Here is a 92,831-nt window from a genome sequence, read left to right on the forward strand (position 1 = left end):
CGCCGAGTTTTCCCGGGTCTGCCGGACCGGGCCTTACCTCAGCGCCTCTGATCAGGCTGGCGTCGACGCGCAGCCAGTCAAAGAGCTCAGCCGAAGCTGCGGCGTCGTCCATACTGATCCGTATCTGCATGCCGCCCCTTCGCCGCCCGCCCGAAGGCCATCAGTGACCATCCATGATATGCACCGGGCCCATTCGTGATCGCACGATCACGGTCGGCTCCGATCGGCTCTCACTGCATATCGGCCGCTTCGCCACTACTCGTTGATGAGCTGCTCTCGAAGAATGTCTGCGTGCCCACAGTGCTGGGCAAGCTCGCGCAGCACGTGGAGATACACCCACCGCAGCGGAACCGGGCCCCGCCGGTGCCCGTGAAGGATGTCGTCCAGACCCAGGGACGACGTCGCACGGCGGGATGCTTCGCAGGCTTCGCGGTGTGCGTGCTGGACGCTGGCAATCGTGTCGTCGTCATCGAGGATGAACGACTCCTCTGACGTCGCCGGGATGCCGATTTCAGCGCGCGACCGGCACGTGACGGCTTCGTCAAACCAGACCTTCTCGACGAAGGTCGCGTGCTTCACAAGACCCAGCAGCGTGGTCCGGGAGGCCACCAACGATCGGCGCACCTGTTCCTCTGTCAGCCCGTCCAAGCAGCCGTTGAGCGCGCCGCGGTGCTCGTCGAGGAACGCCTCGAACTGGGCACGGGCTGGCTGGGCGACGACCTGGTCGGCGAAGGTAGGCGGATAGGAAGGCATGGGCGAAGCATTCCAGACCGTCGCCCAGGAGCAACAACGGACATCGGCACGAGCCGTCGCTGACTTGTCCGTCTCGCAGGTGCGGCCTCTGACGCCCGATCGGCGGCATGACAGTGCCCTACTCCGTGAAGTAGGCGGCGCTCTCTGCGTCTGCCGGGTAGTAGGACTCGATCGCGACCTCGTCGATCGTGATGTCCATCGGGGTGCCGAATGTGGTGATGGTCGAGAACAGCCGCAGCTCTCGTCCGTCGACACGAAGGATCATCGGGATCACGACGTCGGTGTCGATCCGTTGGTTCGACGCGTCGTCGGGTTCGGGTGCCAGCAGTTCTTCGTAGAGTGCGGTGAGCTCAGGGTCGGGAGCAGCGGCGAGCTGGCGTGAGATCCGGGTGCGGAACACCGCGCGCACGTCGGCCAGATTGACGACCAGGCGAGCGAACCCGCGCGGGTCCAGTCCCAGCCGCACCAGGTTGACCGGCGGCCGCAGCAGGTCGGGAGCCACCTGCGCGAAGAACGGGTCGACCGCGCGATTGGTCATCAGGATGTTCCACCGGCGATCGAAGACCACCGCCGGATACGGCTCGTGCGCGCGGAGAACCCTTCGGATCGCGTCGTGGACGGCCGACAGTGCGTTGTCGTCGAGCGGACGCTCGGCGTACCGGGGTGCGAAGCCCCCGGCGAGCAAGAGCCGGTTGCGATCACGTAGCGGCACGTGGAGCTGATCCGCGAGTCGGAGGATCATGTCGGCGCTCGGCTTGGACTTACCCGTCTCGACCAGGCTGACGTGACGAGCCGAGACGTCCGCAGCGATCGCAAGGTCCAGTTGGCTGAGTCCCCGGCGTTGCCGCCACTGCCGCAGGAGTTCCCCGACCGTGTACACGATCATGCAGCGTACGCATCGTTGCGCCGGACGCCATGAAATCCGAGTTCATCGACAATCGAGGCGGCCGCGGAAACACTGCGTCCATGACCACGGAGAACAAGAGCATCGTCCAACGGGCGCTGGCAGGGTTGATCGAGACAGGTGACGTTGATGCACTCGCCCAGTTCCTGAGTGATGACTTCGTCCACCACAGGCCGGGTTCCACTACATCGACCAAGGGGGAATGGCTCGCCGCCGTCCGCGCTGCGCTGGTGCCGCTCGTCGGCATGCAGGTCGAGATTCATCAGGTGCTGGCCGACGGTGATCACGTCGTGGTGTACTCGCGGCGCTGCCTTCCCCATACAGGACCAGAGATCGCTGTTGTCGACATCTGGCGGATCGACGATGGGCTGATCGCCGAGGGGTGGGAGATCATCGAGCCGGTGGCCCAGGTGGCCGCCAATCTGGTGTGGTGGGAAGCTGCTCAGCGCTGACCGTGCGTGAGCCACCGCTTGTGAGCAGTAGGTCACGTGCGGGGATGGCCGGTGATGCCGTCCAGGATGGTGATCAGGTTGTGGTGGAAGGTCTCCTCGGCGTTGAGGTGGGCGCCGTCGATGACGAGCCGGGCGACGGTGGGGTAGCGGCCTGTTTCGAGCATGCGTGTCAGGTAGGGCCCAAGGGTGGCCTGCCAAGCGGACAGGTCGGTGCCGGTTGAACGGGCGGTGCGGCGCTCGGTGATCTCCCTGCGGAGCGCTCCGACGATGAACGCGTTGAGGGCCCCCAAGGCCCGCTGGAGATCGTCGATACCACGCACGCCAGGGGCCTGGCTGAGCGCCGCCGCGGTCGATTCGCCCACGGCGAGCGCGTGAGGTCCTAAGTGTGGCCTTGCGCCGAGCAGGTCGGCGAACCACTCATGATCAAGAGCGGCATCGCGGGTCCGGTGAACGATGGCCAGTACCGTGGCGCGCCACTCGGAGTGCTGGCCGGCCTCGGCGATCTGGGCATACACGGCGTCGACCATCAGATCGAGCAGTTCGGACCTGTTGATCACGTAGTCGTAGAGCCGCATCGGACCGATGCCGAGCTCTTTGGCGATCTTGCGTACCGATAGCCCGTCGAGACCGTGTGCGTCGGCGATCCGGATCGCCGTGGCGGCGATCTTCGCGCGGCTCAGCGGCACCGGCGCCGCCCGCGGCTGAGGCTCGGGCCGTTCCCAGACGGGCAGCGGTGCGCTACCGTACGGCGTATCCATGAGGTACAGCGTACGGTAACGGAGATGATGATGCGAATTGCGATTGCCGGTGGTGGCCTCGGCGGCCTGACGCTGGCCCGAATCCTGCACCTGCACGGCATCGGCGCGGTGGTGTACGAACGCGAGGCGAGCCGATCCGCGCGATCACAGGGCGGATCGCTAGACCTGCACCCGGAGTCCGGGCAACGGGCCCTGGCCGATGCGGGCCTCGCCGGCCGATTCCGGTCCGAGGCACGGCCGGAAGGCGAAGAACATCGCATCCTCGACCCGGCCGGACGCACTCTCGTGCACCACAAGCCACAACCGGGCTCATTCTCCGGACGCCCCGAGATCGACCGCAGCGCACTGCGTGATCTTCTGCTCGATTCGCTCCCCGGCGACGCGGTGGCCTGGCAGCACCGGCTCGTCGCGGCGACGCCACGACCCGACGGAGGCTTCGCGCTGACGTTCGATGGCGGCCACAGCGCCGACTGCGACGTCCTCATCGGCGCGGACGGCGCACGCTCGGCCGTCCGGTCGCTGCTGACCGACGCGACACTGTCCTCCGTGGCCACCTTGGTAGAGCTCAGCATCAGCGACGCCGACCGGCGCCACCCGGATCTCGCCGAGCTGGTCGGCCCCGGAAACCTCTGGTGCATCGGCGTGAACCGGATCCTGGCAGCACAACGCCTCGGCGACGGCAGCATCCGAGTCGGCATCTCCCTACCCGCGGACGACCGCCACCTGGACACCTACCGCAGCAAGCGCGCGCTGCTGGACATGTTCGATGGCTGGGACCCCAGCCTCACCGCACTCATCGAAGCCGGCGACAGCCCGCCGACCCCACGCAGGATCGAGGCGATGCCCACCGGTGCACGCTGGACCCACCAACCGGGCGTCACCCTCATCGGTGACGCCGCGCACCTCATGCCGCCGGTCGGCGAGGGCGCCAACCAAGCCATGCTCGACGCCGCCGAACTCGCCGCCGAACTCGCCACCAACCCCGCCGACCCCGACTCGGCGATCCAGACGTACGAGGAGGCGATGTTCAGCAGAATCCACCCGATCGCCGAAATGTCCGCACGAGTCCAAGCAATGATGCTGTCCCCCACCGCAGCCGACGACATCATCCGCTTCTTCACGCCGCGGCCCATCGAGCCGGCACTCGCAGATTGACAACGCGCAACGCAGCCGGTGAGCATTCTGCGGCCGAGCGACGAGAAGTTCCATTGCAGCGACGGCTCCTACCGGTGGATCGCGCCCGATCCGGAGTACGACGGGGTATTGACTCGCCCGGTGACTGTCAGAGCGTGCCCGAGTTCGGCCAGTGCGACCAGTGGGTCGTCGATGGCAGCGTCGGTTGGTAGCGCCCTGGATCTCCCGTTGTCAGGACCTCCGCGATCAGCCGGTAGGTTTCCGTCTGGCTCGGCAGCACGTCGTCGAAGACCGGCTGATGCCACTCCTCTAGGCGGAGAATCTCCGGTATGTCGTTTGGGATCCGGGCGCGCAGCTCGTCCTCGGTGGCCAGCAACAGGTTGCGGTGGGTCGGCACGAGGCGGCGCAGGGCATCCACCATCAGTTCTCCCGGCGTCGTGGTGAGCGGCACGCTGTGCCCGCGCAGCACGAACGGCGGAAGGTGCTCGTCGACAATCTCTTCGAGGTTTTCGATACGGCTGTGGAAGTCCCCGTTTTCAAACCCCGGCTCGCCGGAGGTCAGGCAGTTGCCGAACACGTGCAGGACGTCGAGGACGGCCTGGGCGCGAGGGTTGTAACCAACCAGCTCCACCACCAGAGCCCACCGATCAGCGTCGCGATAGGCGTGAAGCCTGCTGTCGATCGGGTAGTAGTAGCCGTTCTCCAGGTCGACGAAGACCGCCTCGTCCGCCGCCGCGTCGAACTGTTCCAGGATGGCACCGACATCGACCACGCGATCATGGTGCCAGGTGGCACTGCATCTGACTCATCGAGGAAACAGCGGGTGGGCGTTCCGCGTGCCTTGTCGGCGCGGCTCGCGGCGCTTCCTCCGCAACTCAATTGCGGCGGGAGCGCGTCGAGACTGCCGCGCGAGTACCGTCGGCTATGGCGGCCCGCCGGAGTAGCGGCCGGCGGCCCGCCGCCCAGACCGCTACCTGGGAGCCGACGATGACCGATCCCGCGACCTTCGGCGCGCGCCTCCGCGCCCATCGCGAACGTGCAGGTAAAACGCGTCCAGTTCTCGGTGGGCTTGTCGGCCGCAGCGCCGAATGGGTCAAGGCCCTGGAGAACGGCCGACTCCTCCCGCCCCGCCTGCCTATGTTGCTCCGCCTGGCCGAGGTGCTCGACATCTCCGACCTGGCGGACCTTACCGGCGACCAGTCCCTGCCGGTGGCGTCGGTGACCCGCGCCGGCCACCCCGACGTCGACAACGTCGCCGCCGCCATGCAGCGCGCTGCGGTGCCGGTCGGCGAGCCGATGCCCGTCGACGTGCTGCGCGGCCTGGTCGACCAGGCGTGGGCTCTGTGGCACCGGTCGACCGTCGAGCGTACGGCGGTCGCGACAGTGCTTCCGGGGCTGCTGGCCGATGCGCAACGCAGCGCCCGCCGGCTGGACGGCCTGGCCCGCCGCCAGGCGCTGGTCGAGTTGGCGCGCGTCTATCACCTTGCCCAGTTGTACCTGGCCCACCAGCCGTATCCGGAGTTGGTGTGGCTGGCGGCCGACCGGGCGATGCTCGCCGCCCAGGATGCCGATGACCCGGCTGCGATCGCCGTGGCCGCCTGGTATTACGCCCACGTCTACCGTGGCGCGAATCAGGTCGACGCTGCTGAGCAGGTGCTCGTTGACGCAGTCGGCCTGGTTGACCCGGCTGCGGGTGCTGAGCAGTTGGCCCGATGGGGGCAGGCGCAGCTCGGCATCGCGCTCGGACACAGCAAGGCCGGACGGGCCGGGAAGGCATGGCGCGCGTGGGACGCCGCCGAGAAGGCCGCGAGCCGGCTCGGCGACGGGTACGCCCATCCCTGGCTGATGTTCGGGCCGGCCGCCTGCGCGGCTTACGCGGTGACCATCGAGACGGACCTGTGTCGACCTGGTGAGGCCGTGCGTCGGGCCGACACGACGGACTTCCGTGCCCTGCCGTCGCACACCCGTCGGGCTGCCGCCCTGATCGAGGCCGCTCGGGCGCACATGCTGAACCGGGGCGAGGTCGCGGCGATGCACCTGCTCGGCCGGGCACTGCGGGAGAGCGTGGACACAGTTCGCCACCAACCGTTTGCCCGCACTGTTGCCCTGGAGCTGTCGAGCCGGCCGGGCACGGTCGGGGAGGACGCGCGGGAGCTGGCTCTCGCGATCGGGGTGATGGGGTAGCCCTCCCTCGGGTACAAACTGTCCCCGCCGCCATCCGTGACCGCTCGTAGCGTCCAGGTCACTGACGGCGGCGGGGATCTTTGGCGCGAGAGAGCCGATACGGCCTGACGAGACCTTGCCGCCTTCCGACGCTCGACGTGGAGACGGAACCTGTGGCGATCTGGTCCGAACTGTGCAAGCTCGTGCGGTGGCTGTTCCGGCGGCCGGAGCCGCCGCCCCCGGGCATCGGGCAGCGGTACCAGGCGAGCGAGCAGATGGCGGCGCAGCGGCGACTGCTCGACCAAGCGGAGCGGTTGCGGGACACGCAGTGGCACCGTGAGCCGACGCAGATCGTGCCGATGACGCTGGGCCAGCGGGCCGACTACGGGACGAGGGGCCACCGGTGAGCCGGCAGGGAGCAGGCTCCCATGGCAGGTCGGCTTCACGCGGGCAGCGCGTCTCGTACGACAAATATTTGCTCGCGACCGCGCTGATCCTCGCCCGACGACACCGGCCGGTCTGGTTCTGGCGGAACTGGCGGCACATCTGCTGCTGCGGTGCGGGGCCACTGGCCGGTCGGAGAAGTCGAGTGAACGACGAGCGGGAGCTGGCGATCCTCGCGGTGCATGTGCGCGGTCTCGACGGGATGTGCGTCGGGTGCCGGGCGTGGTGGTCGCGGCTGGCTCCGTACCCGTGTTGGCAGGTGGAGTGGGCGACCAGCCGGCAGGCGTGGGTCATCACCGCGCGTTTCCTGGGGGTCCGCGGGTGACCACGCACGGGCCGGTGCTGCCGATCTGGACCTGCGGCGGCTGCGGGGCGCCGTGGCCGTGCGCGACCCGGCGGCGGGAGCTGCGGGCGGAGTTCGAGGATGCCCCCGTCTCCCTGGCGCTCTACATGGGGGCGCAGCTCGTCCGCGCCACCGCGGATCTGAGCTGGGCGCCCGCCGGCACGTTGCATCGGCGCTTCCTCGGCTGGCTGCGGTGAGCCTCCTGCGGCCGGGCGACGAGAAGTTCCACTACAGCGACGGCTCCCACCGGTGGATCCCGCCCGACCCGGACTACGACCAGGAGGTCTGGGACGAGCAGGTCCGCCAGCACAAGCAGGGCCATCTGCGACACGAGCACCCGAAGGTGCGCGTGCAGCGGCTCGTGTGATGCCAGCGCTGCTGGACCGGGTACGACTGCCTCAGCTCGGGCTCGTGATGAGCAGGGTGCTGTGCTGGCTCCAGAGCCACTGTAGGTACTGCTGCACTTCCTCCGGCGTGGCGACCCATCCGTTGTCCATGTAGGTGAGGATGCGTTTGATCTCGCCGGGTACGAGGTCGTAGGCGGTCGCTCCGGTTTCCGGGACGGGTGTGTCAGGGGAGACGGCCACGGGGAGTGGGATCAGGGGGAGGCGAACCCCAGCCCTGGTGAAGGCTTTGAGGACCGTGAGGTAGACGCGGGCCAGGTGGTAGGGCGAGACAGCGAGCGCGAGGCTGGTGATGCCGCGGGTTCGGACCTGGTTGACGATCCACGCGGCCTGCAAGCCGGTGTTGGGGGCCGGCTCGGCTTGGAGGTGGACCCCATTGGTACGACGAAGGCCGAGACTCCGCAGGTAGTCGAGCGTGATCTCGACGTAGGTCTGTTCAGCCGGGTTCCCGTTCGCCACCAGGAGGTGGCGGAGCGTCGGGTTCGCCTCCCAGCTGCGGATCGCGTGAGTGAGACGCCATTCTTCGCCCTGACCGGTCGCTACCACGAGCGCGTCGACGTGGTCGGCGGCTGACCGGGGCAGGGTCAGGATCATCGTGAGGGCTTTCATGACCGCCAGAAACTGGCCGGCTGTGAAGCCGGCCAGATCCTCTTCCGCCACCACCCGAGGCGCCGGCTTGTCGGGATTCACCGAACTGCCCCGGCCGCCTGGTCGTGCGGGCCGGTGCGCAGGAGCAGGGACGCCAGATCGTCGGAGACCATGCATGCGATCTTTCCAGCCCTCATCGAAGCCATGGTCCCAACCACTTCCGATACGGCGGAGGGATCGCGTTGACGTGCAGGGCCGGGGCGAGACAACGGTCGTACGACGCCGCGAGCGACCTACAACCCTGGTCGTATGCCATCGCAACTCTGGCACGACGACCCGTGGCCATGCCGGTACATACGCTGCTGCCGGTACCCGTCATGCGAGCGAAGGGATCCTCGATGTCCGTCCGCCACCTGCTTGCCGCCGCCAACGCCGCCCTGATCGGGGCATTCGGGCTTGCCGAACCGGCGGCCGCGCACGTCTCGGTCCAGCCGGCCGCCGTCAGTGCCTACACCATGAGCCCAGGGCGGATCGGGGCCATCGTGGCCGCCGTGCTGGCGCTGATCGGCGTGGTCCTCGGCGGGCTGGCCATGGCCCGCTCCGCCGGTCGGATCGGTGCCGGCAGCGGGCGACGCGGGGCCGTCGTGGCCCTGGCGCTGGGGCTGATCGGCATGGTCATCGGTGGGCTGGTGGTGGTCACCGCCGACGGTGGTCTCGGCACCGGCAACGGGCTCGGCGGGGGCGTCGTGGCCATGGTGGTGGGGCTGATCGGCGTGGCCCTCGGTGGGCTGACGCTGGCCCGCTCCCGCCGTGTCGGCTGACCCCGGGCACGGGCCGGGGCAGTGCCGCGTGTGCTGGGCTCCGCCGGCTCGTACCCGGGGCAGGTCCGGGCCGGTCAGCTCTGCTTGGTCTCCCAGAAGATCTTCGAGATCTCCTCGATCTTCGCGAGCAGTTGCTCGGCCACGGCCGGGTCCGGAGAACCCTTCGCGCCGCCGGCGCCGGCCAGCTTGGTCGCCTCGTTGAACAGGCTGTGCAGCTGCGGGTACTTCTCGAAGTGCGGCGCCTTGAAGTAGTCGGTCCACAGCACCCACAGGTGGTGCTTGACGAGCTCGGCCCGCTGCTCCTTGATGATCAGAGCCCGGGTACGAAACTCCGGGTCCTCGTTCGCCTGGTACTTCTCGGCGATCGCCTTGATCGACTCGGCCTCGATGCGCGCCTGCGCCGGGTCGTAGACCCCGCACGGCAGGTCGCAGTGAGCGCTCACCACGGTGCGCGGGGTGAACAAACGTGACAGTCGCATGGGTTCCCTTTCTCCGAGTGGTACTGCTGAACGCTAAAACCTCCACCGCACTTCAGGTCAACGCGAGATGGAGAGGTCATGATCACGTCACCGTCGGAAGACCCGGGGCGGGCGGGGGAGATACCTTGAAGGATGCTGTGACCCGTTGGGGCCGTCCGAAAACCCTGCTCAGGAGAGTGCATGGCAGCGCGTACCGATCTCGTCGAAGACCTGATGAGCCGTTTCCCGCACGTGCCGCGCGAGGCGGTCATCAAGGAGGACCTGCTGCGCGGCGGTCTGGCCTTCGACGACTCGGCCCTGACCGACAACGAGCACGGCGACGTCAAGCCGAAGTCGTACTTCATCTTCTCCTTCGACCACCGCACGCTGCCTGAGCTGGGCACTGCCGCGCTGCGGCGGCCGCCGGAGGAGATCGTGCTCACCGGCGGGCCGTACGGGCTGCGCCGCACCGTGGTCTCGGTCCGCACCAACCCCGGCTCGCCGTACCGGGTCAAGAGCGACGACGAGGGACGGCTGCGCCTGTTCCTGGACGACCGGCCGATCGCCGAGGTCGGGCTCCCGCCGATGCCGGACTACTACCGGCACACCCTCGCCAACGGCAAATCGGTCATGGAGGTCGCCCCGACCATCCAGTGGGGCTACCTGATCTATCTGACCGCCTTCCGGGTCTGCCAGTACTTCGGCGCCAAGGAGGAGTGCCAGTACTGCGACATCAACCACAACTGGCGCCAGCACAAGGCGGCCGGTCGCCCGTACACCGGGGTCAAGCCGGTCGACGAGGTCCTCGAGGCCCTGGCGATCATCGACAAGCACGACACCGAGAAGGCCTCCCAGGCATACACCCTCACCGGCGGCAGCATCACCTCCCACGTCGGGGGGCTGGCCGAAGCGGACTTCTACGGCCGGTACGCCCAGGCGATCGAGGAACGCTTCCCGGGCCGGTGGATCGGCAAGGTCGTCGCCCAGGCCCTGCCCCGCGCCGACGTGCAGCGCTTCCGCGACTACGGGATCCAGATCTACCACCCCAACTATGAGGTGTGGGACAAGCGGCTGTTCGAGCTCTACTGCCCCGGCAAGGAGCGCTACGTCGGCCGCGAGGAGTGGCACCGTCGCATCCTCGACTCCGCCGAGGTCTTCGGCCCGCGCAACGTCATCCCGAACTTCGTGGCCGGCGTCGAGATGGCCGCCCCGCACGGCTTCACGACCGTGGACGAGGCGATCGACTCCACGGCCGAGGGCCTGCAGTACTTCATGTCCCGCGGCATCACGCCGCGGTTCACCACCTGGTGCCCGGAGCCGACGACGCCGCTCGGCCGGACCAACCCGCAGGGCGCGCCGCTGGAATACCACGTCCGGTTGCTGGAGGTGTACCGGGCGGTGATGGAGGCCAACGGCCTGTCCAGCCCGCCTGGTTACGGCCCGGCCGGCCCTGGGCGAGCGGTCTTCTCGGTCAGCTCGTTCATGGACAGTCTCCCCGGCGAACCCGAAGCGGACCGGGCCTAGCCCGCGGCCGCCTGGTCGCGGGCCCAGGGCCGCTCGGCGTGGGCCGGCTCGGCGTCAGGGATGGAGCCGGCGGTAGGTTGCACAGTGATGGCCACGACCGACGACGTCCGGCACGAACTCGCCAGCCTCGCCGACCCGCGTCGGGCCGAGGGAGTGAGCCGGTATCTGCAGATGGTTCCGGGCGGGTACGGCGAGGGCGACCACGCCATCGGCGTCCCCGTGCCGGAACAGCGCAGGGTGGCCGGCCGCTACTGGCGCGACCTCCCCCTGGCCGAAACGGCGGAGCTGCTGACGAGCGGCGTGCACGAGGAGAGGCTGACGTCCCTCTTCATCCTGGTGCGGAAGTTCACCAAGGGAGACGAGGAGGAACGGGGCCGGATCTTCGGCATCGTCCTGGCCAACACCGACCGCATCAACAACTGGGACCTGGTGGACTCGTCCGCGCCGTACATCGTCGGCCCCTGGCTGATCGACAAGGACCGGAGCGTGCTGAACCGGTTGGCGGAGTCGAGCCTGCTGTGGGATCGGCGGATCGCCATCATGGCGACTCTGGCCTTCATCAAGGCCGGCGACTTCCAGTGGACCTTCCGGCTCAGTGACCGGCTCCTGGGCGACCCGCACGACCTCGTCCACAAGGCGGTGGGCTGGATGCTGCGCGAGGTGGGCAACCGTGACCGGGCAGCGGCGGAGGAGTTCCTGGCCCGACGCTACCGGGCCATGCCCCGGGTCATGCTGCGGTACGCGATCGAGAAGTTCGCACCGCAGCGACGTAGGGAGTACCTCTCCGGCCTGGTGTAGCTGGTCGCTGCTCGCCGTCTCCGTGCCGGCGGGCGGCACGCCTGGGGCTCGTGACAGCGATGATCCCGAAGCTACGCTTCGCACGTGACGACGGAGGAAGCGCACCGCCCCGCATCGCAGTCCAGCTCCCGAGTCGGCAGTGGACTGCGACGGGTCGGGTGGTCGGCGCTCGCGCTGTTCCTCGTCGCGTTCGCGATCTTCGAGAGCCTCAAGTACGGCCTGGCGACCACAGTCGCCGCGCTGGCGTTCTTCGCGCTGCCCGACCTGGCGCGGCTCGCCGGCCTTCGTCCGCCAGGGCTGCTCTACCAGGCCGTGCACCGGGTGTGGATTCCGCTCGTGGTGCTGGTCGTCTACTCCTTCGGGCCGATCGTGTGGCCGCCGCTCTTCACCGCCGCTCTCGGCTGGCTCGCCCGCATCGCCGTCAACCGGGCGTTCCCTCGCACGTCACGAGCCACCGAGGAGCCTCGACGGCTCCGGTGACCTGAGCGCCACCGCGGGTGATTGCGATCCGGCTCCTCGTCGCCGGTGGTGGCCGGACGCGCTCCGCCGGCCACCACCAGCCCGCCAGCACCTACGCCGGCGTCGTTGCTCCGTCGGCCTCCGGCGACAGCAGCGGCAGGTAGCTGTCGGGGCGCCAGCCGGCGATCACCTTGGTGTACAGCCCCGCACCGAGCCGCTGGTAGAACCGCTGCGCCCCAGCGTTGTCCGGCTTGACCTCCCAGCGGATGACGAGCCCGTCCTCGGCCGCGGTACGGGCCAGCGCGAGCATCAGTGCCCGCCCCACCCCGGCGTCCCGGGCGGACGCCCGGACCCACAGGTCGTCCAGCGCGAGGATGTCCCGCCCGGACCACAGGTGTACGCGGCGCAGCGCGGAGACGTAGCCGAGCGGCTCCCCGGCCCGCTCGGCGAGCAGGACGGTGACGTCGGCTCGGCCGAGCAGTTCGGCCCAGCGGGCAGCGGTGACGGTGACGTGCGCGGTGTCGCCCTCGTGCGCGGCGATCTCCCGGACCAGGGTGTCCACGGTGCTGGCGTCGGCCGGGCCGGCCGGGCGGATGGTAACGGCTTCTGTCATGGTCTACTCCTTACACGATGGGTGGCGCCGGCGCGAGGCCGGCGCCACCCGGGGTGACGGGTCAGGGCGTGCCGATAGCGGCGAGGACGTCCAGCCGGGCGGCGCGGCGGGCCGGCAGCAGCCCGGCGAGCAGGCCGGCGACCAGGGCGACGGCCAGCACGAGCAGCAGCCGGCCGGTCGGCACGGCCAGCACGGTCGGGGCGTCGCGGCCCAGCGCGCGGACCGTGGCGGCGGCGAAGCCGGCCCCCAGCACGATCCCCAGGACGCTGGCCAGCGCGGCGACCAGCACCGCCTCGGCCCGGATCATCCAGCCCAGCTGCCGGCGGGTCATGCCGACCGCGCGGAGCAGCCCGATCTCGGCGGTGCGTTCGGTGATCGACAGGGCGAGGGTGTTGGTGATGCCCAGCAGGGCGATCAGCACGGCCAGCATCAGCAGCACCGTCACCAGGCCGAGCACCTGGTCGATCATCTGGGTCCGGCCGGCGACCGCGGCGGCCTGGTCGCGTAGCTGCGCGGTCGGGGTGTCGGCCAGGGCCGCCTTGATCGCCCGCTCGGCGGCGGCCCGGTCCGTGCCGCTGGCGGTGCGGATCAGCACGCTCGCGTCCATCTCCTCGCTGTAGAGCCGGGCGAAGGTGTCCAGCGCGATGAGGTAGTCGGTGGACAGCGCCCGGGCGTCCCCGTCCCGCAGCAGGCCCACCACGGGCAGGCTGCGCGTGCCGGCGCGGGAGAACGTCATGGGCAACTCGTCCCCGACGGCCAGGCCCCGGTCCCGGGCCACGTGCTCGGCGAGCACGATCCCGCCGCCGTCCAGCGCCGCCAGGTTGCCGGCGGTGAAGTGCAGGTTCGCCACCCGGGGCAGCGTCGCCGGGTCCACGGCGGTGAGGGCGCGGGTGGCGTCCCCGTCGCGCCAGTGGCCGTAGCGCAGCCGGGACGCGACCGCGACCTCGGGCAGCCGGCTGACCCGGTCGTACACGGCGGGGGAGAGGCCACCCAGCATCTCGTTGCGGGCGCTCTCCACCACGTGATCGGCGGTGATCACCTCGGCGTAGGACTGCCGCACCGAGCTGTTGACCGAGGTGCCGAGGACGGCCATGTAGCTGATCAGCGCGAGCCCCAGAGCCAGCGCCAGGGCGGTCGCCGCGGTCCGGCGCGGGGTGCGGGCCGCCGAGTCGGTGGCCAGCCGGCCGCTCACGCCGGCGGCGGCCAGCGGCCGGCCGACGAGGCGTACCAGGGTGGGGGTGAGCGCCGGACCGAGCAGCGCGAGACCGCCGACGGCGCCCAGCGCGGCCACGCCGAGCAGCGGGACCGGGGCGTCCGCGGCGAGCACCGCCGCCGTGGCGGCCAGGCCCGCGACGGCGGCCAGCGCGCCGGCCACGACCCGGAACCGTCCGGTACGGGCGGCCGCCGCCTGCCGCAGCGCCGCCACCGGCGCCACCGCCGACGCGCGCCGCGCCGGACCGACCGCCGAGGCGACCGTGACGAGGACGCCGACGGCGAAGGCCACCAGCACGGTACGGCCGGTCAGCACCAGCCCACCCTCCGGCAGCGGTACGCCGAACGCCCGGGCCAGCCCCCGGATGCCGGTGGCGGCGGCGACGCCGAGCGCGAGCCCGACGGCCGAGGCGGTGAGCCCGACCAGCAGCGCCTCGCCGAGCACCGAGCGCAGCACCTGCCCGCCCGTCGCGCCGGCGGCCCGGAGCAGGGCGAGTTCCCGGGTCCGCTGGGTGACCACGATGGAGAACGTGTTGGCGATCAGGAACGCGCCGACCAGCAGGGCTGCGCCGGCCAGGGCGAGCAGGACCAGCTGGAGCCAGCTCAGCTGGTCCCGGGCGGCCGCCGCGCCGGCCGCCGCGATGTCCCGGCTCGCGGCGACCTCGTAGTCGGCGCCGACGGCGGCGCTGATCCGGTCGCGCAGGTCGTCGGGGGCGACGCCGGGTGCGGCCACGACCGCCACCTCGGAGACGCCGGCGCCGAGCCGGAGCAGGCGCTGCGCCGACGGGAGGGTGACCAGGGCGACCGTGCTGTTCGGCAGGCCGCCCCGGTCACCGAATCCGGCCAGCCCCACCACCCGCAGCCGGGCGGTCTCGGTCGCCCGGACGGTGACGGTGTCGCCGAGCCGGACGCGGTGACCGCGGGCGGTGTCCTCGTTGACCACCACCTCGTCGGCTGAGGCTGGCGGCCGGCCGCTGCGGATGGTGAACGAGCCGGTCGGGGCCGGCGCCCAGGAGGCCAGCACGGACGCGCCGCTCGGCACGACCGGCGTGCCGGCCACCTCCAGCAGGCCCTGGCCGCGGACCAGCGGTTGCGCCGCGGCCACCCCGGACATTGCGGCGATCCGCGCCGGCAGGTCGGCCGGGAGCGGGTCCCGGGCGACCTCGACGCCCATCGCGGAGTCGAAGGCGACCGCGTCCCGCACGGTCAGGTCGACGCCGGCGGTCGCGGTGCGGAACTGGTCGTCGAGCAGCCGGGCGGAGGTGTCGGTGAGGACCAGGCCGCCGGTGGCGAAGGTGACGCCGAGGACGACCGCGAGCAGGGTCAGGGCCAGCCGCGCCCGGCGCGCGAGGGTGGTACGCAGAGTCAGGCGCCACATGTCAGTTCGCTCCCGTGGTGGCGGGCGCGGCCAGCCGCGCCATGCGGGACAGGACGGCCGGCACGGTCGGTGCGTCGAGTTCGCCGTCGATCCGGCCGTCGGCGAGGAACACCACCCGGTCGGCGTACGCGGCGGCGTGCGGGTCGTGGGTGACCATCACGATGGTCTGTCCGAGGTCGTCGACGGCCTGGCGCAGGAAGCCGAGCAGCGCCTCGGCCGCCGACGAGTCCAGGTTTCCGGTCGGCTCGTCGGCGAACACGATCTCGGGACGGGTGATCAGTGCCCGGGCCACGGCGACCCGCTGCTGCTGACCGCCGGAGAGTTCCCCGGGCCGGTGCCGCAGCCGGTCCGTCAGGCCGAGGGTGGCCACCAGGTGGGCCAGGCGCTCGGGGTCGGGCCGGCGACCGGCCAGGGTGAGCGGCAGCACGATGTTCTCCCGCGCGGTCAGGGTCGGCACCAGGTTGAAGGACTGGAAGACGAAGCCGACCCGGTCCCGGCGCAGCAGGGTGCGCTGCCGCTCGCTGAGCTGGCCGAGGTCCGTCCCGCCGAGCAGGATCTGCCCGGCGTCGACGGTGTCCAGGCCGGCCAGCGCGTGCATGAGCGTCGACTTGCCGGACCCGGACGGGCCCATGATCGCGGTGAACCGGCCGGCCGGGATGGACACGGTGGCGCCGTCGAGGGCGCGGACGGCGGCGGCGCCGCGACCGTAGGTGCGTACGACGTCCCGGGCCTGCACGGCGACGGTGGTCGAGGTGGGCGGTTTCAGGGTGTTCGTGGTCATGGTGGCTCTCCGGTGGGTTCGGGGTGGGCGGCTCAGCGGGCTATCCGGCGGCGCAGCGGGGTGCGCGTGGCGCGTACGGCGGCGGCGTGCCGGTCGCGGCGCAGCCGGCGGACCAACTCGGCGCGCTCCAGCTGGATCAGGTCGGCGGCGAGCAGGTGGTTCATGGCGACTCCTCGGTCAGGTGCGGATCGGTGACAGGTGGAGAGTCGCGGGTCGCGCTGTCCGGACGCTGGCCGTCGATCCGGCCGGGGCGGACAGCGGATGGACAGGTCGCCGCCAGCGGCCACGGCCAGGCTGGCGGGCATGGTGGAACGGAACGACCCCGCCGCGGACCGGACGCGGGTGGTGACGGTGGCGCTGCCGCCCGGGATCTGCCGGCGCTGCGTGCGCGCGGTCAGCCGGCGGGTCAGTGACCTGCCCGGCGTGGTGTCGCTGGAGTTCGACGGCGACGCCGGCCTGCTGCGCGTGGGCGGCGAGGTCGACCCGGCCGCCCTGCACCGGGCCGGACTGACGGTCTGTCCCGCCGGCCCGGAGTGCCGCCGCCTCGACTAGCGGCCCGTCGTCGGCTGACGCACGGCATGGAGCTGCGCTTTCAACCACAGGGTTGACGGGTGGGTGACCCGCGTTCTACGGTCCTTTCAACCACCGGGTTGGAATTGAGGGGGATGCCACGGACGCGCTGTCCCGAGCCTTCGCCGCTCTCGCTGATCCGACCCGGCGCGACATGGTCGCCCGGCTCTCGGAGGGCGACGCGACGGTGAGCCAGTTGGCCGAGCCGTACCGGATGACGTTGCAGGCCGTCTACAAGCACCTGCGGGTGCTCGAGGACGCCGGGCTCGTCAGCCGACCGCGCGGGCCGCAGCCCCGGTCGGTGCGCCTGGAGGTCCAGGCCTTCGACCTGATGGACACCTGGATCGAGCGCCACCGGAGCCGCGTCGAGCAGCGCTACCGCCGCCTCGACGCCGTCCTGGCGGAGATGGAGAGCGACGAGCATGAACAGGATCACGGAGACAGTCATCGAAGCCGACCCGAGGCTGCCGGTCATCCGGATGACTCGTGACTTCGCGGCAACGCCCGAGCAACTGTTCCGCGCCCACACCGATCCCGCGTTGTTCGCCCGGTGGGTCGGCCCTACCGCCCTGGCCACCCGGATCGAGCACTGGGATGCGCGTACCGGCGGCAGCTGGCGGTACGTCTCGGTGCACGACGGCTCGGAGTACGGGTTCCATGGCTGCTTCCACGAGGTACGGCCGGACCGGATCGTGCAGACCTTCACGTTCGACGGCGATCCCGACGGCGTCGCGCTGGAGACGTTGTGGTTCGAGGACCTGGGCGACGGCCGTACGCGGCTGCGGACCCAGTCGCTGGTTGACAGCTTCGAGGGCCGCGACGCGTGGCTGCGCAGCGGCATGGAGGTCGGGGTCAACGAGGGTTACGCGAAGCTGGAGAGGATGCTCATCGATGGCCTTGTCTGACCGCCCAGCCGAGCGACACCGGCAGGTTGCCGGGCTGTTCACCGATCGGGTCCGCGGTGCCCGGTCCTGGGACACGCCATCCCCGGTTGCTGACTGGGCCGCCCGCGACGTCGTGCGTCACCTGGCCGAATGGTTCCCCGGGTTTCTTGCCTCCGGCGCTGGCGTCGAACTGCCCCGTGGACCGTCGGTGGACGAGGACCCGGTCGCCGCGTGGCAGGTTCACTGCGACGGTGTGCAGGCGGTGCTGGACGATCCGGAGACGGCGCACCGCGAACTCATTAACCCGCACATCGGCCGCCTGCCGCTGGCGACCGCGATCGACCGGTTCTACACCGCCGACGTGTTCATGCACACCTGGGATCTCGCCCGGGCCACCGGCCAGGACGACCGGCTGGACCCCGACTTCTGCGCGCAACTGCTCGGTGAGATGGAGCAGATGGAGCAGGTCATCCGCTCCTCCGGCCAGTACGGCCCCCGAGTGGCGGTGCCCGTCGGTGCCGACACCCAGACCAGAATGCTGGGTTTCATCGGCCGGGACCCGTTCTGGGCGCAGCGGTGAGCCGCACGCCGGAAGCTGGCGTCCACCTAGCCGCCATCGACGGATGGCGCTGACCGGACCGGGGCCGCCCCGCTGAAACGCCCGGCATCCGGGGGTGGGCGTTTCAGCGGCCTGCCGGAGCCAGGGCTGCCGCCGCCTGCCGGGCCGCGTCGGCCTCCTGTTGCCGCCCGGCGTCGGCCGCCGCCTCGGCGGCCAACGACCAGAGCCGGAGCCGGGCCCACGGGAATTCGCGCTCCTCGAGCAGTTGCACCGCCCGCCGGCACTGGTCCGCCGCGGTGGTCGCGTCGCCGCCGGCGTACGCGATCCGCGCCCGGCCCCAGGCGGCCCAGGCCTGGCAGCGCGGGTTGCCGCTGCGGCGGGCCGTCTCCGCCGCCTCGGCGAGCATCGCCGGCACGCCGTCGACCTCGCGGCGGTCCAGCCGGGTGTGCGCCAGCTGCACGAGGGTGAAGGCCAGCGCGTGCGGGGACGGGTTGCGCCGGGTCTCTGCCGCCGCCTCCTCGAGGACGGCGATCGCCTCGTCGGGCCGGCCGGCCTCGCGCAGCGCGATGCCGAGGTGCGCCAGGATGCCGGCCGGCAGGAGGCGGTCCCCGGCCTGCCGGGTGAGGTCGAGGCTGCGCCGCCACTGCTCGGCGGACCGGGCGAAGGCGCCGGTGCGCAGGTCCAGCAGGGCTTCGACGTAGCAGACCGTCCCGTGCCACCAGGGATCGTCGGTCTCGCCGCGCTCGCGGCGGGCCTGCGCGACCATCGCCCGGTAGCGGTCCGGGTCACCGTCGTACTGACCCTCCCAGGCGACGACCAGCCGGGACACCGCCGTGTTGACCCGGTCGCCCAAGCGCTCGAACTCCACCAGGCTCTCCCGCGCGGCGGCCCGGGTCTGTGCCGTGGGGTAGTAGACGCCGAGCTGGCCGATCCGCTGCAGGGCGGCGGCCCGGGCGGCCGGGGCGGCCTGGCCGGTGGCGAGCAGCGCGGTCAGCGCCCGGATCCCCTCGTACCGGGGTCCGTAGTTCCAGAACAGGAAGAGAGCGTCGGCCAGCCGCAGGCCGACGTCGACCCCGTCCGTCCGCTCCAGACAACGGTCGACGGCGGCCCGGAAGTTGTCGTGCTCCTCGGTCAGGCGCGCCCAGGCGTCGGCGTCGGTCCGCGCGTGCGGGCCGTACCGTTCGGCCAGCTCGGTGAAGTGGGTGAGGTGCCGGTCGCGGGCCGCGGCCGTCTCGCCGGCCTCGGCGAGCCGGGCGGCGGCGTACTCCCGGATGGTGACCAGCAGCCGGAACCGGCCGGTGGCCGGGTCCGGCACCACGAGGGAGCGGTCGACCAGCCGGAAGAGCAGGTCGAGCACCTCGTCGGCGGCCAGGCCGTCGAACGCGCAGACCCGCTCGGCGGCGGTCAGGTCCCAGCCACCCCGGAACACGGCCAGCCGGCGCAGCAACCGCCGCTCGGCCCCGGTGAGCAGGTCGTGGCTCCAGTCGAGGGTGGCCCGCAGCGTCCGGTGCCGGGCCTCGCTGGTCCGCGCCCCGGCCGTGAGCAGCGCGAAGCGGTCGTGCAGCCGGGCCGCGATCTCCACCGGCGGCAGCGCCTTCACCCGGGCGGCCGCCAGCTCGATGGCCAGCGGCATGCCGTCGAGCTGCCGGCAGATGTCCGCCACCACCGGCGCGGTCGCCTCGTCGAGGACGAACCCGGGGCGGACCGCCCGCGCGCGGTCGACGAAGAGGGCCACCGCCGGGCTGTCGCCGAGCCGCGCGACATCGACCGGCCCGTCGGGTACGCCCAGCGGCGCCACCGCGAGCTGGGTCTCCCCGGGTACGGCGAGGGCCTCCCGGCTGGTGGTCAGCACGGTCACCGCCGGGCAGGCCGCGACCAGCTGCTCGACCAGCTCGGCCACCTCGTCGATGACGTGCTCGCAGTTGTCGACCACCAGCAGCGCCCGGTCGTCGCCGAGCCAGGCGACCAGCGCCGCGGTGGCGGCCGGCCCCGGACCGCCGGCGGCCACGCCGAGCTGGTCGGCGACCGCCTCGGGGAGATCCGCCCCGGCCGGCACGGCGGACAGGCGGACCAGGTGCAGCCGGTCGGCCAGGGCGGCGTCGACACGGCGTACGGCCTCCAACGCCAGGGTGGTTTTGCCGACGCCGCCCGGGCCGGTCAGCGTCACCACCCGCGCCTCGCGCAGCCGGTCCAGCACCCGCTGCACGTCGTCCTGGCGACCGATGACCGAGGCGAGCCGGCGCGGCAGGTCGTTGCGCCGGGTTGCGCGTGGGGCGGGAATCGGCGCAGCCGTCGCCGCGGTCTCCGGCCTGGCGCCCCGGTCAGCCGCACCGGCAACGGGCTGGGCGGCCGGCGCCGCCGGCAGGGCCGAAGGGGCGGGGGCGGGGACCTGCTGCCGCAGGATCGCCTCGGCGAGCGCCTGCAGTTCGGGTGCCGGGTCGATGCCCAGCTCGTCGGCGAGGCGGTGCCGCAGCGCGTGGTACGCGGTGATCGCCTCGGCCTGCCGCCCGCCCCGGTAGAGCGCCAGCATCAGCAGCCGGTGCAGCCGTTCGCGCAGCGGGTGGGCGACGACCAGGCGTTCCAGGTCGGCCACCGCCTCGGCCTGCCGGCCGGCCTCCAGGAGCAGTTCCAGCCGGTCCTCCACCGCGCCGAGGCGCAGCTCCGCCAGCCGGGCGGTCTCGGCCAGCGCCCAGTCGGCCTCACCGACGTCGGCCAGGGCCGGCCCGCGCCACAGCCGCAGCGCCTCGTCGAAGCAGGCCAGCGCGGCGGGCCCGGCGTCGGTGCTCGCGCGGGCCCGCTCCAGCAGCCGTTCGAAGCGGTACGCGTCGACCGCGTCGGGGGCGACGGCGAGCTGGTAGCCCGGGGCGCGGGTGACCAGCAGGTCGCCGCCCGCCCCGGCGGCGGCCAGGGCCCGGCGCAGCTTGGACACCCGCAGTTGCAGCGCGTTCGTGGCGTCGGCCGGGGGCTGGTCGCCCCAGAGCGCGTCGGCCAGCGCGTCGGCGGAGACCACCCGGCCCGCGGCGAGGACCAGCCGGGCCAGCAGGGCCCGGACCGCCGGGGCGAGCGGCGTGGCGGGGCGGCCGGCCACGCGGAGCTCGACGGTGCCGAGCACCCCGAAGCTCACCGTGGGCCCGCTGTCCCCTCTCATCGCACTCCCGTCCGCTGCGGCGTCGGCCCTGGGGCCCGCCCCGATCGCCGGGTGGCTGCCCGGGCGGGCCCATGGTACGTCCCGGCCCGCCCTCGGCCGATCAGCCGAAAGGCGGTGAGCTGCCCGCCGCCGGCCGTGGCCGCGGCAGGTGGGGGCGCCGCCTGCCGGGCCGGGACGTCGGGACCCGCTCGGGCGGGGCGGCCCGTCGGCCGGGTGGCGGCCCGCTCAGGCCGGGACGGCCGGCGCCGGCCGGGCCGTCGTCAGCCGCCGGTCCGCGGCCAGCCGGGCGGCCAGCACCTCGGCGTCCCGACCCACCCAGCCGAGGACCGCCGAGCCGCGGGCGCGCTGCCAGGGCAGGCCGAGGAAGTACAGCGCCGGCCAGTCCGTCACGCCCGCCCGCTGCACCGGCGCGCCGGCCGGGTCCAGCACCGGCACCTCCAGCCACGGGTAGTGCGGGCGGAACCCGGTCGCCCAGACCACCGCGTCCACCCGCCGGCGCCCGCCGTCGGCCAGCAGCAGGCTGGCCCCCTCGGCGTCCACCACCCGGCCGACCCGGTCGACCCGCCGCAGCAGCCCGGCCACGTCGCTTCCGATGATCGGGTTCTGCGCCGCGATCCGCCCACCCAGCCGGCTCTCGGCGCTCAGCCGCATGGTGCCCAGCCGGGAGAACCACCAGAAGATGTCCCGGCCGAGCCAGCGCTGCGGCAGCACCGGGCCGATCGCCGGGGCGGCCAGCACCACCCGTCGGCCGTGGTCGGCGAGCTCGGCGGCGATCTGCACCCCGGTGTTCCCGCCGCCGACCACCGCCACGACCGGGCCGGGCAGCTGCGCCGGGTTGCGGTACGCGCTGCTGTGCAGCTGGGTGACGCGGAGCCGGCGGGCCACCTCCGGCACCCGGGGCGTGTGGAACGCCCCGGCGGCGACCACCACGCGCTGGGCGTGCAGCGTTCCGGTCGACGTGTCGACGGTGAAGCCGCCCGCCACGCCGGGGCGGACCGAGGTGACCCGGCAGCCGAGCCGCACCGGCAGGTCGAAGTGCGCGGCGTACGCGGTGAGGTAGTCGGCCACCTCGTCCTTGCCGGGGTGCCCGTCCGGGTCGCCGGGGAACGGCAGGCCCGGCACGGCGGAGAACCGGCGTGGGGTGAACAGGGCCAGCGAGTCCCAGCGCTGCCGCCAGGCGTCGCCCACCCGGGCGTGCGCGTCGAGGATCGCGAAGGGCACGCCGGCGCGGCGTAGGTGGTGGCCGAGCGCCAGCCCGGCCTGACCACCGCCGACGATCACGGTGTCCAGGTCCATCGGTCCGCCTCCTCCCGCACTCAGGCGACCTGGTGGCCGGCCTCGCCGATCGCGGCCACGACGGCGGCCCGGTCGGCGTCGCCGTCGACCCGGACGGTGCGGGTGGCCAGGTCGACGACCACGGCCCGGACGCCGGCGACCAGGCCGACCTCCTCCCGGATGGCCTCGACGCAGCGGCCGCAGCTGATCTTCGGCACGGAGAGCACGAGCTGGGGCACGGTTCGCTCCTTCGTTCGGTGGGCCACCCCGTGGCGGCCCGGCAGCTCGAACCGTGCCGGCCGGCGCTGTCCGCGCCCTGTCGCGTACGCCGGAGGGGGCCGACGGGTCGCGGACAGCGGGCGGACAGCGGCGGCCGGGAGCGTGGCGTCACCGGCCGCCCGACGGGCGGCAACCAGCCAGGGCGCCTGCGACGCCCGGTACGAGAGGAGCAGTGCGATGACGACACCGACGGTCGTCTCCGGCACGCTGGACATCGGCGGGATGACCTGTGCGTCCTGTGTGCGGCGGGTGGAACGGGCGCTCAGCCGGGTCGAGGGGGTGGCGCGGGCCGAGGTCAACCTGGCGACCGAGACGGCGACCGTGGCCTACGACCCGGCCCGGGTGAACCCGCCGGCGCTGACCGCGGCGGTGGAGCGCGCCGGCTACACGGCCACCGTCCAGGTTGACGAGCCCCGCCGGCCGGACGTCCCGGCCGCCGAGAGCGCGGACGACGACGCCGAGCGGGTCCGGGCCGAGGAGCGGGAGGTCACCCGGCTCAAGCGGATCTGGCAGCTGACCCTGGCCACCGGGCTGGCCATGATGGTGCTGATGTACCTGCCGCTGTCCATCGACGCGATGGACTGGCTGATGCCGGCGCTGCTGGTCGTCGCGACCGTGGTGCAGTTCGGCGCGGGCCGGCCCTTCTACCGGGCGGCCTGGGCGGCGGCCCGGCACGGCGGCGTCAACATGCACACCCTGGTCGCCCTCGGCACCACCGTCGCGTACGCCTACAGCGCCTTCGTCACGCTCTGGCCGGCGGCGGCCGAACGGCTCGGCCTGCCGCTGCACGTCTACTTCGAGATCTCCGTGGTGGTCATCGCGCTGGTGCTCACCGGCCGGTGGATGGAGGCCCGGGCCCGGCGGCAGACCGGCGCCGCGATCGGCGCGCTGCTCGGGCTGCGGCCGCGCACGGCCCGGGTGCTGCGCGACGGCGTGGAGACCGAGGTCCCGGTGGACGCGGTCGTGGTCGGCGACCTGGTCCGGGTCCGCCCCGGCGAGAAGGTGCCGGTGGACGGCACGGTCACCGAGGGCGCCTCCACGGTGGACGAGAGCATGCTGACCGGCGAGAGCATGCCGGTGTCGAAGACGGTCGGGGACGCGGTCATCGGCTCGACCGTCAACCGGACCGGCTCGGTGGTGCTGCGGGCCACCGCGGTGGGCCAGGACACCACCCTCGCCCAGATCGTCCGGCTGGTCCGCGAGGCCCAGGGCGCCAAGGCGCCGATGCAGCGGCTGGTCGACACGGTCTCCGCCTGGTTCGTCCCGGCGGTGATCGGGCTGGCCCTGCTCACCTTCGCCGTCTGGGCCGTCGCCGGACCCGACGACGGGCGGCTGACCTTCGGCATCGGCACCGCGATCGCGGTGCTCATCATCGCCTGCCCCTGCGCCCTCGGCCTGGCCACCCCGACCGCGATCATGGTGGGCACCGGCAAGGCCGCCGAGCTGGGCATCCTCATCTCCGGCGGCGAGGCGCTGGAGCAGGCCCGGCGGATCACCACGGTGGTGCTGGACAAGACCGGCACGCTCACCCGCGGCCGCCCCGACGTCACCGTGGTGCACGCCGCCGACGGCGTCGACGCCGACCAACTGCTGGCGTACGCGGCGGCGGCCGAGACCGGCTCCGAGCACCCGCTCGGGGAGGCGATCGTCCGACACGCCCGCGCCCGCGACCTCGCCGTACCGACGGCGGACTCCTTCACGGCGCTGCCCGGACACGGCGTCGAGGCCGAGGTGGCCGGCCGCCGGGTGCTGATCGGCAACCCCGCGCTGCTGCGGCGGCACGGCGTCGACGTCGCCCCGCTGGCGGACGCGGCCGCCGCGGTGGCGGCGCGCGGCGGCACCCCCGTGCACGTGGCCCTCGACGGCCGACTCGCCGGCGTCGTGGGGGTGGCCGACACCCTGCGCCCCGAGTCCCGGGAGGCGGTCGCCCAGCTCCGGGCGCTCGGCCTGGAGGTGTGGATGCTGACCGGTGACAACCAGGTCACCGCCGAGGTGGTCGCCCGCGAGGTCGGCATCGCGCACGTGATCGCCGAAGTCCGGCCCGAGGAGAAGGCCGCCCGGGTGGCCGCCCTGCAGGAGCGCGGCGCGGTGGTGGCGATGGTCGGCGACGGCATCAACGACGCGCCCGCGCTGGCCCGCGCCGACCTGGGCGTCGCCATCGGCACCGGCACCGACGTGGCCATCGCGGCCTCCGACATCACCCTGGTCGGCGGCGACCTGCGCGGCATCGTCTCGGCCATCGCGCTGTCCCGGCGTACGGTCACCACGATCAAGCAGGGGCTGGGCTGGGCGTTCGGCTACAACCTGCTGCTCATCCCGGTGGCCGCCGGGGTGCTCCACCCGGCCTGGGGGATCCTGCTCGACCCGTCGCTGGCCGCCGCCGCGATGGCGATGAGCTCGGTCAGCGTGGTCACCAACGCGCTGCGGCTGCGCCGCTTCCGCCGCCCGGAGACCGCCGCCGCGCTGCGGCCCCGGCTGGGCACCCGGCTCGGCGAGTGGGCGTACCTGTCCGGGGTGGCCGCGCTCGCGCTCGCCGTGGGCGCCGGCTTCACCGCGCTGAGCCGTACCGACACCGCCGCACGGGGCATGAACGGGGTGCTGGCCTGGACACAGGGCACCGGCATGCCGATGCGGCCGGCGATGAGCACCATGATGACCGCCGAGACGGAACCAGTGCCCGCCGCCGACGCCGGCGTCCGGGTCGACCTGCGGATGCCCGCCGAGGTGCTGCCCGGCCGGCCCACCACCGTGCGGGTCCGGATCACCGACGCCGAGACTGGCCGGCCGATCCGCGACGTGGGGCGCAGCCACGAGGCGTGGATGCACCTGATCGCCGTCCGCGACGACCTGGCCAGCTTCGCGCACGTCCACCCGCAGCCAGCGGGCCGGCCCGGCGAGTTCGACGTCACGCTTACCTTCCCCACCCCCGGGCGCTACCTCCTGCACACCGAGTTCCGCCGCAAGGGCGAGCTGACCGACGTGCTGCAGCGGCACGACGTGGCGGTCGGCGACCCGGCCGAGGTCATCCACCAGCCGGCGACGGTGTCCGGGCGGCAGCAGGTCGTCGACGGCGTCCGGGTGACCCTGGACGGGAGCGCGAAGGTCGGCGGCAGCCGCTTCACCTACCGCTTCGCCGACGCCGTCACCGGCTGGCCGGTGACCGGGCTGCGGCCGTACCTCGCCGCCGCCGGACACGTGGTGATCATGTCGGCGGCGGGTGACAGCTTCGCCCACGAGCACGCCGAGACCGAGGACGCCGACGGCCGCCCGGTGTTCGCCCTGCCCGGCCAGACCTACGGGCCGGACCTGGACCTGCACGTCGACTTCCCGCGCCCGGGCCGCTACCGGCTCTGGGGGCAGTTCCGCCTCGCCGATGGCCACGTGATCACCGTCCCGTTCACCGTCGACGCCCGCTGATCGTCCGCCCCCGCGGCTCCCGGCGTGCCCGGCCGGGAGCCGCCCGCCATCCGCCCCGGGGCGGGCCGGTCAGTGCCGGGCCACGTAGACGGTGTTCGCGGCCTCCCGGCGCTGCAGCGGGTTGGGGAAACGGACGACGTGCGCCACCGAGGTCGGAAACACCGCGGTCAGCACCCGCTGGAACGCCGGGTCGGGCGGGTCGTTCGACCAGAGCGCGAAGACGCCGTCGCGGTGCAGCAGCGCGGCGAGCCGCCGCAGCCCGTCCACCGTGTAGAAGGCGGCGTGGCTGGGGTGCAGCACCTGACGCGGCGAGTGGTCCACGTCGAGCAGCACCGCGTGGAACCGCCGGCCCGGCGACTCCGGGTCGAAGCCCGCGCCGCTGGCGACCGCCGCGAAGAAGTCCGCCCGGACGAACCGGGTACGCGGGTCGGCGGCCAGCCCGGCGGCGAACGGCAGCAGGTCCTGCCGGTGCCAGTCGATCACGTCCTCGATCGCCTCGACCACCAGCAGGGACCGGACCCGCGGGTCCTCCAGCGCGGTCCGCGCCGTGTAGCCGAGCCCCAGGCCGCCCACCACCACGTCCAGGGCGTCCCCGGCCAGCGGGGCCAGCCCGAGCCGGGCGAGCTCGATCTCCGCGACCGGGAACAGGCTGGACATCAGGTACTCGTCGTCGAGCTTCACCTCGTACACGTCGACGTCGAGCGAGGGCTCGCGGCGCCGCCGCAGGCTCAGCTCGCCGATCGGGGTCTCCCGCCAGGCCAGTTCTTCGAATCGCGCGCCCACCGGGTGATCCTCTCCGCCGGTCCCGTGAGGCGGATGTTACCGGCCCGTCCGGGCCCGGCCCGGCCGTCCGCCGGGCGCGGTCCCCTTTTTCCGCCGGCGGTGGCATCGCCCGCGCCACCCCGGGTACGCCTACGGCGACTCCAGCTCGGCTGGCGGCCCAACCGCGGCCTCCGCGCCGCCAGGCGGCGCTCCGGACCGGACGCAGGCCGTCTGACGCCGCGCAGCGACCTGGAGCCGTCGGGGTCGAGGACGGCGGAGGAAGGAGCCGAGCGTGGCGGAGATGCTGGCCGGACGGCTGCACCTGACCGAGCGGGCGCTGCGGATGGAATCGGTGCCGGTGCCCGAACCGGGCCGCGGAGAGGTCCGGATCCGGGTCGCGGCGGCCGGGGTGTGCCTGTCGGACGTGCACCTGATCGACGGCACCCTCACCCCGCTGTACCTGCCCGGCGACGTGGTGACCCTCGGTCACGAGGTGGCGGGCACCGTCGACGCGCTGGGCGAGGGGGTGCGGGGCTGGCAGCCGGGCCAGCGGGTGCTGCTCCAGGCGGGGGAGCGGGACCGGTTTGGCCTCGTGCTCACCCGTGGCGTCGACTACGACGGCGGCTGGGCCGAGTACGTCCTGGCCCGCGAGGACACCCTGGTCCCCGTTCCGGACCTGCTGCCGTTCGAGCAGGCGTGCATCATCCCGGACGCGGTCTCCACGCCCTGGGCCGCGGTGACCGACACCGGGCGGGTCCGGCCGGCGGAGGCGGTCGCGGTGTGGGGCCTCGGCGGCCTCGGCACGCACGCGGTGCAGCTGCTGATGCTGATCGGCGCGGCACCGGTGATCGCCGTGGACCCGCTGCCGGCGGCCCGGGACCGGGCGGTCGCCCTCGGCGCGGACCTGGCCCTCGACCCGAAGGACGGCGGCTTCAAGGACGCCGTGCTGGAGCTGGTCGGCACCCGGGGGCTCGACGTCGCCTTCGACTTCGCCGGCGTCCCCGCGGTCCGCGAGAAGGCCATGACCGTGCTCGGCCGGCACGGTCGGCTGGTGCTCGCCGGCATCGCGAACCAGCCGATCAGCATCCCGTCGGACAGCCGGTTCACCTACAACCGGCAGGCGGTGCTCGGCCACTACGGCTCCGAGGCCGAGCACGTCGGGCAGTTGGTGACGCTCACCGGGCTGGGCCGGCTCGACCTGTCCGGGTCGGTCAGCGACGTGTTGCCGCTGGCCGACGCGCCGGAGGCGGTGCGCCGGGTCCAGGAGAAGCAGGGCAACCCGATCCGCCTGATCCTGCGTCCGTGAGCCCCGGGGCGCCGCCCGCCGTCCGGCTTGACCGGATCAGGCGGCCGGCCGGGTCGCGACGACGACCGTGTCGAGGGCGTCGACGGTCCCGCCGTCGCCGGCGGGCACCGGACGGCGGGCGGTCTCGGCGCGCTGGATGCGCAGCCCGGCGAGCCCGTCGACCACCCCCTCCGGGGTGAGCAGGATCGCCGGGTCCTGCGGGCCGCCGGTGCCGCCGGTGAGGTTGGCCCGGTCGTGCCCGACGACGACCAGGGTGCCGCCGGGCCGCAGCGCCTGCCGGGCCGCGTCGAGCACCCGCGCCAGGTCCTCGGCGGGCAGGTGGAGGTAGGCGATCAGGACCAGGTCGTAGCTGCCCGGCACCGGCCGGTACGTGGTCACGTCCGCGACCCGCCACTCCACCGGTACGCCCCGGCGGGCGGCCAGCTCGCGGCCCCGCTCGACGGCCACCGGCGAGAAGTCCACCGCGGTGACCCGCCAGCCGCGTTCGGCCAGCCAGCTCGCGTTGCGGCCCTCGCCGGCCGCCAGGTCGAGCGCGCTGCCGGGGGTGAGCCCGTCGACCGACTCGACGACGAATCGGTTCGGCTCAACGCCCCACACCAGATCTGGATTGCTCGCGTAGCGGGCGTCCCAGGCGCTGCTGTCCACTGTGTCTCCTCCTTCGGCGGCGTCGCCCCGCCGCGACGGTGACCGTACCGGTCACCGCCGACGCCGCCACGGCGGCCAACCCCAGTCCCAGTTCGGGCGGGAGTTGCTGGGCGAGCACGAAGATGCCCATCACCACAACGAACCAGCCGAACGCCCGGCGCAGCAGGTCGGCCGGAACGCGTCCGGCGAGCTGGCCGCCGAGCACGCTGCCGACGATCGCTGCGCCGGTGACCGCGAGGGCCAGGCCCCAGTCGATCTGCACGTTGGAGAGGTATCCGGCCAGGCCGGCGAAGGACTTCATGGCGATGACCACGAGCGAGGTGCCGACCGCGACCGGCATCGGCAGGCCGCCGAGCAGGGCCAGGGCGGGCACCACCAGGAAGCCGCCGCCCGCGCCGACCAGTCCGGTGACCAGCCCGACCACCACGCCGTCGAGGATCACCCAAGACCCGCAGCTCGTGCGGCAGCGGCCTCCCCTCGGCGGCGCGCCGGCCGCGGATCATCGCGACCGCGGTGGCCAGCATCATCACCGCGAACCCGGTGAGCAGGTACGCCGACGGGATGAACTCAGCGAGCCGGCCGCCGGCGTAGGCACCGGTCATGCCGGCGAGGCCGAAGATCAGGCCGGTACGCCAGCGGACCCGTCCCGCCCGGGCGTGCGGCAGCAGCGCCACGGCGCTGGTGGCACCCACCACGAGCAGGGACGTCGCGATCGCCTCCTTCGCCGGCAGGCCGGCGACGTAGACCAGCAGCGGCACGGCGAGGATGGACCCGCCGCCGCCGAGCAGCCCGAGGCTGACGCCGATCAGGACGGCGAGGCCGACCGTGAGGACGACGGCCCCGCTCATGACCGCAGCTGGCCGACGATGCTGTCCAGATCGCAGCTCGCGCCCCGGTTGTACGGCAGCTTGCTCAGCAGCATGCCCATCGCGCAGGTGTTGGTCACCGCGGCGAAGGTGAGGCCGGCGCCGATGAACCCGGCGACCCACTTCAGGCCGGGCACGAGGATGGAGCCCAGGACGCTGGCCAGCACGATCGAGCCGGCGACGAGGCGGACCTGACGCTCCAGATCCCAGCGCTGCCTACCCTGCTTGACCGGGGCGTTCGCCGCCTGCCAGGCGAGCATGCCGCCGTTGAGCACCTTGAGGTTCGGCAGGCCCACTGCGGCGAGCGCCTGCTCGGCCTGGCTGGCCCGGGCGCCCGACCGGCAGATCAGCACGACGTCCTCGTCCAGGTGGTTGCGCAGCTCCGCGCGGTGCTCCCTGAGCAGGTCCAGCGGGACGTTGTAGGCGCCGGGGATGTGGAGGGTCTCGAACTCGGCCGGGGTGCGGACGTCGAGCAGGCGGGGCGACCGTCCCGACTCGATCAGTTCGCGCAGACTGGTGGCGTCGAGGGTGGTCGGGCGAGTGGTTTCGGAAGCGCTCATTTCTCCTCGTTCAGGGATAAACCGCCATGCTTGACGGCAGGGTGATCCACCGGCCGGCGCGGATCGCGCCGGCCGGAACGGGATACGGGTCAGCTCTGCTCGGCCATCGCGACGCCGGCGGCCGCCGCGCGGTCGAACTTGTCGTCGATGACGACGACCTCGCGGCCGGCGTTCGCCAGCAGCGACGCCGCGGCGGTGGCCCGATAACCGGAGCCGCAGTGCACCCAGACGACGCCGGCGGGTACGTCGGCGAGCCGCTGGGGCAGGTCGGGCAGCGGAACGTGCACCGCGCCCTCGACGTGGCCGGCGCGCCACTCGTAGGTCATCCGTACGTCGAGGACCACGTCCGGGGCGGGCAGTCCGGCGGGGAGGTTCCCCGCGCGGGCGGCGGCCAGCGCCGAGAAGTCGGCCCGCCGCAGCTCGCGCAGCTGGTCGGGCGTGGCCGCCCACTGCTCGGCCGCGCCGGTGGCCTGCGCGGCCGGCCGGTCGATGCCGATCCGGACCAGCTCCCGCTGGGCGGCGGCGACCTGCTCCGGCGTCTCGGCGAGCAGGGTGACCGGCATGCCCCAGTCGATCAGCCAGCCGAGCCAGGTCGACATCGGCCCGTCCAGCCCGAGGCTGACCGTGCCGGCCAGGTGCGAGGCCGCGTACGCCGTGCGGTGCCGCAGGTCCACCACCCACTGGCCGGCGGCGATCCGCTCGCGTAGCTGCGCCGCGTCGGCCCGGGCCACCGGGGTGAGGTCCACCGGGGTCGGCCCGGCGAGGTTGGCCACCCCCATGTGGGCGTAGTACGCCGGGTAGGCGTCGAGCCCGGCCAGGGTCTCGCTCACGAACTGATCCGCGGCGAGCCGCAGCACCGGGTTCGCCTGCTTCTCCCGGCCGATGGTCGAGTCGGGCGCGTCGGCCTGGGCGGCCGAGCAGAAGCTGCCGAAGCCGTGCGTGGGCCACACCTGGGCGCCGTCGGGCAGCAGGTCGGCCAGCCGCTTCGCGGAGGCGTGCTGCTGGTGGGCCAACTGGTGGGCGTGCTCCGGGCCGAGCAGGTCGGTGCGCCCGGTCGTGCCGAACAGCAGTGAACCACCGGTGAAGACTCCCGCGGGCTGCCAGCCCCCGTCGGTGGCCTCGTCGAGGACGTACGACAGGTGGTGGAAGGTGTGACCCGGGGTGGCCACCACCCGGAGGCGTAGGGCGTCCGAGACGGGCACCACGTCGCCGTCGGCGACCGGCATCCGGTCGAAGTCGACCTCGTCGTCGGCGGCCACCAGGTAGCGGGCGCCGGTCAACCGGGCCAGTTCGAGCCCGCCCGAGACGTAGTCGTTGTGGATGTGCGTCTCCACGACGTGGGTGATCCGTACCCCCTTCGCCCCGGCAAGGTACAGGACGCGGTCGATGTCCCGTTGCGGGTCGACCACGATCGCGACCTGTCCGTCGGAGGCCAGGTAGCTGCGGTCGCCGAGCGAGGACGTCGCGATGACGGACGTGTCGACTGCCATGTGCCGTTCTCCTTTCCACGCCTTCCACATACCCCCGGGGGTATGTGGAAGGCACACTCCGGCCCCCGGTTACGGGCGCGATTACCCGCCCATGCCGCACTCAGGCGGCATGGGCGTCGAATTCTTCGGTCAGGCCAGGGCGAGGAAGAGCTTCTCCAGCTCCTCCTCGGTCATCTCCGGCTGCTCGCCCCGGTCGCGGGCGGCGCCGCAGTGCCGCATTCCGGAAGCGATGATCTTGAAGCCCGCCCGGTCGATCGCCTTCGACACGGCGGCGAGCTGGGTCAGTGCAGCGCGGCAGTCCTCGCCGTTCTCCATCATCTCGATGACGGCGTTGAGCTGGCCCCGCGCCCGCTTGAGCCGGGTGAGCGCCTCGCTGGTCATCTCGGGCTGAAGCTTCATGGCGTTACCTCCCGGCTCCCAACATACCCCGGGGGGTACCCGTCCGCCACTGGGACGTCGTGTGGTCGGTCACCCGGCCCGTGGCCTACCCGGCGCCGCCGGACTCGGCGGTGCGACCCGCTGGGCGGAAACCGACCCCGCCGTCCCGGAAGGCGTCGCTGCCTGATTCGCCCGAATCCGGGCCCACCGCAGCCACGGAGGGTCCCCGAGAGATCGACGGAGCGCTTATCCTGTGCCCCGACGATCCAGGCGGAAGGGACCCGATGCCGTCGCGGCAGGACCAGCTCCACTCCTACCAGTTCGCCGTCCAGCGGGCGGTCGCCGCGCTGGTGATGCGGGAGACCGACCCCGCGCAGTCGCCCTTCCGGCGGTTGGCCGGTGCCGGCCTCGCCAGTGTGCTGGTCGCCGTGATCGCGCTCGGTGGCTTCGCCCTGTACGGCCTCTTCGCCGGCGGCGGCAGTTCCTGGCGCGACCCGACCGCGGTGATCGTGGAGAAGGAGTCCGGCGCGCGGTTCGTCTACCGCGAGGAGAAGCTCCATCCGGTGCTCAACTACGCCTCCGCGCTGCTGATCATCGGGGCGGAGCGGCCGAAGACCGTGCTGGTCTCCCGCCGCTCCATCGACGGGGTGCCGCGCGGCCTGCCGCTCGGCATCGCGGACGCCCCGGACTCGCTGCCCGCGCCGGGGCGGCTCGTCACCGGAGCGTGGACGGTCTGCCCGGTCAGCGCCATCCAGGCGGGGCGTACCGAGGCGCGGTCGGCGCTGCTGGTGGGGCGGGACGCCACCGGCGGTCGGCCCCTCGGCGAGCAGGCGCTGCTGCTACGCCACCCGGACGGCACCCTGCACCTGCTCTGGCACGACCGGCGCTACCTGCTCCGCGACCCCGACCGGGTGCTGGCCGCGCTGGCCGCGACCCGGGAACGGGCCGTGCCGGTCGCCCCGGCGCTGCTGCACACCGTGCCGGCCGGCGCTGACCTGGCCCCGCCTTCGGTACCCGGCCTCGGCGCGCCCTCCGACCGGGTCACCGGTGCCACCGTCGGCGACGTCTACCTGGTCCGCAACTCCGGCGGCGGCCGGCAGTACGCGGTGGCCGAGCGGGGCGGGCTGGCCGGGGTCACCGAGCTCCAGGCCGCCCTGCTGCTCGCCCGCACCGGCCAGGGCGACCCGAAGCCGATCACCCTCGGCCGCTTCGCCGCCCTGCCCAAGCTCCCCGACCGGGTGCCCACCGGGCCCACCGCCCCGCCGGCCGTGCCGCCCCGGCTGGCCACCGTGGACGGCGGGGCGCTCTGCGCCCGGATCGGCGACGACACCGGCGTACGCGACGTGCGGGTGGGCGCCACCGCGCCGGACCTCTCCGCCGCCACGGGTGGCCGGTCCGGGCTCGCCGACCAGCTGCTGGTCGAACCGGGGCGGGGTGCCGTGGTCGAGTCCGTCGCGGCGCCCGGCGCGTCCGGCGGCGCGGTCCACGTCGTCACCGACCTCGGCCGGCGGTACGCGCTCCCCGGCTCGGACGTGCTCGGCATGCTCGGCTACGCCGGAGTCCACCCGGCCCGGCTGCCGGCCAGCCTGGTCAGCCTGGTCCCGGCCGGCAGCCCGCTCGACCCGGCCGCCGCCCGCACGGTCGCCGCCCCTGCCCGAGCGGCCTGCCACCCCCGCCGTCGCGTCCGACACTCGGCGAAGTGGCGGCATCAGGCACACCGGAAGCCGCCACGTCGCGTCCAACAGATCGGCGAAGTGGCGGCATCAGGGCAGGCCGGAAGCCGCCACTTCGCCGAAGTCGTGTCGCTCTCGCGAGTCCCGATCGCCGGCGGGGCGCCGGCCGGGGCGGGTCAGGCGGCCGGCTTGCGCAGGACGCTGACCGCGAAGTCGGCGTCCTCCAGCCACGGGCGCAGGTCCCAGGTGGCGAAGCGGTGCTCCAGGCGGAGCCCGGCCGCCACCGCGTCGTCGTCGAAGTTGGCGAGCGGGTAGCCGCGGTCGGTGCCGAAGCCGACCACCACGAGCCCGTCCGGGCGGACGTGCGCGGCGATCCGGGTCAGCACCGCCCGCTCGGTGCCGGGGGCGACGAACGCCATCACGTTGCCGGCGCACACGGCGGCGTCGAACGGCTCCGGCTCCCCCTGCGCGGCCAGGTCCAGCTCGGCGAGGTCGCCGACCAGCCAGCGCGGCCCGGGGTGGTCGACCTGGGCCGCCTCGATCAGGGCCGGGTCGGCGTCCACCCCGACGACGTGGTGGCCGCGGGCGGCGAGTGCGGCGCCGACCCGGCCGGTGCCGCTGCCGGCGTCCAGGATCCGGGCGCCGGGCGGGACCAGCGCGTCCAGCAGTCGCGCCTCACCGGCCAGGTCGGCCCCCTCGGCCGCGAGCCGGCGGAACCGGTCGATGTACCACTGCGAATGTCCGGGCTGGGTCTCGGTCACCCAGCGCGTCGGCTTCCCCATGCCGCCACCGTAACTGATCTCCCGCGTGGCCTCGGCAGGGCACCGATTCCCGGAAAAGGGCGGCCATTGTCGCCCGGATGGCCACGCTTTCCGTGCAGTAGGCCGCCCTGGTTCGGCGGGTTCAGGTGAGGGCGAGGAAGGTGCCGGCGGCGAGCGGGGCGCCGAGGGCGGTGCCGGCGGCGACCTGCGGCCAGGTGTGGTCCCGCAGCACCACCCGCGACCAGGCAACCGCGGCCACCAGCAGCCAGCCGACGTGCAGGGCCGGGCCATGGAGCAGCACCAGGACGGCTGCGGAGGCGGCGGCGACGGCGGCGTGGATGCTCAGCTTCCACCAGTGGTTCACCAGGGTGCAGGCCGCGCCGACCACGAAGATCACGACGATCATGGCGAACAGTTCGGCCGGGGCGCGCAGCGCGACGAGCAGGCCCATGCCGACCGCCACCGAGGCCAGGCCGGTCAGCAGCGGGCGGGCCCGCTGGGTCCGGTCGCCGACGTGCCGGTCGGTGAGCCGGCCCCGGCGTACGCCGTGGACGATCACGCCGACCGGGATGACCGCGCAGAACAGCAGCGCGGTGCCGGCCCAGCGCAGGAAGCTGCCCAGGTCGTGGCTGGCACCGGCGGCCACCAGCAGCGGCATCGCGGTCACCAGCACGCTCGGCGCGAGCACCTCGGTGACCAGTCGGGCCAGCCGCCCGCCGACCGTCCGTTCCGCGACCGCCCGCACCGGGCCATCCTGCGGGCCGCACCGGGCAAGGTCAAATCACCCCTTCTCCGCGCCACTGGTGAGCCCCTCGGTGAGCAGCCGCTCGCTGGCGAAGAAGAGCACCACGATGGGCAGGGTGAGGATCACCGACCCGGCCATCAGCACCGTCTTCGGGACCTCGACCCCGTCGGAGAGCAGCGACAGGCCCAGCGAGACGGTCCACCGGTTCGGCCGGTCGACGAGGAAGAGCAGCGCGAAGAGGAACTCGTTCCAGGCGATCATGAAGTCGTACAGGGCGACCGCCATCACCGACGGCGCGGCGAGGGGGAGGCTGACCCGGCGGATGACGCCGAGGCGGCCGGCCCCGTCGATCGCGGCGGACTCCTCCAGGCTGACCGGGATGGTCTCGAAGTAGTTCTTGAGCATGTAGACCGAGACCGGCAGCGTCTGGGAGATGTAGACCAGCACCAGCCCGACCAGCGACCCGCGCAGCCCGGCCCGGGTGAAGACCACGAAGAGCGGGATCGCGATGACGATCGACGGGAACAGGTACACCGCGAGGAAGAGCGCGTGGACCTGCCGCCGGCCGAAGAACCGCAGCCGGGACACCGCGTAGGCCCCGGGGATGGCGACCACCAGGGTGAGCGCCGCGGCGGCCAGCGCGACGAGGCCGCTGTTGCGGATGAAGGTGAGGAAACCCTGCCCACCGTCCTCGGTGGCCCTCAGCACCTCGGCGTAGGTGGCGACGGTCAGCTCGCCGACCGGCACCAGCAGCGAGCCCGGGTCGAGCAGCAGCCGCTCGATCGGGCGTACCGAGAGCACCAGCATGTACCAGAACGGCAGCAGGGTGACCAGCAGGAAGACGGCGATCACCAGCCGGCGCAGCCAGCGCAGGCTGACCGTCTCGATCCGGTCCCGGTCCATCACACCTCCCCTCGCCGGGCGAAGAAGCGAAGGTAGATCGCGACGAACACGATCAGCACCACGGCCAGCACGACCGCCTGCGCGGCCGCCGCGCCGATGTCGGTACGCGCGGTGAGGAACTGGTAGACCCGGACGCTGACCACCTCGGTGCCGGCCGAGCCGCCGGTGAGCAGGTAGACGTCGTCGAACTTGTTGAACGTCATGATGAACCGCAGCACCCCGAGCAGCGCGATCACCGGCATCAGCTGCGGCAGCAGGATGTGCCGGAACCGCTGGGTCGGGGTGGCCCCGTCGACCCGGGCCGCCTCCTCCAGCTCACCCGGTACGGCCTGGAGCCGGGCCAGCAGGAACAGGAAGGCGAACGGGAAGTAGCGCCACGCCTCGAACGCGATGACCGTCCAGAGCGCGGTGGAGTCCTGGGAGAGGAACGGGATCGGCGCGTCCCAGCCGAGGAACCGCCGTCCCCAGTCGTTGACGATCCCGAGCTGCGGGTCGAGCATCACCTGCCAGACGAAGGCCATCGCGACCACCGGCGCCACGTACGGCAGCAGCATGGACGCCCGGACCACGGTGCGGCCCCGGAACGGCCGGCGGACCACCAGCGCCGCCACGAGCCCGACCAGGATCGACCCGGCGGTGCCGCCGACGCTGTAGACCAGCGTGGTCCAGAGCGTGTCGGCGAAGCCGGGGGTGTGCAGCACCCGGTCGAAGTTGTCCAGCGTCAGCTCGCCGAACAGGCCGGTCCGGCGCAGGGTGGCCAGGCGTACCCGCTGGAAGGCCAGGACGATCGTCCAGGCGATGGGGATGCCGATCACCGCCACCACGACGAGCAGCGTCGGGGTGACCAGCGCGAGCCCGGCGCGGGACTCGCGACGGCGCAGGGTGAGCGGGCGTCGGCCGGGGCGGGGCCGCTCCCGGGTGGGGGAGCGGCCGGCCTCCGGCGCGGCGGTGGTCAATTGATGCCCGCCTTGATCGCCTCGACGTCCTTCTTCGCCCGGCTCGCGGCCGCGGCGGCGTCGGACTTGCCGGCGATCACATCGGCGAGGGCCTTCGGCACGGGCAGTTCGCCGAGGATCGCCCCGACCAGCTTGCCCTGGCCCTGGCTGAGCCCCCAGCGCTGGAAGGTGTCCGGGCTGCGGCGCAGGGTGGCCAGCACGTCCTCGCCGTACACCTGCGACAGCGGCTGCTTGGTGTCCACGCCGGCCGGGCTGGTGTTCCAGGCGGTGAGGAACTTCTCCTTGTCGTCGCCGGTGCCCTTGCGGACCGGGAAGCGGCCCTCGGGGGACATGCCGAACCAGCGCGGGTAGCCGTCGGAGAGCATGTACTCCACGAAGGACTTCGCGGGGTCGGCCGCGCCATCGAGCACGGCCCACGAGCTGATCTCGCCGTACTGGGCGGGCTCGGTGCCGTTCGGCCCCTTGATCCCGGTGACGAAGCCGCTGTTCTTCGCCAGGAACGCCGGATCCCGCTGGCACTGCGGGCAGGTCGGCTTGGCGTCGTTGCGCAGCCCGGCCAGCTCGTCGAGGATGAACGGCGACCAGATCAGCATGGCCGCCTTGCCGGCGAAGTAGGTGGCCCGCGTGGTGTCCACGTCCTGCGCGCCCTTGACCGAGTGGTCGCGCATCAGTTCGCCGTAGAAGCGGAACGCCGCCACGCACTCGGGGGAGTCCAGTTTCACCGCGCCCGAGTCGTCGGTGAGCTGGCAGTTGTTGGCCAGGGCCAGGTGCTCGAAGGTCTGCTGGGTGAACACGTCGCCGGGGGCGGTGGCCGCGGTGATGCCGGCGACGCCGCCGGTGTTCAGCTTCGCCGCCGCGGCGGCGATCTTCTCGTACGTGTCGGGGGCGGGCAGGCCGGCCGCGGCGAACAGGTCCTTGCGGTAGACCAGCAGCTGCCCCCACCCGTCGCTGGGGACGGCGAGCTGCTTGCCGCCGTCGGCGGTCAGCTCCAGCGCCCGCGGCGAGAAGGTGTCCCGACCCAGCTTGTCGACCACCTCCTGGTTGGCGTCCGGGTGCAGCAGTTCGTTGCCGGCGAGGGTGCGGACACCGGCCAGCGGGACCGCCCCGACCACGTCGGGCAGGTCGCCGGCGGCGGCGCTGGACGCGATGAGGGACGGGAACTGGTCCTCGTTGACGGTGACCAGGTTGACCTTGACCCCGGTCTTCGCGGTGTAGTCGGCGATGATCGCCTTGGTGGCGGTGACCCGGTCGGCCACGTCCTCCAGGCTCCACACGGTCAGCTGGGAACTGTCGGTTTTCCGCGCGTCGTCGCCGCAGGCCACCACGGCTGTCCCGGCAAATGCCATGATCAGGGTAGAAGCGAGGATCCGCATCGAGGGCGATGACATCGGTGGCACTCCTCTCGAAGGGTACATCAGGGATCTAACGCCCTCGATTGATCATCTACAAGACATTTACCAATATTTCGGCTTACACTTGGGCCCGGCACTTCCCTCGGAGCGACGCCATGGCCAACTGGGTTGTCTCTCTGGCCGGGCCCCGGCGCGTCAGCCTGGAGCCCTGCCCCCCGGACCCGCTCGGCCCGGGCCAGGTCCGCGTCCGCACCCGCTACTCCGGCATCTCCGCCGGCACCGAGCTGACCCTCTACCGGGGCAGCAACCCCCGGCTCAGCAAGGACTGGGACGCCGCCACCCGGATGTTCGTGCCCCGGCAGGCCGCGCCCGCGTACCCGGTGGTCGGCTTCGGCTACGAGGAGGTCGGCGAGGTCGTCGAGGTGGCCCCGGACGTCGCCGACCGTCGGCCCGGCCAGCTCGTCTGGGGCATCTGGGGGCACCGGGCCGAGGCCGTGGTGCCCGCCGGCACGGTCACCCCGCTCGCCCCCGGGCTCGACCCGCTCGCCGCCGTCTTCGCCCGCCCGGGCGCCATCGCGCTGACCGCCGTGCTCGCCGGCGACCTGCACCTCGGCGACTGGGTCGGGGTCTTCGGGCAGGGGGTGATCGGGCTGCTCGGCACCCGGCTCGCCGTCCTCTCCGGGGCCCGGGTCGTCGCGGTCGACCGGGTGCCGGCCCGGCTGGCGCACGCCGTCGCGCTCGGCGCCCGCCGGGTGGTCGACGCCGCCGTCGACTCGGCCGCCGCCGTGCTGCACGCGGCTACCGACGGCCGGGGCGCGGACGTCTGCCTGGAGCTGTCCGGGTCGTACCCGGCGCTGCACGAGGCCATCCGCGCCACCACCCACGCCGGCCGCGTCGTGGCCGCCGGCTTCTACCAGGGGTACGCCCACGGGCTGGGGCTCGGCGAGGAGTTCCACCACAACCGGATCCAGCTGGTGGCGGCCCAGGTCTCCGGGCCCACCCCGGGGCCCGGCACGGCCGGCCGGTGGACCGGGCCCAGGATCGCCCACACCTTCATGGACCTGGTGGCCGAGGGCAGCGTCGACCCGCTGCCGCTGGTGAGCCACGTCGTCGACGCGGGCGCGGTGGCCGACGCGCTGGCGTTGCTCGACCGCGGTGACGATGCCGTCCTCCAAGTGGTGCTGAGGTTTTGATGGCCATTCCACTCGCCTGCCAGGAGCAGCTGCTTCCCGGCGCCAGCCTGTCCGACAAGTACGCCCTCGCCGTCTCGCTCGGCTACCAGGGCATCGAGCTGCGCGGCCGCGGCGACCTGGCGTTCGCCCGCCGGCTGCCCGAGCTGCGCCGGGCTCGCGCCGACGGCGTGGTGCTGCCCACCGTCTGCGTCGAGATGGACCACTTCATCGGCGACTTCGACCCGGAGCGCTCCCGGGACGCCGTGCGCAACCTGCGCTCCCAGCTCTCGGTGATCGCCGAGATCGGCGGGATCGGCGCGATGACGCCCGCCGCCTGGGGGATGTTCTCCCGCCGGCTGCCGCCGTTCGAGCCGCCCCGCCCGCCCGCCGGTGACCGGCAGGTGCTCGTCGACGCCCTCGGCGAGCTGGGCGAGCACGCCCGCGCCGAAGGGGTGACCGTCTTCCTGGAGCCGCTGAACCGCTACGAGGACCACATGGTCAACCGCCTCGACGAGGCGGTCGCGCTGTGCCGGGCCGTCGGTCTGCCCTCGGTGCGCGTGGTCGCCGACACCTTCCACATGAACATCGAGGAGGACGACGTGCCCGCGGCGCTGCGCGCGGCCGCGCCGTACCTGGGGCATGTGCAGGTCAGCGACTCCAACCGTTACCAGCCCGGGGCCGGTCACCTGGACTGGCCGGAGCTGCTGCGCACCCTCGACGACCTCGGCTACGCCGGCTGGCTGGCCGTCGAGTGCCGGCTGCGCGGGGAGCCCGTTGCCGCGCTGCGCCAGGCGGCCACGGTGCTCGCCCAGGCCCGGCCCCGGCAGGCGGCCGCATGAGCGAGCGTGGTGAGCGAACCATGGGGTACGGCGCTGCTCGGGCGGCTGCCGAGCGGGCGCTGAGGCTCCCCGGCACACCCGCCGAGTCGCACGCCGGCGACCCCCGCCCGGCCGGCCCGGAACGCGCCGCCGCGCTGCGCCGGCTGGCGATCACCACCCTCGACGCCAACTGGGAACACGACCACACCGTGCCGTCGCGCGCCCTCTACCCGCACCAGTGGAGCTGGGACTCGGCGTTCATCGCGGTCGGGCTGGCCCACTTCCGCCCGGATCGGGCCTGGCGGGAGCTGCACACCCTGTTCGCCGCGCAGTGGGTCGATGGGCGGGTGCCGCACATCGTGTTCAACCCGGCGCTGCGGGCCGGCTCGTACTTCCCCGGGCCGGAGTTCTGGGACACCGCCCGCGCTGCCGGCGCCCCCGCGGCGGCCACCTCCGGGATCGTCCAGCCGCCGGTGCACGCCCCCGCCGCCTGGCTGGTGCACCGCCGCGCCCCCTCCGAGGCGTCGGTGCGGGCACTGCGCGGGCTCTACCCGCGGCTGGTCGCCCAGCAGCGCTACCTGACCGGCGCGCGGGACGTCGGCGGCGCCGGGCTGGCCGCCGTGGTGCACCCGTGGGAGTCCGGGCTGGACAACAGCCCCGCCTGGGACGCCCCGCTGGCCGCGGTGCCCGCCGACGCCGAGGTCATGCGGGCGTATCGCCGGCACGACACCGCGCACGCCGACGCGGCGCACCGCCCCACGGACCTGGACTACGCGCGCTACGTCGCGCTTGTCGACGCCTACCGGGCGGGGGGCTACCGGGACGAGGGCCTGCTCGGCCGGCACCCGTTCCTGGTGGAGTGCCCGCTGGTCAACGCGGCGCTCGGGCTGGCCGAGCACGCGCTGGCCCGGATCGCCGCGGTGGTCGGCGCCGACCCGGGGCCGCACCGGGAACGCGCGGCGCGGCTCACCCAGGCCCTGGTAGAGCGGCTGTACGACCCGGCCACCGGCACCTTCCACCCGCGTGACGTGCGCACCGGCCGGCTGATCCCGGCCCGCACGGTGCTCGGGCTGATGCCGCTTATCCTGCCCGACCTGCCCGCCCTCCAGGTGCGGGCGGTGCTCGCCGAGGCGGGCTCGCCCCGGTTCGGGCTCGCCGTCCGGATGGACCGTCCGCTGCCGACCTATGACCGCACCGCGCCGGACTTCGAGCCGCTGCGCTACTGGCGCGGCCCGAGCTGGCTGAACACCAGCTGGCTGCTGTGGCGCGGGCTGCTCGCCCACCACCGCCCCGACCTGGCCGCCGGCCTGCGCGAGTCCATGCTGGCGGTGGTCGCCCGCAGTGGCTGCCACGAGTACTTCCACCCTGACACGGGGGCCGGGCTGGGCTCGCCGGCGTTCAGCTGGACCGCCGCCCTGCTGCTGGACGCCCTCGCCGAGGGGTGAAGCGTCCCGCTGGCTATCGTGCGGTCATGGGTGACGTGCGGGTCCGGGCGATGCGTCCCGAGGACGCCGACCGGGTGCTGGCCATCTACCAGCAGGGGCTGGACGAGGGCGACGCCAGCTTCGAGACGGTCGCCCCCTCGTGGCCGGCGTTCGACGCGGCGAAGCTGCCCGCGTATCGCCTGGTCGCGGTGGACCCCGACGACCGGGTGCTCGGCTGGATCGCCGTCTCGCCGACCTCGACCCGCGCGGTCTACGCCGGGGTGGTCGAGCACTCGGTGTACGTCGACCCGGCCGCCCGGGGGCGGGGCGTGGCCCGCCGGCTGCTCGACGAGTTGATCGCCGCCACCGAGGCGGCCGGCGTGTGGACCATCCAGTCCGCGGTGTTCCCGGAGAACACCGCCAGCCTGGCGCTGCACGAGCGGGCCGGGTTCCGGGTGGTCGGCGTCCGCGAGCGGGTCGGCCGGCACCACGGCCGGTGGCGGGACGTGGTCCTGCTGGAACGGCGCAGTCCGGTGGTCGGCTGACCGCCGGCCCGCCGCACCCGGCGGCCCGGTCCGGCTGACGTACCCCGCTGGCTGGCGTACCTGCCGGGACGCCGGCGGCCGCCTCATCCGGCCGGCACGGCCTCCGTCGGTCGTGGCACCGGCCCGGCCGGGTCGTCCGTCGCCTCGCGGGGCGGCGGCACGGCCTCGTTGTCCTGGGGCGGCTCTACCGTCAGCAGCGCGGCCGGCACCGGCTCGACCTCCACCCGGCAGTCGTGGAACGTCGGGGCGCCGCCCAGGTCGGCGTCGCGGACGGCGGTGACCGCGTTGACGGTGGCCCGGCCGGGGCTCAGCCGCGCCCAGTACGCCTTGTAGGTGAACGCCAGCCCGGGTCGCGTGGCGTCGTCCACGGCGACCGCCGCGAGGAAGGCGCCCCGGTCGTTGTGGACCCGCACGGCGTCGCCGTCGGCGAGGCCGCGCGCCGCCGCGTCGTCCGGGTGCAGGTGCACCCGGGGCGGCCCGGTCCGCCGGGCGTGCCAGGGCAGCGAGGCGAAGGTGGAGTTCATCAGGTACCGGCCGGCCGGGGCGACGAGCACCAGCGGGAACCGGCGGGCCAGCGCCGGGTCGGCGGCCTCCATCGGCGGGGTGTAGCCGACGACCGGGTCCACCCCGCGCCGGGCCAGTGCGGGGTCGTGCAGCCGGGCCCGACCGTCGGGGGTGGGGAAGCCGCCGTCGGCGTACGGGGCGGACCCGACCGCCACCCCGCTGGTCCGGGCGTACGTCCGCTCGCACAGCTCCTCGAAGCTGACCGGCGTGCCGCGCAGCAGTTGCCGGGCCAGGTCCTCGTCGCTGTCCCGCAGCCGGGGATGGTCGATCCCGAGCGCGGCGGCGATCCGGCGGAAGATCTCGGTGTTGGGCAGCGCCTCGCCCGGCGCCCGGGTGACTGGCAGGTTGAGGGTCGTGTAGTGGTGTCCGTAGGAGGAGTGCAGGTCGAGGTGCTCGGGCTGCATGGTGGCCGGCAGCACCACGTCGGCGTAGTCGCAGGTGTCGGTCCAGCGTTGCTCCAGCACGACGGTGTGCAGGTCGGCGCGGCGCAGGCCGGTGAGCAGTCGGGTCTGGTCGGGGGCGGTGGCGGCCGGGTTGGCGTTGAACACCACCAGCGAGGTGACCGGCGGGTCGGCCTCCCCGGTGAGCACCGCGGCGAGCCGGCTCATGTTCACCAGTCGGGCTCGCGGCGCGGGCATGTCCGGCGGCCGGATCACCGGTCCCTCGTCGATCGGGTGGTGCCCGCTGGTCGACACGAGCGCGCCGCCGCCCGGGTAGCGGAAGTCGCCGGTGACCAGCGGCAGCGCGCAGATCGCTCGGATCGCCTGGCCCGCGCCGTGATGCCGTTGCAGGCCCAGCCCGACCCGGACGGCGGTGGGCCGGGTGGTGGCGATGCGCTCGCCGAGGCGGCGGACCGCCTCGACCGGCAGGCCGCACTGCGCGGCGGCCCGCTCCACCGGCCACTCGCCGAGCCGGGCCGCCAGCTCCGGCCAGCCGACCGTGTGCGCCGCCAGCCATTTTTCATCCGCCGCGCCGGCGTCGAGGACGTGCCGCATCAGCCCGAGCGCCAGCGCCGCGTCGGTGCCGGGCAGCGGGGCGAGGTGCTCGTCGCTGCGCGCCGCGCTGTCGGTGCGCAGCGGGTCGATGGTGACCAGGTGCGCGCCGTGTTCCCGGGCCTGCTGCAGGAACGGCCACAGGTGCAGGTTGGTGGCGAGCGGGTTGGCGCCCCAGAGCACGATGAGCCGGGCGTCCACGATGGATTCCGGCTCGAAGCCGACCGAGCTGCCGTAGATCGAGGCCAGCGCGGCCCGCGCGGCGGCGGTGCAGATGGTGGTGTCCAGCCGTGACGCGCCCAGGTGGGCGAAGAGCCGGGGACCCATCGTCCAGCCCTGCACGTGCCCCATCGTGCCGGCGAAGTAGTAGGGGAGGATCGCCTCCGGGCCGTGGCGGTCGATGCTCGCGCGCAGCCCGGCGGCCACCCGCTCGACCGCCTCGTCCCAGCTCGCCGGCCGGTAGGCGACCCGGCCGACGCCCTTCGGCCCGGTCCGGACGTACGGGGTGGTCAGCCGGTCGGGTCCGTTGACCGCGTCGAGGTAGCGGTTGACCTTGCCGCAGAGCGCGCCCCGGGTGAACGGGTGGTCGCGGTCGCCGCGCAGCGCGACGGCCCGGCCGTCCTCCGCGGTGAGCTGCCAGACGCAGGTGTCCGGGCAGTCCAGCGGGCAGGCGCCGGGATGGGTGGTGCGGGCCATGCGGCCAGCCTACTCAGGGGGTCCGATAGCGTGGTGCCGCAGCCGAGCCGGGGGAGTGCCGTGGGCGAGATCGACAAGGTGGCCTGGATCCGGGTCGAGGACGGCCGGGTGCTGTGCGCCCGGTCCCGGGGAAAGGACGTCTGGTATCTGCCCGGCGGCAAGCGGGAGGCCGGCGAGACCGACCTGGAGACCCTGGCCCGGGAGGTCACCGAGGAGCTGGGCGTGGCGATCGTGCCGGAGTCGGCCGGGCACGTGGGCACCTTCACCGCGCCGGCCCACGGGCGCGCCGCCGGGACGCTGGTGCGGATGACCTGCTACGCCGCCGACTACCGGGGCACGCTCCGGCCGGCCAGCGAGATCGAGGAGCTGGCCTGGCTCGGCTACGCCGACCGGCACCGGGTCTCCGCGGCGAACCAGCTCGTCTTCGACCACCTGCGGTCGACCGGCGCGTTGCGGTAGGTCCTGGCCGGGTCAGCCGGGCAGCAGCCGGGCCAGGGCGTGCAGCGCGGTGCGGACGGTGTCGTCGTCGGCGCTGAGGCTGACCCGCAGGCCGGGCGGGGCGGCCCGCCGGGCGGCGAACTCGTCGGTGCCGGCGACCGCCACGCCGCGCCGGCGGGCGAGCGCGGTGACCGCCTCGGCGTCGTGGTTGAGGCGTACCCAGGCGAAGGGGGCCGGCCCTGGGGCGGACACCCGGTCGCCGAGCAGCTCCCGGGCGAGCGCGGCCCGGCCGGCCAGCTCGGCGGCCCGGGCGGCGGCGAGCTGGTGGGCGTGCCCGCTCAGCACGAGCTGGGTGGCGACCTCGGCGACCAGCGGCGCGGGTGCCCAGGCGAGCGCCCGGGCGGCGGCGTGCAGCGGCGCGGCGAGCGCCGCCGGGGCGTACCGGTAGCCGATCCGCAGCCCGGGGGCGAGGGTCTTGGTGATGCCGGTCAGGTGGAGGGTGCGGGCGTGCCAGGCGGCGAGCGGCGGCGGCCGGTCGGGCAGCAGCGCGCCGAACGGGTCCTCCTCGATGACGGTGAGGTCGTGCGCGGTGGCGACGGCGGCGATCTCCCGGCGGCGCTCGGCCGGCATGGTGAGCCCGGTCGGGTTGTGCAGGGTGGGGTGCAGGTGCAGCGCGGCGACCCGGCGGCGGGCGCAGAGCCGGTCGAGGGCGTCGGGCCGGGGGCCGGCGGCGTCGCCGGGCACGGTGGCCAGCTCGACCCGGAGCAGCCGCGCCGCGGCGAGCAGGCCGGGATTGGTCAGCTCGGTGGTGACCACCACGTGCCGGGGCTGGGCGAGGGCGGCCAGGGCGGCGGCGAGGGCGTGCTGCCCGCCGGCGGTCACCTCGACGTTGTCCGGGTCCGGCCGCCAGCCGGCGTGGGCCATCCACCGGGCCCCGGCGATGCGGTGCCGGACCGCGTCGGCGTCCTCCGCGCCGACCGCGAGCGGGTCGGCGGCGATCCGGTGCAGGATGGGCGCGACGGCCCGGTGCACCGGCCCGTGTCCGGGCGGGTGCACGGCGGCCACGTCGAGCACCGGGGCGGCGGCCGGGGCCGGCGGGGCGGGCGCCGGCGCCACGAAGGTGCCCCGGCCGACCTCGCCGGTGAGCAGGCCGCGCCGGGCGGCCACCTGGTAGGCGCGGCCCACGGTGGCGATGGTGACGCCGAGCCGCCGGGCCAGCTCCCGCTGCGGCGGCAGCCGGTCGCCGGGCCCCAGCCGCCCGGCCGCGATGTCCGCGCCGATCGCGTCGGCGAGCGCGAGGTAGCGGGGTCCGGCCCCGGCCGGCGCCGCCGGTTCCCAGATTGTCACCGTGACAATCTAGCCCCGCGTCCGGCCGTCCGTCGCCGGATTGTCACCGTGACAATCCGGTCCACCCGACTTCCCGGGTACGCCGCCGAGGCTGCTCGCATGACCGTCACCTCCGCCGCCCTCTGGCGGCACGCCACCTTCCGCAGGCTCTGGCTCTCCGACGCGGTCAGCACCCTCGGCACCCACGTCACCGGCGTGGCGCTGCCGCTCGCGGCGCTGACCGTGCTCGGCGCGGGGTCGACCGGGGTCGCCGCGCTGACCGCCGCGGCGACCCTGCCGTACCTGCTGCTCGGCATCCCGGCCGGGGCGCTCGTGGACCGGCTGCCCCGCCGTGCGGTCCTCGTCACCGCCGACCTCGCCCGGGCCCTGCTGCTGGCCAGCGTGCCGCTCGCCTGGGCGGTCGGGCTGCTCAGCCTGGCCCAGTTGGTGGTGGTGGCGCTGCTCGCCGGCTGCGCCACGGTGCTGTTCGACGTGGCGTACTTCGCCGCGGTGCCGGCGGTGGTGCCGGCCGCGCGCCTCGCCGACGCCAACGCCCGCCTGGAGGCGACCCGGGCGGTCGGGCAGACCGCCGGCCCGGGCCTGGCCGGCGTGCTGGTCGGCGCCCTCGGCGCGCCGGTCGTCCTGCTGGTCGACGTGGCGAGCTTCGTGGCCTCCGCGCTCTTCCTCGCCGGCACGCCGCGGCTGGCGCGCAGCGCCGCCCCCCGCACCGGCGGGGTGTGGCGGGACGCGGCCGGTGGGGTCCGCTTCGTGCTGCGGGACCCGGTCGTGCGGGCGCTGACCCTCTGCTCCGGGCTGACCAACCTCTGGCACGCCGGCTTCCTGGCCATGCTGGTGGTGTACGCGGTGCGCGAGCGGCACCTGCCCGCCGCCACGGTCGGCCTGCTGGTCGCCGGCGCCAACGTCGGCTACCTGCTCGGCGCGGCGGTGGCCGGCCGGGCGCGGGCCCGCCTCGGTGTGGGCCGGGCGGTCACCGGGGCGGCCGTGCTGCAGGCCGGTGCGGTGCTGGTGCTGCTGCCGCACCCGCTGGGCATCGGTGCCGGCCTGGCGGTGAGCGCCTTCGCCAGCGGCCTCTACAACGTCAACGCGGTCAGTCTGCGGCAGGCCGCCACGCCCCCGGCGATGCTGTCCCGGATGACCGCGACCAGCCGGTTCGTGATCTGGGGGGCGATGCCGCTCGGCGCGGTCCTCGGCGGCGCGTTGACCGGGTTGCTGGGCGCGCCGGCGTACCTCGCGCTGGCCGCGGCCGGCATGGGTGGGGCGGCGTTGGTCACCCGCTGCTCGCCGGTCTGGCGGACCCGGGACTTCCCGCGCCCGGCGGACCTGCCCCAACCGGCGGAGGCCGAAGCGGGGGTGCCCGCCGGGCGGTGAGCGTCGTTTGCCCCGCCGGGTCGCGGGTACCCACCGACGGCTCCAGGTCGTCGCGCGGCGCCAGCCGCGCCGAGCTGGGGTCGTCGGCAACCCGGCGGCGCGCCGGCGACGACAGGAGGGCGACGTGCGGTTTCCCCGATTCGTCGAGGCGGTGTCGCACCGCGCCGAGCTGCCCGCCGAGCAGGCGGCCACGATCTCCCGGGCGGTGCTGCAGACGCTCGCCGAGCGGGTGACCGGGCACGAGTCGGCGGAGCTGGCTGCGCAGCTGCCGGACGAGCTGGGCAGCTATCTGTCCGCGCCGGCCGGGGTGGCCGGGGGCGGGGGAGCGGTCGCCTTCGTGCACCGGGTGGCCGAACGGGCCGAGGTGGACCCGGCGGTCGCCGAGGTGGGCACCCGCGCGGTGCTCACCACGTTGCGCGAGGCGGTGACGGTCGGCGAGTTCCAGGACCTGCTCGCGCAGTTGCCGAAGGGTTTCGACGCGATGGTGGACCCGATCCCGCGCCCGCCGTACGATGCGTGAGGAAGCTCCCCAGTAGACCGGGTTGAGCTGCGGCCAAGGCGCCGCCCGAGCGAAATTCCACGGTTCCTAAGTACTTTCACCGTAAAATAACTCGTGAGTAGCCCTCTACGCGGAAAATCGTTTCCGCGCTAGAGGGATGATCGGACGAATTCCCCCGTCCGAGGTTCCAGGCCCTCGTCCCCCCTTCGGCTCGACCCTGATCGATCCCCTTCCCATCGAAAGATTGAGTCATATCCTGCATCCATTGTGAAGTCCTGGGGGGGATCATGATCACAAGCGTGGAATCCTGCGCGCCTGCCGCCTGTAGGGAAACATCCACTCCCTGACATGTCGACGTCGATAATCATCAATCGCCTCGGCGAGATGACGGCGCGCCACGGTGATCGTCCGGCCCTGCTCGGTGAGACCCACGAGGTCAGCTACGCCGAGCTGGCCGGCGCTGCCGGTGGGCACGCCGCCGCGCTCGCCGCCGCCGGCGTCCGACCCGGCGACCGGGTCGCCCTGCTCACCGCGCACGGCGCGCCGACCGTCGCCGCGCTCCTCGGCGCCCTCGCCGCCGGGTGCGCGTACGTGCCACTGGACCCGGGCTTCCCGGTCGACCGGCTGCGCCACATGCTCGCCGCCGCCGGGGTGAGCGCGATCGCCTGCGCCGCCGGGCACCGGGAGCTCGCCCGCGGGCTCGCCGACGGCCGGACCGTGGTGCCGCTGGACGACGTGCCGCCCGCCCCGCTGCGGCCGGTCCCGGTCGACCCGGACGCGCTGGCGTACGTGCTGTTCACCTCCGGCTCCACCGGGGTGCCCAAGGCGGTCGGGCAGACCCACCGCAACCTGGCGCACGTCGTCGACAACCAGATCGCCGCGCTGGCCATCGGTCCGACCGACCGGCTCAGCCTGCTCGCCTCGTTCAGCTTCGACGCCGCCATCCCGGACCTGTACCCGGCGCTGCTCACCGGCGCCGCCGTGATCCCGGTCGACCTGCGCCGGCAGGGGCTCGCGTACGCGGTCGAGCAGCTCGACCGGCACCGGGCGACCGTGCTGCACTGCACGCCCACGGTCTACCGGTTCCTGCTCGACACCCTCGGCGACCGGCGGCTCGACGCGGTCCGGGTGGTCCTGCTCGGCGGCGAGCAGGCCACGTACGCCGACGCGGCCCGCGGCCGGGGCCGATTCGCGCCCGACTGCGAGCTGGTCAACGGCTACGGCGCCACCGAGATGACCTTCGTCGCGCGGTACGCCCTGCCGCTGTCCACCGTGGATCCGGCCGCCACCGGCCCGTTGCCGATCGGCGCCGCGTTCCCCGGCTACGAGCTGCACCTCGCCCCGGACACCGGGGAGATCGTGGTGCGCAGCCCGCACCTCGCCCCCGGCTACCTCAACCAGGACAGCGACCGGTTCACCGTGGCCGCCGACGGGGTGCGCGCGTACCGCACCGGCGACCTCGGCCGGCGGTTGCCCGGCGGCGACCTGGTCTGCCTCGGCCGGCTCGACCGGCAGGTCAAGGTACGCGGGCACCGGGTCGAGCTGACCGAGATCGAGGCGGTGCTCGCCGCCCAGCCAGGCGTGGCCGGCGTACGGGCCATCGCCCGGGACGGCGAGCTGCTGGCGTACGCCCGTCCGGCCGACGGGACCCGGCCGGACGCGGCGGCGCTGCGGGCCGCCCTCGCCGCGGCGCTGCCCGAGTACGCGCTGCCCCGCGCGGTGGTGGTGCTCGACGAGTTCCCGCTCACCGTCACCGGCAAGGTGGACGAGCGGGCGCTGCCCGACCCGGCCCGCGAGGTACCCGCCGACGCCGCCCCGAGCACCGACACCGAGCGGATCGTGCACGACATCTGGTGCGCGGTGCTCGGCCGCGACGCGGTCGGCCGCGACGACAGCTTCTTCGACGTGGGCGGGCAGTCCCTGCTCCTCGGCCAGGTGCAGCAGCGGCTGGCCGAGCACTTCGGGGTGCGGCTGCCGATGCTGCGCCTGTTCGACCACCCCACGGTGGCCGCCCAGGCGGCGCTGCTCGAAGCCCCGTCCGAGGCGGTCCGCGCGCCGGTGCTGCCCGTGCCGGCCGCCCCGGCCGCCGCGGCCCGCGAGTACACCGGCGACGAGATCGCCGTGGTCGGGCTCGCCGGCCGCTTCCCCGGCGCCCCGGACGTGGCCACCTTCTGGTGGAACCTGTGCACCGGCGTCGACGCCATCCACGAACACACCGACGAGGAACTGGCCGCGCTCGGCGTCGGGCCGGGGCTGCGCAACGACCCACGGCACGTGCGGGCCGTCGGCCGGCTCGACGGGGTGGCCGACTTCGACGCCGAGTTCTTCGCCTTCGGCGCCGACGAGGCCGCCCGGACCGACCCGCAGCACCGGCTCTTCCTGGAGACCGCCTGGGAGGCCCTGGAGGACGCCGGGCACGACCCCGCGCGATTCCCCGGCCTGATCGGGGTCTACTCGGCCGCCTCCGCCAACCGGTACTTCCTGTTCCACCTGCTCGACAACCCCGCGGTGGTCGGCGACGTGGACCCGGACGACTGGGAGGCGCGGCTGATCGGCCGGCAGTTCACCGACCACCTGCCCGGGCAGGTCGCCTACCGGCTCGGGCTGACCGGGCCCGCGCTGGCCGTGCAGAGCGCCTGCTCCAGTTCCCTGGTCGCGGTCTGCCTCGCCGCGCAGAGCCTCGCCGACTACCAGTGCGACATCGCCCTCGCCGGCGGCGTCAACGTCACCTGGCCCCGGCACCGCCACACCCCGGGCGGGCTGGCCTCCCCGGACGGCCGGTGCCGCGCCTTCGACGAGGGCGCCAACGGGTCCGGCTTCGGCTCCGGCGTCGGCGTGGTCGCGCTGCGCCGGCTCGCCGACGCGCAGGCCGACGGGGACCGGATCTACGCGGTGCTGCCCGGCTGGGCGGTCACCAACGACGGCGCGGACCGGGCCGGCTTCGCCGTCCCCGGCCCAGCCGGGCAGGCCGCCGCCGTCGCGAACGCCCTCGCCACCGCCGAGGTCGCCCCCGGCGAGGTCCGCTTCGTCGAGGGCCACGGCAGCGGCACGCCCCTCGGCGACGCCATCGAGGTGGCCGCGCTGCACGAGGTGTACGCCGGCGGGCCCGCCGAGTCCTGCGCGCTCGGCTCGGTGAAGACCAACATCGGCCACCTCGACGCCGCCGCCGGCATCGCCGGGCTGATCAAGACGGTGCTCGCCGTACGGCACGGCGTGATCCCGCCGAACCTGCACTTCACCCACCCGCACCCGGAGATCGACCTGGCCGCCGGCCCGTTCTACGTGCCCACCAAGGCACGGGACTGGCCGGAAGGCCCGCGCCGGGTGGCCGGGGTCAGCGCCTTCGGGCTCGGCGGCACCAACGCGCACGTGGTGGTGGAGCAGCCCCCGCCGGACGAGCCGCTGGACCTCCCGGCCGACGGCCCCTGGCTGCTGCCGGTGTCCGCGCGTACCCCGGTGGCGCTGCGGGCCGCGCTGACCCGGCTGCGGGCCCACCTGGCCGGCGCCGTGCCGGCGCTGCCCGAGGTCGCCGCCACCCTGGCGCTCGGCAGGCGGGCATTCGCCCACCGGGCCGCCGTGGTCGCCGCCGACCTGCCCGGCGCGCTCGCCGCGCTGGACATGCTGCTCGACACCGACGCCCGGATCGCCGGCGACGGTGGCCCGCTGCGTGAACTGGCGGCCGACTGGGTCGCCGGGCGGGACGTCGACTGGGACGTCCTGCATCCCGAGGGCACGGTCCGGCGTACCGGGCTGCCCACCTACCCGTTCCAGCGCCAGCGGTACTGGATCGACCCCGTGCAGAAAGGTCCACGGTGAACTGGTTCGTCTCCGCCGGAAGCCGACCCCAGGCGCCGGTGCGGTTGTTCTGCCTGCCCTACGCCGGAGCCGGCGCCAGCGCGTTCCGGCGGTGGCAGGAAGGGATCGGCCCGGACGTCGAGGTGCTGCCGGTGCAACTGCCCGGCCGGGAGAACCGGATCAGCGAGGACCCGCGCTTCGACGTGGCCGACCTGGCCGCCGCCATCGCGTCCCGGGCCGACCGCCCGTACGCCATCTACGGGCACTCGATGGGCGGCCGGGTCGGCTTCGAGGTGGTCCGGGAGCTGCGCCGGTCCGGCCGGCCGCTGCCGCTGCGCCTGTACGTCGGCGGCGCCCGCGCCCCGCACGTGGACGCGCCCAGCCTCTTCGACGGGCTGTCCCGAGTGGACGACGAGGAACTGCTGCGCCGCCTCGGCGAGGGCGGCGGGCTCCCCGCCGAGCTGCTCGACCATCCCGAGCTGGTGGAGCTGCTGCTGCCGCTGCTGCGGGCCGACTTCGGCCGGGTGGACAGCTACCGGTACGTGGCCGGCGAGCCGCTGCCGGTGCCGATCGTCGCGTTCAGCGGCGTCCGCGACCGGGCGGTCACCCGCGAGCACAGCGCCGCCTGGGCGGAGCACACTGCCGCCGGGTTCACCCTGCACGAGATCGACGGCGGACACTTCTTCCTGCACGACCAGCTCCCCGACGTGCTGGCCGCGATCCGCGCCGACCTGGCCGGCGCGCTGACCGTCGACGCCCCGGCGGTCGGCGGCCCGGCAGCCGGACGGGCCGCCGCCCCCGCCGCGCACCGGGTGCCGCTGGGCGACACCGGGTGGTCGGTCTGGCGCGACGCGATCCTGCGCACCACCGGCTTCCCGGCCACCGGCCTCGACCTGCTCTCCGCCCCCCGGGCCGCCGCGGCGGCCGACGAGCTGCTGGCCACCGGGTCCGGCGAGGACCGGTACGACAAGGAGTTCGACGAGGCCGTCCGGGCTGCCGCCGACCGGCTCACCGAACTGGCCGCCGACCCGCTGCTGCGCGAGGCGGTCACCTGGCAGAACCGGGGTGCGCTGGTGGCGCTGGACGGCCTGGCGCGCGCCGGCGCCGACGCGCCCCGCAACGTGAAGCGCCGCGACCGGGAACGGGCGCTGCTCAAGTACTGGCAGCGCTACTGCGGCAAGAACGAGACGGTCGGCTTCTTCGGGCCCAGCTGCTGGGTCACCGTCGACCCCGACCAGCCGGAGACCGTCCGGGTACGCGCCGGCGCGCAGCTCACCGCCCGCCGCTGGGTGTGGTTCGAGTCCTGGGCCCTCGCCGCGTACGCCGACCGGATCGGCGCGGACCTCGCGGTGCGCCGCTGGTGGCCACCGATGCTGCTGCCGCAGCTCGCCGTCCGGGACCGGACCGTGCTGCGCCCCGGGCGCCCGCCGCTGTCGCTGTCCCCGGTGGAGGCCGCGCTGCTCGCCGCGGCCGACGGCCGCCGGTCCGCCGCCGACCTGGTGACCGACCCGGCCGTCGGGCTGCGCCGGCCCGAGGACGGGTACGCGCTGCTCGATCGCCTGGTGGAACGGGAACTGATCACCTGGGACGCCGCCCTGCCGGTCAGCCCGGACGCCGAGCAGGTGCTCGCCGCCCGGATCGCCGCGATCGGTGACCCGGCGGCCCGCGCGAGCGCCCAGGCCGGGTTCGACCGGTTGCGCGTCGCGCGGGACGCCGTGGCCGCCGCGGCCGGGGACCCGGACCGGCTGCGCGGCGCCCTCGACGCCCTCGACGCCACCTTCACCGAGCTGACCGGCACCCCGGCCAGCCGCCGCGCCGGGCAGATGTACGCCGGCCGGACGATCTGCTACGAGGACACCGCCCGCGACCTGGCGGTGGTGTTCGGGGCGCCGCTGCTGGACGAGCTCGCCGCCCCGCTGGACGTGCTGCTGCGCGCCGCCCGCTGGATGGCAAACGCGCTGGCCGAGGCGTACGGGGAGGTGCTCCGGGGGCTCTACGAGGAGCTGCGCGCCGAGGCGGGGGGCGGTCCGGTCGCCCTGGCGGATCTGTGGTTCCTGACCCAGGGTCTGTTCTGGGGCGGCGGGGAGCGGCCGGTGGACGCCGTCGCCGCCGAGTTCGCCGCCCGCTGGGCCGGGCTGTTCGGGCTGGACGCGCTGCCCTCCGGCACCACCGACGTGCGGCTGCGAGCGGCCGACCTGGCCGACCGGATCGACGAGGTCTTCCCGGGCACCCGGCCGGACTGGTCCAACGCCGTGATGCACAGCCCCGACCTGCAGATCTGCGCCACCGACGCGGAGGCGTTGCGCCGGGGCGAGTACACGGTCGTCCTCGGTGAGCTGCACGCCGCCTGGTCGTCGTTCGACTGCGCGGTGTTCACCCCCTCGCACCCCGACGTCGAGCGGCTGCGCGTGGCGCTGGCCGAGGACCTGGGCCAGCGGCGGATCCGGCTGCTCTTTCCGAGCGACTGGCCGCGCCGGACCAGCCGTACCTCCGAGTCGCTGACCGGGCCGACCGACCGGCACCTCGCCTTCCAGGCGGCCCCCGGCGGCGAGCCGGGTCGGCTGCTGCCCACCGTGGACCTGACGGTCAGCGACGTCGACGGGCAGTTCGTCGCCACCGCCTCCGACGGCCAGCGCTGGCCGCTCACCGAGGTCTTCGCCGAGCTGTTCAGCGCGCACGCGGTGGACGGGTTCAAGCTGGTCGCCGCCGCCCCGTACACGCCCCGGATCACCCTCGACAACGTGGTGGTGGCGCGGCAGACCTGGCGGACCACGGTGGGGGAGAGCGGCCTGGCCACGGTGACCGGCGAGCGGCAGCGGTTCCTCGCCGTCCGGGAGTGGCGCCGCCGGCTCGGCCTGCCCGAGCAGGTGTACGTCAAGCTCGGCACCGAGACCAAGCCCTGCTTCGTGGACCTGAGCAGCCCCGGCTTCGCGAACATGTTCTGTGCCATGGCCCGGGCCGCCCGGGTCGACGGCGGCGACGACGTGTCGCTGGTGGTCAGCGAGATGCTGCCCACCCCGGACCAGGCCTGGGTGCCCGATGCGGCCGGCCGCCGCTACTTCAGCGAGCTGCGGCTGCACATCGTGGACACCCACGGGAAGGAGCAATCGTGACCGCCCCCGCGAGCCACCTGGTGCCGCTCGGGCAGACCGGCTGGTCGGTCTGGCGCGACGCGGTGTTGCGCACGGCCGGTTTCCCGGCGGCCGGGCTCGACCGGTTCGCCGCGCCCGAGGCGGCGGCCGTCGCCGACGCGCTGCTGGCCGGCGCGAGCAGCCCGGAACTGCTGGACAAGACGCTGCGCGAGGCGTTCGCCGAGTCCTCCGCAGTGGCCAACGAGCTGGCCGCCGACCCGCTGCTGCGCGAGGCGGTCACCTGGCAGAACCCGGACATGCTCATTGCGCTGGACGGCCTGCTGCGCACCGACCCGGAGGTGCGCAACGTACGCCGGCGTAAGCGCGAACTGAGCCTGCTGCGCTACTGGCAGCGCTACTGCGGCAAGGCGGAGACCATCGGCTTCTTCGGCCCGGTCTGCTGGGGCACCGTCGACCCGGAGCAGCCGGGTGTCCGGTTGTCGCCCGGCCCGGCGCTGGTCGACCGCCGGGAGGTGGTCTTCGAGGCGTGGGCGCTGATCGCGTACGCCGACCGGCTCGCCGACGACCTGGCGGTGCGGCGCTGGTGGGCCCCGGCGCTGCAACCGCACTTGACCGTCGAGGGGCGTCAGCTGCTCTGGCCGCTGCACCCGCCGATCGCGCTGACCCCGACCGAGGCTCGGCTGCTCGCCGCCTGCGACGGCCGGACCCCCGCGGTCGAGCTGGCCGAGCGGATGCGCGCTGCCGGTGAGGTGCACGGTGCCGACGACGTCTACCTGCTGCTCGACCGGTGGGTCGATCGCGGCCAGCTCATCTGGGGCGCGAACCTGCCGGTGAGCCCGGACGCCGAGCGGGTGCTCGCCGAGCGGATCGCGGCCATCGGTGACGACCGGGTGCGGGACGAGATGGGGGCGGGCTTCGCGCGGCTCCGCGCGGCCCGGGATGAGGTCGCCGCCGCGGCCGGCGACGCCGACCGGCTCGGCGCCGCCCTCGCCGCGCTGAACACCGAGTTCACCGCCGTCACCGGCCGTCCGGCCACCCGGCACAGCGGCCAGATGTACGCCGGCCGCACCGTCTGCTATGAGGAGACGAGCCGGGACCTGGCGTTCGATGTCGGCTCCGCCGTCGTGGACGCGCTGGCCGCCCCGCTCGCCGTGGTGCTGCAGACCGCCCGCTGGTACACCGTGGAGGTCGCGGCCCGGTGTGCCGAGCTCTTCGCCGACCTGCACGACGAACTGGCCGCCGACGGCCCGGTGCGGCTGGCCGACCTCTGGCTGCTGGCCCAGGGGACGCTGATCGCCCCGGACGGCCCGATCGGTCGGGCCGGGGCGGCGTTCACGGAGCGGTGGGCGCAGCTGTTCGGCCTGCATGACCTGCCCGCCGAGCAGACGGAGCTGCGGCTGCGCGCCGAGGATCTGGCCGACCGGGTCCGGCAGCTGTTCCCGGCCGGCCGCCCCGGCTGGCCGTCGGCCCGGCTGCACAACCCGGACGTCCAGCTCGGTGCGGCCTCACCCGAGGCAGTTGCTCGGGGCGACTTCCTGCTCGTCCTGGGCGAGCTGCACCCCGCCCACGTCGCCTACGACAGCGCCGTGCTCAGCCCGTTCCACCCCGACCCGGCGGCGCTGCGGGCCGCCCTCGACGCGGACCTGGGCCCGGCCCGGCTGCGGGTGCTCTGGCCGGAGAGCTTCCCCCGGCGGACCACCCGCACCACGTACGCCCTCACCGGGCCCGCGGACCGCCAGCTCGGCATCGACACCGCGCACGGCGCCGAGGTCGACCGGCTGGTGCCGGCCACCGCGGTCACTGTCGAGCGCGACGGCGACCAACTGGTCGCGGTGTTCCCGGACGCCACCCGCTGGCCGCTCATGGAGGTCTTCGCCAGCCTGCTCGACTCGCTGCTGCTGGACGCGTTCAAGCTGCTCGATCCGGCCCCGCACACGCCCCGGATCACCATCGACCGGCTGGTGGTGGCCCGGCGTACCTGGCGCACCACGGCGGGGGAGTGCGGGCTGGCCGGGCACGCCGACGAGACCGCCCGCTACCTCGCGGTACGCCGGTGGCGGGCGGCCACCGGCCTGCCCGAGCGGGTGTTCGTCAAGGTCGGCACCGAGATCAAGCCCTGCTACGTCGACCTGACCGGCCCGCTGTACGCGCAGTCGCTCTGCGCCATGGTGGACGCCGCCCACCGGACCAGCCCGGACGTGCCGGTGGTGGTCAGCGAACTGCTGCCCGCCCCGGACGAGGCCTGGGTGACCGACGCGCAGGGACGCGGCTACGTCAGCGAACTGCGCCTCCAGATCACCGATCCAGCCACGGGAGACCACCGGTGACCGACATCCTGACCGCCAGCGCCGCCTACGGCGAGGCCCTGCCCTGGCCGGATGCGACCCTCGCCGACCTGATCACCGCCCAGGCGGCCCGTACCCCGGACGCGGTGGCCGTCCGCCAGTGGGACGACCGGCTCAGCTACGCCGAACTCGTCGACCGGGCCGCCGGGGTGGCCGCCGCGCTGCGCGAGCGGGGCGTCGGGCGCGCCGACCGGGTGGGTGTCTGCGGCACCCGCACCCCAGACCTGGTGGTCACCGTGCTCGGGGTGCTCCTGGCCGGCGGCTGCTACGTGCCCCTCGAACCGGGCGGCCCGCGCGAGCGGCTGCGCGAGATCGCCCGCGACGCCGGCGTCCGGGTGGTGGTCGGTGACGCCGCCGCGGCCCAGTTCGGCGACGAGCCGGGCGTCGAGACGGTCGGGCTGCCCGGCCCGGCCCCGCTCGCGCCCTGCCCGGCACGCCCGGGCGACCCCGCGTACGTGCTGTTCACCTCCGGGTCGACCGGCCGGCCCAAGGGGGTGCTCACCACCCACCGCAACGCGGTCGAGTTCGTCACCGGGATCACCGCGCTGACCGGCGCCGACGCCGGCGTCCGCAGCCTCGGCATCGCGTCGCTCGGCTTCGATGCGGCCACCATGGACCTCTTCGTGCCGCTGCTGCTCGGCGGCGCCGTGCAGCTGCTCGGCGCCGACGACCGGGCCGACCCGGTCCGGCTGGCCCGGTTCATCGCCGCGCATGAGGTGACCTGGGGGTTCATCACCCCGACCGTGCTGGCCCTGCTCGATCCGGCGGAGGTGCCGTCCTGGCGGGTGGTGCTCTGCGGGGGCGAGGCGGTCCCGGCCGAGCTGGTCGCCCGCTGGGCCCCCGGCCGGCGTTTCCTCAACGGCTACGGCCCCACCGAGACCACCGTGCTGGCGGTCAGCGGTGACCTCACCGCCGCCGACGCCGATCCGGTGCCGATCGGCCTCCCGCTGCCCAACCACCGGGCGTACGTGGTGGACACCGAGCTGCGGCCGGTGCCGCCGGGGGAGACCGGCGAGCTGCTGATCGGTGGGCCCGGCCTGGCCGACGGCTACCTCAACCGGCCCGGCCTCACCGCTGAGCGGTTCGTCCCCGACCCGTTCGGTGACCGGCCCGGCGAGCGGCTCTACCGCACCGGCGACCTGGTCCGCCAGGCGCCCGACGGTCGGATCGTCTACCTGGGCCGGGCCGACCGGCAGGTCAAGGTCCGCGGCCAGCGGATCGAGCTGGGCGAGGTCGAGGCGGTGCTGGCCGGGCATCCCGGCGTCGACGGGGTCGCCGTGGAGGCGGTACCCGGACCGGCCGGCACCGAGCTGGTCGCCTTCCTCATCCCCGCCGACGCCCCCGACGACGACGCGCTGCGGGCGTACGCCGGGCCCCGGCTGACCACCGCGATGCTGCCGGCCCGGACGGTGCGGCTGGCCGCGCTGCCGGTCAGCCCGACCACCGGCAAGCTGGACCGGCCGGCGCTGCGCGCCCTGGCCACGTCCCTTCCGGACACCCGGGTGGACGACGCCGACGGCGGCGACCCGGTCGAGGCCACCGTCCGGCGGCTCTGGGCCCGGCTGCTCGGCGCGCCCCCACGCCCGGACAGCGACTTCCTCGCCGCCGGCGGCAACTCGATCGCCGCGATGCGGCTGGTCGCCGCGCTCCGCGCCGAGCTGGGCCGGCAGGTCGACACCCGGGACCTGTTCACCGGCCGCACCTTCGCCGCGCTGGTGGACCGGGTTCGCGCCGCCGCCCCCGCCGACGGCGATGGGTTCACCACCGGCAACCCGCCCACGCTCGCCCCGCCGCAGCGGCGGCTGTGGTTCATGGACCAGCTCGCCCCGTCCAGCGCGCCCTACAACATCGCGGTGGCGCACCGGCTGCGCGGGCCGCTGGACACCGCCGCGCTCGGCGCCGCGCTGCGCGCCGTGGTCGAGCGCCACGACGTGCTGCGCTGGCGCATCCTGCAGACCGGCGGCGTGCCGTACGCGGTCCGCGAGGAGCCGACCGACGTGGCCGTGCCGGTGGTGGACCTGACCGGCGCCGCCGACGCCGAGGCGGAGCTGGCCACCATGCTGGCCGCCGGGGCCGGGCACGCGTTCGACCTGGCCACCGGGCCGCCCTGGCAGGGGACCGTCTACCGGGTCGGCGCCGAGGAGCACGTCCTCGCCCTGACCATGCACCACGCGGTCTTCGACGGCTGGTCCGAGGCGCTGCTCTACGACGACCTGGCCACCGCGTACGCCCGCGCGGTCGTCGGCGAGCCACCGGCCCTGCCCGCGCTGCCCGCCACCTACGCCGACTACGCGGTCTGGCGGGCCGAGCGGGACCGCCGCCGGGGCGCGGCCGACCTGGCCTGGTGGACCGGGCACCTGGCCGGCGCGCCGACCGTGCTCGACCTGCCCCGGGACCGGCCTCGCCCGGCCGTGCAGACGTACGCCGGCGCGGAGGCGGCGGTGGTGCTCGCCGAGGACGCCGACCGGGCGGTCCGCGAGCTGGCCGCCCGGCGCGGCACGACGGTCGCCGCGGTGCTGCTGGCCGGCTTCGGCGAGCTGCTGCGCCGGCTCACCGGGGCCGACGATCACGTGCTCGGCGCGATCGTCGCCGACCGGCGGCTGGCCGCCTTCGACGACGTCATCGGCTTCTTCATCGACACCGTGCCGGTCCGCGTCCGCAGCGGCGGCGCCAGCTTCGCCGAGCTGGTGGACCGCTGCGCCGCCGAACTGCACGAGGTCACCACGCACCCCGGCGCCCCGCTGGAACGGATCGTGGAGGCGCTCGGCGTGGGCCGGGACACCTCCCGCGCCCCGCTCGTGCAGGTGCTGTTCAACGTGCTCAACTTCGTGCCGCCCCGGCTCGCCCTGGCCGGCCTGGCCGTCGAGCCGGTGCCGGTGCCGAAGCCCGGCTCGCCCTTCGACATCACCGTCTACGTGGTGGAACGGGCCGGCCGGGCCGGGGTCGAGGTGGTGCACAACCCGGACCTGTTCGACGGCGACCGGATCGACGCGCTCCTGGCGGACCTGGCCGCGCTGGTCGGCGCCCTGGCCGCCGACCCGGACGCGCCGGCCGACCGGGTGGCCGCCGAGCTGCCGCGCCCGGCGGTCCGGGTGGCCGCCCTCGGCGCGATGACCGTCGCCGCCGAGCCGGCCCGCGCCCCGCTGCCCGCCGGGCCCGACGCGCTCACCGAGACCGAGGAGCTGATCGCCGGCATCTGGCGGGAGGTGCTCGGCAAGGACCGGGTCGGGGTCGCCGAGAACTTCTTCGACATCGGCGGTCACTCCATGGCCCTCGCCGCGGTGCACGCCCGGCTCACCGAGGCCACCGGCCGCTCGCTCACCATGCTCGACCTGTTCCGCCACCCGACCGTACGGGCCCTCGCGGCCAGCCTCGACGGCGCCGCCGACCGGCCGGAACTGGCCCGCGCCGCGCTGCGCGCCGCCGCCCGCCGCGGCCGGGCCCGCCGTACCCCACCCCGACGACCGCAACAGTGACGCCGCAACCCTCCCCGCCGGCCACCCCGGCACCCGCGTAAAGGACGACCCCGATGAACAACGACATCGCCACCGAGCACCCCGCCGACGACGGAATCGAACCGATCGCCATCGTCGGCCTCGCCGCCCGCCTGCCCGGCGCCGCCGACGTGGCGGAGTTCTGGCGCAACCTGGTCGACGGCGTCGAGTCGGTCACCGAGCTGACCCGCGAGGAGCAGCTCGCCCGGGGCGCCTCCGCCGAGGAGGTCGACGACCCGGGCTGGGTGAACCGGGCCCCGCTGGTCGACGGCTACGACGAGTTCGACGCCGGCCTGTTCGGGATGACCGCCCGCGAGGCCGAGATCACCGACCCGCAGCACCGGCTCTTCCTGGAGAGCTGCTACACCGCGCTGCAGGACGCCGGCTACGACCCGGCCCGCTACGACGGCACGGTCGGCGTCTACGCGGGCACCGGCGGCAACACCTACCTGCACAAGTTCGTGCTGCGCAACAAGCGGGTCGGCGGCAACCCGCACGGCGCGGTCTCCCTCGCCACCGGCAACTCCCCGAACTACGTGGCCACCAACGTGTCGTACCGGCTGGACCTGCGCGGGCCGAGCCTGACCGTGCACACCGCCTGTTCCACCTCCCTGGTCGCGTTCCACCTGGCCTGCGAGGCGCTGCGCAACGGCGAGTGCGACATGGCGCTGGCCGGCGGCGTCAACATCGAACTGCCGCACGTCGGCTACCTGGGCATGGACGGCTTCACCTCGCCGGACGGCCGGTGCCGCCCGTTCGACGCCGGCGCGAACGGCACGGTGTGGGGCAGCGGCGTCGGGGTGACCCTGCTCAAGCGCCTCTCCGACGCGATCGCCGACGGTGACGCCATCCGCGCGGTCGTGCTCGGCAACGCGATCAACAACGACGGTGCCGGCAAGGTGGGCTTCACCGCCCCGAGCATCGACGGCCAGATGGAGGCGGTCGCCCAGGCGGTCGGCCTGGCCGGCATCGACCCACGCACCATCAGCTACGTCGAGGCGCACGGCACCGGCACCGCGCTGGGCGACCCGATCGAGATCTCCGCCCTCTCCGCGGTCTACACGAAGGACACCGACGACCGGGGCTGGTGCGGCATCGGCTCGGTGAAGTCCAACATCGGCCACCTCAGCCAGCCCTCCGGCATCGTCAGCGTGATCAAGACGGTGCTCGCCATGGAGCACGGCCTGATCCCGCCCACCATCAACTACGAGACGCCGAACCCGGCGATCGACTTCGCCGACACCCCGTTCTACGTGGCGAACACGCTGACCAAGTGGGACACCGACGGGGGGCCGCGCCGGGCCGGGGTGAGCTCCTTCGGCATCGGCGGCACCAACGCGCACGTGGTGCTGGAGGAGGCGCCGGCCGCGTACCGGGCCGAGCGGCGGGTCCGCCCGGCGCACCTGCTCCAGGTGTCGGCGAAGACCCCCACCGCGCTGGACGCCGCGGTGCGGCGGCTCGCCGACCACCTGGAGAACGGCGGTGGCACCGAGCCGCTGGGCAGCGCCGGAGGCGGCGCTGGGCGGCTCGCCGACGTCGCGCACACCCTGCGGGTCGGCCGCCAGGAGTACGCGCACCGCGCCGCCGTCGTCGCCGGCGACCCGCAGGCGGCGGTCGCCGCGCTGCGCGACGCCCGCAAGGGCCACCGGGGCGCTGCCGACGGCCCCGCGCCGCGGGTGGCGTTCCTGTTCTCCGGGCAGGGCTCCCAGTACGCCGGCATGGGCGCGCAGCTCTACGCCGAGGACCCGGCGTTCGCGGCCACCGTGGACGAGTGCGCCGAGCTGCTCCGCCCCGAGCTGGGCCTGGACCTGCGCGACCTGATCCTCGGCCGGGACCCGGAGGCGGGGGAGAAGCTCACCGAGACCCGCTACACCCAGCCGGCCCTGTTCACCATCGAGTACGCGCTCGCCACCGCCTGGCAGCGGGCCGGGGTGACCCCGGCCGCGATGATCGGCCACTCGATCGGCGAGTACGTCGCCGCCACCGTGGCCGGCGTGCTCACCCTGCCCGACGCGCTGCGGGTGGTGGCCGCCCGGGGCCGGCTGATGCACTCGCTGCCCGCCGGCTCGATGCTGGCCGTGGCGCTGGACGAGTCGGCCGTCGCCGACCGGCTGCCCGAGGGGCTGGCCATCGCCACCGTCAACGGCCCGGGCACCTGCGTGGTGGCCGGCGAGACGGCGGCCGTCGAGGAGTTCGCCGCCACGCTCAAGGGCAAGAGCAAGGTGCTGCGCACCTCGCACGCCTTCCACTCGCCGATGATGGAGCCGATCCTCGACGAGTTCACCGCGCTGATGGCCACCGTGCCGCTGCGCCCGCCGGTCGTGCCGTTCCTGTCCAACGTGACCGGCACCTGGATCACCGAGGCGCAGGCCACCGACCCGGCGTACTGGGCGGCGCACCTGCGCCAGCCGGTACGCTTCGGCGCCTGCGTGGCCACCCTGCTCGCCGAGGGCACCTGGGCGCTGCTCGAGTGCGGCCCCGGCAGGCAGCTGGCCAACCTGGCCCGGATGCAGGTCGCCAAGGCCGGCGAGGCGCAGCGGAAGCTCACCCCGCTGGGCAGCCTGCCCGGCCCGGGCGAGTCCACCGGCGACCTGGTCACCCTGCTCGGCAGCGCCGGCGCGCTCTGGTGCGCGGGCGTGCCGGTGCGGCTGGCCGCCGACCCGGAGGCCCGGCGGGTGCCGCTGCCCACGTACCCCTTCGAGCGTCGCCGCTACTGGGTGGATCCGGACCCGGTGGAGCAGGTGGCGGCGGCGCCGGTGGAGACCGGCCCCCGGCCCCTGCCGGAGTGGTTCGCGGTGCCGGTGTGGCGGCAGGCCGCCCCGGCCCGGGCCACCGCCCCACTGGGTCGCTGCCTGGTCCTGGCCGACGGCCCGCGCGGCGAGGCGCTGGTCGCCGCGCTGCGCGCCGCCGGTGACGACCCGGTCGAGGTACGCGCCGGCGACGCCTTCGCCGCCACGCCCACCGGGTTCCGGCTGCGCCCCGGCGTCCGCGAGGACCACGACGCCCTGGTCGCCGCGCTCGGCGCGGACCTGCCGCGGCGTCTCGTGCACGCGTTCGCCCTCGACGGGGAGCCGGCCGGGACCGACCCGGACGCCGCCTGGGCCGCCCAGGACCGCGGCTTCTTCAGCGCACTGCACCTGGTGCAGGCGCTCGCCGGCGCCGGGCTGACCGGCGACGAGGCGGGCCGCACCCTCGACCTGGTCACCGCCGGCACCGCCGACGTGCGCGGCGACGACCTGGTCCGCCCGGAGCACGCCACCCTGGCCGGCCTGGCCCGGGTGCTGCCGGTGGAGCTGCCCGGCCTCACCGTCCGCCTGGTCGACGCGGACGCCGCCGCGCGGGGCGCCGCCGCCCTGGTCGCCGAGCTGCGCAGCCCGGTCGACCCGGAGCAGCCGGAGGTGGTGCTGCGCCGCGACCGGCGCTGGGTGGCCGGGTACGAGCAGGTCACCGTGGACGCCGAGGCCGAGCCGGGCGTGCTGCGTGAGGAGGGCCGGTACCTGATCACCGGCGGTCTCGGCGGCATCGGCATCACCCTGGCCGAGGACTTCGCCCGCCGGGCACGCGCCAAGCTGGTGCTGCTGGCCCGGTCCGGCCTGCCCGAGCGGGACGGCTGGGACGAGCACCTGGCGGTGCACGGCGGCGCCGACCGGGCCGGCCGGGCCATCGCGGCGATCCGCCGGATGGAGGCGGCCGGGGCCGAGGTGCTGGTGCTCGCGGCCGACGTCACCGACCCGGCCGACCTGCGCCGGGTACGCGAGGCGGCCGAGAGCCGCTTCGGCGGGCTGGACGGCATTGTGCACGCGGCCGGCCTGCCCGGCGGGGGCATGGCGGAGATCAAGGAGCGGGGCGAGGCGGAGCGGGTGCTCGCCCCGAAGCTGGCCGGCACCCTCGCCCTCGCCCAGGTCTTCGGCGATCTGCCGCTGGACTTCGTCGCGCTGTGCTCCTCGATCACCGCGGTCATCGGCGGGTTCGGTCAGGTCGACTACTGCGCGGCGAACAACTTCCTGGATGCGTTCGCGCGGGCCGGCGCCGGCTTCCGGGCGCCGGTGGTGTCGCAGAACTGGGGCGGCTGGGCCGAGGTCGGTATGGCCGTGGAGACCAACGCGCCGGCCGCCTTCCGGGCCGCCGGCCGGGACACCGTCACCAGCCCGGTCGACCACCCGGTGCTGACCACCAAGGTGGCCGGGCCGGACGGCACCGTGCTGCACGGCCTGGTCTCCGCCAGCACTCATTGGCTGCTCGACGAGCACCGGATCGGCGGGGTGCCGGTGGTGCCGGGCACCGCCCACCTGGAGTCGGTGCGCGCCGCGGTGACCGCCGCGTTGCCCGCCCCCGGCCCGCAGGCGGCGGTGGAGCTGCGCGACGTGGTCTTCCTGGAGCCGTTCTCGGTGCCGGACGGCACGGTCGCCCAGTACCGGGTGGAGCTGACCCCCACCGAGGACGGGGTGGACTTCACCGTCGCCAGCCTGGCCGCCGGCCAGCTGCGTACCCACGTCCGGGGCGCCGCCGGCTGGACCGAGGAGCCCGCCCCGCTGGCGGGTACGCCCACGGTCACCGGCCGGCGGGTCGACGACGACGCGTCGTTCGGCCGGGGTCGGACCAGCATGCTCACCTTCGGGCCACGCTGGGCCGCGCTCGCTGAGCACCACCTGGCCGACGGGGAGGAGCTGGCCCGGATCGAGGCACCCGCCGCGGCGCTGGGCGACCTGCCCTCCTGGGGGCTGCACCCGGCCCTGCTGGATGTGGCCACCGCCTTCGGCCGGGGCCAGGGCTCCGGCACCTACCTGCCCCTGTCGTACGGCCGGATCGTGGTGCGCGGCGCGCTGCCGGCGTCCTTCCTCAGCCACCTGCGGCACCGGGACAGCGCCACCGACGAGGTGGTGGCCGCCGACCTGTCACTGGTGGACGCCGAGGGCCGGGAACTGGTCGCGATCAGCGACTTCGTGCTGCGCCGGGTGGACCAGGGCGCGGTCACCGGGGGCCTCACCGACACCCCGGCCGCCGCGGCCGACGCCGCCGCGGCCCCGGTGACCGAGGACATCCGGCCGGTGGACGGGGCGGAGGCGTTCCGGCGCAGCCTCACCGCCGGTCTCGGCGCGCAGGTGGTCATCGCCACCCGTACCGTCGCGGACATCCGCCGACGGGCCGCCCGGGTGACCACCGACAGCCTGGAGGTGGCGGCCGAGGCGGTCTCCGCGCCGACCGCCACCGGCGGCGGCTCGGCCGCGCCCTCGACCGAGCTGGAGAAGACCATCGCCCAGGTCTGGCGGGACGGCCTCGGCGTGACCGAGGTCGGCGTGGACGACGACTTCTTCGCCCTCGGCGGCAACTCGCTGGTCGCGGTGCAGCTCATCGCCGCGATGCGCAAGGCCACCGGGGTGCGGCTGCCGATGCGCAGCCTCTTCGAGACCCCCACGGTCGCCGGGCTGGCCGCCCGGATCGAGGAGTTGCGCGCCAGCCAGCCCGCCGACGAGCCGGCCGCGCCGGCGACCATCCCAGCCATCCCGCGACTGCCCCGCGCCTGACCCGACGAACAGGAGAGATCGCACCATGAGCGACACGATCACCACACTCCCGGTGGTCATCGAGAACGACGGCCGGGCCCTGACCGACCTGATCGACGCCCGGCGAGCCGAACTGCGCGCCGCCCTCGTCGAGCACGGCGGGCTGCTCTTCCGCGGCTTCGACGTCGGCGGGGTGGACGGCTTCGACCGGGCGGTCCGCGCCCTCTCCGGCGAGCCGCTGACCTACACGGAGCGCTCCTCGCCCCGACACTCCATCAAGGGCCGGGTCTACACCTCGACCGACTACCCGCCGGACGAGGAGATCTTCCTGCACAACGAGAACTCGTATCAGGCGCGTTGGCCGCTGACCCTGTTCTTCTACTGCATCACCGCCCCGCAGACGCAGGGCGCCACTCCGCTCGCCGACGTGCGCCGGGTCTACCAGGAGATCGACCCGGCGGTGCGCGAGGAGTTCATCCGGCGTCGCTGGATGCTGGTGCGCAACTTCCACGGCGACTTCGGCACCCGCTGGCAGGAGGTGTTCAACACCGAGAACCGGGCCGAGGTCGAGGCGTACGCCACGGCGAACGGGATCACCGTGGAGTGGGTCGGCAAGGACGGCCTGCGCACCCGCGCGGTCCGGGACGTGGTGCACCACCGGCCCGGCTCGGACACCCCGCGCTGGTTCAACCACGCCACGTTCTTCCACCTCAGCACCCTCCCGAAGGACTACCAGGAGGGGCTGCTGGCCATGTTCGGCGCCGACGGGCTGCCGTCGAACACCTACTACGGCGACGGCGGCGAGATCCCCGCCGACGTGATGGACCACCTGCGCGCCGCCTACCGGGCCGCCACCGTCCGCTTCGACTACCAGCGCGACGACGTGCTGGTGGTGGACAACATGACCGCCGCGCACGGCCGGGAGCCGTTCACCGGCCCCCGCAAGATCGCCGTGGCGATGGCCGAGCCGCACACCCCCGACACCTCTGGAGCGAACTGACATGGCCGAACCCCGATTCCTGGTCGTGCGCAACGACGAGGAGCAGTACTCGATCTGGTCGGCCGACCGGGACCTCCCCGCGGGCTGGCACGACGCCGGCTTCGCCGGCAGCCGGGAGGAGTGCCTGGCCCACGTCGAGACCGTCTGGACCGACATGCGGCCCCGCTCGGTACGTGAGGCGCAGTCATGACCCAGGAATGGACCTTCCCGGCGTCCTTCGCGCAGGAGCGGGTGTGGATGGCCAACCAGCTCGACGCCGGCTCGCCGGTCTACAACGTCTCCGTCCCGTGGCGCTTCCCGGCCGGGATCGACGCGGACGCCGCCGCCGGCATCGTCAACCAGGTGGTGGCCCGGCACGAGGCGCTCCGCACCTACCTACGGGTCGACGACGGCGCCCTGGTGCAGGTGGTGCGGGCCCACGAAGCCGCCCCGATCCCGACCGACGACCTGCGGCACCTGCCGGAGGCGGAGCGCCTCGCGGCGTTCGAGGCGATCCGCGCGGAACTGGCCCGCAGCCCGATCCCGCTGGACGCCCCGCCGCTGTGGCGGGCCCGGCTGGTCCGCCTGGACGACACCTGGGCGCTGGTGTTCGTGGTGCACCACGCGGTCTTCGACAGCCACTCGGCGGTGCTGTTCCACCAGGAACTCGGCGCGTTCAGCCAGGCCGCGTCGACCGGCGCCGAGCCCGCCGTGCCCGAGCTGCCCATCCAGTACGCCGACTTCGCGGTCTGGCAGCGCGACCAGCTCACCGGCGCGGAGCTGGACCGCCAGCTCGCCTTCTGGACCGGCCACCTGGCCGGCGCGCCGGCGGTCACCGGCCTGCCGCTGGACCGGCCCCGCCCGGCACAGCTCGGCTTCGCCGGCGACGAGGTGCGGTTCGAGCTGCCCGACGGGCTGCTCGACCGGGTCGTCGCCCTCGCGACCGGCGCGGCGGCCACGCCGTACATGGTGCTGCTGGCCGGCTTCGCGGCGCTGCTGTCCCGGATCTCCGGCGACACCGACGTGGTGGTCGGCGTCTCCACCGCCGGCCGGGACAGCGCCGAGGTGGCCCCGCTGATCGGCATGTTCGTCAACCCGGTGGCGCTGCGCTGCGACGTCTCCGGCGACCCGACCTTCGCCGAGCTGCTCGCCCGGGTCCGCGCCGGCCTGGTCGACGCGATCGAGCACGGGCAGACCCCGTTCCAGAAGATCGTCGAGGCGGTCGACCCGCAGCGCGACCCGTCGGTGCAGCCGATCTTCCAGACCGCGCTGAACTTCATCCCCGACTCCGGCCTGGACCCGGTGGAGCTGGGCACCACCAAGGACGACCTGGCGTTCGACATCACCACCGGCGAGAGCCGGCTGGTCTACCGCACGGCGCTGTTCGACCGCAACACCGCCCAGGCGGTCGTCGACCGGTACGTCCGGCTGCTCGCCGCCGCCGTCGCCGACCCGCAGCGGCGGGTCGCCGCGCTGCCGCTGCTCGCCGACGCCGAGCGGGACCTGGTGCTGAGCGCCTGGAACGACACCGCGCACGAGCTGCCGCCGACCACCGTGGTCGACGAGGTGCAGCGGCAGGCCGCAGCCAAGCCCGACGCCACCGCGCTGGTCTGCGATGGCGTGCCGCTCACCTACGCCGAGCTGAACACCGCCGCGAACCGGCTGGCTCGGCTGCTGGTGGCCCGGGGCGCCGGCCCGGAGGCCCGGGTCGCGCTCGCCGTGCCCCGGTCCTGCGAGCTGGTGGTGGCCATCCTCGCGGTGCTCAAGTCCGGCGCGGCGTACGTGCCGGTGGACACCGCCTACCCGGCCGGGCGGATCGCGTACCTGCTGGACGACGCCGACCCGGCCCTGGTGGTGGCGACCCCGGAGACCGCGGCCCTGGTGCCGGCCGGCGCGCTGGTGCTGGACGGGGAGGTGGGTTCCGACCAGGCCGATGGCGACCTCACCGACGCCGACCGGCTCACCCCGCAGCGCCCCGAGCACCCGGCGTACGTGCTCTACACCTCCGGCTCCACCGGCCGGCCGAAGGGCGTGGTGGTGGAGCATCGCGCGGTCACCGCCTACCTGGCCTGGGCCCGGCACACCTACCCGGGCCTGGCCGGCACCGCGCTGCTGCACTCGCCGGTCTCCTTCGACCTCACCGTCACCGGCCTGCTCGGCACGCTCACCGCCGGCGGCACGGTCCGGCTCGCGGCGATCGACGAGCCGGCGGCCCGGGTCGGCGGTCGGCCCACCTTCCTCAAGGTCACCCCCAGCCACCTGCCGCTGCTCGACGGCGAGCTGTCGCCCACCGCCGACCTGGTGATCGGCGGTGAGGCGCTCACCGGCGAGCAGCTCGCCGGGTGGCGGGCGGCGCACCCGGACGTCGCGGTGATCAACGAGTACGGCCCGACCGAGGCGACGGTCGGTTGCGTCGCCGCCCGGATCGCCCCGGGCGAACCGGTCCCGGCCGGGCCGGTGTCGATCGGCACGCCCACCTGGAACACCCGGGCGCTGCTGCTCGACGCGGCCCTGCAGCCGGTCCCGCCGGGCGTGGTCGGCGAGCTGTACGTCGCCGGCGCCCAGCTCGCCCGCGGCTATCTGCGTCGCCCCGGCCTCACCGCCGAGCGTTTCCTGCCCTGCCCGTACGGCCCGCCCGGGGGGCGGATGTACGCCACCGGCGACCTGGCCCGCTGGCGTGCCGACGGCACGCTGGAATACCTGGGCCGCCGCGACGACCAGGTCAAGGTGCGCGGCATGCGGATCGAGCTGGGTGAGGTGGAGGCCGCGCTGCTGGCCCACCCGGACGTCCGGGCGGCCGCCGCGGCGGTGCGGACCGACTCGGGCGAGCCGACGCTGGTCGGCTACCTGGTCGGCCCGGCCCACGAGGACTCGGTCCGCGCCGAACTGGCCCGGGAATTGCCCGCCCACCTGATCCCGGCGGCACTGGTCCGGCTCGACGCGCTGCCCCTGACGCCGAACGGCAAGCTGGACCGGGCCGCGCTGCCCGCGCCGGCCACCGCCGCGCCGGCCGAGGACGCCTACGTCGCCCCGCGCACCGAGGCCGAGGCCCTGGTCGCCGAGGTGTACGCCGAGATCCTCCAGGTGGAGAAGGTCGGCGCTCTGGACGACTTCTTCGCTCTCGGCGGCAACTCGCTGCGCGGCATGCGGGCGATGGCCCGGATCCGGGCCGAGGTGGACGTCGAACTGCCCATGCGGGCGCTGTTCAGCAGCCCCGTGGTGGCGGACCTGGCCGCCCAGATCGAGCAGCGGATCGCCGCCGAGCTCGACGGGCTCTCCGACACCGAGGTCGCCGCGCTGCTCGCGGCGGAAGAGGAGTGACCAGTTGTCGTTCTTCCCCGCATGTCCATCTATGGTTGCTTGTTGTGCGTAACATCTACCGGATCGGTGAGTACGCAGAGCGCCCCTTCGAGGAGGAACCCGAAGCGGGCCTGACCGGGGCTGGTCAGCGGTGAAGGTCACGCGGATCGCTTACTCGGCGGGTCTGAATCTGGGCAAGTACGCGGTGTTGCTTAAGCAGGCGCGTCGGTTGGGTCGGGTTCGTAGTGAGGTGTGGCAGCGGTACGGGTCGGTCGTCGGTGTCGGGTCCGGGCTGAAGGACCGGCAGGTGCGGGACCGGTGGATGGCTGACGGCACGTACGTCCAGTTTGGTGTGCTGGCGAATGCGTGGAAGGAAACCGTCCGCGACGCCATGGCCGACATCGCCGCGAGCCTGGCCTCAGCCAAGGTCGAGGTGCGCCGCGCGGTTTTCCGGCGCACCAGCGATCTGGCCGAGCGTCAGCGCATGCTGGCCGCGTTGAGGGCTGACCGGTGGGCTGACGACCCGTTCCTAGCTCGGCAGATGCGCGAGCACTGGAAGCGTGGCAAGAACCACACGCACGATCAGATCGTCGTACGCGCCGACCAGCACCACACGCTCACCGACGGGCGCGGCCGGTTGTGGCTGGCGGTTCCCGGCCTCAAGCCTCGCAAGATGGTCAGAATCCCGCTGTCTACGATGGTCGCTCCGACGGGCACGCTGCGGCTGATCCTGCGCGGGGGTCGGGTCGAGGTGCACTACCAGATCGACGCATCGGAGATGCCGTCGTCGCGACGGCCCTGCGGCGAGCAAATGATCGGGGTGGACAAGGGCTACACCGAAGCCCTCACCGACTCCGACGGTGATCCACACGGAACCTGCCTCGGCGAGCTGCTGACCGTCGAGTCGGATCGGTTGAAGGAACGCAACCGGCGGCGGGCGAAGCTCCGCTCGATCGCCAACACCGCCGCCCGCAATGGTGATCACGCGAAGGCGCACCGGATCAAGGCCAACAACCTCGGCACCGCCAAGCGGGACCGGCAGGCCGCCCGGCACCGGGCGCGGGTGCGTACGGAGATCTTCACCGCCGTGCACGAGGTCGTCGACAAGGCAGCCACCGTGGTCGCCGAAAACCTCACCAAGCGCTTCACCAGCCCCAAGAAACTCGGCAAGAACATCAACCGGCGCCTCGCGGCGTGGACCAAAGGAGTCACCGCCGAGGCCCTGAAAAGCGTGTCGGAGCGTAGAGGTTCTGCGCTCGTTCCCGTCAACGCCGCCTACACCTCACAAACCTGCCACCGCTGCGGCGACTTCGGCCGCCGCAGCGGCGACCGGTTTCACTGCACAGAGTGCGGGGTGGTGTGGCAGGCCGACGTGAACGCCGCGATCAACATCCTGCACCGAGCCGGCGACCCCGACATCGCCCTGCACACCCCACACCAACGGGTGAAGCAGATCCTGCAGGAACGGACCGATCGCCGCCGGACCAGACTGCCGGTCCAGGACTCCAGCCCGGCACCAGCCGAGCGGAGAGCGAAACATCCGAACCGTTCGACAACGAGACGTGGTAGGAAGCAGGAAAGCAGCTGATGACCGACCTGAAGGATTCGACCCGGGAGGCGGCCCGGCAGGCGCTGATCGCCAGGCGGCTGCGCGCCCGGCAGGCCGCCCCCACGGCCCGGATCACGCCCCGGCCCGCCGACGCCGAGGTGCCGCTGTCCTACGCCCAGGAGCGGGTCTGGTTCATGGACCAGCTCGCTCCGGGCGAGGCGGCCTACCACATCGCGGTGCCGCTGCGGGTGCGCGGCCCGCTCGACGTGGCCGCGCTGCGTGCCGCCCTGGCCGCGCTGACCGCCCGGCACGAGTCGCTGCGGACCCGCTTCCCGGCCGACGCGGACGGGCGCCCCACCGTGGTGGTGGAGGAGACCGTCGAGGTGCCGCTGACCATCGTGGACGCCCCGGACGAGGCAACCGCGCAGGCGCTAGTCGACGCGGCCGCCGCCGAACCGTTCGACCTGGCGCACGGGCCGCTGCTGCGCGCCCTGCTGGTCCGGCTGGCCGCCGACGACCGGGTGCTCTTCCTCGGCAAGCACCACATCGTCGGGGACGGCTGGTCGGTGGACGTGCTGCTGCGCGACCTGATCACCCTGTACCGGGGCGGCGAGCTGCCCACCCTGCCCATCCAGTACGGCGACTTCGCCGTCTGGGAGGCGCAGGAGCTGGACGGCCCGCAGGCCCGGGCGCACGTCGACTACTGGAAGCAGCGGCTCGCCGGGATCACCCCGCTGGAGCTGCCGCTGGACCGGCCCCGCCCGGCCACCCAGACCTACCGGGGCGACTTCGTCGAGTTCCAGCTCGACCCGGCGGCCACCGAACGGCTCAACGACCTCACCCGGGACAGCGGCGGCACGCTGTTCATGACGCTGCTGGCCGCGTACCAGGTGCTGCTGGCCCGGCACTCCGGCCAGGACGACTTCGCCGTCGGCGCGTCGGTGGCCGGCCGCTCCGCGCCGGAGCTGGAGAACGTGGTCGGCATGTTCATCAATATGCTGCCGCTGCGGGCCGAGCTGGCCGGCGACCCTACCTTCCGCGACCTGCTGGAGCGCACCCGGCGCGGCGTGCTGGACGGCTTCGAGCACGCCGAGGTGCCGTTCGCCAAGGTGGTCCACGAGCTGGGGCTGCCCCGCGACGTCAGCCGGTCCCCGGTCTTCCAGGCCATGTTCGTGCTGCAGAACTACGAGATGGGCCGGTTCACCGGCGTCTCGCGCGACGACGAGGTCAGCTTCGAGTGGACGCCGATGGAGCTGCGGGCCACCCGGTTCGACTTCGAGCTGCACGCCGTGGAGACCGTGGACGGGCTCTGGGGCAAGCTGGTCTTCAACACCGACCTGTTCACCCGGGACACCGTCGAGCGGATGGCCCGGCGCTGGACCGCCCTGCTGGCCGCGATCGTCGACGCGCCGGACACCCCGGTCTCCCGGCTGGCGCTGCTGCCCGCGGAGGAGCGGGCGCTGCTGGCGGCGTGGAACGACACCGCCGCGGACTTCCCGCGTACGCAGACCCTGCACGGCCCGATCGAGGAGCGCGCCGCCGCCACCCCGGACGCGGTCGCCGTCACCATCGACGGCCGCAGCCTCACGTACGCCGAGCTGAACGCCGCCGCCAACCGGATCGCGCACCGGCTGCGCGCCGCCGGTGTCGGCCCGGAGACCCTGGTCGGCGTCTGCGCGGAGCGCTCCCTCGAACTGGTCGCCGGCCTGCTCGGCGTGCTCAAGGCCGGCGGCGCCTACCTGCCGCTGGACCCGGAGTATCCGGCGGACCGGCTGGCCTTCATGGTCACCGACGCGGACGCGCCGGTGGTGCTGGTCCAGGAGCACCTGCGGGAGGTGCTGCCGGAGACGGCCGCCACCGTCCTCGCCTTGGACGACCCGGCCGGCTGGGCCGACCAGCCCGCCACCGACCCGGAGCCGTCCGCCGGCCCCGAGCACCTCGCGTACGTCATCTACACCTCCGGCTCCACCGGCCGGCCGAAGGGGGTGCCGAACACCCACCGGGGCATCGTCAACCGGCTCGACTGGATGCAGAAGACGTACCGCCTCGGCGCCGACGACGCCGTGCTGCAGAAGACCCCGGCCAGCTTCGACGTGTCGGTGTGGGAGTTCTTCTGGCCGCTGCGCGAGGGCGCCCGCCTGGTGCTGGCCAAGCCGGGCGGCCACAAGGACGCCGGCTACCTGCGCGACCTGCTGGTCGCCGAGCGGATCACCACCGCGCACTTCGTGCCGTCCATGCTCACCGTCTTCCTCGCCGAGGACGGGATCGAGGCGGCCACCGCGCTGCGCCGGGTGATCTGCTCCGGCGAGGAGCTGCCGCTGGCGTCCGCGGTCGACTTCACCGCCCGGCTGCCCTGGTGCGGCCTGCACAACCTCTACGGCCCGACCGAGGCGGCCATCGACGTTACCGCCTGGCCGTGCGACCCGGCGCTGCTGGCCGGCCTCACCGGCGTCCCGATCGGCGCGCCGATCGCCAACCTGCGGCTGCACGTGCTCGACCCGGCGGGCAACGAGTGCCCGCTGGGCGTCGCCGGTGAACTGCACATCGGCGGCGTCGGGCTGGCCCGCGGCTACCACCGCCGGCCGGCGCTGACCGCCGAGAAGTTCGTCCCCGACCCGTTCTCCGGTGAACCCGGCGCCCGCCTGTACCGCACCGGCGACCTGGCCCGCTGGGTGCTCGCGCCCGGGACGGACGACCCGGCCCGGCCCGCCGGCGTGATCGAGTTCCTCGGCCGGATCGACCACCAGGTCAAGCTGCGCGGCCTGCGCATCGAGCTGGGCGAGATCGAGAGCGCGCTACGCGAGCAGCCCGGGGTGACCGAGGCGGCGGTGATCGTCCGCGAGGACACCCCCGGAGACAAGCGGCTCACCGCCTACCTGGTCGGGCCCGCCGAACACGCCGCGCTGAAGACCGCACTGAAGGACACCCTGCCGGAGTACATGGTGCCGGCCGCGTTCGTCACCCTCGACGCGCTGCCGCTGACCCCCAACGGGAAACTCGACCGCAAGGCGCTGCCCGCCCCGGTGGTCACCCGCGAGGCGTCGGTGGCGCTGGTCGAGCCGCGCGACGACACCGAACGCACGCTCGCCGCCATCTGGTCGGAGGTGCTGGGCGTCGACACGCTGGGCATCGACGACGACTTCTTCGATCTGGGCGGGCACTCCATGCTCGCCACCCAGGTGGTCGCGAAGATCCGCAAGGCGGAGCTGGGCGGCCGGCCGGTCGGCGTGATGGACCTGTTCCAGCAGCGGACCATCCGCGACCTGGCCGCGTTCATCTCCGGCGATGCCGCCGAGGAGGGGCCGCGCCGGCTGCTCTACGAGCTGACCAAGCCGATCCCCGCCGGCAAGCGGGTGCTGTCCTACGTCTGCGTCCCGTACGGCGGCGGCAGCGCCATCGTCTACCAGCCGCTCGCCGACGCGCTGCCGGCCGGGCACGCCCTCTGGTCGCTGGCCATCCCCGGGCACGACGTCGGCCTCAGCGAGGACGCGCTGCCCTTCGACGAGCTGACCACCCGGGTCGCCGACGAGATCCTGGAGCGGGTCGAGGGCCCGATCGCGCTCTACGGCCACTGCGGCGTGGGCAGTGCGATCATCGCCGAGGTGGCCCGAAAGGTCGAGGCTGCCGGCCGCGACATCGGGGCCGTCTACATCGGCGCGATGTTCCCGTTCGCCCGGCCGAAGGGCCTCTTCGCGCGGATGCGCAACCGGCTGGAGCAGCTGCGCAGCAACCGGCACTACGCGAGCTGGCTCAAGTCGATGGGCGTGGACACCGACGAGCTGGACCCGGAGCAGGCCGACCGGATCATCAGCAACATGCGGGCCGACTCCCGCGCCTCCGAGGAGTACTTCACCCGCCTGCTCGACCAGCGGGCCACGAAGCTGCGCGCCCCGATCATCTCGGTGGTCGGCTCCGAGGACCCGGTCACCGACTACTACCGCGAGCGGTACGCCGAGTGGCAGTTCCTCAGCGACACCCTCGGGCTGGTCGTCCTCGACCAGGCCGGCCACTTCTTCCTGAAGTACCGCGCCGAGGAACTGGCCGAGATCGTCACCCGGGTCCACCCGGCGGTGGTCGCCGGGGACATCGCGGCGCTCACCCCCGACGCGCGGGGCGAGGACGCCGGCTGGGCGGTCCTCGACCACCTGCGGGTGGGCGCGGCGGAGGGGGCGGCCCGGGCCACCGTCAAACCCAGCATGGGCCGCTTCCTGGCGGTCACCGTCGGGCAGCTCGTCTCCAGCACCGGCTCCGCGCTGACCGCGTTCGCCCTGCCGATCTGGCTGTTCAACCGGACCGGGTCGGTGGCCGACCTCGGCCTGCTCTGGGCGCTCGCGCTGATCTGCGGCGTGCTGATGCTCCCGGTGGCCGGCGCGATCGTCGACCGGGTCAGCCGACGCCGGATCATGATGCTGGCCAGCTCCATCGCCGGGTCGATCCAGTTGGTCCTGGCCGCGCTGCTGTGGACCGACAGCCTGGTGCTCTGGCACATCTACCTCCTGGTCGCGCTCAGCTCGGTGGCCGGTTCGTTCCAGCGCATCGCGTTCCAGTCGGCGGTGCCCCAGCTCGTGCCGAAGCGCTACCTCGGCCACGCGATGGGCATCACCCAGCTCTCCACCGGCGTCGCCACCCTGCTCATGCCGGTCTTCGCGGCCGGCCTGCTCGCCGCGATCGAGCTCAAGGGCATCCTGCTCGTCGACGTGGCCAGCTATGTGGTCGCGGTGACCACCCTGGCCGTGGTCCGCTTCCCCGACCTGCTCGGCTGGCGGCCCCGGGAACGGCTCCTGGTCGCCATCGCCAACGGCCTGCGCTACTCCTGGCAGCACAAGGGCTTCCGGCTGATGCTCGGCTACTTCGCGCTGGGCAACATCTTCCTGGCCCCCGCCCTGGTGCTCACCACCCCGCTGGTGCTCTCCTTCGGCACCCCCACCCAGGTGGCCCAGGTGGCCCTTGCCGAGGCGGTCGGCGCGGTGGCCGGTGGCGTGCTCATGTCGCTCTGGGGCGGCCCACGCCGGCGGCGGATGATCGGCGTGCTCGTCGCCAACCTGGGCACCGCGATCGGCTGCGTGCTGATCGGCCTGGACGCCTCGGTGGCGATGATCTGCGTCGGCATGGGCTGGCTGGCCATGGCGATGACCACCGCGCAGTCGATCTACGCGACCATCGTCCAGGTCAAGGTGCCGCAGCGGTTCCACGGCCGGGTGTTCAGCCTCAACCAGACCATCGCCTGGTCGACGCTCCCGATCGGCTTCGCGCTGCTGGCACCGGGGGCCACCGCCCTGTTCGAGCCGATGCTCGCCCCGGGTGGGGCGCTCGCCGGGTCGGTGGGCGCGGTGATCGGCACCGGTCCCGGCCGCGGCATCGGCTTCGCGTACGTCTGCTTCGGGCTGGCCCTCGTGCTGGTCACCCTCGGCGGGTTCGCGATCCGGCTGCTGCGCCGGTTCGACATCGAGGTGGCGGACTCCCTCCCGGACGACCTGATCGGCGCCCAGGAGCGGGAACGCCGGCTCGCCGCCCGGGCCGCCGAACGCGAACCGGTCGCGGTGTAAAGAAGGGCCCTTCTCAACGCCTCCGGGTTCCCTTTTCACGCGCGTAGCGCGCGGGGCCTCCGGCCGCACGGCCGGAGGCCCCCGCTCACCACTGTCGGGGCGGGTCCGCCAGCTCGTCCTCGGGCAGTTCCTGCGGCTGCGCCACCCAGGCCGAGTAGACCGGCAGGCCGTGCCACGGCCCGCCCGCGCTGTCGGTGGCCACCGCCACCACGGCGTACGGGTGGCCGAACCGCAGCTCCGCCACCCGGGCGACGCCCTCCGGCGGCAGTCCGGTCGCCACCGCGAACGCGGTCACCGCGGCGGCCTCGAAGCCGTACCGCCCGTAGCGGGCCACCGCCGACTGGACCGCCTCGTGCTGCGGGTTCGCCAGCCCCATGAGCATCCCGAGCGCCCGGGCGGCGGCGTCGAAGCCGAACCCGGCCGGCGTCAGGTCGTGCCGGCTCTCCGCCGACCAGCAGGGCAGCACGGCCCTGGTCCGCTCCTCCCGGCCGTCGCGCGCGAACGTGCGTACCGTCTCCTCCCGAAGCGTCCACAGCGGGGTGTCGCCGAGCGGCAGGTCGAACAGGGACCGCTGGCGGGGCTGGTACCCGTCCGGTGCGGTGGCGGTCCGTGCGGCGATCTCCTGGGCGGCGGCGAGGACGTCGACCGGCGGCACGTCCGGTGCGGCGGCGACCGACACCACCAGCATCCCGGCCTCGCCGCCGGCGGTCGACACCGGTCGGGCGGGCGCGGCGTGCACCGCGACGTCACCGGCCCGCGCGGTCGTCGCGATCCAGCACAGGTGGCCGTGCCACGGGGTGCGCAACACCCGATCGAGCCGGCCCGCCCAGGCGCTGCCCGACCCGAGCTGGTCGGCCGGAGCCACCTGGAACGGTTCCGCCCAGGACACCTTGGTGGCCAGCGCGCTGGCCAGGATCAGCAGGATCTGCGGTCGGACGGTGATCGGGAACCGGTCGATCAGACCGTACGTGTGCTCCCGGGCCCAGGCGTCGAGCGCCGCCTGGTCGGGCAGCGGGCCGCGCTGCGTCCGCTCCGGCAGGCCGGCCCGCCAGCCGGCCAGGCCCTCGAAGGGCTGGCGCTCCCACACCGCACTGGCGGAGGCCACCAACGGGTGCGGCGCCGACAGCAGCGCCCCTGCCACCTCCGCCGCCACGTCCACGTCGGTGCCGAGCGCCTCGGTTAGTTCGTCACGGGTTCCGCCGGTGGCGGCGGGGCCGGTGAGCGCGAGGAGCAGCCAGGCGCCGAGCGGGGAGGCGACGTGGTGCGCGTCGCCGGCGGCGCGGTGCAGCCGCTCGGCGTAGTGGGCGAGAGGTCCGTGGATTGGGTTCACCGTTCCACTGTGCCGGTTGCCGGCGGATTCGTCATGACCACAGCTCGAACGGCTCGTCGATCTCCTCGCCGGCCAGGAACGCCGGCAGCAGCTCGGGCAGCCGCCCCGGGTAGCAGCGCGGCCGCGCGCCGACCACCTCGGCGACCGGCCACCAGCGGAACCCGAAGTAGTCCTCCACCTCGTAGTCCAGCCGGTCCGCCTCGTCCACGTCCGGTCCGAGCCCAGGCAGCCGTACCGGGACGATCACCTCGTCCTGCAGGTGGCGCCGCTGTCGGTGGATGAAACTGGCCCGCCGTCGCCACGTCGGCGCGCCCACGTCGGCCGGCGCGACCACGATGCCGGTCTCCTCGCGCAACTCCCGTACTGCCGCCTCCAGATACGTCTCCCCGGGGTCGAGCCCGCCGCCGGGCAGCTCCCACCAGACCCCGAGGCGGGGGTGCTCCGGGTCCCGGGTGTGGAACAGCAGCACCCGTTCGGCGGCGTCGAGCACCACCACCCTCACCGCCCGGCGCTCCAACACCGGCAGGTCGCGGGGAAGATCGGGGATCATTGGTTCACACCGCCTTGTCCATGGTGGCCGGTCGTGAGGCAGGCTGTGCTACTCGGACTCCTCGCGGAAGTAGACCGTGACTGAGAACCAGTCCCCATCGGCCGTGACCTCGTTGTGCAGGACCAGGTCTTGGATCCACACCTGTCCGAGTTCCTCGATCGAGTCGGCGACCCGACGCAGTAGGGCCGGAACGTCATCCTGGCCCGGACCTGCTGGATTGCTCTGCGAGAAGTGCCGTGAGGAGAGGGATTCTGTCTTCTGGGGCATCGTGGCAGTATCCAGCAGGTGACCGCCGGCCGTGGGTCACGGTCGCGGCGGGCTGGGGCAGCTCCAGGTGCTCGGTGGTTGGGCCGACCGGGGAAGCCGATCGTCAAGTGTCAACGGTTCCCGTCACCCTCGGCGTGACGAACGTCCCGCGCCCGGTGAAGGTGACTACCCGGCCTTCTTCCCGCAGCGCATCGAGCGCGGCCCGCACGGTGCCGCGCGCTACGTCGTACGTCTGCGCCAGCGTCACCTCGCCAGGGAGCTTGTGCCCGGGTGGCCACTCCCCGCTGTCGATCTTCGCCCGGAGCGCGTCGGCCACTTGTTCAGCGAATGAGCGCGGTGACCAGGGGTCGATCATGCCCACAGGCTTCCACCTGTCCAGGCGGGCCAGGCGGTCTATGCTGTCCGTTCTATGGACAGGCTGGACAGGTTGGCGTTAAAGTCGGGGCATGCCTGCAAAGCGGCCCTCGGCTCGTGTAGCGCTTACCGAGGGCCTTGACGCGAATCGAGGTCGCGCCCGTGAACATTTTGCCCGGCAGGCACCCTCCGGCGACCTGTTCAAGATCGGAAGGGGGCGTCGGGGTTGTGACCAAGGCGTTCTCAGTCCCGGTGGTTGGTCCTCGTGAGCTGCCGAGGGACGGACAGACCGTCCGTCCGCGCCGTCGGTCGAGCCGGCCGCCGTGCCGCAGCCCGGCGCGGGCGAGGCCGTGCTGGCCACCTGGCACCAGCTGATCGACCTGGGCAGCCTCACCGACGCGGGTCTTAATCGACAGCGGGAGCGGGTCGGGACACAAGATCGAGGTCCGCCCTGAGGGACCTGGCCCCTTCCGAGCTGGACGACGGGCGGGGTTCGACCGCGATCTACGACCTGAGCGTCTACTACTGCCGAGGGTGACCCGAACATCCGTGGCAGGTGCGGCGGTCGGATGACCCGCGAAGGCCCGGCTGCCGTGCCGTTGACCATGCCCAAGGAGGGATGCGGTGCGGCGCGTCTCGTACGAGGAGTACCTGCTCGCCGTCGCGATGACCTTCGCGCGGCGGCATCGGCCGGTCTGGTGCTGGCGGCGGTGGCGGCGGGTCTGCCGGTGTGGAGCCGATCTGCCGTGCCGTGCCCGGCACCGGATTCCGATCAATCGTGGCCATTGGCCGACGGAGGGGGAGCAGTGAGCGGCGGGCAGGAGCGGGTCATCCTCGCGGTGCACGTCCGTGGCCTCGATGGCATGTGCGCCGGCTGCCGCGCGTGGTGGTCGCGGCTGACTCCGTACCCGTGCTGGCAGGTGGATTGGGCGACCAGCCAGCAGGCTCGGACGATCACCGCTCAGTTCCTAGAGGGTGTGCGGTGACCGCCCACGGCTCGGTCATGCCGATCTGGAGCTGCGGAGGATGCGACCTGCCCTGGCCGTGCCCGACCAGGAAGCGGGAGCTGCGGGCGGAGTACGCCGATGCTCCGGTGTCGCTGGCCATCTACCTCGGCAGCTATCTCGTCCGGGCCACCGAAGACATGCCCTGGACACCGGCCGGCGTGCTGCACCGCCGCTTCCTCGGCTGGACCAGGCACGCCGAGCGGTTGATGCCGGCAGTACAGCAAAGAACAGAAACCGTGCCAGCCGAACCGAGTCGAGAAGTGCATCAAAAGGCCATTTGACCTCGCATCAAGCCCGGTTCGACCCGCTCGACGACGGTTCACACCGAAGGGATCAGCGTCGGCGGGCCACCTCTGCGAAGATGGCGATCATGTCTGAGCTCTTCGGCGAGGTGGCCGGCGGCTACGACGAGGCCCGCCCAGGCTACCCAGCGGACCTCGTCGAGGCGATCCGCGCCTACCACGGCGGGGCGCCTCGCGCGCTGGTCGAGGTCGGCGCCGGCACGGGGCTGGCCACCCGGACGCTGCTCACCCTGGGCGCGCCGCTGACCTGTGTGGAGCCGGACCGCCGGATGGCCCGGGTGCTGGCGGCCCGCTTCCCCGAGGTCGAGGTGGTGACCGTCCCGTTCGAGCAGTGGAGTCCGCCACCGGGCGGGGTGCCGGCACTGGCCTGCGCGATGGCCTGGCACTGGCTGGAACCGGCCACCCGCAACCGGCGCGCCCACGACAGCCTCACCCCCGGCGGCACCCTGGCCGTCTTCGCGCACCGCTACGACTACCTCGACCCGGACCAGGCCGCGGCGCTGCGGGCGGCGTTCGAGTCGGCCGACCCCCAGCAGCCGAACGACCGTCCGGAGGGCTGGTTCCACGACGACGTGCTCGGCAGCGGCCTCTTCACCGACGTGCGGTCGCTGTCCTTCCGTCGGGCGGTGCCGTTTGACACGGCGGCGTACCTACGGTTGGTCAGCACGTTCTCGCCGCAGCTCAAGCGGCCTCCCGAGTTGCGCGAGCGGGTGCTCGCCGCGGTGGGCGCGGCCGTCGACGGGTTCGGCGGCACAATCGTCATGGACCTGCGCACCACCCTGGTCCTGGCCCGCCGCCCGGCCTGATCCCGCCATCGGCGGTCCGGGGCGGCCCGCGTCGAGCGGCCGGTGCTTCCGCGCTTCAGTCCGGGCTGGCGTCGACGATTCGGGCCACCTCGGCCGGCAGCGGGTACGGGCGCTCGACCGGCAGCAGCGCGCCCGCGCCCGGCTCGTCACCGGCGGTGAGCCGTTCGTGCACCGCCCGGGCCAGCGGCGTGACGTCGGTGAGGCCGACCAGCCAGTCGTCCACGTAGCGGTGCACCGCCTTGCCGGAGAGCCCCACCTGCAGCGAGCGGTAGGGCAGCGGCGCCAGTCGTAGCGATCGCTCCGGGTCCCACTGCACCCGCACCGGGCTGGCTTTCAGCTGCCGGTGCCAGGCCGCCCGGTCGGCGTGCAGCCGGGGCGCGTAGCCGCTGAGGCAGGCGTGCGCGAGCGCCCATTCGAAGCCGGCCCGGGTGATCTCCACCGCCAGCACCCGCTCCTGCCCGGGTTTCCGCGCCCAGCCGCAGCGGTACATCATCCACCGGAACGACGGCTTGATCCATGTCATCCGCTCGCGCTTGAACGGCGCCACGAACCGGCCGGCGGCCAGCGCGGGGGCGGCGATCTCCGCGGAGTAGGCCTGGTAGACGGTGATGGTGTCGGCCGTGTAGGTGGCGCGGATCTGGTGGACGGGAACGGTCACCGGCAGATGGTCGCCGAGCGCCCGCCCGCACGGCCACCCGGTTTCCGTCGCCGGGGATGCGTGGCCGGGGCGCCCGGAGGATAGGCTGCCCGCCGTGGCAGGTCTGTTGAGGAGTGTGGCGTCCCGGTTCGGCCGGATCACCGGTGGCCGGTCCGTGCCGGCCCGTACCGCCGGGCCGATTCCGGCTCAGGTCGCCCGGCGCCGCCAGGTCGCCGCGCTGCAGCGGCGCGAGCTGTCGTACGCCCCGGAGCTGGATGGGCAGGCCGATCCGGGGGAGATCGTGTGGACCTGGGTCCCGTACGAGGACGACCCTCGGCAGGGCAAGGACCGCCCGGTGCTGGTGGTCGGCCGGCAGAGCCGCACGCTGTTCGGGCTGATGCTGTCGAGCCAGAGCGACCGGGACGGGCAGCGGCACTGGATGTCCCTGGGCCCGGGGGAGTGGGACCGGGACCAGCGCCCGAGCTGGGTACGCCTCGACCGGGTGCTCACCATGCGCGAGGACAGCATCCGCCGCGAGGGCGCGGTGCTGGACCGGCGGCGGTTCGACCGGGTGGGCCAGGCGCTGCGCGCCGGCTACGGCTGGCGCTGACCGGCGGGGGCGTGGACCACCGGCTCACCGCCCGGGTCGCCGCGGACTTCGGGTTGACCCTGGTCAGCGCCACCCCGGTGGCGTTCGGCGCGGACCCCGCCGCGCGGCTGTGGCGGGCCACCACCGCCGACGGCCACGCGTACGCGGTCAAGCTCAGCGGCGGTGGCACACCGGCCGGGCTGGTGGTCAGCGCGCTGCTCGCCCGGCAGGGCGTACCGGGCATCGCCGCGCCGCTGACCACCCGGGACGGGCGGCTCAGCGCCGTCCACGACGGCCGCCGGCTCACCGTGGTGCCGTGGGTCTCCGACGAACGGGCGACCGCCGGCGGCATGCGCCCCGCCCACTGGCGCGGGTACGGTGAGCTGCTCGCCGCGGCGCACGCGGTCCCGGTGACCGAGGAACTGGCCGGGCTGCCCCGGGAGGACCACACGCACGCCGCGATCGGCGCGGCCGTGCGGGAGGCGGATCGCCGGCTGCGCGCGGTCGACGGCTCCGCCGATCGGTGGACGCGGGAGGTGGCCGCCTGCTGGCGGGCCGCGGCCGCGGACGTCGCGCGGCTGCTGGAGCGGATCGACGGGTTCGGCGCCGAGCTGCGCGCCCGGCCGGCGGAGCTGGTCGTCTGCCACGGCGACCCGCACCTGGGCAACCTGCTGCTCGGCCCGGACGGGCAGGTCTGGCTGATCGACTGGGATGACGCGGTGCTCGCCCCGCGGGAACGCGATCTGATGTTCGTGCTGGGCGGTGGGCCGGCCTTCGCGCCCGAGGGGCGGGTCGACGAGGCCGCCTTCCGGGCCGGCTACGGCCTGGTGCGGCCGGATCCGGTCCGGCTCGCGTACCACCTCGGGGTGCGGGCGCTGGACGACATGTGGAGCTGGTCCGCTGACGTGGCCGACGCCGGCCGGGCGGAGGCCGACCGCGTCCGTGCGCTGCGGATCGTGCGGGGGCTGCTCGGGCCGGCGGGGCTGGTCACGCTCGCCCGTATCGCGCTGCGCGAGCTGGGCCGTTGGGCGTGAGTCAGCGGTCGGCCAGCTGCGGGGCGTCCACGAGTTGGCGGGTCGCGCGGCCGCTGTTGATGCTCTTCGCCTGGTACATCGCCGCGTCCGCCCGGCAGAGCGCGTCGGCCAGCTGGGTGGGACCGTGCACCGGGGCGAGCCCGACCGAGGCGGTCACCCGCAGGGTGCGGGTGCCGAGCGGGATCGGCGCGGCGAGCGCCTCGCAGAGCCTGCGGGTGGCGTGCTCGATCCACCGCCGGTCGACGGTCGGGCTGGCGAGCAGGCCGGCGAACTCGTCCCCGCCCAGGCGGGCGACCAGGTTGTCCCCGGCGAACGCGGCCAGCCGCTGCGCCACGCTGATCAGCACCTGGTCGCCGGCGGCGTGCCCGTAGCGGTCGTTGACCTGCTTGAAGTCGTCGAGGTCCAGCACGATCGCCACCAGCGGCTTGCCGGCGGCGTCGGTGAGCAGGGTCGCGGCCAGCCGGTGGAACGCTCGGCGGTTGGGCAGCCCGGTGAGCGGGTCGTGGCTGGCCGCGTGCCGCTCGGCCTCCAGCTCGGCCTGGAGCAGCTCGAGCTGGGTCTCCGCGCGCAGTGCCCGGCGGCGCAGCTGCCAGGCCGAGAGGATGGCACCAGCGGCGGAAATGCCGGAAGCGACAGTCATCGGGTCCGGCACGCGTCCTCCCTCACCGCAGCTCTCGGTCTCGCCGGACGGCACCGGGGGCCGACCGCGCCAGACCCGCGTCTTCCCCGGTCGTGACCGGGTTTGGGTGACCCAGAGTGAACCTGTGGGTACACCGCACGTGGGGCTATCATGCTCGCTGTCCAATGCAGATGCAATAGCAGATGCACGTGCATCTCACTCCTCAGTCGACAGAACCCGCGTCGCCACCCACCGCTCCTCCCCGCGGCATCGGCTGGCTCTTGCACAGAAAGATGCGCCATGGAGCACCCCAAGAACGGTGTACCGACCAGCCAGCTGCCGCCGCTGTGCTGGCGGAAGGCTCGCCGGAGCAACCCGAGTGGCAACTGTGTCGAGCTGGCCGAGCTGCCCGGCGGCGCCGGGATCGCGGTCCGCAATTCCCGGTACCCGGAGGGCCCCGCGCTTATCTACACAGTGGACGAGATCGCCGCCTTCGTGCTCGGCGCCCGCGACGGTGACTTCGATGACCTGATCGCCCGCCGCCCCGCGGGCTGACCGGCCGGGTCAGCCGTCCGGGGGAGTTCACCTCACGGAGCGCACATGGCATGCTTACACGTCGGCCGGGCCGGGGCGCCCGGTCGGCGACAGTCGGCGTGCGAAGGACGGTCAGGTGACGACGGTACCCGCCGGGGGTGATCCTGCCAGCGGACCGACCGTGCTGCGGATGCTGCTCGGGGCGCAGCTGCGTCGCCTCCGCGAGGGTGCCGGGGTGAGCAGGGAGAGCGCCGGCTGGGAGATCCGCTCCTCCGAGTCGAAGATCAGCCGGATGGAGCTGGGTCGGGTCGGCTTCAAGGAGCGGGACGTCGCCGACCTGCTCACCCTCTACGGCGTCACCGCCGCCGACGAGCGGGAGGCGCTGCTCAAACTGGCCCGGGACGCGAACAGCCCCGGCTGGTGGCACCGGTACGGCGACGTGCTGCCCAGCTGGTTCCAGTCCTATCTGGGGCTGGAGGCGGCCGCCGTGCTGATCCGCACGTACGAGGTGCAGTTCGTGCCGGGTCTGCTCCAGACCCCCGAGTACGCCCGGGCGGTGATCCTGCTGGGCCACCGCGGTGCACCCGCCGAGGAGCTCGACCGGCGGGTGAGCCTGCGGACGAAGCGCCAGGAGGTGCTGCGCCGCGACAAACCGCCCCAGCTCTGGGCGGTGCTCGACGAGGCCGCGCTGCGCCGGCCGATCGGTGGCCCCGAGGTGATGCGTGGGCAGTTGGATGCGCTGATCGCGGCGACCGCCGAGCCGCACGTCCAGCTCCAGATCGTGCCGTTCGCCGCCGGTGGGCACGCCGCCGCCAGCGGCGCCTTCAGCATTTTGCGCTTCGGTGACCAGGACCTGCCGGACGTCGTCTACATCGAACAGTTGACCAGCGCGATCTACCTGGACAAGCGCGACGATCTCGACTACTACGCGCTGGCCATGGAACGGCTCTGCGTGGAGGCCGCACCGCCGGAGCGTACCCGGGAACTGCTCGCCGAGATCCGGGACGAGCTCTACCCGGCCTGATCCGCGCCCCACCGTTCCCTCCGCCGCTGAGGCATTGACGCACGCCGACCCGCGTGGGTACTCTCTGGATCGATACAGTTCTGAATCGATCCAGAAGGGTGGTGCGTCCGGTGAAGCCGACCCTGCAGGACGTCGCCGACGTCGTGGGCGTGTCCCGGAGCACCGTGTCCAACGCCTACAGCCGCCCCGACCAGCTCTCCGCCGCCCTGCGGGCGAAGATCCTCGACGCGGCGCAGCGCCTCGGTTACCCCGGCCCCAACCCGACCGCCCGATCGCTGCGGCGTGGCTTCGTCGGCGCGATCGGCGTCCTCTTCACCTCCCAGCTGTCGTACGCCTTCACCGACCCGTTCGCGGTGCGCTTCCTCACCGGGGTCAGCGAAGCGGTCGAGCAACACGGCACCAGCCTGCTGCTCGTGCCGCTGCCGGCCGAGCACACCCGGGTCCGCGCCGCCGTGGAGAACGCCGCGGTCGACGGCTTCTGCGTCTACTGCGTCGGCGACGAGGACTGGGTGCTGGGCGCCATCCGCGGCCGGGCGCTGCCCTACGTCACCACCGCCGCCCGCCCCGACGCCGGCCCGACCGACCGCTACGTCGGCATCGACGAGCGCGCGGCGGCCCGATCCGTCGCGGAACACGTCGCCGCCCTCGGCCACCGCCGGGTGGTCCTCCTCGGCGACGCCGTGCTGCCGGCCGCCCCGCCCGGACCGCTGCGCCTGGCCGACCCGGCCGCCGCGCCGCACCCGACGACCCGCGGCCGCCTCACCGGCTTCGCCGAGGCGTTCGCCGCCGCCGGCGTGCCCTGGCCCGAGATCACGGTGCTCAACGCGACCAGCAACAGCCGCGCGGCCGGCGCCGCCGCCGTCGCCCCCGCCCTGGCCGGGAACGACCCGCCCACGGCCGTCCTGGCCTGCTCCGACGTGCTCGCCCTCGGCGTGCTCGACGCGCTCGCCGAGATCGGCCCGCGGCTGGCCCGTCCCGTCTCGGTCACCGGCTTCGACGACATCGGCGAGGCCGCCACCGCCGGGCTCACCACCGTGCGCCAACCCGCCGAGGAGAAGGGGCGGCTCGCCGCCGGGCTGCTGCTGACCCCGCCGGCCGACCCGGCCGCGGGACAGGTCCTGCTCCCCACCGAACTCGTCGTCCGTACCTCCACCCGCCCCGTCCCCAGGAGCTGACCATGGAACAGCCCACCGGTTTCGTCCTCGCCGTCGACGCGGTGACCCGGCACGTCAACTCGGCCCGGCCGGACGCGCCGGTCCGCCCCGACCGGCCGCACCCGCCCCGCCTGGCACCCACCCGGCTGGCCGTCGCCGGCGCCCTGCGCCGGCTCGCCGACCGGATGGAACCCCGCCCGGCCTCCGTCCCGTCCTGCACCCCCTGATCCGCGCCGGACGGCCCGCCCGAGTGGCCGGCGCCACCCCGGCGGGCCCCATTTCGTCCCATCCGTGCCCGCTCGGGACGGAACCGGGCACCGGGTTGGTGGGACGCGCGGGTCGCCAGGCAGACTGGACCACCATGTCGCCGTTCACGCCCACGCTGCGGCTGCACGATCGGTACGTCCTGCGCGAGCGCATCGGGCTCGGCGGGATGTCCGAGGTGTGGCGCGCCGACGACGAGGTGCTGCACCGCCCCGTCGCGGTCAAGGCCCTCGCCACGGAGCTCGCCGCCGATCCGCAACTGCGGGCCACCATCCAGCGCGAGGCCCGCGCCGCCGCCCGGCTCACCCACCCGCACGTGACCCAGGTCTACGACTACGGCGAGGCGACCCTGCCCGACGGCTCGGTGGTGCCGTACCTGGTCATGGAGCTGGTCGAGGGGCGGACCCTCGCCGACCGGCTGACCGGCGGGCCGCTCGCCTGGCCGGAGGCGGTCCGGCTGGCCGGGCAGGTGGCCGCCGCCCTGGCCGCCGCGCACCGGATCGGCGTCGTGCACCGCGACATCAAGCCCGGCAACGTGATGCTCACCGAGACCGGCGCGAAGGTGCTCGACTTCGGCATCGCCACGCTCGCCGGTCCGCGCCACCCCCTCGCCGGCCAGACCGGCGAGCTGATGATGGGCACCCCCGCGTACTTCGCCCCGGAGCGGATGACGCCCGGCCCGGCGAACCCCGCCAGCGACGTGTACGCGCTCGGCGCGCTGCTCTACCGCACCCTCACCGGGCGGGCCCCGCTGCCCGTGCAGACCTGGGACGACGTGCTCGACGTGCAGGCCCGACGCCCCCCGGTGCCGCCGCTGCGCGTACCCGGGCTGCCGGCCGACGTCGCCGGCCTCACCCTGGCCTGTCTCTCCCTCGACCCGGCCCACCGGCCCACCGCCGCCCAGCTCGCCACCCGCTTCGGCGCCGGCCAGCCGGTCGACCCGCCGACCGCGATCCTGCCCACGGTCGCCCGGGCCGAGCACCCGCCGACCCTCATCGACCGTGCGGCCGCTCCGGTCCGCCCGGCCCCGCCACCGTCGTCGCCCGCCCGGTCGAACCGGCTCATCGGGGTGCTGGTCGCGGCCGGGCTGGTGCTCCTGCTCGGCCTGGTCGGCGCGCTGCTGCTCGACGACAACTCCGGCAACCAGCAGGCCACCGGGCCGAGCGCCACCGCGCCGACGGAGGAGGCCACGGAGTCGTCCGCCCCGCCGGAGCCGGCCGCCTCGGAGCCGGCCACCACCCAGCCGGCGCCGGTCACCCTGCGCCAGCTCGCCGCGCGCTTCGACGAGGTGCTCGCCCAGGCCGGCGACGACATCGACCGCAAGACCGCCGAGGACCTGCGGGACAAGGCCCGCGAGCTGGAGCGGGGCAAGCCGAAGGACCGCGCCAAGCGCCTCGAGGACCTGCGCGAACGCATCGAGAAGGCGGCCGACGACGGCAAGATCCCCGAGCAGACCGCCGCCGACCTGGCGGCCCTCCTCGACGCGTACGCGCAGCTGCGCGGCGGCGGCCGCGACGAGGGCTGACCGTCCACCGCTGGCTGCCCGCGATCCGCGGAGTCCGCTCGCGGGCGGCCGGCACCGCCCCGCGTCGGCGGCACCGTCCCGCGTCGGTCGGCGTCGTCCCGCTCCGGCCGTCACCGTCTCGCGTCGGCCGTCACCTGCCCGCTCGCGGTCGGCTCCGCCGACCCGGCCACGTTGGCGCGGCCGGCGAAGAAGTCCGCCAAGGCGGGTGCCAGGTCGGCCTCCGGCACCTGGTGCCAGTCCCCGCGCATGCTGCGCCGGTGGCTGTGCGGCAGCGCCGCCGCGACGCCGGCGGCCCACTCGCGCAGCCGCGCGTCGCTCTGCTCGCTGTCGACCACCAGGGTCGGCACGGTGACCTGGGCCAGCTCGTCCGCCGGCAGCGCGTCGACGATCGTCAGGTCGTACACCAGGGTGTGGGCCAACCGCTCCAGCGCCGGCCACCAGGGGCTCTCCCGCATGCCCTCGGTCAGCTCGGCCGGCACGCCGATGCTCGCCTGGAAGTGCGCCACCGCGTCGCCCCGGCGGCCCGCCGCCACTAGCCCGGCGATCTCCGCGGCCAACCCTGGCTCGCCCGTCGGCGTGCTGCTCAGATCGAGCGGGGGCTCGAGCAGCGCGAGCCGCTCCACCGGCAGCCCCCGCGCGGCCGCGACCAGCGCCAGCACCGCCCCGGACGAGAAGCCGAACAGACAGGCCGGAGCGCCGACCTCCGCGACCAGCGCCCGCAGGTCGTCGACCTCCCGGTCCACGTGGTACGGCGCGGTGTCCGAGCTGCCGCCCCGGCCCCGCCGGTCGTAGCAGACCACGGTGAACTCGTCGGCCAGCAGGGCGGCCAGCGGGCGCATCGGCCCCATCTCACGGAATCCGCCGGCGGCGTCCACCATGACGACGGTCGGCCCGGAGCCGCTGCGCTCGTACGCGATGGTGGTGCCGTCGGCGGACCGGACGGTGCCCTCGACGGGTGCACGGGTCATCGGCCTGCTCCTCTCCGGGGCCGGCGGCCCCACCGCATCACCGTAGGTCACCGGTCCGACACGATCGCCCGTGCTCGGGTGGGTGGTGCAGCACCACGACGGTGCCGGCCTCGACGGGCCAGCACGTGGGGCGCCCCTCAGCGCGTCGGTGGACGGCGCGCCCGCGCATGATGGATGCTCCTCCGCACTCATCGGTGACGGTTTCGTGGCCGCCCGCCGTGCCGGACCGTAACGTTGTTGCATGATCGGAAACGCGCAGCTCCTGCTCGGCCCCCGCGTCAACGCTCCGAGGGCCGCGGAGCCCGCCGGTGACGGGCCTGTCGGCTGGGTCACCGGCCTGGTCGAGCGGCTCGGCGGCCCCGGCGCCGGTCTCGCCGTCGCCCTGGAGAACCTGTTCCCACCCATCCCCAGCGAGGTGATCCTGCCGCTGGCCGGATTCACCGCCAGCCAGGGCCGGATGAGCCTGATCGGGGCGATCCTCTGGACCACCCTCGGCTCGGTGCTGGGAGCGCTGGCCCTCTATCGCATCGGCGCGGCCCTCGGCCGGGACCGGATGCGCGCCATCGTGGCCCGGTTGCCGCTGGTCAAGCTGGAGGACGTCGACCGGACCGAGGCGTGGTTCCTCCGGCACGGCGTCAAGGCGGTCTTCTTCGGCCGGATGATTCCGATCTTCCGCAGCCTCATCTCCATCCCGGCCGGCGTCGAACGGATGCCCGTGCCGATCTTCCTGCTTTACACGACGCTGGGCAGCCTGATCTGGAACAGCGTTTTCGTGCTGGCCGGCTACCTGCTCGGCGAGAACTGGCACGTGGTCGAGACGTACGTCGGGACGCTCCAGAACGTCGTCATCGTGGTCTGCGCCGGTGCGGTCGGCTGGTTCGTGGTCAGTCGCGTACGCCGGGCGCGGCGGGCCCGGTCGGCGCCGGTCGAGCCGCCTCGCGGGACCCTGTACCGGGGTGGCTGGTACGTGCCCGAGCAGACGGACGAGCGGTAGCTCGCCGTTGCTGTTCGGGGTGTGCGCCCGTCGCCCTCTGTGGTCGCCGTTGCGGTGTGGCCTGCGGCCGTCTGTGGTCGCTGTTGGGGGTGTGGCCCGCCGTGCCCGGCTCCGGGCGGTCAGGCTTGATCCCTGCGCCGGTCACGGCGGGCCACACCCCGGTGGTGGTCGGCCGTCGTCTGGATGTGCGGCCTGCGCCGTTCGGCCCCGGGTACGTCTTGCCACGTGTCGGGGATGGTGAGCGACGCCAGGTCGGGGATGTGGCGGTGTCGGCGGGTGTCGGATACCGCCACTTAGGCGATGTGGAGTGGATCACGGGAGGTTTGGGGTCCCTTGTGCGGGTGTTCTGGCAGGCGATGTCCGGTTTGCGAGTGGCCGGTGGCATCTCGGGCCCGGAATGGTGGGCGGTCGGGGGTCGTTGAACACGGGTGCACGGCCGAGGAAGACGCCCCGCCCGACGGGTGGCTGGGCCCGGAATGCTGGCCGGCCGCCGGTCGTTGGATATGGTCCCGGCGCCGCGACGAGGCGACCCCTTCTCGCCCCGCGAGTCGCTGGCTTGAAGACTTTTCCCCTTTTGCTTTGAGCGCCTGACGGTGCTTGCGTGCCCTGCCCACCCCCATGGGCTGTGGGTGCGCCAACCCCCGAATGGAGCTTTCGTCATGAACACGATGCTGCGTAAGACGGTTCTTGGTGTTGCTGGTCTGGCTTTCACCGGTGGTGTGTTCGCCGGTCCGATCGCCGCTCACGCCGACGCCCCGGTTGCTGCTGGGAAGCCGGTCGCCGCGGTCCAGGCCGACAAGCCGGGCGTGGACATGGGGAAGCTGATTCCGCATGGTGTGCAGGGCGCCCAGTCGAAGATTGACCTGAACGACGAGCAGACCGCGAACGTG

At 74.1% G+C, this 92,831-nt stretch carries 78 protein-coding genes and 3 pseudogenes (1 of these 81 only partly in view); 47 read left to right on the top strand and 34 right to left on the bottom strand.

Features of this window, described 5'->3' with window-relative positions; all coding sequences use genetic code 11:
• The 3 genes from ACY34I_RS18715 to ACY34I_RS18725 all read right to left on the bottom strand — a co-directional run.
• A protein-coding gene (locus tag ACY34I_RS18715) for an effector-associated constant component EACC1 (protein ID WP_462756269.1) crosses the window boundary here: on the bottom strand, positions 1-130 show its 5' end (the start). 224 nt of this gene lie to the left of the window's left edge; only the first 130 of its 354 coding nucleotides appear in the window; it begins with the start codon at positions 128-130; its stop codon lies off the left edge, out of view.
• A gap of 125 nt (positions 131-255) precedes the next feature.
• Positions 256-753, bottom strand: a complete 498-nt coding sequence (locus tag ACY34I_RS18720; protein ID WP_462756270.1) for a DinB family protein — start codon at positions 751-753, stop codon at positions 256-258.
• A gap of 118 nt (positions 754-871) precedes the next feature.
• A complete protein-coding gene (locus ACY34I_RS18725; protein WP_462756271.1) occupies positions 872-1,639 on the bottom strand; it encodes a helix-turn-helix domain-containing protein in 768 nt (255 codons plus the stop codon).
• 80 nt (positions 1,640-1,719) lie between these two features.
• On the opposite strand from ACY34I_RS18725, the gene ACY34I_RS18730 reads away from it, so the two are divergent.
• Positions 1,720-2,109, top strand: coding sequence for a nuclear transport factor 2 family protein (locus ACY34I_RS18730; RefSeq protein ID WP_462756272.1), 390 nt, complete (start codon positions 1,720-1,722; stop codon positions 2,107-2,109).
• Positions 2,110-2,141: 32 nt separating this feature from the next.
• On the opposite strand, the gene ACY34I_RS18735 is transcribed toward ACY34I_RS18730, so the two are convergent.
• Positions 2,142-2,795 carry a TetR/AcrR family transcriptional regulator gene (locus ACY34I_RS18735; RefSeq protein ID WP_462756273.1) on the bottom strand — a complete coding sequence of 218 codons (654 nt, stop codon included), beginning with the start codon at positions 2,793-2,795 and terminating at the stop codon, positions 2,142-2,144.
• Here ACY34I_RS18735 and ACY34I_RS18740 point away from each other — a divergent pair.
• Positions 2,739-4,022, top strand: a complete 1,284-nt coding sequence (locus ACY34I_RS18740) for an FAD-dependent oxidoreductase (RefSeq protein ID WP_462756274.1) — start codon at positions 2,739-2,741, stop codon at positions 4,020-4,022. The two genes, ACY34I_RS18735 and ACY34I_RS18740, sit on opposite strands and share 57 nt — an antisense overlap.
• Positions 4,023-4,149: 127 nt before the next feature.
• Here ACY34I_RS18740 and ACY34I_RS18745 read toward each other — a convergent pair whose 3' ends face one another.
• Complete coding sequence (locus ACY34I_RS18745) at positions 4,150-4,773, bottom strand: DUF7003 family protein (protein ID WP_462756275.1); 624 nt, start codon at positions 4,771-4,773, stop codon at positions 4,150-4,152.
• Positions 4,774-4,988: 215 nt separating this feature from the next.
• On the opposite strand from ACY34I_RS18745, the gene ACY34I_RS18750 reads away from it, so the two are divergent.
• The 5 genes from ACY34I_RS18750 to ACY34I_RS18770 all read left to right on the top strand — a co-directional run bounded on the left by ACY34I_RS18750 (position 4,989) and on the right by ACY34I_RS18770 (position 7,318).
• Positions 4,989-6,185, top strand: coding sequence for a helix-turn-helix domain-containing protein (locus ACY34I_RS18750; RefSeq protein WP_462756276.1), 1,197 nt, complete (start codon positions 4,989-4,991; stop codon positions 6,183-6,185).
• 152 nt (positions 6,186-6,337) lie between these two features.
• The gene (locus ACY34I_RS18755) at positions 6,338-6,571 is read left to right on the top strand and encodes a hypothetical protein (RefSeq protein ID WP_462756336.1); all 234 of its coding nucleotides are present in this window, start codon (positions 6,338-6,340) and stop codon (positions 6,569-6,571) included.
• A 182-nt stretch (positions 6,572-6,753) separates the two neighbouring features.
• Positions 6,754-6,933 carry a hypothetical protein gene (locus ACY34I_RS18760; RefSeq protein WP_462756337.1) on the top strand — a complete coding sequence of 60 codons (180 nt, stop codon included), beginning with the start codon at positions 6,754-6,756 and terminating at the stop codon, positions 6,931-6,933.
• Entirely contained in the window at positions 6,930-7,148 is a 219-nt protein-coding gene (locus ACY34I_RS18765) for a hypothetical protein (RefSeq protein WP_462756277.1), read from the top strand. The genes ACY34I_RS18760 and ACY34I_RS18765 overlap by 4 nt, the downstream gene beginning before the upstream one ends.
• A complete protein-coding gene (locus ACY34I_RS18770) occupies positions 7,145-7,318 on the top strand; it encodes a hypothetical protein (protein WP_462756278.1) in 174 nt (57 codons plus the stop codon). The genes ACY34I_RS18765 and ACY34I_RS18770 overlap by 4 nt, the downstream gene beginning before the upstream one ends.
• 31 nt (positions 7,319-7,349) lie before the next feature.
• On the opposite strand, the gene ACY34I_RS18775 is transcribed toward ACY34I_RS18770, so the two are convergent.
• A complete protein-coding gene (locus ACY34I_RS18775; RefSeq protein ID WP_462756279.1) occupies positions 7,350-8,045 on the bottom strand; it encodes a YdcF family protein in 696 nt (231 codons plus the stop codon).
• A 296-nt stretch (positions 8,046-8,341) separates the two neighbouring features.
• On the opposite strand from ACY34I_RS18775, the gene ACY34I_RS18780 reads away from it, so the two are divergent.
• Positions 8,342-8,764, top strand: coding sequence for a DUF6223 family protein (locus ACY34I_RS18780; protein WP_462756280.1), 423 nt, complete (start codon positions 8,342-8,344; stop codon positions 8,762-8,764).
• Positions 8,765-8,838: 74 nt separating this feature from the next.
• On the opposite strand, the gene sodN is transcribed toward ACY34I_RS18780, so the two are convergent.
• Complete coding sequence (sodN, locus tag ACY34I_RS18785) at positions 8,839-9,243, bottom strand: superoxide dismutase, Ni (RefSeq protein WP_148798036.1); 405 nt, start codon at positions 9,241-9,243, stop codon at positions 8,839-8,841.
• A 180-nt stretch (positions 9,244-9,423) separates the two neighbouring features.
• Between sodN and ACY34I_RS18790 the strand changes: the two genes are divergently transcribed.
• The 3 genes from ACY34I_RS18790 (at position 9,424) to ACY34I_RS18800 (ending at position 12,024) form a co-directional block, all read left to right on the top strand.
• Positions 9,424-10,746 carry a radical SAM protein gene (locus ACY34I_RS18790; RefSeq protein ID WP_462756281.1) on the top strand — a complete coding sequence of 441 codons (1,323 nt, stop codon included), beginning with the start codon at positions 9,424-9,426 and terminating at the stop codon, positions 10,744-10,746.
• An 87-nt stretch (positions 10,747-10,833) separates the two neighbouring features.
• Positions 10,834-11,544 carry a DNA alkylation repair protein gene (locus tag ACY34I_RS18795; RefSeq protein ID WP_462756282.1) on the top strand — a complete coding sequence of 237 codons (711 nt, stop codon included), beginning with the start codon at positions 10,834-10,836 and terminating at the stop codon, positions 11,542-11,544.
• 84 nt (positions 11,545-11,628) lie between these two features.
• Positions 11,629-12,024, top strand: a complete 396-nt coding sequence (locus ACY34I_RS18800; protein ID WP_462756283.1) for a hypothetical protein — start codon at positions 11,629-11,631, stop codon at positions 12,022-12,024.
• A gap of 91 nt (positions 12,025-12,115) precedes the next feature.
• On the opposite strand, the gene ACY34I_RS18805 is transcribed toward ACY34I_RS18800, so the two are convergent.
• From ACY34I_RS18805 to ACY34I_RS18820, 4 genes are all read right to left on the bottom strand, one after another.
• A complete protein-coding gene (locus ACY34I_RS18805) occupies positions 12,116-12,616 on the bottom strand; it encodes an N-acetyltransferase family protein (protein ID WP_462756284.1) in 501 nt (166 codons plus the stop codon).
• A gap of 61 nt (positions 12,617-12,677) precedes the next feature.
• Positions 12,678-15,206, bottom strand: coding sequence for an FtsX-like permease family protein (locus ACY34I_RS18810; RefSeq protein ID WP_462756285.1), 2,529 nt, complete (start codon positions 15,204-15,206; stop codon positions 12,678-12,680).
• 1 nt (position 15,207) lies between these two features.
• Positions 15,208-15,987 carry an ABC transporter ATP-binding protein gene (locus ACY34I_RS18815; RefSeq protein ID WP_462756286.1) on the bottom strand — a complete coding sequence of 260 codons (780 nt, stop codon included), beginning with the start codon at positions 15,985-15,987 and terminating at the stop codon, positions 15,208-15,210.
• A gap of 32 nt (positions 15,988-16,019) precedes the next feature.
• Positions 16,020-16,151 carry a hypothetical protein gene (locus ACY34I_RS18820; protein ID WP_462756287.1) on the bottom strand — a complete coding sequence of 44 codons (132 nt, stop codon included), beginning with the start codon at positions 16,149-16,151 and terminating at the stop codon, positions 16,020-16,022.
• A gap of 139 nt (positions 16,152-16,290) precedes the next feature.
• Between ACY34I_RS18820 and ACY34I_RS18825 the strand changes: the two genes are divergently transcribed.
• The 4 genes from ACY34I_RS18825 (at position 16,291) to ACY34I_RS18840 (ending at position 18,021) form a co-directional block, all read left to right on the top strand.
• Positions 16,291-16,539 carry a heavy-metal-associated domain-containing protein gene (locus ACY34I_RS18825; protein WP_462756288.1) on the top strand — a complete coding sequence of 83 codons (249 nt, stop codon included), beginning with the start codon at positions 16,291-16,293 and terminating at the stop codon, positions 16,537-16,539.
• Positions 16,540-16,666: 127 nt separating this feature from the next.
• Entirely contained in the window at positions 16,667-17,047 is a 381-nt protein-coding gene (locus ACY34I_RS18830; RefSeq protein ID WP_462756338.1) for an ArsR/SmtB family transcription factor, read from the top strand.
• Positions 17,037-17,462: an SRPBCC family protein gene (locus ACY34I_RS18835; RefSeq protein ID WP_462756289.1), complete on the top strand. Its 426-nt coding sequence runs from the start codon at positions 17,037-17,039 to the stop codon at positions 17,460-17,462. Before ACY34I_RS18830 ends, ACY34I_RS18835 begins: the two co-directional genes overlap by 11 nt.
• Positions 17,449-18,021, top strand: coding sequence for a TIGR03086 family metal-binding protein (locus ACY34I_RS18840; RefSeq protein ID WP_462756290.1), 573 nt, complete (start codon positions 17,449-17,451; stop codon positions 18,019-18,021). The genes ACY34I_RS18835 and ACY34I_RS18840 overlap by 14 nt, the downstream gene beginning before the upstream one ends.
• Before the next feature lie 103 nt (positions 18,022-18,124).
• On the opposite strand, the gene ACY34I_RS18845 is transcribed toward ACY34I_RS18840, so the two are convergent.
• The 3 genes from ACY34I_RS18845 to ACY34I_RS18855 form a co-directional block, all read right to left on the bottom strand.
• Entirely contained in the window at positions 18,125-21,148 is a 3,024-nt protein-coding gene (locus tag ACY34I_RS18845) for an AfsR/SARP family transcriptional regulator (protein WP_462756291.1), read from the bottom strand.
• 225 nt (positions 21,149-21,373) lie between these two features.
• Positions 21,374-22,444 carry a flavin-containing monooxygenase gene (locus ACY34I_RS18850; protein WP_462756292.1) on the bottom strand — a complete coding sequence of 357 codons (1,071 nt, stop codon included), beginning with the start codon at positions 22,442-22,444 and terminating at the stop codon, positions 21,374-21,376.
• Between the two features lie 20 nt (positions 22,445-22,464).
• The gene (locus ACY34I_RS18855) at positions 22,465-22,662 is read right to left on the bottom strand and encodes a heavy-metal-associated domain-containing protein (RefSeq protein WP_462756293.1); all 198 of its coding nucleotides are present in this window, start codon (positions 22,660-22,662) and stop codon (positions 22,465-22,467) included.
• 217 nt (positions 22,663-22,879) lie between these two features.
• Here ACY34I_RS18855 and ACY34I_RS18860 point away from each other — a divergent pair, with 217 nt between their 5' ends.
• Positions 22,880-26,119 carry a heavy metal translocating P-type ATPase gene (locus tag ACY34I_RS18860; protein WP_462756294.1) on the top strand — a complete coding sequence of 1,080 codons (3,240 nt, stop codon included), beginning with the start codon at positions 22,880-22,882 and terminating at the stop codon, positions 26,117-26,119.
• Between the two features lie 69 nt (positions 26,120-26,188).
• On the opposite strand, the gene ACY34I_RS18865 is transcribed toward ACY34I_RS18860, so the two are convergent.
• The gene (locus tag ACY34I_RS18865) at positions 26,189-26,902 is read right to left on the bottom strand and encodes a polyamine aminopropyltransferase (protein ID WP_462756295.1); all 714 of its coding nucleotides are present in this window, start codon (positions 26,900-26,902) and stop codon (positions 26,189-26,191) included.
• Positions 26,903-27,182: 280 nt separating this feature from the next.
• Here ACY34I_RS18865 and ACY34I_RS18870 point away from each other — a divergent pair, with 280 nt between their 5' ends.
• The gene (locus ACY34I_RS18870; protein ID WP_462756339.1) at positions 27,183-28,187 is read left to right on the top strand and encodes a zinc-binding dehydrogenase; all 1,005 of its coding nucleotides are present in this window, start codon (positions 27,183-27,185) and stop codon (positions 28,185-28,187) included.
• Between the two features lie 36 nt (positions 28,188-28,223).
• On the opposite strand, the gene ACY34I_RS18875 is transcribed toward ACY34I_RS18870, so the two are convergent.
• The 5 genes and pseudogenes from ACY34I_RS18875 to ACY34I_RS18895 form a co-directional block, all read right to left on the bottom strand.
• Positions 28,224-28,832 (bottom strand): class I SAM-dependent methyltransferase, encoded by a 609-nt coding sequence (locus ACY34I_RS18875; RefSeq protein WP_462756296.1) that lies wholly within the window; start codon positions 28,830-28,832, stop codon positions 28,224-28,226.
• Positions 28,771-29,680: pseudogene (locus ACY34I_RS18880) on the bottom strand (sulfite exporter TauE/SafE family protein). Before ACY34I_RS18880 ends, ACY34I_RS18875 begins: the two are co-directional and overlap by 62 nt.
• On the bottom strand, positions 29,677-30,258 hold the full coding sequence (locus tag ACY34I_RS18885; protein ID WP_462756297.1) for a rhodanese-like domain-containing protein: 582 nt from the start codon (positions 30,256-30,258) through the stop codon (positions 29,677-29,679). Before ACY34I_RS18885 ends, ACY34I_RS18880 begins: the two are co-directional and overlap by 4 nt.
• 89 nt (positions 30,259-30,347) lie before the next feature.
• Positions 30,348-31,748, bottom strand: coding sequence for a rhodanese-like domain-containing protein (locus tag ACY34I_RS18890; RefSeq protein ID WP_462756298.1), 1,401 nt, complete (start codon positions 31,746-31,748; stop codon positions 30,348-30,350).
• A gap of 129 nt (positions 31,749-31,877) precedes the next feature.
• A complete protein-coding gene (locus ACY34I_RS18895) occupies positions 31,878-32,147 on the bottom strand; it encodes a metal-sensitive transcriptional regulator (RefSeq protein ID WP_462756299.1) in 270 nt (89 codons plus the stop codon).
• Positions 32,148-32,410: 263 nt separating this feature from the next.
• Between ACY34I_RS18895 and eccB the strand changes: the two are divergent.
• A pseudogene (gene eccB / locus ACY34I_RS18900) lies at positions 32,411-33,778 on the top strand (type VII secretion protein EccB); the annotation flags it as partial.
• Between the two features lie 197 nt (positions 33,779-33,975).
• Here the strand turns inward: eccB and ACY34I_RS18905 are convergent.
• The 5 genes from ACY34I_RS18905 to ACY34I_RS18925 form a co-directional block, all read right to left on the bottom strand.
• Complete coding sequence (locus tag ACY34I_RS18905) at positions 33,976-34,581, bottom strand: class I SAM-dependent methyltransferase (protein ID WP_462756300.1); 606 nt, start codon at positions 34,579-34,581, stop codon at positions 33,976-33,978.
• Between the two features lie 121 nt (positions 34,582-34,702).
• Entirely contained in the window at positions 34,703-35,305 is a 603-nt protein-coding gene (locus ACY34I_RS18910; RefSeq protein ID WP_462756301.1) for a phosphoesterase PA-phosphatase, read from the bottom strand.
• A 36-nt stretch (positions 35,306-35,341) separates the two neighbouring features.
• Positions 35,342-36,208, bottom strand: coding sequence for a carbohydrate ABC transporter permease (locus ACY34I_RS18915; RefSeq protein WP_462756302.1), 867 nt, complete (start codon positions 36,206-36,208; stop codon positions 35,342-35,344).
• Positions 36,208-37,164 (bottom strand): carbohydrate ABC transporter permease, encoded by a 957-nt coding sequence (locus ACY34I_RS18920; protein WP_462756303.1) that lies wholly within the window; start codon positions 37,162-37,164, stop codon positions 36,208-36,210. The genes ACY34I_RS18915 and ACY34I_RS18920 overlap by 1 nt, the downstream gene beginning before the upstream one ends.
• Positions 37,161-38,552 carry an ABC transporter substrate-binding protein gene (locus ACY34I_RS18925; RefSeq protein ID WP_462756304.1) on the bottom strand — a complete coding sequence of 464 codons (1,392 nt, stop codon included), beginning with the start codon at positions 38,550-38,552 and terminating at the stop codon, positions 37,161-37,163. The genes ACY34I_RS18920 and ACY34I_RS18925 overlap by 4 nt, the downstream gene beginning before the upstream one ends.
• A gap of 119 nt (positions 38,553-38,671) precedes the next feature.
• Here ACY34I_RS18925 and ACY34I_RS18930 point away from each other — a divergent pair, with 119 nt between their 5' ends.
• Genes ACY34I_RS18930 through ACY34I_RS18945 form a run of 4 tightly spaced genes read left to right on the top strand, consistent with a single transcriptional unit; the run spans position 38,672 to position 42,475 of the window.
• Complete coding sequence (locus tag ACY34I_RS18930; RefSeq protein ID WP_462756305.1) at positions 38,672-39,709, top strand: zinc-dependent alcohol dehydrogenase; 1,038 nt, start codon at positions 38,672-38,674, stop codon at positions 39,707-39,709.
• Positions 39,709-40,527: a sugar phosphate isomerase/epimerase family protein gene (locus tag ACY34I_RS18935; protein ID WP_462756306.1), complete on the top strand. Its 819-nt coding sequence runs from the start codon at positions 39,709-39,711 to the stop codon at positions 40,525-40,527. The genes ACY34I_RS18930 and ACY34I_RS18935 overlap by 1 nt, the downstream gene beginning before the upstream one ends.
• Positions 40,524-41,951 (top strand): MGH1-like glycoside hydrolase domain-containing protein, encoded by a 1,428-nt coding sequence (locus tag ACY34I_RS18940; protein WP_462756307.1) that lies wholly within the window; start codon positions 40,524-40,526, stop codon positions 41,949-41,951. Before ACY34I_RS18935 ends, ACY34I_RS18940 begins: the two co-directional genes overlap by 4 nt.
• A 26-nt stretch (positions 41,952-41,977) precedes the next feature.
• Positions 41,978-42,475: an N-acetyltransferase family protein gene (locus ACY34I_RS18945; protein WP_462756308.1), complete on the top strand. Its 498-nt coding sequence runs from the start codon at positions 41,978-41,980 to the stop codon at positions 42,473-42,475.
• Positions 42,476-42,558: 83 nt separating this feature from the next.
• Here the strand turns inward: ACY34I_RS18945 and ACY34I_RS18950 are convergent, their stop codons facing one another.
• Positions 42,559-44,727, bottom strand: coding sequence for a molybdopterin-containing oxidoreductase family protein (locus ACY34I_RS18950; RefSeq protein WP_462756309.1), 2,169 nt, complete (start codon positions 44,725-44,727; stop codon positions 42,559-42,561).
• Between the two features lie 60 nt (positions 44,728-44,787).
• Here ACY34I_RS18950 and ACY34I_RS18955 point away from each other — a divergent pair, with 60 nt between their 5' ends.
• Positions 44,788-45,186 carry an NUDIX hydrolase gene (locus ACY34I_RS18955; protein ID WP_462756310.1) on the top strand — a complete coding sequence of 133 codons (399 nt, stop codon included), beginning with the start codon at positions 44,788-44,790 and terminating at the stop codon, positions 45,184-45,186.
• A gap of 12 nt (positions 45,187-45,198) precedes the next feature.
• Here the strand turns inward: ACY34I_RS18955 and ACY34I_RS18960 are convergent, their stop codons facing one another.
• The gene (locus tag ACY34I_RS18960) at positions 45,199-46,512 is read right to left on the bottom strand and encodes an aminotransferase-like domain-containing protein (protein ID WP_462756311.1); all 1,314 of its coding nucleotides are present in this window, start codon (positions 46,510-46,512) and stop codon (positions 45,199-45,201) included.
• A 99-nt stretch (positions 46,513-46,611) separates the two neighbouring features.
• Here ACY34I_RS18960 and ACY34I_RS18965 point away from each other — a divergent pair, with 99 nt between their 5' ends.
• From ACY34I_RS18965 to ACY34I_RS19020, 12 genes are all read left to right on the top strand, one after another.
• Positions 46,612-47,880, top strand: coding sequence for an MFS transporter (locus tag ACY34I_RS18965; RefSeq protein ID WP_462756312.1), 1,269 nt, complete (start codon positions 46,612-46,614; stop codon positions 47,878-47,880).
• 124 nt (positions 47,881-48,004) lie between these two features.
• Positions 48,005-48,400, top strand: a complete 396-nt coding sequence (locus tag ACY34I_RS18970; protein ID WP_462756313.1) for a DUF2267 domain-containing protein — start codon at positions 48,005-48,007, stop codon at positions 48,398-48,400.
• Positions 48,401-48,727: 327 nt separating this feature from the next.
• Positions 48,728-52,195, top strand: a complete 3,468-nt coding sequence (locus tag ACY34I_RS18975) for an AMP-binding protein (protein WP_462756314.1) — start codon at positions 48,728-48,730, stop codon at positions 52,193-52,195.
• On the top strand, positions 52,192-55,287 hold the full coding sequence (locus tag ACY34I_RS18980) for a thioesterase domain-containing protein (protein ID WP_462756315.1): 3,096 nt from the start codon (positions 52,192-52,194) through the stop codon (positions 55,285-55,287). Before ACY34I_RS18975 ends, ACY34I_RS18980 begins: the two co-directional genes overlap by 4 nt.
• Entirely contained in the window at positions 55,284-57,593 is a 2,310-nt protein-coding gene (locus tag ACY34I_RS18985) for a lantibiotic dehydratase (RefSeq protein ID WP_462756316.1), read from the top strand. The genes ACY34I_RS18980 and ACY34I_RS18985 overlap by 4 nt, the downstream gene beginning before the upstream one ends.
• Positions 57,590-61,087: an amino acid adenylation domain-containing protein gene (locus ACY34I_RS18990; protein ID WP_462756317.1), complete on the top strand. Its 3,498-nt coding sequence runs from the start codon at positions 57,590-57,592 to the stop codon at positions 61,085-61,087. Before ACY34I_RS18985 ends, ACY34I_RS18990 begins: the two co-directional genes overlap by 4 nt.
• 53 nt (positions 61,088-61,140) lie before the next feature.
• A complete protein-coding gene (locus ACY34I_RS18995; RefSeq protein WP_462756318.1) occupies positions 61,141-66,630 on the top strand; it encodes a type I polyketide synthase in 5,490 nt (1,829 codons plus the stop codon).
• Between the two features lie 25 nt (positions 66,631-66,655).
• On the top strand, positions 66,656-67,609 hold the full coding sequence (locus ACY34I_RS19000; protein WP_462756319.1) for a TauD/TfdA family dioxygenase: 954 nt from the start codon (positions 66,656-66,658) through the stop codon (positions 67,607-67,609).
• A gap of 1 nt (position 67,610) precedes the next feature.
• Complete coding sequence (locus ACY34I_RS19005; protein ID WP_462756320.1) at positions 67,611-67,799, top strand: MbtH family protein; 189 nt, start codon at positions 67,611-67,613, stop codon at positions 67,797-67,799.
• Positions 67,796-70,909 (top strand): non-ribosomal peptide synthetase, encoded by a 3,114-nt coding sequence (locus ACY34I_RS19010; RefSeq protein WP_462756321.1) that lies wholly within the window; start codon positions 67,796-67,798, stop codon positions 70,907-70,909. Before ACY34I_RS19005 ends, ACY34I_RS19010 begins: the two co-directional genes overlap by 4 nt.
• Positions 70,910-71,039: 130 nt before the next feature.
• On the top strand, positions 71,040-72,476 hold the full coding sequence (locus ACY34I_RS19015) for an RNA-guided endonuclease InsQ/TnpB family protein (RefSeq protein WP_462756322.1): 1,437 nt from the start codon (positions 71,040-71,042) through the stop codon (positions 72,474-72,476).
• The gene (locus ACY34I_RS19020) at positions 72,476-77,983 is read left to right on the top strand and encodes an amino acid adenylation domain-containing protein (RefSeq protein ID WP_462756323.1); all 5,508 of its coding nucleotides are present in this window, start codon (positions 72,476-72,478) and stop codon (positions 77,981-77,983) included. The genes ACY34I_RS19015 and ACY34I_RS19020 overlap by 1 nt, the downstream gene beginning before the upstream one ends.
• 85 nt (positions 77,984-78,068) lie before the next feature.
• Here the strand turns inward: ACY34I_RS19020 and ACY34I_RS19025 are convergent, their stop codons facing one another.
• The 4 genes from ACY34I_RS19025 to ACY34I_RS19040 all read right to left on the bottom strand — a co-directional run bounded on the left by ACY34I_RS19025 (position 78,069) and on the right by ACY34I_RS19040 (position 80,485).
• Positions 78,069-79,313: a hypothetical protein gene (locus ACY34I_RS19025; protein ID WP_462756324.1), complete on the bottom strand. Its 1,245-nt coding sequence runs from the start codon at positions 79,311-79,313 to the stop codon at positions 78,069-78,071.
• Between the two features lie 31 nt (positions 79,314-79,344).
• On the bottom strand, positions 79,345-79,863 hold the full coding sequence (locus ACY34I_RS19030) for an NUDIX hydrolase (RefSeq protein ID WP_462756325.1): 519 nt from the start codon (positions 79,861-79,863) through the stop codon (positions 79,345-79,347).
• A 48-nt stretch (positions 79,864-79,911) separates the two neighbouring features.
• A complete protein-coding gene (locus tag ACY34I_RS19035) occupies positions 79,912-80,130 on the bottom strand; it encodes a hypothetical protein (RefSeq protein WP_462756326.1) in 219 nt (72 codons plus the stop codon).
• 103 nt (positions 80,131-80,233) lie between these two features.
• A complete protein-coding gene (locus ACY34I_RS19040; protein WP_148804040.1) occupies positions 80,234-80,485 on the bottom strand; it encodes a GntR family transcriptional regulator in 252 nt (83 codons plus the stop codon).
• Positions 80,486-81,089: 604 nt separating this feature from the next.
• Here ACY34I_RS19040 and ACY34I_RS19045 point away from each other — a divergent pair.
• The 3 genes from ACY34I_RS19045 to ACY34I_RS19055 all read left to right on the top strand — a co-directional run bounded on the left by ACY34I_RS19045 (position 81,090) and on the right by ACY34I_RS19055 (position 82,599).
• Positions 81,090-81,470 (top strand): hypothetical protein, encoded by a 381-nt coding sequence (locus ACY34I_RS19045; protein ID WP_462756340.1) that lies wholly within the window; start codon positions 81,090-81,092, stop codon positions 81,468-81,470.
• Positions 81,467-81,772, top strand: a complete 306-nt coding sequence (locus ACY34I_RS19050) for a hypothetical protein (protein ID WP_462756327.1) — start codon at positions 81,467-81,469, stop codon at positions 81,770-81,772. Before ACY34I_RS19045 ends, ACY34I_RS19050 begins: the two co-directional genes overlap by 4 nt.
• Before the next feature lie 89 nt (positions 81,773-81,861).
• Positions 81,862-82,599: a class I SAM-dependent methyltransferase gene (locus tag ACY34I_RS19055; RefSeq protein WP_462756328.1), complete on the top strand. Its 738-nt coding sequence runs from the start codon at positions 81,862-81,864 to the stop codon at positions 82,597-82,599.
• A 55-nt stretch (positions 82,600-82,654) separates the two neighbouring features.
• On the opposite strand, the gene ACY34I_RS19060 is transcribed toward ACY34I_RS19055, so the two are convergent.
• Positions 82,655-83,257, bottom strand: coding sequence for a DUF4291 domain-containing protein (locus ACY34I_RS19060; protein ID WP_462756329.1), 603 nt, complete (start codon positions 83,255-83,257; stop codon positions 82,655-82,657).
• A gap of 94 nt (positions 83,258-83,351) precedes the next feature.
• Here ACY34I_RS19060 and ACY34I_RS19065 point away from each other — a divergent pair, with 94 nt between their 5' ends.
• Together ACY34I_RS19065 and ACY34I_RS19070 are read left to right on the top strand one after the other, a co-directional pair.
• Positions 83,352-83,846 (top strand): type II toxin-antitoxin system PemK/MazF family toxin, encoded by a 495-nt coding sequence (locus ACY34I_RS19065; RefSeq protein ID WP_462756330.1) that lies wholly within the window; start codon positions 83,352-83,354, stop codon positions 83,844-83,846.
• 11 nt (positions 83,847-83,857) lie between these two features.
• Positions 83,858-84,859: a phosphotransferase enzyme family protein gene (locus tag ACY34I_RS19070; RefSeq protein ID WP_462756331.1), complete on the top strand. Its 1,002-nt coding sequence runs from the start codon at positions 83,858-83,860 to the stop codon at positions 84,857-84,859.
• A 1-nt stretch (position 84,860) separates the two neighbouring features.
• Here ACY34I_RS19070 and ACY34I_RS19075 read toward each other — a convergent pair whose 3' ends face one another.
• On the bottom strand, positions 84,861-85,511 hold the full coding sequence (locus tag ACY34I_RS19075; protein ID WP_462756332.1) for a GGDEF domain-containing protein: 651 nt from the start codon (positions 85,509-85,511) through the stop codon (positions 84,861-84,863).
• Positions 85,512-85,778: 267 nt separating this feature from the next.
• Between ACY34I_RS19075 and ACY34I_RS19080 the strand changes: the two genes are divergently transcribed.
• The 5 genes from ACY34I_RS19080 (at position 85,779) to ACY34I_RS19100 (ending at position 89,979) form a co-directional block, all read left to right on the top strand.
• Positions 85,779-86,033, top strand: coding sequence for a DUF397 domain-containing protein (locus tag ACY34I_RS19080; RefSeq protein ID WP_462756333.1), 255 nt, complete (start codon positions 85,779-85,781; stop codon positions 86,031-86,033).
• Between the two features lie 115 nt (positions 86,034-86,148).
• A complete protein-coding gene (locus ACY34I_RS19085; RefSeq protein ID WP_148804025.1) occupies positions 86,149-87,036 on the top strand; it encodes a helix-turn-helix domain-containing protein in 888 nt (295 codons plus the stop codon).
• A 110-nt stretch (positions 87,037-87,146) separates the two neighbouring features.
• Positions 87,147-88,211, top strand: a complete 1,065-nt coding sequence (locus tag ACY34I_RS19090) for a LacI family DNA-binding transcriptional regulator (protein WP_462756334.1) — start codon at positions 87,147-87,149, stop codon at positions 88,209-88,211.
• Between the two features lie 2 nt (positions 88,212-88,213).
• Entirely contained in the window at positions 88,214-88,417 is a 204-nt protein-coding gene (locus ACY34I_RS19095) for a hypothetical protein (protein WP_148804022.1), read from the top strand.
• Positions 88,418-88,551: 134 nt separating this feature from the next.
• Positions 88,552-89,979, top strand: coding sequence for a serine/threonine-protein kinase (locus ACY34I_RS19100; protein ID WP_462756335.1), 1,428 nt, complete (start codon positions 88,552-88,554; stop codon positions 89,977-89,979).
• Positions 89,980-90,089: 110 nt separating this feature from the next.
• Here the strand turns inward: ACY34I_RS19100 and ACY34I_RS19105 are convergent, their stop codons facing one another.
• Entirely contained in the window at positions 90,090-90,947 is an 858-nt protein-coding gene (locus tag ACY34I_RS19105; protein WP_148804019.1) for an alpha/beta fold hydrolase, read from the bottom strand.
• 241 nt (positions 90,948-91,188) lie between these two features.
• Between ACY34I_RS19105 and ACY34I_RS19110 the strand changes: the two genes are divergently transcribed.
• Both ACY34I_RS19110 and ACY34I_RS19115 read left to right on the top strand, forming a co-directional pair.
• Positions 91,189-91,941 carry a DedA family protein gene (locus ACY34I_RS19110; RefSeq protein WP_148804017.1) on the top strand — a complete coding sequence of 251 codons (753 nt, stop codon included), beginning with the start codon at positions 91,189-91,191 and terminating at the stop codon, positions 91,939-91,941.
• Between the two features lie 659 nt (positions 91,942-92,600).
• Positions 92,601-92,831, top strand: a pseudogene (locus ACY34I_RS19115) (hypothetical protein); the annotation flags it as partial.

The organism is Micromonospora sp. RTBAU3-60 (assembly GCF_054963695.1).

Excerpts from the sequence above, each read along its gene's own strand:
- ACY34I_RS18720 (WP_462756270.1), bottom strand. The coding sequence starts at position 753 with ATGCCTTCCTATCCGCCTACCTTCGCCGACCAGGTCGTCGCCCAGCCA.
- ACY34I_RS18725 (WP_462756271.1), bottom strand. The coding sequence starts at position 1,639 with ATGATCGTGTACACGGTCGGGGAACTCCTGCGGCAGTGGCGGCAACGC.
- ACY34I_RS18730 (WP_462756272.1), top strand. The coding sequence starts at position 1,720 with ATGACCACGGAGAACAAGAGCATCGTCCAACGGGCGCTGGCAGGGTTG.
- ACY34I_RS18750 (WP_462756276.1), top strand. The coding sequence starts at position 4,989 with ATGACCGATCCCGCGACCTTCGGCGCGCGCCTCCGCGCCCATCGCGAA.
- ACY34I_RS18780 (WP_462756280.1), top strand. The coding sequence starts at position 8,342 with ATGTCCGTCCGCCACCTGCTTGCCGCCGCCAACGCCGCCCTGATCGGG.
- sodN (WP_148798036.1), bottom strand. The coding sequence starts at position 9,243 with ATGCGACTGTCACGTTTGTTCACCCCGCGCACCGTGGTGAGCGCTCAC.
- ACY34I_RS18790 (WP_462756281.1), top strand. The coding sequence starts at position 9,424 with ATGGCAGCGCGTACCGATCTCGTCGAAGACCTGATGAGCCGTTTCCCG.
- ACY34I_RS18795 (WP_462756282.1), top strand. The coding sequence starts at position 10,834 with ATGGCCACGACCGACGACGTCCGGCACGAACTCGCCAGCCTCGCCGAC.
- ACY34I_RS18805 (WP_462756284.1), bottom strand. The coding sequence starts at position 12,616 with ATGACAGAAGCCGTTACCATCCGCCCGGCCGGCCCGGCCGACGCCAGC.
- ACY34I_RS18810 (WP_462756285.1), bottom strand. The coding sequence starts at position 15,206 with ATGTGGCGCCTGACTCTGCGTACCACCCTCGCGCGCCGGGCGCGGCTG.
- ACY34I_RS18815 (WP_462756286.1), bottom strand. The coding sequence starts at position 15,987 with ATGACCACGAACACCCTGAAACCGCCCACCTCGACCACCGTCGCCGTG.
- ACY34I_RS18820 (WP_462756287.1), bottom strand. The coding sequence starts at position 16,151 with ATGAACCACCTGCTCGCCGCCGACCTGATCCAGCTGGAGCGCGCCGAG.
- ACY34I_RS18825 (WP_462756288.1), top strand. The coding sequence starts at position 16,291 with ATGGTGGAACGGAACGACCCCGCCGCGGACCGGACGCGGGTGGTGACG.
- ACY34I_RS18835 (WP_462756289.1), top strand. The coding sequence starts at position 17,037 with ATGACTCGTGACTTCGCGGCAACGCCCGAGCAACTGTTCCGCGCCCAC.
- ACY34I_RS18840 (WP_462756290.1), top strand. The coding sequence starts at position 17,449 with ATGGCCTTGTCTGACCGCCCAGCCGAGCGACACCGGCAGGTTGCCGGG.
- ACY34I_RS18845 (WP_462756291.1), bottom strand. The coding sequence starts at position 21,148 with ATGAGAGGGGACAGCGGGCCCACGGTGAGCTTCGGGGTGCTCGGCACC.
- ACY34I_RS18850 (WP_462756292.1), bottom strand. The coding sequence starts at position 22,444 with ATGGACCTGGACACCGTGATCGTCGGCGGTGGTCAGGCCGGGCTGGCG.
- ACY34I_RS18860 (WP_462756294.1), top strand. The coding sequence starts at position 22,880 with ATGACGACACCGACGGTCGTCTCCGGCACGCTGGACATCGGCGGGATG.
- ACY34I_RS18870 (WP_462756339.1), top strand. The coding sequence starts at position 27,183 with ATGCTGGCCGGACGGCTGCACCTGACCGAGCGGGCGCTGCGGATGGAA.
- ACY34I_RS18885 (WP_462756297.1), bottom strand. The coding sequence starts at position 30,258 with ATGAGCGCTTCCGAAACCACTCGCCCGACCACCCTCGACGCCACCAGT.
- ACY34I_RS18890 (WP_462756298.1), bottom strand. The coding sequence starts at position 31,748 with ATGGCAGTCGACACGTCCGTCATCGCGACGTCCTCGCTCGGCGACCGC.
- ACY34I_RS18895 (WP_462756299.1), bottom strand. The coding sequence starts at position 32,147 with ATGAAGCTTCAGCCCGAGATGACCAGCGAGGCGCTCACCCGGCTCAAG.
- ACY34I_RS18905 (WP_462756300.1), bottom strand. The coding sequence starts at position 34,581 with ATGGGGAAGCCGACGCGCTGGGTGACCGAGACCCAGCCCGGACATTCG.
- ACY34I_RS18915 (WP_462756302.1), bottom strand. The coding sequence starts at position 36,208 with ATGGACCGGGACCGGATCGAGACGGTCAGCCTGCGCTGGCTGCGCCGG.
- ACY34I_RS18925 (WP_462756304.1), bottom strand. The coding sequence starts at position 38,552 with ATGTCATCGCCCTCGATGCGGATCCTCGCTTCTACCCTGATCATGGCA.
- ACY34I_RS18930 (WP_462756305.1), top strand. The coding sequence starts at position 38,672 with ATGGCCAACTGGGTTGTCTCTCTGGCCGGGCCCCGGCGCGTCAGCCTG.
- ACY34I_RS18935 (WP_462756306.1), top strand. The coding sequence starts at position 39,709 with ATGGCCATTCCACTCGCCTGCCAGGAGCAGCTGCTTCCCGGCGCCAGC.
- ACY34I_RS18940 (WP_462756307.1), top strand. The coding sequence starts at position 40,524 with ATGAGCGAGCGTGGTGAGCGAACCATGGGGTACGGCGCTGCTCGGGCG.
- ACY34I_RS18945 (WP_462756308.1), top strand. The coding sequence starts at position 41,978 with ATGGGTGACGTGCGGGTCCGGGCGATGCGTCCCGAGGACGCCGACCGG.
- ACY34I_RS18950 (WP_462756309.1), bottom strand. The coding sequence starts at position 44,727 with ATGGCCCGCACCACCCATCCCGGCGCCTGCCCGCTGGACTGCCCGGAC.
- ACY34I_RS18965 (WP_462756312.1), top strand. The coding sequence starts at position 46,612 with ATGACCGTCACCTCCGCCGCCCTCTGGCGGCACGCCACCTTCCGCAGG.
- ACY34I_RS18975 (WP_462756314.1), top strand. The coding sequence starts at position 48,728 with ATGTCGACGTCGATAATCATCAATCGCCTCGGCGAGATGACGGCGCGC.
- ACY34I_RS18995 (WP_462756318.1), top strand. The coding sequence starts at position 61,141 with ATGAACAACGACATCGCCACCGAGCACCCCGCCGACGACGGAATCGAA.
- ACY34I_RS19000 (WP_462756319.1), top strand. The coding sequence starts at position 66,656 with ATGAGCGACACGATCACCACACTCCCGGTGGTCATCGAGAACGACGGC.
- ACY34I_RS19005 (WP_462756320.1), top strand. The coding sequence starts at position 67,611 with ATGGCCGAACCCCGATTCCTGGTCGTGCGCAACGACGAGGAGCAGTAC.
- ACY34I_RS19010 (WP_462756321.1), top strand. The coding sequence starts at position 67,796 with ATGACCCAGGAATGGACCTTCCCGGCGTCCTTCGCGCAGGAGCGGGTG.
- ACY34I_RS19020 (WP_462756323.1), top strand. The coding sequence starts at position 72,476 with ATGACCGACCTGAAGGATTCGACCCGGGAGGCGGCCCGGCAGGCGCTG.
- ACY34I_RS19030 (WP_462756325.1), bottom strand. The coding sequence starts at position 79,863 with ATGATCCCCGATCTTCCCCGCGACCTGCCGGTGTTGGAGCGCCGGGCG.
- ACY34I_RS19035 (WP_462756326.1), bottom strand. The coding sequence starts at position 80,130 with ATGCCCCAGAAGACAGAATCCCTCTCCTCACGGCACTTCTCGCAGAGC.
- ACY34I_RS19040 (WP_148804040.1), bottom strand. The coding sequence starts at position 80,485 with ATGATCGACCCCTGGTCACCGCGCTCATTCGCTGAACAAGTGGCCGAC.
- ACY34I_RS19045 (WP_462756340.1), top strand. The coding sequence starts at position 81,090 with ATGCCCAAGGAGGGATGCGGTGCGGCGCGTCTCGTACGAGGAGTACCT.
- ACY34I_RS19055 (WP_462756328.1), top strand. The coding sequence starts at position 81,862 with ATGTCTGAGCTCTTCGGCGAGGTGGCCGGCGGCTACGACGAGGCCCGC.
- ACY34I_RS19080 (WP_462756333.1), top strand. The coding sequence starts at position 85,779 with ATGGAGCACCCCAAGAACGGTGTACCGACCAGCCAGCTGCCGCCGCTG.
- ACY34I_RS19095 (WP_148804022.1), top strand. The coding sequence starts at position 88,214 with ATGGAACAGCCCACCGGTTTCGTCCTCGCCGTCGACGCGGTGACCCGG.
- ACY34I_RS19100 (WP_462756335.1), top strand. The coding sequence starts at position 88,552 with ATGTCGCCGTTCACGCCCACGCTGCGGCTGCACGATCGGTACGTCCTG.
- ACY34I_RS19105 (WP_148804019.1), bottom strand. The coding sequence starts at position 90,947 with ATGACCCGTGCACCCGTCGAGGGCACCGTCCGGTCCGCCGACGGCACC.
- ACY34I_RS19110 (WP_148804017.1), top strand. The coding sequence starts at position 91,189 with ATGATCGGAAACGCGCAGCTCCTGCTCGGCCCCCGCGTCAACGCTCCG.